This window comes from Cytobacillus sp. EB106-05-05-XG126 (assembly GCF_058791715.1).
On sequence record NZ_JBYTDU010000001.1, the window covers coordinates 428448 to 543790 of the forward strand.

At 38.9% G+C, this 115343-nt stretch carries 98 protein-coding genes and 2 pseudogenes (1 of these 100 only partly in view); 76 read left to right on the forward strand and 24 right to left on the reverse strand.

Going from position 1 to position 115343, the window contains the following annotated elements; all coding sequences use genetic code 11:
• Nucleotides 1-181: 181 nt before the first annotated feature.
• Nucleotides 182-1606, reverse strand: coding sequence for a Na+/H+ antiporter NhaC family protein (locus AC3WTL_RS02175; protein ID WP_492368886.1), 1425 nt, complete (start codon nucleotides 1604-1606; stop codon nucleotides 182-184).
• Nucleotides 1607-1945: 339 nt separating this feature from the next.
• On the opposite strand from AC3WTL_RS02175, the gene AC3WTL_RS02180 reads away from it, so the two are divergent.
• From AC3WTL_RS02180 to AC3WTL_RS02195, 4 genes are all read left to right on the forward strand, one after another.
• Entirely contained in the window at nucleotides 1946-2200 is a 255-nt protein-coding gene (locus AC3WTL_RS02180; RefSeq protein ID WP_248348190.1) for a heterocycloanthracin/sonorensin family bacteriocin, read from the forward strand.
• Nucleotides 2201-2346: 146 nt separating this feature from the next.
• Complete coding sequence (locus tag AC3WTL_RS02185; RefSeq protein ID WP_492368887.1) at nucleotides 2347-4272, forward strand: putative thiazole-containing bacteriocin maturation protein; 1926 nt, start codon at nucleotides 2347-2349, stop codon at nucleotides 4270-4272.
• Nucleotides 4269-6212, forward strand: a complete 1944-nt coding sequence (locus AC3WTL_RS02190; protein WP_492368888.1) for a TOMM precursor leader peptide-binding protein — start codon at nucleotides 4269-4271, stop codon at nucleotides 6210-6212. Before AC3WTL_RS02185 ends, AC3WTL_RS02190 begins: the two co-directional genes overlap by 4 nt.
• Nucleotides 6213-6235: 23 nt before the next feature.
• Nucleotides 6236-7807: a SagB family peptide dehydrogenase gene (locus AC3WTL_RS02195; RefSeq protein ID WP_492368889.1), complete on the forward strand. Its 1572-nt coding sequence runs from the start codon at nucleotides 6236-6238 to the stop codon at nucleotides 7805-7807.
• 228 nt (nucleotides 7808-8035) lie between these two features.
• On the opposite strand, the gene shc is transcribed toward AC3WTL_RS02195, so the two are convergent.
• Nucleotides 8036-9898: a squalene--hopene cyclase gene (gene shc / locus AC3WTL_RS02200; protein WP_492368890.1), complete on the reverse strand. Its 1863-nt coding sequence runs from the start codon at nucleotides 9896-9898 to the stop codon at nucleotides 8036-8038.
• 79 nt (nucleotides 9899-9977) lie between these two features.
• Between shc and AC3WTL_RS02205 the strand changes: the two genes are divergently transcribed.
• The 8 genes from AC3WTL_RS02205 to AC3WTL_RS02240 all read left to right on the forward strand — a co-directional run bounded on the left by AC3WTL_RS02205 (nucleotide 9978) and on the right by AC3WTL_RS02240 (nucleotide 16291).
• Nucleotides 9978-11090 carry a DUF2515 family protein gene (locus AC3WTL_RS02205; protein WP_492368891.1) on the forward strand — a complete coding sequence of 371 codons (1113 nt, stop codon included), beginning with the start codon at nucleotides 9978-9980 and terminating at the stop codon, nucleotides 11088-11090.
• A complete protein-coding gene (locus AC3WTL_RS02210) occupies nucleotides 11065-11238 on the forward strand; it encodes a hypothetical protein (RefSeq protein ID WP_492368892.1) in 174 nt (57 codons plus the stop codon). The genes AC3WTL_RS02205 and AC3WTL_RS02210 overlap by 26 nt, the downstream gene beginning before the upstream one ends.
• Nucleotides 11239-11547: 309 nt before the next feature.
• Nucleotides 11548-12006, forward strand: coding sequence for a GNAT family N-acetyltransferase (locus AC3WTL_RS02215; protein ID WP_492368893.1), 459 nt, complete (start codon nucleotides 11548-11550; stop codon nucleotides 12004-12006).
• A 403-nt stretch (nucleotides 12007-12409) separates the two neighbouring features.
• On the forward strand, nucleotides 12410-13207 hold the full coding sequence (locus AC3WTL_RS02220; RefSeq protein ID WP_492368894.1) for a phosphotransferase: 798 nt from the start codon (nucleotides 12410-12412) through the stop codon (nucleotides 13205-13207).
• Nucleotides 13208-13953: 746 nt separating this feature from the next.
• Entirely contained in the window at nucleotides 13954-14100 is a 147-nt protein-coding gene (locus AC3WTL_RS02225) for a hypothetical protein (RefSeq protein WP_492368895.1), read from the forward strand.
• Between the two features lie 224 nt (nucleotides 14101-14324).
• Nucleotides 14325-15080, forward strand: a complete 756-nt coding sequence (locus AC3WTL_RS02230; protein WP_492368896.1) for a DUF2087 domain-containing protein — start codon at nucleotides 14325-14327, stop codon at nucleotides 15078-15080.
• A 17-nt stretch (nucleotides 15081-15097) separates the two neighbouring features.
• Entirely contained in the window at nucleotides 15098-15448 is a 351-nt protein-coding gene (locus AC3WTL_RS02235; RefSeq protein WP_492368897.1) for a GIY-YIG nuclease family protein, read from the forward strand.
• Between the two features lie 201 nt (nucleotides 15449-15649).
• Complete coding sequence (locus tag AC3WTL_RS02240; RefSeq protein ID WP_492368898.1) at nucleotides 15650-16291, forward strand: YdeJ family lipoprotein; 642 nt, start codon at nucleotides 15650-15652, stop codon at nucleotides 16289-16291.
• A gap of 61 nt (nucleotides 16292-16352) precedes the next feature.
• Here the strand turns inward: AC3WTL_RS02240 and AC3WTL_RS02245 are convergent, their stop codons facing one another.
• Nucleotides 16353-17609 (reverse strand): dicarboxylate/amino acid:cation symporter, encoded by a 1257-nt coding sequence (locus AC3WTL_RS02245; protein WP_492368899.1) that lies wholly within the window; start codon nucleotides 17607-17609, stop codon nucleotides 16353-16355.
• Nucleotides 17610-18054: 445 nt separating this feature from the next.
• On the opposite strand from AC3WTL_RS02245, the gene AC3WTL_RS02250 reads away from it, so the two are divergent.
• Complete coding sequence (locus AC3WTL_RS02250; protein ID WP_492368900.1) at nucleotides 18055-18945, forward strand: Vgb family protein; 891 nt, start codon at nucleotides 18055-18057, stop codon at nucleotides 18943-18945.
• 165 nt (nucleotides 18946-19110) lie between these two features.
• On the opposite strand, the gene AC3WTL_RS02255 is transcribed toward AC3WTL_RS02250, so the two are convergent.
• The gene (locus AC3WTL_RS02255; protein ID WP_197216383.1) at nucleotides 19111-19605 is read right to left on the reverse strand and encodes an Rrf2 family transcriptional regulator; all 495 of its coding nucleotides are present in this window, start codon (nucleotides 19603-19605) and stop codon (nucleotides 19111-19113) included.
• Between the two features lie 209 nt (nucleotides 19606-19814).
• Between AC3WTL_RS02255 and AC3WTL_RS02260 the strand changes: the two genes are divergently transcribed.
• The gene (locus AC3WTL_RS02260; RefSeq protein ID WP_282172161.1) at nucleotides 19815-20261 is read left to right on the forward strand and encodes a carboxymuconolactone decarboxylase family protein; all 447 of its coding nucleotides are present in this window, start codon (nucleotides 19815-19817) and stop codon (nucleotides 20259-20261) included.
• Between the two features lie 241 nt (nucleotides 20262-20502).
• The gene (locus tag AC3WTL_RS02265) at nucleotides 20503-20931 is read left to right on the forward strand and encodes an organic hydroperoxide resistance protein (protein WP_319003776.1); all 429 of its coding nucleotides are present in this window, start codon (nucleotides 20503-20505) and stop codon (nucleotides 20929-20931) included.
• Nucleotides 20932-21000: 69 nt separating this feature from the next.
• Here the strand turns inward: AC3WTL_RS02265 and AC3WTL_RS02270 are convergent, their stop codons facing one another.
• From AC3WTL_RS02270 to AC3WTL_RS02280, 3 genes are read right to left on the reverse strand one after another with little or no spacing between them, the layout of a single operon-like run.
• Nucleotides 21001-22110: a GerAB/ArcD/ProY family transporter gene (locus AC3WTL_RS02270; protein ID WP_492368901.1), complete on the reverse strand. Its 1110-nt coding sequence runs from the start codon at nucleotides 22108-22110 to the stop codon at nucleotides 21001-21003.
• The gene (locus AC3WTL_RS02275) at nucleotides 22110-23189 is read right to left on the reverse strand and encodes a Ger(x)C family spore germination protein (protein WP_492368902.1); all 1080 of its coding nucleotides are present in this window, start codon (nucleotides 23187-23189) and stop codon (nucleotides 22110-22112) included. The genes AC3WTL_RS02270 and AC3WTL_RS02275 overlap by 1 nt, the downstream gene beginning before the upstream one ends.
• Nucleotides 23179-24693 carry a spore germination protein gene (locus AC3WTL_RS02280; RefSeq protein ID WP_492368903.1) on the reverse strand — a complete coding sequence of 505 codons (1515 nt, stop codon included), beginning with the start codon at nucleotides 24691-24693 and terminating at the stop codon, nucleotides 23179-23181. Before AC3WTL_RS02280 ends, AC3WTL_RS02275 begins: the two co-directional genes overlap by 11 nt.
• A gap of 189 nt (nucleotides 24694-24882) precedes the next feature.
• On the opposite strand from AC3WTL_RS02280, the gene vanR reads away from it, so the two are divergent.
• From vanR to AC3WTL_RS02315, 7 genes are all read left to right on the forward strand, one after another.
• Entirely contained in the window at nucleotides 24883-25578 is a 696-nt protein-coding gene (gene vanR / locus AC3WTL_RS02285) for a vancomycin resistance response regulator transcription factor, VanR-F/VanR-M family (RefSeq protein ID WP_492368904.1), read from the forward strand.
• Nucleotides 25571-26683 (forward strand): sensor histidine kinase, encoded by a 1113-nt coding sequence (locus tag AC3WTL_RS02290; protein ID WP_492368905.1) that lies wholly within the window; start codon nucleotides 25571-25573, stop codon nucleotides 26681-26683. The genes vanR and AC3WTL_RS02290 overlap by 8 nt, the downstream gene beginning before the upstream one ends.
• Nucleotides 26684-26778: 95 nt before the next feature.
• Entirely contained in the window at nucleotides 26779-27645 is an 867-nt protein-coding gene (gene vanY / locus AC3WTL_RS02295) for a VanY-A/VanY-F/VanY-M family D-Ala-D-Ala carboxypeptidase (protein ID WP_492368906.1), read from the forward strand.
• Between the two features lie 24 nt (nucleotides 27646-27669).
• Nucleotides 27670-28317, forward strand: a complete 648-nt coding sequence (locus AC3WTL_RS02300; RefSeq protein WP_492368907.1) for a TetR/AcrR family transcriptional regulator — start codon at nucleotides 27670-27672, stop codon at nucleotides 28315-28317.
• A gap of 92 nt (nucleotides 28318-28409) precedes the next feature.
• A complete protein-coding gene (locus AC3WTL_RS02305; RefSeq protein WP_492368908.1) occupies nucleotides 28410-29579 on the forward strand; it encodes an MFS transporter in 1170 nt (389 codons plus the stop codon).
• A gap of 223 nt (nucleotides 29580-29802) precedes the next feature.
• Entirely contained in the window at nucleotides 29803-30267 is a 465-nt protein-coding gene (locus tag AC3WTL_RS02310; RefSeq protein ID WP_492368909.1) for a hypothetical protein, read from the forward strand.
• Between the two features lie 132 nt (nucleotides 30268-30399).
• On the forward strand, nucleotides 30400-31362 hold the full coding sequence (locus AC3WTL_RS02315) for a DUF3231 family protein (protein ID WP_492368910.1): 963 nt from the start codon (nucleotides 30400-30402) through the stop codon (nucleotides 31360-31362).
• A 126-nt stretch (nucleotides 31363-31488) separates the two neighbouring features.
• On the opposite strand, the gene AC3WTL_RS02320 is transcribed toward AC3WTL_RS02315, so the two are convergent.
• Together AC3WTL_RS02320 and AC3WTL_RS02325 are read right to left on the reverse strand one after the other, a co-directional pair.
• The gene (locus AC3WTL_RS02320) at nucleotides 31489-32328 is read right to left on the reverse strand and encodes an isocitrate lyase/PEP mutase family protein (protein ID WP_492368911.1); all 840 of its coding nucleotides are present in this window, start codon (nucleotides 32326-32328) and stop codon (nucleotides 31489-31491) included.
• Between the two features lie 279 nt (nucleotides 32329-32607).
• Nucleotides 32608-33111, reverse strand: coding sequence for a DinB family protein (locus AC3WTL_RS02325; protein ID WP_492369369.1), 504 nt, complete (start codon nucleotides 33109-33111; stop codon nucleotides 32608-32610).
• Nucleotides 33112-33297: 186 nt separating this feature from the next.
• Between AC3WTL_RS02325 and AC3WTL_RS02330 the strand changes: the two genes are divergently transcribed.
• Nucleotides 33298-34350 (forward strand): tetratricopeptide repeat protein, encoded by a 1053-nt coding sequence (locus tag AC3WTL_RS02330; RefSeq protein ID WP_492368912.1) that lies wholly within the window; start codon nucleotides 33298-33300, stop codon nucleotides 34348-34350.
• A gap of 68 nt (nucleotides 34351-34418) precedes the next feature.
• Here AC3WTL_RS02330 and AC3WTL_RS02335 read toward each other — a convergent pair whose 3' ends face one another.
• Nucleotides 34419-35000, reverse strand: coding sequence for a biotin transporter BioY (locus tag AC3WTL_RS02335; protein WP_492368913.1), 582 nt, complete (start codon nucleotides 34998-35000; stop codon nucleotides 34419-34421).
• A gap of 131 nt (nucleotides 35001-35131) precedes the next feature.
• On the opposite strand from AC3WTL_RS02335, the gene bioD reads away from it, so the two are divergent.
• Together bioD and bioA are read left to right on the forward strand one after the other, a co-directional pair.
• Nucleotides 35132-35815 (forward strand): dethiobiotin synthase, encoded by a 684-nt coding sequence (bioD, locus tag AC3WTL_RS02340; RefSeq protein WP_492369370.1) that lies wholly within the window; start codon nucleotides 35132-35134, stop codon nucleotides 35813-35815.
• Nucleotides 35808-37169: an adenosylmethionine--8-amino-7-oxononanoate transaminase gene (gene bioA / locus AC3WTL_RS02345; protein ID WP_492368914.1), complete on the forward strand. Its 1362-nt coding sequence runs from the start codon at nucleotides 35808-35810 to the stop codon at nucleotides 37167-37169. Before bioD ends, bioA begins: the two co-directional genes overlap by 8 nt.
• 27 nt (nucleotides 37170-37196) lie before the next feature.
• Here bioA and AC3WTL_RS02350 read toward each other — a convergent pair whose 3' ends face one another.
• The gene (locus AC3WTL_RS02350) at nucleotides 37197-38300 is read right to left on the reverse strand and encodes a GIY-YIG nuclease family protein (RefSeq protein ID WP_492369371.1); all 1104 of its coding nucleotides are present in this window, start codon (nucleotides 38298-38300) and stop codon (nucleotides 37197-37199) included.
• Between the two features lie 125 nt (nucleotides 38301-38425).
• Here AC3WTL_RS02350 and AC3WTL_RS02355 point away from each other — a divergent pair, with 125 nt between their 5' ends.
• The 10 genes and pseudogenes from AC3WTL_RS02355 to AC3WTL_RS02400 all read left to right on the forward strand — a co-directional run bounded on the left by AC3WTL_RS02355 (nucleotide 38426) and on the right by AC3WTL_RS02400 (nucleotide 46216).
• A complete protein-coding gene (locus AC3WTL_RS02355; protein WP_492368915.1) occupies nucleotides 38426-38875 on the forward strand; it encodes a glycoside hydrolase family 30 beta sandwich domain-containing protein in 450 nt (149 codons plus the stop codon).
• A 555-nt stretch (nucleotides 38876-39430) separates the two neighbouring features.
• Nucleotides 39431-39910, forward strand: coding sequence for a hypothetical protein (locus AC3WTL_RS02360; protein ID WP_404321947.1), 480 nt, complete (start codon nucleotides 39431-39433; stop codon nucleotides 39908-39910).
• A gap of 346 nt (nucleotides 39911-40256) precedes the next feature.
• Entirely contained in the window at nucleotides 40257-40703 is a 447-nt protein-coding gene (locus tag AC3WTL_RS02365; RefSeq protein WP_061794443.1) for a YaiI/YqxD family protein, read from the forward strand.
• Nucleotides 40704-40738: 35 nt separating this feature from the next.
• Nucleotides 40739-40930, forward strand: a complete 192-nt coding sequence (locus tag AC3WTL_RS02370; RefSeq protein ID WP_048008527.1) for a hypothetical protein — start codon at nucleotides 40739-40741, stop codon at nucleotides 40928-40930.
• Between the two features lie 240 nt (nucleotides 40931-41170).
• Nucleotides 41171-41698: pseudogene (locus tag AC3WTL_RS02375) on the forward strand (glycoside hydrolase family 30 protein); the annotation flags it as partial.
• Nucleotides 41687-41959: a glycoside hydrolase family 30 beta sandwich domain-containing protein gene (locus tag AC3WTL_RS02380; protein WP_492369372.1), complete on the forward strand. Its 273-nt coding sequence runs from the start codon at nucleotides 41687-41689 to the stop codon at nucleotides 41957-41959. The pseudogene AC3WTL_RS02375 and the gene AC3WTL_RS02380, both read left to right, overlap by 12 nt.
• Nucleotides 41960-42135: 176 nt before the next feature.
• On the forward strand, nucleotides 42136-43773 hold the full coding sequence (locus AC3WTL_RS02385; protein WP_492368916.1) for a hypothetical protein: 1638 nt from the start codon (nucleotides 42136-42138) through the stop codon (nucleotides 43771-43773).
• 33 nt (nucleotides 43774-43806) lie between these two features.
• Entirely contained in the window at nucleotides 43807-44763 is a 957-nt protein-coding gene (locus tag AC3WTL_RS02390; protein WP_492368917.1) for a winged helix-turn-helix domain-containing protein, read from the forward strand.
• A gap of 65 nt (nucleotides 44764-44828) precedes the next feature.
• Entirely contained in the window at nucleotides 44829-45689 is an 861-nt protein-coding gene (locus AC3WTL_RS02395; RefSeq protein WP_492368918.1) for a gamma-glutamylcyclotransferase family protein, read from the forward strand.
• Nucleotides 45689-46216, forward strand: coding sequence for a hypothetical protein (locus tag AC3WTL_RS02400; RefSeq protein WP_492368919.1), 528 nt, complete (start codon nucleotides 45689-45691; stop codon nucleotides 46214-46216). Before AC3WTL_RS02395 ends, AC3WTL_RS02400 begins: the two co-directional genes overlap by 1 nt.
• 136 nt (nucleotides 46217-46352) lie before the next feature.
• Here AC3WTL_RS02400 and AC3WTL_RS02405 read toward each other — a convergent pair whose 3' ends face one another.
• Both AC3WTL_RS02405 and AC3WTL_RS02410 read right to left on the reverse strand, forming a co-directional pair.
• Nucleotides 46353-47099: a hypothetical protein gene (locus AC3WTL_RS02405; RefSeq protein ID WP_492368920.1), complete on the reverse strand. Its 747-nt coding sequence runs from the start codon at nucleotides 47097-47099 to the stop codon at nucleotides 46353-46355.
• Nucleotides 47100-47114: 15 nt separating this feature from the next.
• Complete coding sequence (locus tag AC3WTL_RS02410) at nucleotides 47115-48518, reverse strand: hypothetical protein (protein ID WP_492368921.1); 1404 nt, start codon at nucleotides 48516-48518, stop codon at nucleotides 47115-47117.
• 573 nt (nucleotides 48519-49091) lie between these two features.
• On the opposite strand from AC3WTL_RS02410, the gene AC3WTL_RS02415 reads away from it, so the two are divergent.
• From AC3WTL_RS02415 to AC3WTL_RS02430, 4 genes are all read left to right on the forward strand, one after another.
• Entirely contained in the window at nucleotides 49092-49199 is a 108-nt protein-coding gene (locus AC3WTL_RS02415) for a hypothetical protein (RefSeq protein WP_492368922.1), read from the forward strand.
• Between the two features lie 277 nt (nucleotides 49200-49476).
• Nucleotides 49477-52578 (forward strand): Eco57I restriction-modification methylase domain-containing protein, encoded by a 3102-nt coding sequence (locus tag AC3WTL_RS02420; protein ID WP_492368923.1) that lies wholly within the window; start codon nucleotides 49477-49479, stop codon nucleotides 52576-52578.
• A 19-nt stretch (nucleotides 52579-52597) separates the two neighbouring features.
• On the forward strand, nucleotides 52598-55717 hold the full coding sequence (locus AC3WTL_RS02425) for a helicase-related protein (RefSeq protein WP_492368924.1): 3120 nt from the start codon (nucleotides 52598-52600) through the stop codon (nucleotides 55715-55717).
• Nucleotides 55718-56111: 394 nt separating this feature from the next.
• Complete coding sequence (locus AC3WTL_RS02430) at nucleotides 56112-59000, forward strand: DEAD/DEAH box helicase (RefSeq protein ID WP_492368925.1); 2889 nt, start codon at nucleotides 56112-56114, stop codon at nucleotides 58998-59000.
• A gap of 16 nt (nucleotides 59001-59016) precedes the next feature.
• On the opposite strand, the gene AC3WTL_RS02435 is transcribed toward AC3WTL_RS02430, so the two are convergent.
• The gene (locus AC3WTL_RS02435; RefSeq protein ID WP_492368926.1) at nucleotides 59017-59427 is read right to left on the reverse strand and encodes a (deoxy)nucleoside triphosphate pyrophosphohydrolase; all 411 of its coding nucleotides are present in this window, start codon (nucleotides 59425-59427) and stop codon (nucleotides 59017-59019) included.
• Nucleotides 59428-60065: 638 nt separating this feature from the next.
• On the opposite strand from AC3WTL_RS02435, the gene AC3WTL_RS02440 reads away from it, so the two are divergent.
• The 3 genes and pseudogenes from AC3WTL_RS02440 (at nucleotide 60066) to AC3WTL_RS02450 (ending at nucleotide 62026) form a co-directional block, all read left to right on the forward strand.
• Nucleotides 60066-60908, forward strand: coding sequence for a nuclease-related domain-containing protein (locus AC3WTL_RS02440; protein WP_492368927.1), 843 nt, complete (start codon nucleotides 60066-60068; stop codon nucleotides 60906-60908).
• 26 nt (nucleotides 60909-60934) lie between these two features.
• Nucleotides 60935-61218 (forward strand): annotated as a pseudogene (locus AC3WTL_RS02445) (nucleoside triphosphate pyrophosphohydrolase).
• Nucleotides 61219-61345: 127 nt separating this feature from the next.
• Complete coding sequence (locus AC3WTL_RS02450; RefSeq protein WP_492368928.1) at nucleotides 61346-62026, forward strand: DUF5710 domain-containing protein; 681 nt, start codon at nucleotides 61346-61348, stop codon at nucleotides 62024-62026.
• 360 nt (nucleotides 62027-62386) lie between these two features.
• On the opposite strand, the gene AC3WTL_RS02455 is transcribed toward AC3WTL_RS02450, so the two are convergent.
• Nucleotides 62387-63367, reverse strand: coding sequence for a hypothetical protein (locus tag AC3WTL_RS02455; protein WP_492368929.1), 981 nt, complete (start codon nucleotides 63365-63367; stop codon nucleotides 62387-62389).
• A gap of 156 nt (nucleotides 63368-63523) precedes the next feature.
• Between AC3WTL_RS02455 and AC3WTL_RS02460 the strand changes: the two genes are divergently transcribed.
• Complete coding sequence (locus tag AC3WTL_RS02460) at nucleotides 63524-63847, forward strand: hypothetical protein (protein WP_492368930.1); 324 nt, start codon at nucleotides 63524-63526, stop codon at nucleotides 63845-63847.
• A 124-nt stretch (nucleotides 63848-63971) separates the two neighbouring features.
• On the opposite strand, the gene AC3WTL_RS02465 is transcribed toward AC3WTL_RS02460, so the two are convergent.
• The gene (locus AC3WTL_RS02465; protein ID WP_492368931.1) at nucleotides 63972-68828 is read right to left on the reverse strand and encodes an AAA domain-containing protein; all 4857 of its coding nucleotides are present in this window, start codon (nucleotides 68826-68828) and stop codon (nucleotides 63972-63974) included.
• Between the two features lie 775 nt (nucleotides 68829-69603).
• Between AC3WTL_RS02465 and AC3WTL_RS02470 the strand changes: the two genes are divergently transcribed.
• The 8 genes from AC3WTL_RS02470 (at nucleotide 69604) to AC3WTL_RS02505 (ending at nucleotide 78660) form a co-directional block, all read left to right on the forward strand.
• A complete protein-coding gene (locus tag AC3WTL_RS02470; RefSeq protein ID WP_341076431.1) occupies nucleotides 69604-70149 on the forward strand; it encodes a helix-turn-helix domain-containing protein in 546 nt (181 codons plus the stop codon).
• Between the two features lie 45 nt (nucleotides 70150-70194).
• On the forward strand, nucleotides 70195-72240 hold the full coding sequence (locus AC3WTL_RS02475; RefSeq protein WP_492368932.1) for a hydantoinase/oxoprolinase family protein: 2046 nt from the start codon (nucleotides 70195-70197) through the stop codon (nucleotides 72238-72240).
• Nucleotides 72241-73989: a hydantoinase B/oxoprolinase family protein gene (locus AC3WTL_RS02480; RefSeq protein ID WP_492368933.1), complete on the forward strand. Its 1749-nt coding sequence runs from the start codon at nucleotides 72241-72243 to the stop codon at nucleotides 73987-73989.
• Nucleotide 73990: 1 nt separating this feature from the next.
• Complete coding sequence (locus tag AC3WTL_RS02485) at nucleotides 73991-74320, forward strand: cupin domain-containing protein (protein WP_492368934.1); 330 nt, start codon at nucleotides 73991-73993, stop codon at nucleotides 74318-74320.
• 95 nt (nucleotides 74321-74415) lie between these two features.
• On the forward strand, nucleotides 74416-75765 hold the full coding sequence (locus AC3WTL_RS02490) for a purine-cytosine permease family protein (RefSeq protein ID WP_492368935.1): 1350 nt from the start codon (nucleotides 74416-74418) through the stop codon (nucleotides 75763-75765).
• A gap of 146 nt (nucleotides 75766-75911) precedes the next feature.
• Complete coding sequence (locus AC3WTL_RS02495) at nucleotides 75912-76466, forward strand: hypothetical protein (protein WP_492368936.1); 555 nt, start codon at nucleotides 75912-75914, stop codon at nucleotides 76464-76466.
• Nucleotides 76467-77082: 616 nt separating this feature from the next.
• Complete coding sequence (gene purU / locus AC3WTL_RS02500; protein ID WP_492368937.1) at nucleotides 77083-77982, forward strand: formyltetrahydrofolate deformylase; 900 nt, start codon at nucleotides 77083-77085, stop codon at nucleotides 77980-77982.
• A gap of 189 nt (nucleotides 77983-78171) precedes the next feature.
• The gene (locus tag AC3WTL_RS02505; protein ID WP_250800638.1) at nucleotides 78172-78660 is read left to right on the forward strand and encodes a DinB family protein; all 489 of its coding nucleotides are present in this window, start codon (nucleotides 78172-78174) and stop codon (nucleotides 78658-78660) included.
• Between the two features lie 95 nt (nucleotides 78661-78755).
• Here the strand turns inward: AC3WTL_RS02505 and AC3WTL_RS02510 are convergent, their stop codons facing one another.
• Both AC3WTL_RS02510 and AC3WTL_RS02515 read right to left on the reverse strand, forming a co-directional pair.
• On the reverse strand, nucleotides 78756-79226 hold the full coding sequence (locus tag AC3WTL_RS02510) for a DinB family protein (RefSeq protein ID WP_492368938.1): 471 nt from the start codon (nucleotides 79224-79226) through the stop codon (nucleotides 78756-78758).
• Nucleotides 79227-79550: 324 nt separating this feature from the next.
• Entirely contained in the window at nucleotides 79551-80108 is a 558-nt protein-coding gene (locus AC3WTL_RS02515) for a helix-turn-helix domain-containing protein (RefSeq protein WP_492368939.1), read from the reverse strand.
• Nucleotides 80109-80221: 113 nt separating this feature from the next.
• Between AC3WTL_RS02515 and AC3WTL_RS02520 the strand changes: the two genes are divergently transcribed.
• The 6 genes from AC3WTL_RS02520 to AC3WTL_RS02545 all read left to right on the forward strand — a co-directional run bounded on the left by AC3WTL_RS02520 (nucleotide 80222) and on the right by AC3WTL_RS02545 (nucleotide 87833).
• Entirely contained in the window at nucleotides 80222-80818 is a 597-nt protein-coding gene (locus AC3WTL_RS02520) for a LysE family transporter (RefSeq protein WP_492368940.1), read from the forward strand.
• Between the two features lie 162 nt (nucleotides 80819-80980).
• Entirely contained in the window at nucleotides 80981-82555 is a 1575-nt protein-coding gene (locus AC3WTL_RS02525; protein ID WP_492368941.1) for a PucR family transcriptional regulator, read from the forward strand.
• A gap of 111 nt (nucleotides 82556-82666) precedes the next feature.
• Nucleotides 82667-83851, forward strand: a complete 1185-nt coding sequence (locus AC3WTL_RS02530) for an amidohydrolase family protein (RefSeq protein WP_248347814.1) — start codon at nucleotides 82667-82669, stop codon at nucleotides 83849-83851.
• Between the two features lie 158 nt (nucleotides 83852-84009).
• Complete coding sequence (locus tag AC3WTL_RS02535; RefSeq protein ID WP_492368942.1) at nucleotides 84010-85425, forward strand: sodium:solute symporter family protein; 1416 nt, start codon at nucleotides 84010-84012, stop codon at nucleotides 85423-85425.
• A 26-nt stretch (nucleotides 85426-85451) separates the two neighbouring features.
• Nucleotides 85452-86582 (forward strand): M24 family metallopeptidase, encoded by a 1131-nt coding sequence (locus AC3WTL_RS02540; protein ID WP_248347812.1) that lies wholly within the window; start codon nucleotides 85452-85454, stop codon nucleotides 86580-86582.
• A 69-nt stretch (nucleotides 86583-86651) separates the two neighbouring features.
• Nucleotides 86652-87833 (forward strand): amidohydrolase family protein, encoded by a 1182-nt coding sequence (locus AC3WTL_RS02545; protein WP_248347811.1) that lies wholly within the window; start codon nucleotides 86652-86654, stop codon nucleotides 87831-87833.
• A 61-nt stretch (nucleotides 87834-87894) separates the two neighbouring features.
• On the opposite strand, the gene AC3WTL_RS02550 is transcribed toward AC3WTL_RS02545, so the two are convergent.
• Nucleotides 87895-88212 carry a 2-acyl-glycerophospho-ethanolamine acyltransferase gene (locus AC3WTL_RS02550; RefSeq protein WP_226617794.1) on the reverse strand — a complete coding sequence of 106 codons (318 nt, stop codon included), beginning with the start codon at nucleotides 88210-88212 and terminating at the stop codon, nucleotides 87895-87897.
• Between the two features lie 271 nt (nucleotides 88213-88483).
• Here AC3WTL_RS02550 and AC3WTL_RS02555 point away from each other — a divergent pair, with 271 nt between their 5' ends.
• From AC3WTL_RS02555 to AC3WTL_RS02590, 8 genes are all read left to right on the forward strand, one after another.
• Nucleotides 88484-89875 (forward strand): spore germination protein, encoded by a 1392-nt coding sequence (locus tag AC3WTL_RS02555; RefSeq protein ID WP_492368943.1) that lies wholly within the window; start codon nucleotides 88484-88486, stop codon nucleotides 89873-89875.
• Entirely contained in the window at nucleotides 89872-90966 is a 1095-nt protein-coding gene (locus AC3WTL_RS02560) for an endospore germination permease (protein ID WP_248347809.1), read from the forward strand. The genes AC3WTL_RS02555 and AC3WTL_RS02560 overlap by 4 nt, the downstream gene beginning before the upstream one ends.
• Nucleotides 90963-92078 (forward strand): Ger(x)C family spore germination protein, encoded by a 1116-nt coding sequence (locus tag AC3WTL_RS02565; RefSeq protein WP_492368944.1) that lies wholly within the window; start codon nucleotides 90963-90965, stop codon nucleotides 92076-92078. Before AC3WTL_RS02560 ends, AC3WTL_RS02565 begins: the two co-directional genes overlap by 4 nt.
• A 472-nt stretch (nucleotides 92079-92550) precedes the next feature.
• Nucleotides 92551-94944: a sialidase domain-containing protein gene (locus AC3WTL_RS02570; RefSeq protein WP_492368945.1), complete on the forward strand. Its 2394-nt coding sequence runs from the start codon at nucleotides 92551-92553 to the stop codon at nucleotides 94942-94944.
• 94 nt (nucleotides 94945-95038) lie between these two features.
• Nucleotides 95039-96190, forward strand: coding sequence for a cyclically-permuted mutarotase family protein (locus AC3WTL_RS02575; RefSeq protein WP_248347803.1), 1152 nt, complete (start codon nucleotides 95039-95041; stop codon nucleotides 96188-96190).
• 204 nt (nucleotides 96191-96394) lie between these two features.
• On the forward strand, nucleotides 96395-96757 hold the full coding sequence (locus AC3WTL_RS02580) for a Na-translocating system protein MpsC family protein (RefSeq protein WP_248347801.1): 363 nt from the start codon (nucleotides 96395-96397) through the stop codon (nucleotides 96755-96757).
• 129 nt (nucleotides 96758-96886) lie between these two features.
• Nucleotides 96887-97909 (forward strand): Nif3-like dinuclear metal center hexameric protein, encoded by a 1023-nt coding sequence (locus AC3WTL_RS02585; RefSeq protein ID WP_250800629.1) that lies wholly within the window; start codon nucleotides 96887-96889, stop codon nucleotides 97907-97909.
• A 17-nt stretch (nucleotides 97910-97926) separates the two neighbouring features.
• On the forward strand, nucleotides 97927-99048 hold the full coding sequence (locus tag AC3WTL_RS02590; protein WP_197216229.1) for a hypothetical protein: 1122 nt from the start codon (nucleotides 97927-97929) through the stop codon (nucleotides 99046-99048).
• 39 nt (nucleotides 99049-99087) lie between these two features.
• Here the strand turns inward: AC3WTL_RS02590 and AC3WTL_RS02595 are convergent, their stop codons facing one another.
• The gene (locus AC3WTL_RS02595) at nucleotides 99088-99552 is read right to left on the reverse strand and encodes a hypothetical protein (RefSeq protein WP_492368946.1); all 465 of its coding nucleotides are present in this window, start codon (nucleotides 99550-99552) and stop codon (nucleotides 99088-99090) included.
• A gap of 111 nt (nucleotides 99553-99663) precedes the next feature.
• Nucleotides 99664-100143, reverse strand: coding sequence for a DUF2975 domain-containing protein (locus AC3WTL_RS02600; RefSeq protein ID WP_248347796.1), 480 nt, complete (start codon nucleotides 100141-100143; stop codon nucleotides 99664-99666).
• A gap of 450 nt (nucleotides 100144-100593) precedes the next feature.
• On the opposite strand from AC3WTL_RS02600, the gene AC3WTL_RS02605 reads away from it, so the two are divergent.
• Nucleotides 100594-101220 carry a class I SAM-dependent methyltransferase gene (locus AC3WTL_RS02605; RefSeq protein ID WP_248347795.1) on the forward strand — a complete coding sequence of 209 codons (627 nt, stop codon included), beginning with the start codon at nucleotides 100594-100596 and terminating at the stop codon, nucleotides 101218-101220.
• Nucleotides 101221-101836: 616 nt separating this feature from the next.
• Here the strand turns inward: AC3WTL_RS02605 and AC3WTL_RS02610 are convergent.
• Both AC3WTL_RS02610 and AC3WTL_RS02615 read right to left on the reverse strand, forming a co-directional pair.
• Nucleotides 101837-101980 carry a hypothetical protein gene (locus AC3WTL_RS02610; protein WP_248347794.1) on the reverse strand — a complete coding sequence of 48 codons (144 nt, stop codon included), beginning with the start codon at nucleotides 101978-101980 and terminating at the stop codon, nucleotides 101837-101839.
• A gap of 283 nt (nucleotides 101981-102263) precedes the next feature.
• Nucleotides 102264-102485, reverse strand: a complete 222-nt coding sequence (locus tag AC3WTL_RS02615; protein WP_248347793.1) for a hypothetical protein — start codon at nucleotides 102483-102485, stop codon at nucleotides 102264-102266.
• A gap of 446 nt (nucleotides 102486-102931) precedes the next feature.
• Between AC3WTL_RS02615 and AC3WTL_RS02620 the strand changes: the two genes are divergently transcribed.
• Entirely contained in the window at nucleotides 102932-103240 is a 309-nt protein-coding gene (locus tag AC3WTL_RS02620) for a YciI family protein (RefSeq protein ID WP_492368947.1), read from the forward strand.
• Between the two features lie 420 nt (nucleotides 103241-103660).
• Here the strand turns inward: AC3WTL_RS02620 and AC3WTL_RS02625 are convergent, their stop codons facing one another.
• A complete protein-coding gene (locus tag AC3WTL_RS02625) occupies nucleotides 103661-104413 on the reverse strand; it encodes a YwaF family protein (RefSeq protein WP_492368948.1) in 753 nt (250 codons plus the stop codon).
• A 241-nt stretch (nucleotides 104414-104654) separates the two neighbouring features.
• On the opposite strand from AC3WTL_RS02625, the gene AC3WTL_RS02630 reads away from it, so the two are divergent.
• The 9 genes from AC3WTL_RS02630 to AC3WTL_RS02670 all read left to right on the forward strand — a co-directional run.
• Nucleotides 104655-104960, forward strand: a complete 306-nt coding sequence (locus tag AC3WTL_RS02630; protein WP_492368949.1) for a hypothetical protein — start codon at nucleotides 104655-104657, stop codon at nucleotides 104958-104960.
• Between the two features lie 221 nt (nucleotides 104961-105181).
• A complete protein-coding gene (locus AC3WTL_RS02635; protein ID WP_252218581.1) occupies nucleotides 105182-106831 on the forward strand; it encodes a multicopper oxidase family protein in 1650 nt (549 codons plus the stop codon).
• Between the two features lie 442 nt (nucleotides 106832-107273).
• Entirely contained in the window at nucleotides 107274-108263 is a 990-nt protein-coding gene (locus AC3WTL_RS02640) for a LacI family DNA-binding transcriptional regulator (RefSeq protein ID WP_492368950.1), read from the forward strand.
• A 226-nt stretch (nucleotides 108264-108489) separates the two neighbouring features.
• On the forward strand, nucleotides 108490-109920 hold the full coding sequence (locus AC3WTL_RS02645; protein ID WP_492368951.1) for a PTS transporter subunit EIIC: 1431 nt from the start codon (nucleotides 108490-108492) through the stop codon (nucleotides 109918-109920).
• Between the two features lie 55 nt (nucleotides 109921-109975).
• Nucleotides 109976-111466 (forward strand): glycoside hydrolase family 32 protein, encoded by a 1491-nt coding sequence (locus AC3WTL_RS02650; protein ID WP_492368952.1) that lies wholly within the window; start codon nucleotides 109976-109978, stop codon nucleotides 111464-111466.
• 10 nt (nucleotides 111467-111476) lie between these two features.
• Complete coding sequence (locus AC3WTL_RS02655) at nucleotides 111477-112454, forward strand: carbohydrate kinase family protein (protein ID WP_492368953.1); 978 nt, start codon at nucleotides 111477-111479, stop codon at nucleotides 112452-112454.
• 261 nt (nucleotides 112455-112715) lie between these two features.
• Nucleotides 112716-113174, forward strand: a complete 459-nt coding sequence (locus AC3WTL_RS02660) for a fasciclin domain-containing protein (protein WP_492368954.1) — start codon at nucleotides 112716-112718, stop codon at nucleotides 113172-113174.
• 392 nt (nucleotides 113175-113566) lie between these two features.
• Complete coding sequence (locus AC3WTL_RS02665) at nucleotides 113567-114661, forward strand: DNA sulfur modification protein DndB (RefSeq protein ID WP_492368955.1); 1095 nt, start codon at nucleotides 113567-113569, stop codon at nucleotides 114659-114661.
• Nucleotides 114658-115343 carry the 5' portion of a DNA sulfur modification protein DndB gene (locus tag AC3WTL_RS02670; RefSeq protein ID WP_492368956.1) on the forward strand. Its footprint extends 349 nt past the window's final position, so 686 of the gene's 1035 nt are visible here — the first part of the coding sequence; the start codon lies at nucleotides 114658-114660; its stop codon lies beyond the right edge, outside the window. The genes AC3WTL_RS02665 and AC3WTL_RS02670 overlap by 4 nt, the downstream gene beginning before the upstream one ends.

Genomic DNA, 115343 nt, shown 5'->3' on the forward strand with positions numbered 1-115343 from the left:
TCCACCTTTTTGAGTCCGAAGTAGCCTAGGGTTCGGACTAAGAATCAGGGTTTGCAGCCTTTTGTGTCCGAAGATGGCTCGGGTTCGGACTAAGAATCAGGGTTTGCAGCTTTTTGTGTTCAAAGTTGCTCCCTATTCAAACTCATTTTCACGGATTCCAAGTGAGCCCTGAACAGACTGTCTATGAAATCAGAAACCCTGATGCAATAAATAGTGCGGCAGCAATCACAGCCCCAATGGCTGAAACCTTCAATTTATATCGCGCATAGTCCACGAGGTCCATATCTAAAATCGAAGCAGTGGTAATGGTCGTATCGCCAAGCGGTGAGGTCAGCGCTCCGAATGCCCCGCTTGCAAACACGGCTCCAACGGTAAGCGGAATGGAGGCGCCGGTTGAAACCGCGAGGGTAATTCCGAGCGGCATGAACAGACCCCATGTTCCCCATGAGCTCCCAATAAAGTAGCCGACCACTGATCCTAGCACAAAGATGGCCGCCGGTGTCAAAAAGGCTGGCAGAAAGCTTCCGAGTGAGCTCCCGATAAAGTCGGAAAAACCAAGATCCTCCGCTGCCAGGGTGAGCGCCCAAATCAGGATGAGCAGGCTGATCGCCTCCATCATCTGATTGCCTCCATCGTAAAAATGATAAAGAATTTCGTTCATTTTCTCCCGTCTGATTATGTAGAAAATAAAGGTTAAGACGAGGGTGATAAAAACAGCCAGCAGCATCACAAATGTTGCATCGGCCATGGAAAAGGCCTCGAATAGTGTATTTGCCCCCTGTGCCATGCCATCCTGCCATAACAGGAACAGAGAAAAAGCAAGCAATAAAACCACCGGGAAAATCAAATGCCATGGCTGGGCTTTTACAAGCGATAATTCCTTTTTAATTCCCATCCGGTGGAATTCATGCTCTTGTTCTTCTAAATCGGTGTGATGTTCCCCGTTCTGCTCTCCCGTCTTTTTTCGCCGCCAAAATGTCTGCACAATACCGATCAGCAGCATAATGATCGCGTAAAAATTAAACAGAATACTTAATAAAAAAATCTCATATGCGGACATGTCCAGATCGAGCCCGCTGATGCCGCCTTCAACAAGGGATACCATGAAGCCCACAAAAGCTGTCGCAACAGGAAGCAGCACAATCACTGATTCGGTTGAAATATCGAGAGTCATGCCGACTTTCTGTTTGGAGAGATTCATTTTTTTAATCAGAGATTTGATAATGGGCCCGATCATCATAATCCGAAACATTGGCATCATGAAGGTGAACGGGAGAGTGATCCAGATGAACACAAGAAGGCCCCGTTCAGAGCGGATTCTTCTGCCGGCCCATTCGGAAAATCCCTTTATGCCGCCCGCAATATTCATCATCCCAACAAGCCCGCCGAACAGATATAAAAATCCAACTATCTTGATATTCGTTTCATCTGAAAGCGTGGTAACAATATATGCGACCGACTGTTCCGTGCCAGAAAGCAGGTCTGCTGAAACGATAATGGAGCCAACAAGGATGCCCGCCACCAAACCCGGCAGAATGTTCTTCAGCCAGATGGACATTCCGATTACGATTAGAAATGGTATGAGTGATAGCCAGGTGTTATTCAAGTTTCTGCCCTCCAGTGAAAATGCCATTACTTATTTAGTATGGCCAGGGAAGGGAGGTAAATTCCCTGACAGCATACAATAATACATCTTTTCCTGCGGACTGCCGGCTATTAGAAGGTACAGCTTTTTTCGCTTAAATACATAAACCCAGTGAATATGGGTGTATGATTCAGTAACAATCCCCCATCCGGACACATATTTTGTGAAGAGAGTATCCGAAGAACTGACAGATTCATAATTGATTTTGGATGTTCTTCATTATGACCCTTGATGCTGCTTGCACATCTTATAAATAAATATGGAGGTATGAACATGAATGATTTCCAAAACGAACTGCAAATGCTGAATGTTGGTGATTTCCATGCGAACGAGGCGGTCCCTTGGGATCAAAACCAGGTCTATAGTGATCAGTCCCGGTTATGCGCTGGTTTTGGTATTGGCTTTGGCTTTAGCTGCTTTTTCTTTAATTGCTTCAATTGTTTTAATTGCTTTAGCTGTTTTAATTGTTTCCGCTGCTCTAACTGTTTTAGATGCGGAGGCCGCTGTGGCGGACGCTGCGGAGGCCGTTGTGGAGGCCGTTGCGGCGGACACTAGGCTTATCAATATGAGAAAAGGGAAGCCCCTCAGTATGCAGGGGCTTTTCATTTGAGGGTCAGACATATGAGACAAATCCCAATACATAGAATGAGAGAGGAAGTATGTTTCATAAAAGGCATAGTTTACGGGTAAGGAGGAGCGAAATGAAAAATTTGACCCCTTCTGTGCGTCTGAAGGTGAAAAGGGACACGTTTTTTATCCCTGATCCAGCCAAAGGTGTGTATTTTCGGAATAATGTAAGCTCCTTCCGCATGGAAGGCAGTATGATTGATCAGTGGGTTCAAAAGCTGATGCCGATGTTTAATGGTGAATATTCGCTGGGGGAATTGACGTGCGGCTTGCCGGGCCCGCATAGGGATCGTGTGTTTGAGATTGCGGAAGTGCTGTACCGTAACGGCTTTGTGCGGGATGTTAGCGGGGATCATCCACATCAATTGGAAGAGCATGTTCTTAAAAAGTATTCATCTCAGATCGAATTTTTGGAAAGCTTCGGTGATTCGGGTGCATATCATTTCGAGGCATACCGACAGGCAAAAGTGCTGGCAGCAGGTTCAGGCCCTTTTTTTGTTTCGCTGGTTTCTGCGCTGATTGAGTCCGGATTGCCTAAGGTTCATATGGTCATTACGGACCCTGAATCGACTAACACAAAGAGGCTGAAGGAGATTATCGCACATGCCCGGCAAACAGACCCTGAAGTTTCTGCAGAGGAGGTAACACGACCGAGTGATGAAGGTTATTCCTGGGAGGAATTGATCCAGCCATATGATTCAATTTTATATATCTCGGAAGCGGGGAATGTGGAGGAACTGCAAGTTATACACGCCGCTTGCCGAAAGGAGAAGAAGATATTTCTTCCTGCCATTATCTATAAACAGGCTGGTATGGCAGGTCCTCTCGTGCATCCGGAATCAGAAGGATGCTGGGAGACTGCCTGGCACCGCGTACATCAATCCGTTTTTTGCAAAGACAAGCAATTGCATGCCGCCTCTTCCACGGCAGGAGCCATGCTCGCTAATTTGATTGTGTTTGAGCTGTTTAAAGAGGTTACTGGATTGACCAGTGCTGAACAGAGAAATCAGTTTTTCCTCCTTAATCTGGAGACGCTTGAAGGAAATTGGCATTCCTTTCTGCCCCATCCAAACCTAACCGGAAATACAGCTGTGGAATGGATTCAAGATGTTGATCAGAGAATCGGGCAGAATTCCAAAAAAAATAAGTCTGACAGTTTGTTTCTTTTTTTCAGCCAATTGACTTCCAAAGAGTCTGGAATTTTTCATACATGGGAGGAAGGGGATTTAAAGCAGCTTCCGCTGGCTCAGTGTGAAGTGCAGGCAGCAGATCCGCTGTCAAAGGGCCCGGCCGAGCTCCTGCCAGCTATTATCTGTACAGAATTGAGGCATGACGAGGCTCGCCGGGAAGCAGGTTTGACCGGGATTGAAGCGTATGTGTCGCGGATGGCTGGCCGGCTTGAACTGTCTCCGAATTTAGATTTATATGGAATTGGAGCAGGGGAAACATTTGCAGAAGCGTTATTACGAGGGCTGGATAAGTGTTTGGAAGAGAAACTGGCTAAGCGTCAGGCAGTACAGACAGCAGTTGCTCCTCTGGAATTGATAGCTGTTGAAGATGAACGGTGCAGGTTCTATTTAGACGCATTGACAACGATGAAGGGAGCACCAAAAATCTGCCAGGGTGAAGGAGTGTCCGGATTCCCTGTGGTCTGGGTTGGCACGGCCGATCGCTGGTTTGGAAGTGTTGGCTTTAATAGGACATTAGCTCTGAGGAAAGCGCTGCAGCATGCAATTGCACAGGCGCAAAACCAAAGAGGGAGACATAAAGCAACTGCAGTGAAGGCATCATCTGTGCTTCTGGAGGAAAAGGCCCCTCAGCGTTTGGTCATACCTCCTTGTAATGAGAAGGAACAATCCTGGCTGCTGCAGTCTGCCAGACAGGTTCTGGAAGAGAACAACAAGCAGCTCTTAGTATGTGAATTTTCATTCGAGCCATTTTTGAAAGAGAGTCTGGCAGGTGTGTTTGGGGTGTTCATACGAGAGGAGGAATTACAGTGAGTGCTGTCGTGGTAGTTGTCGGAGAGGGACTGCTGGCGGACAGCGTATGCAAAGAACTGCCTGCCGAATATAAGGTAGTCCGTCAAAAGAATTTCGAGCCTGAACTGCCGGATGGAACAAATTTGTTTCTGGTGCTGCACGATACCTGGATGCCTCCAGTCCATAAAAAGGCGGAAGAGGTATCCCGATCATCAGGTATTCCCTGGCTGCGGGGTTTTGTATCATTTGGAGAAGGTGTGATCGGACCAATGGTCCACCCGTCTGCACCGGGATGCTCACAATGTGCGGACACGCGGAAACTCCTGGCAGGGCGTGACCGTGAAGAGATGTGGAAATTGCAGCAGAAGTTCGAAGGGAACAGCGGATTAGAAAGTGACGCCTGGGTGTCACGTACTGGGCTTTTACAGGTGTCCCACCTGCTTGTGGCCGAAATACAAAGGTGCCTGGAGGGCAGCCTGGCGGACCTGGAAGGACGTATGTATCTCGTCAGTCTGAAAACATTGAAAACCTCTCGCCACCTCATTTTGCCGGATTCATTATGCCCTGTGTGCAGCTCCCTCCCTGAAGATTCACAGGCAGCTGCAAGAATAACCCTTAACCCAAGCTTGAAAGTTAGTGCAGATAGTTACCGCTGCCGATCATTGGAGGATTTAAATCAAACGCTCGTCAGAAATTATCTGGATCAGCGGACTGGTTTATTGAATGGGAAAATGTATGATTTCACACCCCCTTTTGCGGATGTAGTCGTAAACCTGCCATTGTTTGGAGGGGACGAAGGAGTGGCAGGCCGCACTCATTCCTATCAGGTGAGCGAGCTGACAGCCATTCTGGAGGGGCTTGAGCGTTCCTGCGGCATATCGCCCCGTGGAAAGAGGACAGCAGTCTATGACAGTTACCGCAACCTGGAAGACCGGGCTCTTAATCCTCTAAAAGCAGGTGTGCATGCAGAAGAACAGTATACACAGCCGAACTTTCCTTTTAATAAATTTAATCCTGATATCCCGATGAATTGGGTATGGGGTTATTCGTTCTTGCAGGAGCGCCCGATTCTGGTTCCTGAACTGCTTGCTTATTACAGCCTGGGCTGCGGGAATGGATTTGTCTATGAAACGTCCAACGGATGCGCACTTGGCGGCAGCCTGGAAGAAGCGATTTTCTACGGTATTTTAGAGGTGGTGGAGCGTGATTCATTCCTGATGGCCTGGTACGGACAGCTGGCCCTTCCGCGTCTTGACCCTTATTCCGCTAATGACGAGGAATTGCAGCTGATGATTGATCGGGTGAGGATAGTGGCGGGATATGATCTGCATCTGTATAACGCGACAATGGAGCACGGGATACCAAGTGTTTGGGCGATGGCGAAGAACAGGAAGAAAAAAGGGCTGAATCTCATTTGTGCGGCTGGAGCCCATCCTGATCCGATCCGGGCGGTAAAAAGCGCAGTTCATGAGTTAGCTGGAATGATGGGGACAATGGACGATGATTTTGAAGCGAACAAGACGAAATTACGGCAAATGCTGCAGGATTCTTCCCTCGTCAGGAAAATGGATGACCATGGGATGCTTTACGGTTTGCCGGAAGCGGAGGAGCGGCTGGCGTTTTTACTGGATGAAAACCGTCCGCTCCGAACGTTTTCCGAGGAGTTCAAGCGGGGAAGAAGACATGCAGACCTGACAGATGATCTGCAGGACCTTCTTAAAGCGTTGCACCTGCAAAATCTTGATGTCATAGTGGTGGATCAGACGACACCGGAGATACAGAGGAGTGGATTGCATTGTGTCAAGGTGCTGATTCCGGGGATGCTGCCTATGACATTTGGACACCACCTGACACGTGTAACAGGGCTTAGAAGAGTGCTGGAGGTTCCCATGAAACTCGGATATGCAAAGGAGCTGCTTACAGTTGAACAGCTGAATCCACATCCCCATCCATTTCCATAAGCCCTTGCTGGGAGGTGAAAAAGATGAATCCAGACACATTTCTGCATAATTTGCATTTTGATATTGATAAAATCACCCCGCCTGATTGGGAAGTGGATTGGGAAGATGCTCCGCTTGCCTATAAGCTTTACCGGGGCTTGCCAGTTTTCCCACTGTCACTGGAGGTTCCCCTTTCTCTTGAAGAATGGGAGGCACCGGCAAAGCCTGACCTTAGGAGAATTGGGGATTATCTCTGGTACACATTTGGCCTGAATCAATTTTCCCAGTCTGTCTCTCCAATGGGTTCGGATGAGCAAGGAGATTTTATGCAATCGTTTCGGCGGTCTGTGCCTTCTGGCGGAGCGCTGTATCCTAACGAACTATACATGTTTTTGAAAATAGATGATTTGCCGGAAGGGATCTACCACTATGATGTGCTGCACCACCGCCTGGTGCTGCTGCGAAAGGGTAATTTCGATTCGTATATAGCCCGTGCTCTTGGCAGCCGGTGTGATGTGTCAACTTGTTTTGGGACTGTATTCGTGACGACCATGTTCTGGAAAAATTACTATAAATACAACAACTTTGCTTATCGACTGCAGGGCTTGGATGCAGGGGGAGTAATTGGACAGTTATTGGAGGTTACAAAGAGGTTTGGTTTTGCAGCGGGAGTTTACTTCCAATTTCTTGATCGTGCCTTCAACCATCTCCTTGGACTGTCTGAAGAGGAGGAGAGCGTATATGCTGTTATCCCTCTCTCTGTGGAAACAACCAGTTGGGCCTCCAACAGAAGCAGCAGGGACGGAATGGCTTCTGCCTCCGATTTGTGCGAGGAAATAACCACGATTCAGACTAATAACTGGGTCAGATCTAACAAAGTAAAAGAATTTCCGATGTTAACCAGCGTTAATAAAGCGTCCATGCAGGAATCCACTAATTCGTTTCGTCAAATCATTCCTCAAGAGACCCACTGTGAGGGCCGGCCTGTGCCTCTTCCTCATGTAAACAGGATAGCGTATGATTTGGCGTCGGTCTGCCGGGAGCGTTTTTCACCGGACATCGATTTCACTTTAGGAAAAGTGAGCCAGGAGCAGCTTGCTGCCCTGCTTCAGGAGGCGACTGACTCCTGCCTGTATCGCAACGATTTAGACATGGCACTTGAAAAGCGAGCCTCATGTGTAACTCTATATGTGTGTTTGAATAATGTCGAGGGGATTCTGGATGGTGCCTATTATTACGACAGCGATGCTCATTCCCTAAGGGAGATCAATCCCGGAGACCATCGGCTTGCGCTTCAATCCGGCATGCCTGCAGGCAATGTGAATCTGTTTCAAGTCCCTCTCTGCTTTCATATAGCAGGGGATAGAGCTTACCATAAAACAGAATTGAACTATAGAGGCTATCGCATTCAGCAAATGGAAGCCGGGATGCTAATGCAGCGATTACTAATAGCAGCGACAGCGCTTGGAATGGGCGGACATCCGCTTCTCGGGTTTGATGCGAAGATGAGTGATGAAATCTACCAAATCGAATCACAGGGAAAAACTAGCCTCATCCAAATCCCGATTGGATTCTACCGGGCACGTCCATGGCTGCAGGGGAATTTAATTAGCTAGATTAGCAGATGCATATGTTGGAAGTTAAGGAATGGTTGGGCGATTAGCGACCATAATGAGGAGTGGAGAAGTAATATCGTCGTTAATAGAGTTGATTAACTCCCAAGAACAGGAAGAAGAGAAGAAATGATCGTTAAACTAAGCTGCTTTCTAAAACTATCTATCAATAAAACTACCTTTTAAAAAGGCCCCAGCTGTTATTAAGCCGGCGCCTTTTTTGCCTTTTATTCATTCCCCGAACTTCCCGCGATAATGAGCCAAAGCTATAAGCGGAAAGATATAACGGTAGCTATGATAATGAATATAAAAGCTTCCGGCCAGGGCCTGCCCTTTTGGATAGACAGTCGTCCAATCCTCTTTATCAATTGAGTTCAGCAAGTATTGAATTCCTTTTTGGATCTGTTCATTTGGCTGGTCTTCCGCTGCAATTAAAGCATCAACCGCCCATGCCGTGTCTGTAAGGGTACTTGCGTTCAAGGGAACATAAGATTTTTGACTGTCGCTCAGGCAGGATTCTCCCCAGCCTCCATCCTCGTTTTGTATTTTCTTCAGCCAGTCACATGCCTTCCTGACAGAAGAATGGTTGGAATGGCCTGCCGCAACAAGCCCTGTTACTGCGGCCCATGTCCCGTAAATATAGCAAATGCCCCATCTGCCATACCAGGAGCCGGCTTTTTCCTGGTTACCCAACAGCCAGTTAACCCCGTTCTTCATTAAAGTGTCAGTAGCTGGGAGATTCGTATAGTTCCCCAGAAACTCCAGTGTTCTACCGGTCAGGTCGGCTGAGGTGGGGTCTCCAAATATATATTCACCCTTTTCAATCGGAAGAAAGGCAAGCCATGAATTTTCGGTATTTCTTTCAAAGGAAGGCCAGCCGCCATCGTCATTCTGCATGGAGACCAGCCACTGAATGCCGCGATCCCATGCATCCTGATATTCTGAACTGTCCTCGATACTCCTGGCGATCGCTCGCAATGAAGCGGTGGTGTCATCGACATCCGGGTTGAGGGTGTTGATATCAGAGAATCCCCATCCGCCCGGTTTCCCATGGGGATTATGGATCGCCCAGTCCCCAAACTTTACATGCTGACGCTTCAGCAAATAGGTGTTTGCTTTCCTTACTGCAGGGTCATTCGAAGAAACACCCGCTAATTGGAGGGCTGTGTTTATGAGAGATGTATTCCATATACTGGCGTTTGCGTATTGTATATGAGGGAGGCCGTCTATATCTTTCCGGAGCGATTTCAGTCCCTCAACCGCATTTTTTATTACGGGCTCATCCTTGGAATAACCAAGGGACAGGAGCGCCAAAACCATTAAAAAGGTTGAGCTGAAATAACTATAGAAAGTCCCTTCCGGCTCAATCCGCTCAAGCATATAATTCTTCGCCCGGTCCATTGCCAATGAGTGGAGCTGTTCCGGCAGACCCAAAAGCTCTTCAACACCTTCTTTGAGGAATGAAAATAAAGAACGGTATTCGGGCTGAATCTCCCACCGGGCTCTTGTTGTTAGTAAGCCTGAAAGGTCAGGGCTGTTTTTTGTTTTAAGGCTGAATTTTTTCTCTGAAAGAATCAGAATCGGCGCGAGATTCACACGCCCATACACTGAAAACTGATAAAAATTGAAAGGGAAGGACAGGGGCAGAAGCATAATCTCAACGGGAATCGGAAAGGATTCAGGCCATTGATATTGTCCTGTAGATGCCAGCATAATTTTGGTAATAACATTTGCACTCTCTAATCCGCCATGCTCCAGTATAAATTTTCTCGCAGCTTTCATCCTGGAGTCTTCCTTCTCTATATAGCCCGAATACAGAAGTCCATAATAAGCCTCCAGTGTGGCATTTGCATTTCCATCCGGTTCATCCTCAAAAAGCTTCCAGGCGCCATTTTCTTCCTGTTTGCTTAAGATCCTTGCAGCCAGTCCCTGAATTAATTTTTCATCATGCATCTCCAATGTCCTTAATAAAATGATCATATAAGCGTCTGTTGAAATGCCGGTTTCAAAAGGATAATTCCATGAACCATCAGGAGATTGGTCTCTATTTAATGCGGCAATGAGACGCTTCATGCCAGCAACGGTTTTAGTCATGTTATACACATTCCTCTCCGGTTAAATTGCTCCTATAAATACATATTCATTTCACAGAGAGAGAATTCATGGAGGAGGGATGCTTATCTTTTTTCAAAAGAAACACCCAATGAGCTGGTTAAAAGAAGAATTAAAGAAAAGAGATCAAAAGCAGGTTAAGCTTTCAAATGAAGAAAAGGGGATTCTGGTTCAGGTTAAAAGGGAGACAGCAGAATGGAACCTAAATAATGTTACCCGGACAAAAGCCTATCTGGATTTCTACCGGCAGCATCCGGAAGTCCATTGGGCATTTTTAGCGCACATGGTTTCCCGGAATGGCGGCTGGAATATGACTGATTTAAAAGGGGAAATCCTGTCCCGTTTATTATCGGATCGTGAAAGACACTCTTTCTTTTCTTTTCTGGAGAGAGGGAACTGGCTCATTTTTCAGGATGCCTATCCGCAATTATTAATTTACAGGGAAAGCGTGAAAAGGAACCGGCCATTATTTCACCTGTTTCCTCACCTTGGTATATCCTTCTTCATGGAAACGGTCTGGAGCTGTTTTTGGAGAAGGATGGATTCTTATATTCTGACAACTGCTTTTATTATAAATGAACAAAATTATATTGAAAAAAGGGTACTTCAAAACTCTTTTTACAAACATGAGGTGTTTCATAAGCTTGAATTTAAGCTGCAGGAACTTCTGTCCTTGAATCACATCCTTTTTCCTTTTGAGAAGAATGGAACTATACAATTGAAGGGTCTGACTGTGAATCAGTTTGAATCGCTGCACGAGCGAATCCTTTTAGGGAAAAATCTGTACCATGTCCTTTTTAAGGACAAAGAAGTGCTAACCCTGACTGAACAATGGGCAAACACACATCCCCACACCGGTTCAAGAAAAGACTATTGGCCGCATATCTTTAATGATATTCATGAAGGTCTTCCGGGAGAGCAATATCAATTCCAATTAAAGTCGTGCCAGATTCGGCCGGGCGGACGGAGAATTTATAGCCCCAGCCTTGAAAGCGCCTGGAAAAATGTGAACCAGCCTGAAGCAGAACCAGGGGATTGGTTTGAAAATGATCATGTAGTGGAGTATTTTTTGGAGTTAGACGATATGATGAATGGGGAGATTCGGCATGCATACTGTCAAACACTTGAAAGGCTCGAGCTTGCTGCTCTTGCAAAAAAAGCTGTATGGAATTAGAAGCGATATGCCGGCCATGATTTCTATATTGAAAACAATTGAAATTGTAAAGGGCTGTTTACATGGGATGTTTGTATTGGCCATCAGTATTCCGATGGCAGCTGCAGATAAATGGCAGAGAGTATCGGAATGTATTTCAATGGAGTAAAGGGTTCCATTTTTGGTTGCTTTATTGAATAGTGGCATAAAGAATGACGTGTGAATGGCACACGTCTTTTTTCTTGTTTATTAAGGTTTTTAGCCTCTTCCATCGGCTTTGACATTTGCGATAGATATTATATTGTACAAAAAACAATTGTACCATTAAAATGCAGTGCAAAAGACCTGTCAATTACAATGCCGCTTGGCCTGCAGGCAATATATCTTCTTCAACTAACGGTGCAGTTTTGCTGAAGAAGGATTTTTAATATATTACGAGAAATATCTTAATCAAATAAAGCTTGTTTCGGAGGAAGATATGGAAGGTTTTAAAGTGATGCAATTAAAAAGTCTGTTTCATATTGATTTAACCCATTTAGTCAAGGAAAGCAAAGAAGAAGGTTTTCGGTTTCTTGAAAGATTAGTTAATGATTATGAAAAGGGCACTAATAAATTTAATAATCCTGGGGAATCTTTATATGGTTTGTTTAACAAAGAAGGTGTACTAATTGCTATTGGAGGAATAAATATAAATCCATTTTCAAAAGATGAAAACGTTGGACGGTTGAGAAGGTTCTATGTTTCTAAATATAATCGAAGGAATGGCCTTGGAAGATTTTTGTTAAGTCAGATAATTTACGATGCAAAAAACTTTTATAAGGTTTTAGTACTTCATACAGATACAGAGCAAGGGGATAAATTTTATACTTCCTTTGGATTTTCAAAGCAGAATATTTATCCAAATTCAACTCATTATTTAAGCTTATTTAATATGTGAAGAGTTATTAGGAAAACTGCTGCGTTATATGATCCATTCTCCAAACCAGGTGGCTTTTTGTTTTTGACAAACGGGGAAGGACATTTAATAGAAAAAAATGGAATTTCATCTTTATTGTTCAACTTTTATATAGTACTATTAAATAGAGATGTATAAGGAAGGGGAATCTATACTCCATATGTGGAATACCTTGAAATGATTATTTAATTAGATATAGACAATTGCGATCCTTTAATTCAAAGGACGCGATTATTTGTCTATCTTAAAATCATTCAAGGGATACATGGTGTGGACAATTAGATTCCCATTACCAAGCAGGTATCTTTGTGTATCTGCTTTTTTTATGGGTAAAAATACATCTCTATCGACACAAACATAGTATCCCTATATTGGGGGAATTTTAATGAAAAGTCAGTACCAAAACGAGGAAATTCTATCAGGTGGGAATGTTACAAACGTATACCGTTCCGGAGATACTGTTCGACGAGACTTTAAAGAACATAGTCCAAATATTCATAAGGTATTATTACATTTGGAGAGCAAAGGTTTCAACTACGCACCTAAGTTTTTAGGTGTTGATGAAAGAAATAGAGAAATATTATCATTTATTGAAGGTGAAGCTGGTAATTATCCACTAAAAAAATATATGTGGTCTAATGATGTTTTAAAGGAGATAGCTAAAATACTACGTCTCTATCATGATGCAGTAAGTGATTTCCCGATTAATGAAAGTTGGCAACCAATCGATAACACCCCTCATCAATTTGAGGTGTTATGTCACAATGACTTTGCCATATATAACATTATTTTTAATCATGAAAAGCCAGTAGGGATTATTGACTTTGACCTTGCAGCTCCTGGACCAAGAATTTGGGATATAGCTTATACCCTGTATACTTGTGTACCTTTAAGTAGACTATATCATTCTGAAACAGGTAATGCGGTTTATTATTACCCATTAAGGGATGCAGACCGCATAATGCAAAGGGTTAAATTGTTTTTTGAATCCTATGGTGTTGAGAGCCTGGAAAATGGATATTTAGAGATTGTATTGCTACGAGTTGAAGCCTTATGTAAAACCATGCAAAGGAAAGCTAAAGAAGGAGATATGGCGTTTCAAAAAATGATTGATGAAGGACATTATGAACATTATCAAAAAGAACTTGAATTCATACGCGAACATGGAAAAGCATGGATTTAATATAGTAATGAAATGAATGATTAGTAATAGCGTTAAGCCTTACAGGTTTAACGCTATTTTATTATCGTACCAAAGAAGTGCCTTATGTGAAAATAAGCATTTAAGGGGGAAATTTGTGAAGAATTGTACTTAAACGAATGCGTGCTTTAGTTTAAGAAGGGACGGATTTCATAACAAAGAAAACTCGCCAGTTTTCGGGCGAGTTTTGCCTTTTTATATGCCACTTGATGTCAAAAGGACTGTCATTTAGGAGCATGTTTTTAGATAAGCACCTCAAAACGGAACCCCACATTCAATGGAGATAGGCTTTTTTCTGTGGGAACATCATTTCCTGTTTTGCATTTATAAAACAAACATGTCCTTTATTAAAGAAAGTTAACACTCTATTTACAAATCGGTAAAGCTCCAATTGTTCGACATTTTTTATATAATCACTTGATATAATGACATTATTTTAAAAGGAAGGGAGATGAATACAGATAAGACCTTAGCAGCGAGTATAAACCTATCTAAAAAAAAAACAAAATCATTGGGGGAGGAATCATGACGGAGGTTTTGCTTTATGTCGGTACATATATTTCCCTTACTTTTGCTCTTGGCTGGCTGATTACGGTCGCTTTTAATCTATTTTTAAAATGAAAACCATAGTAAAAAAGCTATTAAAGTCCTTTTCCTCTGCATGCACTCATGCCGCTGCGGCTCGTGCCCTTCTTTAAGGAATCTAATTATCCAGGGAGGAATTCGATATGTGGATTTTAACACTATTTTTAAAGGACCGGATCCAAATGTTTGAGTATGACAACAGGGAAGAAGCAAGAACGGAGCTAAAGAAAGCAAAAGGATGCAAAATTCTATCTGAGATCATTCACTATAGGGATTTTGAAAATAAATAAAATTCTCTTGTACAGCCGGAATACTAATCTGGGAAAGACCTTCTTCCATTGAAGGTCTTTATTTTTTTAGTAGATAAACAGCTGCCTATTTTGTTTAGAAATAAGAAAACAAAGATAAAATTCGTTTAAGAAATATTGACTAATATCAAACGTTGGTTTAATATGTTTATTATAAAACAAACAAATTTTGATTTTGTTTAGAAATATTAGGGTGGGTTTAACCGATGGAATATTCAAATCAATTCTGGGACGCTTCTTTAGAGGAGCTTAAGCAGGGTTACATGGAAGAAAAAGAGACATACACTTGCCTGTTATGCGGGGAAAAGACGGAAAAAGGGATTGTCTACCCATATAAAGATCGATTTTTCGAAGCGGAACGGTATATGCGCATTCATATTGAAACGGAGCATATCTCGGTTTTTGACTATTTGCTTTCGATGGATAAGAAGCTGACAGGGCTTACGGATCATCAGAAAAGTCTTCTGCAGCTTTTTTATCAGGGGAAAAGCGATAAGGATATTCAGAAGGAGCTGGACATGGGGAGTACCTCGACCATTCGCCATCACCGTTTTGCCTTAAAAGAAAAGGAACGTCAGGCGAAGACCTTCCTGGCGATTATGGAATTGCTGAAGGAAAAGGATGAGCACGCACCAGCGTTCCTGCCTGTCCATAAAACAGCCACGATGGTGGATGACCGCTACAACATTACAAAGGGGGAACAGGAGAAAATCCTAAAGAAATACTTTCCCGAGGGTGCCGATAAACCCCTTGCGAAGTTTCCGCCTAGAGAGAAGCAAAGGCTGATTGTGCTGCGGGAGATTGCCGGTGGGCTGAAGGCCGAACACAAATACGGCGAGAAAGAGTTAAACGACACACTAAAGGCCATTTATGAGGATTATGCGTTGATCAGAAGGTATTTGATCGATTATGGATTCCTGGACAGAAAGCCCGATGGCAGCGAGTATTGGCTTAAAAAATAGAAAAACGGGGGATTAACATGGAACGAAAAAGAGAATTAAAGCAGCAGTTTAAAGAAACGCCCATTGAAGCTGGGGTTTATCAAATTAAAAATACAGTGAACAATAAAATCTTCATTGGCAGCACAAATAATTTAAAAAGCCTGAACGGAGTCAGATTTTCACTCGAAACAAACGGCTATATGCCTAATCGGGGGCTGCAGGAGGAATGGAATCAGTTCGGGAAAGAGGCTTTTGAAATCAGTATTCTGGAGAAGCTGAAGAAGAAGGATGATCCGTATTTTAACGAGAAGGAAGCCCTGGGGAAGCTGGAGGAAAAGTGGCTGGAGGAGCTGCAGCCATTTGGCCATAAAGGTTATAACCAGGAATAATACCAACAATAAGAAACAGTTGAAGTCTGGTTCCCTTATGAATCGGACTTTATTTTTGTGGTGAAGCCTGATTTTGCAAGAATACTAGAAATCTGTGTCAATCTGGGATTTTTTATGAAAATCTTTGGATAACTTTGTTAAAATTAAAGGCGGGCAAATTAACTTAATTTAAAATATTTTATGAAAGGAATAAAATAACGAATGAAAAAGCCAACAAAGATTCATTTTTATGCTATTGCAATAATGATGGCAGGAATGCTCGCGGGATGCGGAGACAAAACAAATGATGGGGTCAATGATGACGATTTGAAAAACAATTCATCGTTAGAATCTGCTGCTGAAGAGACAGCAGGTGAGTCAGAGGCTAATGATGGAAAAGACTCTTCAACAGAAGGATCTGCTCATAGTGAACCAGATAGTACGGCTTCGGAAAATAGTGCAGGGGATAAAGAAGACAACAAAACATTATCCCAGTATTCCAGTCAGCAAATCGAATACGCAAGAGTTTGGCTGCAGCTTGGACCGAATCAGGATCTCGATGAATTGTATATTAGGCACATTCCTGCCGGTACACCACTTAATCCGGAAGATGAGACAAGTGCAGGCTATCCGGAATATGTAATCCAGTTAGCAGGTTCCCGCCTTGCAGATGGTTCCGTTACTTATAGTGGAAATGGGGACGGGACAATTAATGTTTACAATGTTCCTTTGCGATGGGATGGCCAATACCCAGCAGGAGAAAAATTTTACAGTGATATAATTGAAAATACAAAGCAAGTGTCCATTGAACCAGGCGAGGATGGAAAGGTTATTGAATTAATAGAAAAGCTAATCGAAGAATAAATTGTCTGAATGGAAAAAGAGCTGGAATGACAAAGTCAAATCCAGCTCTTTACACACGGTCTTATTTTAAAGCTAATGATTCCTTCAGCCAGTTCTTCCCCTCAACAATCCGGCTGACCATCATGGCCGAAACCGTGTTGCCGGCTGAATTCAGGAGGGTAGCCGGTGCATCAATGACCGTAGATATAACAGCGATAACCGGCAGCACCTCAGGAGGGAAGCCGAATACACTCAGGATCAGCATTTCGCCTATCATCCCGCCGCCAGGAATGGCACCCATCACGGCTCCAACCAGAAACGAAATAACAAGGATAGTAAGGATGCTTGTCATGCTCGACATGTCTTTTCCAAACAAGCTGAACAGGAAGACGATCTTAAATACTCCGCCAATAACAGAACCATCTTTATGCGTGTTCGCGCCAAGCGGGATCATCGTCTCCGCAATGTCCTGGGGAACACCCATTTTTCGGACAGCGGCCAGATTAATTGGGATACATGCTGCACTCGAGCATGTGGCAATCGCACTGACAGAAGGAGTGATCGCATTTTTCCAGAACACCTTGACGCCATCTTTACCGCCAGCCGCAAAGGCATACAGCGTAAAGAAAATAAAGAAGTAAATAAGAGTCAATACCAGATAAAGTACAAACACACGGACATATCCGCCAAGAATCTGCGGGCCAAGCTCACCAATGATTGTCGCGAAATAACAGCCAAGACCGATTGGCGCATAGTACATGACAAATCCAACAAACTTCATCATCACGGCTGAACAGGATGAAAGGAGATTGGCAATCGGTTTGCCTTTTTCACCTGACATCGCTGTTGCCAGTCCGAATAAAATCGAGAACACAATCAGCTGCAGCATGTTGCTCTTTGAGAACAGCATCTGGAAATCAGGAACCGTGAAGGCCTGAACCAGCTGGCCCAGGAATGTGATTTCTTCCTCTTCTGGATCGATAGAAGCTTCCGTCATAATGCTCTTAATTGCAGAGACATCTGTATTCTTCAGCGGATCCACAATGGAAATCCCGATGAAGCCCAGGATCGCGGAAATGACAGCCGTAATAAAAAACACGGTGAAAATCCCGGCCATAATCTTCCCAAGTCTTTTCATTCCGCCCATATTCGCAAGGCTTGAAGCGATGCTAAAAAAGACGAGCGGCACAATGATCATAAATAATAAATTCAAGAATAAATCCCCAAATGGCTTCACAACCGCAGTCTTCGGGCCAAAAACCACTCCGGCAACTCCGCCGATGAGAATGGAAAGGAGCAGGAAGATGGTTAGCTTGTAATTTGCAAAAACCTTTTTCATGTTGTCTCAACCTTTCTGTAATATCCAACACTCTATTATATATTAAAATGGTTTATCAAAAGAAGAGTGCTGGTATATTTCTTACTATTCTGTATACTTAAACTCTATTAGCCAAGCACCATTTGACATCCTCCAGTAAATGTCATACAGTGAGATTATTCAATGCTGAAAGGGTGAAGAAAAGCACATGATCCTTTAATCCTGCACTTAGTGAAAGCCGATAGTACAGCCTCCCGTTCAAGTTCCACACCGTGTGGGAATGGGCTTTATTTATCGATGATTTTTCTGAGACAGGATTGAATGTGTGTGCTTTTTGACTTGAAGAACGGCTTTATTTCGAAAAGCCTATTTAAGTCTATGGTTGTGCCGCACTGCCTCCTGTCTCGGAAAGTCGAGATAGGAGGCTTTTGTTTTGGGGGAATTTTAGTGGTTCGGAGGTAGAAGGATGGAATTTAAATTACAGGAGATAAAACTTGCCCGTACAAATACAGGCCCATATGGAATCGCTGTTTCAGAAAAGGGAGAAGTCTGGTTTACGCAGCATAAAGCCAATAAGATAAGCTGCATCGGATTGAATGGGGAAATGAAAGAGTATCCGCTTCCGACACCGGATGCAAAGGTCATGTGTGTAATGGTGTCGTCAAAAGGAGAGGTCTGGTTTACCGAGAATGCAGCAAACAGCATTGGGAGAATAACGAAAGAAGGCACTATTCAAGAATATCCCTTGCCCCATCCAGATTCAGCACCCTATGGGATTACAGAAGGGCCGAGCGGAGATATCTGGTTTACCGAAATGAATGGAAACCGTATTGGGCGGATTAAGAATGATGGTTCTATCATTGAATACAATCTTCCGGCTCAAGGTTCGTACCCGGCCTTTATAACACAGGGATCTGATGATGCTCTATGGTTCACAGAAAACCAAAATAATGCCATCGGAAGAATTACCGAAAATGGAGAAGTGACAGAGTTTACAATTCCTACACCTGCTTCCGGGCCTGTTGGAATTACGAAAGGAAACGACGGTGCTCTCTGGTTTGTGGAGATTATCGGCAATAAAATTGGACGTATTACTACATCTGGAGATATCACAGAATTTGAAATTCCAACCCCGAACGCCAGGCCGCATGCCATCACAGCAGGGGAAGGGAACGACTTATGGTTCACAGAGTGGGGAGCAAATAAGATTGGAAGAATTGCAGCCAATGGAATGATTGAGGAATTTCCGATTGAAACTCCAAATGCTGAACCGCATGGGATTTCAAGCTGCGATGGGAAGACCATCTGGTTTGCACTGGAGTGTGATAGGATTGGGAAAATCACTTTAATCGATTAATTAAAGGTCTAAATTGATGAATTATTTAACCCCGTCATATATATGGACGGGGTTATTTTAGCTCAGTATTTTTTTTTTCAATGAAAAGGCATGTATTTGAGGAGCGGCTCAAAAGAACGTTTTCTCCCAAAAAAGCTCTCCATCAAAATCAAGGAGAGGCTGGTACTACAGGCTGCTCTTGGTAAAATATTTCCGGGTTTCTTCACGCGTTTGATTTGGCAAGACACGGTCTAGCTCTTCATTTAACCATGAAAGTGTTTTACTGCGCAGGAAATCACGCATTTTTTCTTCGGCTGAGAGCATAACTAAATTGATGGTACAGGAGGAGGTACCTGAAGAGCAGATATTTTCTCTATACAAATAACCATTATCTTTAATGTTTTTACATTGAAAAATTGGCTTGGGACCTTCAACTGCTTCAATTACATCCCAAAAAGATATTTCTTCTGGCGATTTAGCGAGTTTATAACCACCCTTAACTCCAGGAACTGAGGTAACAATCCCGCTCTTTGATAATTTACTGAATATCTTTGACAGATACGTTTCGGAAATCCCTTGGAAAGTGGAAAGTTCCTTTATTCCAATGGAGGAATCCTCTTTATTATCAATTAAATATACGAGGCAGTGAAGTGCGTATTCAACTCCAATACTATACTGCATTACTAACACCTCTTCATAAATGAGATTAATTTATCTTAAGAATTTTCTATTCCTTTGTCAAACATGATCAATTGGCACAAATTAACATGAAAAGAGGTTTGACATAATAAAGTCTACCCTTTATTATAGACAATATCAATCGCTGATTGATGCTATCCACAATTCAAATTTCAAAATGCGGTTGAATCAGCTTTTAAGGAGGAATTGATATGGAACAACGAATTGATTATTACAATTTAGCACCAGAGGCAATGAAAATAATGATGGAAATGGAGAAGTATACGAAAACAACAGGTTTAGACCGTAAACTTCGTGAGCTGATAAAAATTCGCGCTTCTCAAATTAATGGCTGTGCCTATTGCATTAACATGCATACAGCTGATGCGAGAAAAATGGGAGAAACGGAACAGCGTTTATATTGCATTAGTGCATGGAAAGAGTGTACATTTTACACCGAAGCAGAAAAAGCAGCTCTTGAATTAACAGAGCATATAACTTTAATTCCGGCGAAACGTGTGCCGGATGAGCTTTACCAGCGAGTGCGGGAACATTATGATGAGAAGCAATATATTGATCTTGTTCTAATTATCAATCAAATCAACAGCTGGAATAGAATTTCGATTGCAATGGGGAATGTCGCAACCGACGAAAAGTAATATCTTCAACTGTTAAAGCCATAATAATTTTTCCATTTTTTAAACATGATGGTCTTTAAGCTGAGACTTTTTTTAAAAATAAACTTACCTTCTAGTAAGTAAAAAGCATTAACCTTTCGGATAGAATAAAATGTCAAAGTTAACATTGCAAAATAGAAGCTCATAAAGTTTACCCTTAATGCAAAAGCTACACGTGGAAATATTGAAGCTAAAATCCATTATAAAAAGGGGAGTTTTAAAAATGATGAAAATAGAAAAGAAATTATACACGGCTACTGTAAATGTTCAAGGCGGAAGAGATGGGAAAGCGGTTTCTGACGATAACAATCTGAATGTAGACTTGAGATATCCAAAGGAATTAGGCGGGGACGGAGCTGGAACCAATCCGGAGCAGCTGTTCGCAGCAGGGTTTGCCGCATGTTTCCAGGGAGCGATGGGCACTGTCCTTAGGAAAAAGAACATTAAAACAGACGGTATAAATATTGCTTCACAAGTTACGCTTGGCAAGGATGCGAACGATGGCTATGTGCTGGCCATTAAAATGGATATCACTGTAAAGGGCGTAGAAACCAGCGTGGCAGAAGAAGTCGTTGCGGAAGCTCATAAGGTTTGTCCTTATGCTAAAGCAACTCAAGGTAATATCGAAGTAATCTCCAACGTTGTTGGTTAATCAGCTTCCGGGATCACCCAAAGAATGCCTATCTTTTAACAAGATAGGCATTCTTTTTTGCATTAGGAATTAGATTTTGTTTAACCTATTCTTCATAAAATAGCTCTTTATCCATTTTATAATAAGAAGGAGCGGCAGATACACATATACAAAACCAATTCCCACATTAGAAGTGAAATTGACAAGATAATCAACACTCTTAAATTCCTGAAGGTATACAGAAACAATCATCTCTGCAATAAGTAAGAATAGCAAAGTCGCTTTTGGAGGAATGGAGAAAGTTCTTTTTACGATTCTTGTACATGCCCACAAAGAAATACATATAGGGGATATAATCACTAACAGCCAAATAAAGATGAATACATATTCAAATCTTTCCAGGAAAGAGAATTTAACGATCTTAACCATCATAAGAGTGGGCCAAGGTAAATGCTGTAATACCTCTTGATTAAAGTATAAGAATGATATTAACGTTATAATTAGGTACACAATGAGAGTATATATATTGCCAAAATACGCCCATTTTGAAATATCTCTGTTATTTGAACTTTTAAGGAAGGGATAATACATCAGGATCCACTCGAAACCAAGAAAAAGCAGGGCATACCCTTTAGAAGAGAAAAATAGCTCACTGAGGGAATGACTAAAGGCTGGGAGCAGGTAAATATAATTCGCATGCATCAAGGGGAAGTAAATTAAAAAGAACAAAAAAGCAGGCAATATAACTCCCCAGAAACTAAAGCCGGTTAAACTGCGGAAGCCGCTTGAGATAATATAATAAAATGTGAGTCCGAAAACGGTACATAGCTGCCATGTTTTTATTGAAGGATACACCCATATTTGGATGACCTCAATATAAGCACGGAGGACTGTCAAAGAAGCCAGCCAGAAATAAACCAATGCCATGACAGACATTATGCTGCCAATCGCTTTTCCAAAGCAATACTGATGAACAGCTACTAAATCATTAGTTCCCCCGCCTAATAGCTTAAAAATAATATAGAGTATGATATGGGTTGCAGCCCAAGTTATAATTAAAGAAATCCAGGCATCCTGCTCAGCATGTTTAATAACCTGGCTTTGAAAATTTAGGATACCAATTCCGGTTTGTGAAGAGTGAATGAGAAAAAATGTGAAAAAAGCCGAAACTTGAAATTGTTTTTCTACTTTTACGTTCACTAATTTCCCACCCCAGTTTGCCTAACTGCAATTTTGGTATTTACCTCATATGTCATATTAGGATATATCCGATCGTAAAAACTCTTTTCAGAATAATTTCTGTGATTTGTTTTATACACTCTTCCTATACCTAAAGGATCTACACCATTTGTTTGAAAATCCTTTAGAAGTAATTCAGCATCGTTTGAAATTGATTTCTGTATGGCGGTTTTAAATAATTTAAGATCCTTTTCATCTTCTAAATTGATCCATTCAGGCAAAGCATCAAGTTCTACATCTAAATTTAGGCTTACTCTAACTTGTTCCCTGAGGTTCTCCTTGATGATTTTCACCTTGTGTTTTCCATAGTTTGTTCTCACCCCGATATTAGCTTTGTGTCCATGCATGTTGAGGTCAAAACTGTATACTCCCATTTTGTTTTTATCCGTCATTAATTTTAATAAGAAGGTTTCTTTTTCGGAAATCCTAAGTGCTAATTTTTCACCTTTAAAAATCCCCATACCATCGACTTTAATTTGCCCTTTAGAATCAACTGTAAGATTTGGAAAGGACATATCAATTCCACTACCAAAAAACTGGTCATACATTACATGGGAGTTAGATTCAGGAACTCCTTCATTTTCAATACTTTTATCAATCAAATTCATTAAGAATAGGGGACTCTCATTAAGTGTTTTACTTAGTATTAAATCTGGAGTTCCATCTGTAATGACAATTCTTACTATGCCAATTTTTGGATCCTTACAGATGGGGTCTAATATGGAAGCTAAACCATCTCTGCTTAGTTGATCCCCAAATATCATTACCCTTACTTGACCTATTTCAAAGGGAAATTGAGATTTATGGCTAAGTTCTTCCTGCAGACTGGATGGATTTTTAGCAGCAGCTGTGATTAAAGCAGGATTATCACTCTCGGCATAATTTGGATAAACAACACTTGCCTTTAGCATCTCATCTTCTTTGTCATAACCTACATTGTGCATCAGAGAGACTTCATTAATAACATTGTGAGGTACACATCCAGCCAGGAATAGAGTTAGAACAACAATACCCATTTTAACTAATGTGTTATTCATCATTAATATCTTCCTTCTTTTTGTTACTCTCTTTTGGTGAATATTTAATTTTATCTTTAGGTCTCAAAAAATCCGGCCTTTTGTTTAATTTGGTATAAGGAGGCCTTATGATACTATCCGCAAGACTATTGATGCGAAACGGGTGCAAAGGAACCATGTAAGGAGTATCAAATGATTTTAATTTAAACAAATGACATAGCAGCACAACAAAGCCTATCATAATACCCAGCCCGCCCAGGAATGATGACATGATGATAAAGGGAAATCTTAAAATTCGAATGGTGTTGGACATGACGATAGTTGGCGTTGTGAATGAAGCTAAGGCTGATAATGCGACAATGATTAATAAAATATTACTGGTCAGTGCTGCCATTACAGCGGCCTGTCCAATGACAATACCGCCAACAATGCCCAATGTCTGTCCTACTTTAGTAGGCAATCGGGCTCCTGCCTCTCTTAATAATTCAATGGTCAATTCTAAAAAAAGAACTTCCAGCAGCGGTGGAAATGGAACATTAGCTCTGGACTCTATTAGCGGACCCAGTAAATCCGCGGGCACCACCTCATAATGAAACGTCATAACCGCAACATAAATGGCGGAAGAAAAGATGGAAAAGATGATCGCAAGTATTCGAGTAAAACGGAAGAAAGACCCGATTATCCAGTTATAATAATAATCCTCAGATGAGAGAAAAAAATCGAAAATGGTAGTAGGTCCGGATATTGCGTATGGTGAACCATCACTAAAGATAACGACCTGGCCGGAAGTAAGTGAATAAGAAATTCTATCCAGCCTCTCTGAAGAAAAGTAAAGCGGAAAAGGAGTATAAGAATTTTCCTTGATTAACTGGATTAAAGCAGAATTATCCCAAATGATATCAAAATCTATTTCAGAGAGCCTTTTCTTTACAAATTTTATATGCTGTTCATTTGTAATGCCATCTAAATAAACAATCATTACTCTTGTTTTTGACAGTGTGCCCAGCACGATCTCTTCAGTAGTTAATAATGGAGATTTTAACTTTGTTCTAAGTAAAAGAATATTCGTATCAAGGCTCTCAACAAACCCTAATTTTGGACCGATAACATTAAATTCATTCTCAGTTTCGTTAGATTCTCTTATCCCTTTAGATAAATTATTTACATTTACCAAAAGACAATCTTCTAAGTTATTTTTAAATTGAATTAGGATATATCCCTGATGAATTTTCTCTTCGATTTCTTTTGCTTCCTTTGTTCTGATAACGTCTTCAAGCGGAAGGCTGTTTTGAAATTGATTCATATCAAAAGCCTGGTCATTCTTTTTTTCGCACTCATTAATATATGGAAGTAATACATGTTCCATCGTCTTGTGATCGATCAGTGTAGTGAAGTATAAAATGACTATCTGGACTCCGGAAAGATTTTTTTGAATTTCTTTAAAATCAGATGATTTTTTGGCTGTATTCACTATGTCGGCAGGTGTTTGATTTTCTGCAGGATTCAGATTGGTGTTTTCCTTTTTCATAAACAAATGTACTCCTAACATGTGTTACTACTTATTATTATTACTATCAAAAATTGTATGCACCTTAACATTTTTATTATGGCTGTATGTTTATTTGCAAAATATGACCATATCTTTGAAAAAGAAACGGAAATAATAGAAAATGAATAGGTCTACGGCTGAAAGATAATTTGATTTAGGAGTGGAAAGATGAGAGATATTTCGATCTTAATTGCGGATGATGAGGAGGATATTGCTGATCTGGTTGCCATCCATTTAGAAAAAGAAGGGTACCATGTTATTAAAGTTTCGGATGGACAGGAAGCTGTTCGGGTCGTCGGGACTCAATCGATTGATTTGCTGATTTTGGATATCATGATGCCGAAAATGGATGGATATGAAGTAACCCGCCGCATTCGCGGGCAGCATAATATGCCCATCATCTTTTTGAGTGCTAAAACATCTGATTTTGATAAAGTACAGGGATTGGTCATTGGAGCAGACGATTATATGACGAAACCATTCACCCCGATCGAATTGGTTGCCCGTGTTAATGCTCAGCTTCGGCGTTTTATGCAGCTGAATCAGCCGAAAGCAGATCAAAAAACCTGGCTTGAATATGGCGGGTTAGTGATTACGCCTGATCAGCGCACAGTTACCCTGTATGGTGAAAGCATTGAGCTTACGCCGAAAGAGTTTGATATTTTGTATTTACTTGCGAGTCATCCAAAGAAGGTGTACAGTGTGGAAAATATTTTTCAGCAGGTGTGGGGAGAAGCATACTTTGAGAGCGGCAATACGGTCATGGTACATATTCGTACGCTCCGAAAGAAGCTTGAAGAAGGCAGACAGAACCACAAATGGATTAAAACCGTGTGGGGAGTCGGGTATTCCTTCAATGGGTAAAATGGTGCGCAGCTTTCGTTCAAAGATGGTGCTGTTATTTGGTTTAAGTATGATTTTTTCTGGACTTATAACGTTTATAGTCTTTAAATCACTGCAATTCTATTATCACGCGAATGTCCAGTATGGTGACCGGCTGGAATATTATCGAAAAATGATGAAGCAATTTGGCGACATTAACGTCTTTTTACTGCTGTTTATCCCGCTTTCGTTCCTATTCTTTTATTTACTCACGAAGCGGTATTCCAGCTATTTTAATGAGATTTCAACTGGAATCCATCATCTCTCCCGGGGAGACTTTTCACATCAAGTTCAAATAGAGTCAAATGATGAATTTCGGGATATTGCTCATGATATTAATCTGGCAAGTGAAAAATTGAAGCAAGCTGTAGAAAGAGGAGATTTCTCGGAAAGCAGTAAGGATCAATTGGTCGTAAATCTGGCTCATGATTTGCGGACGCCGCTGACTTCTGTGTTAGGATATTTGGATTTGATCCTAAAGGATGAGAGCTTGACTGAAGAACAAGTCAGGCATTTTTTGACCATTGCCTTTACGAAATCTCAACGTTTGGAAAGGCTGATTGATGAATTATTCGAAATAACCAGAATGAATTATGGCATGCTTCCAGTGGAAAAAAAGAGACTTAATTTGACTGATCTGCTTAATCAATTAAAGGAAGAATTGTATCCTGCGTTCAAAAAGAATCATTTGACTGCCCGTATGGATAGCACACCCCTTTTACCCATCTTCGGTGATGGAGAATTGATAGCGCGTGTGTTTGAGAATCTTCTAACCAATGCCATTCGTTATGGATATGAAGGTCAGTATGTCGATATTACCGGCACGATTGATGGGGATGAAGTGGTCGTTCAAGTGGTGAATTATGGAGACAGCATCCCCCCGAATGAACTTCCGCATCTATTTGATATGTTCTATACGGGTGACAAAGCACGAACACATCAAGAAGATAGTACCGGCCTTGGCCTGTTCATTGCGAAGAATATCTTGGAGCAGCATAATGGAACCATTACGGCAGAAAGCAATGTCATCAGGACCATTTTTGAAGTTCGTCTGCCAAAGGAAAGTGAACGAAGTAATGAAGATTAGCTAGTATTTAAGAAAAATTTAAAAATTACCCTACTCTTTTTTTAAATAGTTTTTCCTATTCTTAAAGCAAGGAAGAATAAGGAGGAAGCTGAAAAATGAAGAAGTGGGGTTTTTTACTAGTAGTTTGCCTGGGGTTAACATTCGTAAATATGGACTCTTTTTTTGAACCAAAAGTAACCATACAAAATAATGATCAACTTGAAAGTGACATAGAGGATAGCAGGTCTATTGAACATATTCAAGAAGAGATAACAGAAGAACAAATCTATCAGGGAAATTTGCTTTTGGTCAACAGTGAATACCCGGTCCACCCGGATAGTATTAAGTCAGATGTCATCAATCTAACTGAACACAATGAACGGACAAGGGGATATGGCTTGTTAAATAGCGAAATTTATTTGTCAGAGGACGTTGCCCGTGAATTTTCAGAGATGATCGCTGCAGCAGAAAAAGAAGGGGTCCGAAATTTCTCAATAACCAGCGGCTTTCGAGGCTTTGAAGAACAGAGTGCTCTTTATCAGGAGATGGGTTCTGACTATGCCTTGCCTGCTGGCTATAGTGAACATAATTTGGGTTTATCGCTTGATGTAGGATCTACGCAAATGAAAATGGCCGACGCACCTGAAGGAAAGTGGATAGAAGAAAATGCCTGGAAATACGGGTTCATCCTGCGTTATCCAAAGGACAAGACAGACATAACAGGAATTCAATATGAACCTTGGCATATCCGGTATGTTGGCCTGCCGCATAGTGCAATTATGAAGGAAAAAAATTTTGCTTTAGAGGAATACTTAGATTATCTAAGAGAAGAAAAACAAATCTCTGTGAATATGAATGGGGAAACATACACGATTACTTATTACCCGATACCTCAAACCAGGACGATTAACCTACCGGACGATAGCTATTATGAGATTTCAGGTAACAATATGGATGGGGTATTTTTGACCGTTTACAAATGATAAGAAAAAATGGGGAAGCCCGTAGTGCAATGGAATTTAAGTTTTTCAGTGATTTTGACTTTTGATATCCATCTTGACACTTACCTATTAGTAAGTTACTATCGGGATATGGAAAACAGAAAAAAGCAAATTGTAGACTTAGCACTTAAATTGATACAGCAAAAAGGGTATGTAGCCTTCAGCTATGATGACATTTCTAAACAGCTTGGGGTGACCAAAGCAAGTATTCACTATCACTTTGAGAAAAAGGAGGATTTAGGGGTCGCAGTTACGGATCGTATTTTATTGAGACTGCAGGAATCTTTCATGTTAATTAAAAATTCCCAGGATTCTGCTGAAGAGAAACTGAAGCAGTTCATCCAGAAGCAGGCTCAAAGATTCGAGTGTACTGAAATTTGTCCGATTTCTTCGCTGCAGACGGATTATGAATCTTTGCCATCCACCGTACAAGAAAAGATTGAGGAAGTCAGCAGACTGGAGCTCAGGGTTATGAAAGAATTAGTTGCAGAGGCACAAGCTGAAAATATCATAAATAGCTCTGAAGATGTCCATCAAGTAGCGGTAACGATATTATCAAGTGTTAAAGGAGCTTTATTATACAGACGGGTTCTGGGTGATGATGTATTAGCCGAAGTACTAACTCAGTTAAATCGATTCTTAAAAAAACCGTAGAAACGGTTTTTTTAATTATAAATACTTACCTTCTAGTAAGTAACTTTTAAATTTTCTTGAAGACCTTAATAAAGAAAGTGGGGATTGCCACAATGAAAAGAATGCTATTGGTTTCTCTTTTGATGTCATGCGGGGCTACCTTTATTACCCCGTTATTCCCTTTATATAGTGAGGCTTACCGGCTGAACAGTCTGCAAATCACTATCTTGTTTGCCATTTATGCTGCATTCCTATTGCCTACTTTGTTCATTGCGGGAGAAAAAGGCAGCACGTGGGGATTAAAAAGGGTTGTTCGCTTCAGTATATTGATCTCCATCGCATCTACCTTATTCTTCATAGCTGGCAATCATTCCTGGATGCTCTATGTTGCCAGATCATTGGAAGGAATCGCATACGGAGCCTTTACAGGTACAGCTGCTGCTTTTCTTATGAAGCAAACTCTTCCCAGCCAAATAGGCGCAGCTCTCAAATTATCAGGTGTTACGATTCTTATTGGTTTCGGGCTGGGACCAGCTATCGCGGGTTTGATCCTGCAATATATACATTTCCAGCCACTCCAGCTGCCATTTTGGATTTTGCTCGTCCTGCTTATCATCTCACTAATTGTGCTAGAATCTATTCCTAAAGATGCTGTTTCCAGTGAACAAAAACGTGAAAAAACGAAGATATCGCTTGGTGTGCCAGACAATATTCGTTCTCCATTTATCTCAATGGCCGGATTGCCTATCTTCACAGTTTTCACAATTCAAGGAATCGCGTTTGCTCTTATTCCTAATTTCGTCAAGAATGTTATTCATACGTCCAACCTTTCCGTTTCTGGTTTTATCATTTTCGTACTTCTCAGTGGATCAGCTTTGGCTCAGTTCATACCTTGGCCAAGTCAACTCATTACAAGAATGAGAATCGGCATCCTGCTTCTTGCGATAGGGTCTTGGGTAATTGTTACTTCCGGTTTAATATCAAGTTTGCCGCTGCTCTGGGCAGGCATATTCATCCAGGCTATCGGGGGCGGGTGGACTTTTCAAATGGCCCTGCGACTTGCCGGACAGTTACCGGAGCCAAACGAACGGCCGCGAGTCATTTCGGTTTTTTATTTGTGTGCGTACTCAGGATTTATCGTTCCCGTAATTGGAGTCGGAGCGCTTACTCAGTTTTTCAGTTTAAACCATTCGCTGATCGTTCTGAACCTGTTTGCCGCCTTTATTGTTATTTATGTGCTGCTGTATTCCGTCAGATTTAACCGCACTTTTTCAAACATATAATGAACTAATTACTGAGTTCTAACCATAATCAGAGTGCTTTAAAACCGAGCTGCCAGTACGGCAGCTTTTTTTCTCCTATTAAAAGGGAGTTTAGTTTGAGAAGTGTGCTTACATACTAATAAGTGTGGTGCTGAGTTATAGTGAATGTTAACTTCAGTCAATTAATAGATGTATGCTCTTTAAAGGACACGTATAAAGAGACATGGCAAGGAGCTTGAATAGAATGGAGACATCTATAGAAAGGCTATTATGGAGTATTGCACTTCCTGGTTTTGGGCAATTTTTAAATGGAAAATTGATAAAGGGAATGGTTATTGTATTTTTAGAGTTCCTTATAAATGTACAAGCGAATTTCAATGGGGTCATTATTTCAAGTTTTCATGGAGATATTGAAAAGGCAATTGCAGAAACCGATTATTTGTGGCTGATGTTTTACCCTTGTTTGTATTTTTTTGCTATGTGGGATTCCTTTAAAGATGCGGGAGGAGGGAAAAACAGTTATTCTTTTCTTCCGTTTGTGTCTTCAGCTTACTTTGTTACAGTGGGGTGTATATATTCCTCTACCTTTAAGCTTTTTGGGGTATTATTAGGGCCTATTTGGCTTCCGATATTGTGTGTAATACCAGGTGTCAGTGTGGGTGTTATTTTAATGAAGGTATTAAGAAAAAAACACATCGAACCCTTTTAAACAAGGCAGCCAATTTATTATTAAGCGCTTTAATAATTGGCAATGGAAGGTGTTTAGGCACTATTTAATGAATAATTACCATGTTCAATTACAAACTAAGAGAAGAAAATAAATTGTGGAGGGGCCTCTTAGATGAAATTAAACGAATTAGGCTTTCTTTGGTACTTACATTCAAGTTCGAATATGGTCAATATTTTTTTGGGGAATCTGGTTGAAACTGCTGAAGATCCTGATTTGAAGGATGTTTTAACTGAGATTAAAGCACTCTCATCATTCCAGGAACAAGAGGCTTCACAATTCTTGGCTGATAATGGATTTAATGTTACACCGTTTTTTAGTGAAAATGATTTACATAGCCCCTCAGAAAAGATATTCTCTGATCAATTAATGATAGAAATAATTAAGCATATAACCAGTAATGGACTGGGTGTCCTTTCTTTTCAATATACAGACTTAACCGTCCCAAAGGTTAAGAATTTCTTTAAAGAAATTCTCAATAAGTTAATACAAATTGATATTTCTATTTTAAATTTGCTGGAGCAAAAAGGTTTACTCCAAAACAGGCCTTTTTCATACAAAAATGCTGAAGACAGAGAGAGCAAGTTATTCAAAGTGGCATCAACCCAGCAGAGGCCGCTTAATGCTGTTGAATTAGCAAGTATGTTTGGTTCCTTTCAATGTAATAATGTTGGTTTAGCTTTATGTACTGCTTTTTCGGATGTCGCAAAGGATGAAGATACAAAGAGTTTTTTAGAGGATGGAACCAAATTGTCATACCATCAAGTTGATGTTTTATCAGAAATATACAGAGAAAACGGAGTGCCGACAACCACCGGATTGGAGGCTCACGTTTATAAGGTGAATAAATCCCCATTTTCAGATAAACTAATGGCTAACTTAATCATGTTCTTGAACCCCATCGGAATAGGCAATCTGCAAACTGCTGTGGTTTCAAGTTATAAAAAAAGTCACGTGAAAAGACTAAAGGAATTAATTGATCAGGTGGAAAGCTATTCAGCGCAAGGGTTTAAGTTATTGGTGCGGAAAGACTGGCTTAATGAGCCGCCTGTAGCCAATAGGTCAATTGATAGTTAATAATTTGAGTCAAACAGCCTAAAGCATTCCCGAAAAATTATGAGAGTGAACAAAAAGCCGATTTCATGATAAAAGGAAAATCGGCTTTTTAACATTCATCATTTTGTTGATGGGTATTACAAGTTCTTATTGAATGAATTCAGTTAACTTTCTATAAGACAGAACATCGCCATTTGTCATTTGATGAAAGGTCTGGCGGTTTACTATCTCTTCACTGATAGTCCGTAAGTATGTTAGAGTAGCTCTGAATGGGACGGATCCACAGCTAAGCCTTTCGATTCCGATTTCAGATAGCTCTGATATAGAAGGCATCTCTGGGTCAACCAATAAGTTGATGGGACAAGAAACTTCCTCTCTAATTTTTTTAATACTCTTCCTATCAGTTAAGCCAGGAATGAAAATGCAATCAGCCCCTGCATCCTGGTAGGCTTTTGCCCGCTTTATAGCTTCTCGTAAACGCGTTGAAGAATCCCCAGCATTTAACCAAAACAGATCTGTTCGTGCATTAATAAATAACCGCATATTGCTGGATTCTGAAAGTTCTTTGATAGCTGCTATTTTTTCCTCTTGAGATGAAATATCAAATATTGGACTGTCAGGATTACCTGTACCGTCCTCCAGATTTATCCCGATAGCTCCAGCAGCAGCTACTGCTTTTACCGTCTCCAAAACTTCTTCAACAGTCACTCCATAACCTGCCTCAATGTCTGCGCTCACAGGAACATTTACTGATTTGGCGATATTTTCAATCGTTTCAACCATTTTGTTAAGAGGTATACTTTGTCCATCCAAGTAGCCCAAAGAAGCAGCAATACCGGCACTTGTTGTTCCAATCGCTTTAAAGCCGCATTCTTCAAACATCTTTGCACTGATTACATCCCATGCGTTTGGCAAAACAAAGGTGGATGATTGCTGATGTAAGCGGTGAAAAGTATTTGCCTTTAATGATTGTTCTTTGCTACTCATAGAATTAAGCTCCTTTTCCTATTTTGGTTAAAGTATCTTATTGCTTCATTTTCTATTGTAAAGGCTAAATAATTCAACATAGAAATATGGAGTGCATATTGATTTCTCAACTGAAGCCGCTGTGGATGCCCTTTTAAGTAGATGTTCGGAGGGCTTGAAAACTCTGGATGATCCCTAAGATCTCACTTTGAAAAAAGAGAAGAGGGCTGCTTAGATAGCCCTTTATTTTTAAACTAAGAGAAACGCTCTGCAAGCTCCGAGCGTTTTTCTCTTTCCATTTTATTGCGGCGGATTCGTAACGCCTAATTTAACCCAATCCTCTTTTGGCGGACCATAAACCCCAAAAGGCTTTAATCCTGCCTGTCGGATCAGAATGGTTAATTGTCCGCGATGATGCACAATGTGTTTAATTAAGCCCATCAAAATCTGGGCATTGGTTTCCTCTCTTCCAAATGCCTTCTGTGTCTGGCTCAATAGGTCATCTGTCCATTGCTGTTCGATCGCCAGTGCCGCTTCCTCACTCAGCTTTTTAAATGTATCCGCAATTTCTTTGGCAGAAGAGGGGACATTTTCTTCATTTTCAGCTCTCTGCATTTTTACTCCGAAATGAGATAAATAATCAGGAATATTTGTGGTGAAATGCCAGGCAATTCGCCCTAAGGTGCGTCCTTCAGGATAGACCTGCTGCTTTAAAGAGTCATCTGTTAAACCGTCCAGTACCTTTTGCGTCAGCATTGCTTCTCTGTTCCATTCTTTAATAAAATCTTTGACTGTAACGTAAATAAAGCATCCCTCCGTTCATGGGATAAATTATAAAACGTTTGTTCGTATTTTTCAAGATGTTCATCTTCTTGATAGGATTATAAATGATACAAAATTTTCACAATTCATTCGACAATATTCGCGCGAAACTGGCCGCTTATTTCTATATAGTGAAAAGTGTCAGGTTTAATAGATTGGGGTGTAAAGATGAGAACTTTAAAGATAAAAGACTTAACCCTCGACGCTCTGGAAGAGCTGGAACACGATCTGCATGAAAATGGGGAAAAAAGCGATTACGGCTATTACATGCAGCTGGTGATCCTCTATGAAACGATGTATAAAAAGCTTACAAATCTCGCCAGAAATAATGGCCCCTATTATGACAACGCCCTTCAGCAAACGAAAAAACTTCTGATATCCCATCTTATTAAATATGGAACCTACTTAAAAATGAATCACTTCAGAGATGACGGGGATGCTGTAGAGTCACTCCTCAAGGCAATTAGAGTGGAACAAAAGCTTCCAATAGCGTATTACCGTCTTGGCTGCCTCGCCTATAAACACGGCAAATACGGTTCAGCTGTCCGCTATTTCCAGCAGTCCCTAAGTCAGCAGCTCTCAGGTGACCCAAGATACAGCCTCAATCAGCAGCAGGAACTCCACGCCCATATGTATTTGGCCAACAGCGGGCTGCATGTTGCGGGCGAGACCTATGAAACGATGGGAAAACTCCCATATCTGGATCAGCTCCCGAACGCAGAGCTGTCCCCATTATTTGAAGCAATATCAGCCAATGAAACCTACCTGCATAACCACGCCTTCTACAAAATGACCAAAAATAAAACGGAAACCTGTTCAAAGGATACTTGTGAACACCTCTTTGAAAACAATGAAGCAGGTGAGCTGGTCCTGTACTTTAACGATCGTGAAAATATACTATTATTTAATGGTCAGGATGCCATCATCACTCCAACCGATGCGAATATGATCAGACATTTTATGCTGTGCTCCAGCAAAGAAAATCCAAGTACAAGAATTACTATGCGCGACTTCTTCGGAAGAACGGGGCGTGATGGGGAGGTAAAAAAGAGCACCTTCATCAAATCCATAGAAAGACTCAGAGCAAAATTACGGGATATGCCTGAGATGATTGATGTAACGGAAGACAGGGGAGAGACTGCTTATTATTATAATGGAACCCATCCATTTACCGTTCTCTTCAGGGTGGATGATGCTTTTGCGAATGAGTATGTGAACTGAAAATGCATGAATGAGGAGCCTAATGAGCGGTAATTTAAAACTTCTCATTAGGCTTTTTTTGAGGACTGTCACATCTCGGTGTTAAGATGATGTGTCCTTCTAAGTGCCTGTTTTAGTTTTGGAACAAGGAAGAAGGACAAAGCTGTTACAGCCAGGTCGAGAGGAAAATAGGCAAGCATCCAGCCCCAGGCCATACCGTAGCTAAATCCTGCCGGTGCATCTGCCCAAAGTAGAAGCGCAAAATACATCCAGTTGGTTCCAATTATGTAGTTGCAAAAAAGGCTTAAAGTTCCTGCCATAAAATAATGCTTTGGTTTAACCAGTTGAGAATCCCCAACCCATTTTCCAGCAACATAGGCAACAGCCACAAAAGACAGCACAAAGCCAAAGGTCGGGCTTAATAACTGGGCAGGCCCTCCTTTAAACTGTGCAAAAACAGGTGCACCTATTAAACCAGCAAACACATAGACCAGCATAGCAATGGATCCCTTTCTGCTCCCTAACACTGCCCCTGCTAAAATAGCAAAGAGAAACTGCATAGTAATAGGAACACTCCCGATCATGAGAAATGGGGATAGATTTGCGCCCACGCCCATCAAAGCCGCAAAAAGACCGCAAAGAACCAAATCCTGAGTCTTTAAATCTTTCATATAAACCTCCTTTTGTGTTAACCAAAAATATTTTAGGTTAACAATGAGTTGAATATAATATTCTCATATGTTAACTTATTTGTAAATACGGTTAACATATAAAAGGAGGAATAGTTATTAGAAGTCTCTTTATTACAGGCACAGATACTGACGCAGGAAAAACGACAGCTGCCGCTCTTCTTTTAGCGTATTTAAAAAAGAAAGGCATCCAGACGGCTGCATATAAGCCTGTGCAAAGTGGTGCTGAAATGATTGATGGCGTGCTTTGCGCACCGGATGTGGATTTTTATAAACTGGCCAATCCGGAATTAGCCGCTTCCACTACATATCTATTAAAAAAACCATGTTCTCCGCATCTGGCTGCAAGGGAAGAGGAACTAGAAATCGAGATTGATAAGCTCATTGAGCATTATCAGCGGCTGTCAAGGGATAATGAATTTGTATTAATAGAAGGCGCTGGCGGAGTCTTCGTTCCTTTAAGGGACGATGGATACAGCATGCTTGATTTAATGAAAGAACTGTCCGCTCCAGTTGTGATTGTGGCAAGGACCGGGGTAGGCACAATCAACCACACCGTTCTGACCGCTGAAAGATTAAAACAAGAAGGGATAAATGTGATCGGCGTGATCATGAATCAGATGACAATAGAGGATACAAAGGTTGAGCAGGACAACATACGAATGATTGAGCTTATGACCAGGGTTCCTGTGTTAGGGATGATCCCCTATTTAGAAAATCCATTATCCGCCTTTGGTGATTCAGAAATGCTTGACCATCTATTTTCAAAGCTAATGGAGGTTGACAGGAATGAGTGAGCAGGCAAATCTGTTAGAAAGCAGCATGAAGCATCTATGGCTTCCGTTTACACAAATGACAGACTATGAGAGAGATCCGCTGATCATTGAGAGTGGAGAAGGGATCATTCTGAAGGATATGAATGGGAAGGAATATCTGGATGGATACTCTTCACTTTGGCTAAATGTGCACGGGCACCGGAAAAAGGAATTGAATGAGGCGATAATGGAGCAGCTTGATTTAATCGCACATTCCACACTTTTAGGAGCAGCGAATGTACCTGCTATCAGGCTTGCTGAGAAGCTTATAGAGATCACACCGGAAAATCTGCAGCGGGTATTCTATTCTGATTCCGGGGCAACATCCGTAGAAATCGCCATCAAAATGGCCTATCAATATTGGCAAAATAAAGGAAAACATAAGAAAAAGAAATTCGTCACGCTCACGAACAATTATCATGGAGATACAATTGGAGCCATTAGTATCGGGAATGTTGATTTATTCCACCGCGTGTATGGATCCTTAATGTTTCAAACCTTAAAAGCTCCTTTTCCTCTCCAATACCGGAGTCCCTATTCAGGTGAAGCAGAGGTTAAAGAAAGGGCATTAACAGAGCTGAGAGCCATTTTCCGGGAACATCATGAAGAAATTGCAGCCATAACACTCGAACCGCTTATCCAGGGAGCAGGCGGCATGAATGTCATGCCTGGCGGCTATCTTAAAGGGGTAGAAGAGCTATGCCGTGAATTTAATATCCTTTTAATTGCGGATGAGGTAGCGACAGGCTTTGGCCGGACAGGAAAGATGTTTGCAGTCGAGCATGAAGGCGTTCAGCCGGATATCATGACCGTTGCGAAAGGGATCACAGGCGGTTATCTTCCGCTTGCTGCCACACTCACGACAGAGGAAATTTATCAGGAGTTTTACGGGGAATATGAAGAAATGAAAACCTTCTTCCATGGGCATTCCTATACAGGCAACCAGCTAGCATGTGCTGCAGCCCTGGCTAACCTGGAAATCTATGAAAAAGAAAACCTTGTCGAACTGTCCGCAAGAAAAGCAGAAGTCATTCAAACTGAATTAGCTGCTTTAGAAAGCCTCACGCATGTAGGAGACATCCGCCAAGTGGGACTGATGTGCGGCATTGAGCTGGTTCAGGATAAAGAAACAGGGAAGCCTTTCCCATGGGAAAAGCGGATGGGGTATCAAGCCACACTGGAAATGAGAAAAAGAGGCATGCTGACTAGACCGCTTGGGGATGTAATCGTCTTTATGCCGCCGCTGGCAAGTACGGATGGTCAAATCAGGCAAATGATTCAAATCATGAGGGATTCGATTGAAGCCGTGACTGAAAAGAACAAGTCGTTTGTGTGAGAAGAGTAGATGATTAGAAAAAGCCCCTTATTCCTTATGAATAGGGGGCTCGAAGTGTTGTGGGTTATTGAGTAAATTTTTTAATGCCATATCCAGGGCGGCATGGTTCTCAGAAGCCAGCCAGTTTTCCGGAATGATGAGATAAGAGCAGCTACCGCTGTGTAAATAACGGTAAATAATATGAGCTGCATCGATTTCATCTCTGCTAATGTCTCCGGCCGCATTTGCCTCATCTTTTTTAAAATAAGCTAAAATGTTCGCTTTTATTATTTCCTCCATGCTGCCTGCTGCTGCATAGCTCTGACTGAACAGAATCTCCGTCCTTTTTATAAGGAAAAGTTTAATCGTTGAATCTGCTAATTTTTCGATCGCGAGGATATTATGATTTTCTTCGGTGAATTCGATCACTTTTTCTTTTTTTAACAGGGAGCTTACTGCCTGTATATGATCCCGATAGGTGGAGGCCGCTTCAAAATCAAATGTTTCAGAGGCATTCCACATCATTTGATTCATGTCCTCGAGAATACTCATGTCAGTGCCTTTCAGAAAACCGATAAACCTGTCCAGGATGTCATTGTACTTTTGTTCCGCAGGACCGCCAAGACACCGGCCAAGGCAGGAGCCTAAGGAATAATTCAGGCAGGCGGAGTTCGTTCCATTGGGATTGCTGCAGTTCAGCTTAAAGCAGTCCTTTAACCCCCGGAGAGCTCGTTCCACATTTCTTCGGCTCGTAAAAGGGCCAAAATAAACCTTGCCGTCATTTTCAATAGGATTAAAGGCTATATCAATTTTACGGTGATTGCCGGAAAGGCTGATCGAGATATAAATGAATGACTGCGGACTCTTCATCATTCGATTATAGAGCGGCTTAATGTTTTTAATTAATTGGCATTCAAGCATAAAAGCCTCGAATTCAGTATCTGTCAGGATATAGTCAAAATCCCTTAAGTGTTTGACCAGCTTTTTAATCTTGGGAGAATGATTGTTGGAGGCCCTGAAATAAGACTGAACCCGGTTCTTTAGATTTTTCGCCTTCCCCACATACAGAACTTGACCCTGTGAATCCTTCATAAGATATACACCTGGAGTTAAGGGCAGGTTTTTTAACTTGTCTGGGAGATTAATAAGGATTCATTCCTTTACTGGGATATTTATTTAGTATTTTATCATGGGATGGGATTTGGGGGCTATTTCTCTGATTTGGGTGTTAGCATGGATATGTACTGCTTGTGAAGGCATGAATTTGAAAACTTAGTTTGTCAATTGCAACCGGAGGCCGTCAGGCAGGAGAATGGCATACCGGAAAGCGGTATGGCCGAAACATCATTGGCGACTTGAACAATCATCTTGAAGCATGGATTGACTGGAATCTCGTGCTGAATGAAGAAGGCGGGCAGAATCATGTGGGGAACTATTGCGATGCGCCGGTGATTGTGGATACGAAGAAGGATGAGGTACACTATAACAGCTCCTACTATTATATTGGGCATTTCAGCAAGTTCATTAAGCCTGGAGCCAGGCGAATTGGCAGCCAGACCTTGAGTAACCGCATATTGGCCACCGCCTTTGAGAACACCAATGGTGGAACGGTGGCGGTTTTGATGAAAGAGAATGATAGTAAAGAAGAAGTATCTTTATCCTTTGGGGGAAAAAGTATGATGCTGGTTCTTCCGGAGCATTCTATTGCGACGATTATTATTCATTGATCGAATGAAAGGGCCAGGCCCCGGCTATTTAAATAAGTTGCAGGTTGGATTTCTAATTTTTCGGGGACCCTTAAGACAATAAACGTTAAAAACACCCTTTTGCAGGGTGTTTTTAATTATGAGTTATTCCTAAGAGTAAGGGCCTGATCCCCGCTGATTAAAAGCGGACTGGCCCCCCTTTTCTTTATAGTAAACAAATAAATTCCTTTTTAGTAGATCTGGTAATTCACACTTTAAACAGCTAGTAAAGTAGGGTGCTAGTGAATACAAAGTTGAGTAAGCTAGAAAAGCAAAAGATAGTTTGGCGAAAAATGTGCCTTCAGCTAGGAAAATGACTTATACAAAACATAGATATTTGCATTAAATAAATAGAAGAATAACAGAAAAAGAGAGAACGATTATTTCTGGTGTTGTAATTTAATTTAGGAATTAGTACTCCTTAGCAGTCAATGATTAATAGATAGAAGGACATAAATTAGTATTATAGTCCTCGAGTAATTACAAATCAAAAAATAATCAATAATTTATCATTTAAATGGAAAGAAGGAATGTAAAATGCTTAGCTGCGAAAATCGGAAAGAACTAACTGTAAGCTCTGGTCCGATTCATATCCCTGCTTTAAATCAAGGGAACCTTGTGAATGACAGAATTGTCATTACTATTAAAAATCACTCCAATCAATCATTTCAAGCGAGCGTTATTGTTGAAGAATGCAGACCTGATTTAACCACCACAATTATGCTTCCGTCCGCTAGTAATATTAGAGAAAGAACGTTAGCTTCTTTTCCTAAAGAAACGATTCCTGGTAATAAGTGCAGAGTATATAATGTAGCAATACCAGTTAATTCGTTTCCCTTTATAAAAGTGAGTTCCAAGGGTGACTATGAAGCAATTGAAGGAAGACCAGCAGGTGGCAAACTGGAGATTAGCGTAGTTGCCGGCACCGGAAGAACCCTTACAGATCTTCCTGCACATGGACTGCGAATTGCTGATGCAGCCACATTTGTCCCTTATGGAAGCTGGTTTATTGAATAAGTCAAAATGATGTCTTTTGTTGTATAAAAAGGATAGATGTATACAGGTGATCATCCTGTTCATTTATCCTTTTTCTTTTACACCTATAAAATGTGTGACATTCTAATCAAGTATTTAGTTCTAAGGTATCCTAGAGATTTAATATAAGCAGATGATTTAGCTACCTATTTTGTAGGCCATTGAACGAACATTTGCCAACAAAATTCTATAAAGTATAATATGAGGATAGAAAAATACAGCAAAAGGAAGAACTCTTGATTATTTTTAAACAAAAGTCACCAGTCTCTTTTATAGTTGAAAAAGATTAAGTTAAATAGTAAGTCGAACTTCTTAACAGGAGGGAAAGATGAAAATTTATGTGGATGCAGATGCTTGTCCGGTGAAAGATATTATTATTGCAGAAGCAAGGGATTTTGAAATTCCGGTTATCCTTGTTACAAGCTTTTCTCATTTTTCTAATGCAGAACAGCCATCAGGAGTGAAAACCATTTATGTTGATTCTGGAGCAGATGCTGCAGATTATCGGATTGTGAAGTTAGTGGAAAAAGGAGATATTATCGTGACGCAAGATTATGGTCTTGCGTCACTAGGTTTAGCAAAAGGAATTATCGTCCTCCACCATAAAGGATTTAGATATACAAATGAAAATATTGATCAATTATTACAAACACGTTATTTAAGTGCAATGGCTAGAAAAAGCGGACAGCGAACGAAGGGACCAAAGCCTTTTACAGCAGAAGACCGGGAGCAATTTAGGGATCTTTTTAAACAGGTTATTTCACGTAAAATTTAAGCTAAACTTAGAGATTCAGAAAGGAGCTAAATATTTTGAAGTATTTAAAATCGCAAATGCAACAACTAATTAAGGAAAATAAAGAACTCCATACACGCTTTAAAGAACTGAAGGCTGAGCATGGTCTTGAGAAAAACAATGCCCTCAAGGCCTTGTACCATTCAGAAGTTGCGGATGGAGGAAAGTATCAGGTAGCTTACCAAGCACTTGATCAGCCCAAAAAGTAGACTCTTATATCTAAATATACTTACTAAAAATTCTGTTATAAATGCTGGATGGTTATAAGTGGATTAAGTTAGTGACCAAATTATGAAGTGGGTTGCTACGCAGTACAACGATACTGCGTATTCGAACGACATATATTTGTTCTCTTTGTAGAAGAATGTACTTATTAACGAGGGCTTGAGTTTAATAAATAGTAATCTTGAATCACATAGGGACGGTATAATTAGAAGTACATAGCGGCGATGGAAGAAGAAGGGGTGCCCATCTGGGGAATCACCATTCAGAATGAACCTGAAGCGAGGCAGGTTTGGGACTCCTGCCTGTACACAGGTGAGGAAGAACGGGATTTCATCAAAAACTGTCTTGGTCCATCCCTTGAGAAACATGGCCATGGTGATGTGAAGATTATCATCTGGGATCATAATCGGGATGTCATTTTCGACAGAGCCCAAGCCGTCCTGTCCGATCCAGAAGCTGCTAAATATGTGTGGGGAACGGGAGTCCATTGGTATGTGTCTGAGGAATTTGAGAATCTTTCCAGGGTTCACGATGCATTCCCTGACAAGCACTTAATTTTCACAGAAGGGTGCATAGAAGGCGGTCCTCAGCCAGGCGAATGGCATACTGGTAAGCGGTATGGTTGAAACATCATTGGCGACTTGAACAATCATCTTGAAGCATGGATTGACTGGAATCTCGTGCTGAATGAAGAAGGCGGACCGAATCATGTCGGGAACTATTGCGATGCGCCAGTGATTGTGGATACGAAGAAGGATGAGGTTCATTATAACAGCTCCTACTATTATACTGGTCATTTCAGCAAGTTCATTAAGCCTGGAGCCAGACGAATAGGCAGCCAGGCATCGAATAACTTTATATTGGCCACCGCCTTTGAGAATATTAATGGTGAAACGGTGGCGGTTTTGATGAATGAGAATGATAGCGAAGAAGAAGTGTCTATATCTATTGAGGGAAAAAGTATGTTGGTGGTTCTTCCGGAGCATTCTATAGCGACGTTTATTATTTGTTGATTGGAGGGCAGCCCTGACTGGGGCTGTTCTTTTTGTATTATTCCAGACCATGGCAGCTGGTTTTTGTAGAATGGTTTTTTTTTTTTGATTCCAATCCTCCTATTTAATTTTGATTGCTGAATTATTTGACAATTTGGTAATATTGAATTAGTTATAGAGAAATGGTGGGGGAGTAAATGGATACACAGACTCAAGAAATTTCAAAAGAAAGTATCATGAGTACATTCGAGAGGCAGATAAATCAATTAATAAAACAGTATGAAATAAAAATAAAAAAGTTAGAAGCTGAAAAGTTTGAACTTTTAGATGAAATTTTAAAATCTAAAAATCAAATTAAAGAACAAGAATTAAAAATAAATGAACTAATGTCCCGTCAAATTTTGAGTAATGAGGCAGCAAAAGATAATGAAAGTGAATTATTTTTAGAGTCAATTCAAAATTTGAGTGTTTCAAGAAGGATAAAAAAACAAATAGAATTATTGGAACAATATAATAAAGAAAACAACTATAAGTTTGTTTCATTAATATTTAACAATTTAAAAAAAGATTTCAATAAATTGGGTGAAAATGAGATTAGAAGATTAAATAAAGTATTGCTTGGTATGTTTTTGACTAAATCAAAGGATATAAACAAAATGACGGGATTGTATCAAGCAGCTTTAAACTATTTTAAAGAATCGTTTAATAATAAAGAAGTAAAGTCATTTATATCTAAAAATAGCGAGTTGCTAAACAGAAGATTTTTAGACATCAAGGAACATAGCGATATTATTGAATTAGCAAAAATATATTCGGCTTTTAAAGTACCGGCAGAAAGAGATTATTTAAAAAATATCCTTGAAGAATGGCCATTTTCGAAAGAGAGGATGGACGAGAAATCCTTAATTGAATTATTTTGGCTTTGTTTTAACCATGGATTAGAAAATAGATGCTTAAAGGCATTCGATGTACACTTCCCTTTTAAACTAAATACTGAACCCGAAATGAAAATTTATTTTTTATACAAAGATATGTTTGATGGAAAAGCAGACCCAGTGAGTATAGCTGATAAAATAAATGTGTTAAAAAAGAAAATTAACCGTTTTGATAACGAAGAACAAAATGTGATATTTAAATCCCTTTATAAACGAATAAATAAGAAGCTGACTAAAGTAAGAAGCAATAGTAAAGCAGTTATAAATTGCAAGCAGGGGAATATGGTGACAGAAAAAGTAAGGAAAATAAGCTTTGTTTCTAAATTGCCAAATGAAAGACAAATAGTTCCTGGTACAAATTATAAGTTGCAAGAAGAATGGGTAGACCTTGCAGTCTATAAAGACGCTTCACTAAAAGGGACCCCAATCTATACCTTTGTAAAAGTCTTGTCCCAAAATAGGATGGGAAAAGTTTATGTTACTCCCAGATTATTTCAGGCTATTAAATTTAAAATAGGCCAGAACCGCTATATCGATACTCGCCTATTAGATAATTCTAGTTCTTTCTCATGGCCAAGTACAGAAGTAAAGGGTAATACATCATCTTCATTGCAAGAGAATTCTACATTTAATGAAGAGAGTGAATTAAAGAAAGTTGGCTATCAGATAACCGGGTTATCTAAAGAAAAAAGGTGGGTTTACCTTGAAAAGGCAGTTCAGCAAATCGGTTTAAAGAAGGTGGCTTATACAATTGCTCAAAATGTAAAACTTAGAAAAGGACAGAAAAATGGAGAGAAGAAATTCAGTTACGCAATTTCCCAATGGGAATACGACCTGGCAAAATTAAAAAAACATTATTATAAAAATGACTTTTCTTGGCCGACAACAAAAATAAAATAAGGGACCTAAAATAATATAAAAAGGCGGAGGAAGATGACTAAGAACGTAGGTTACTGGCATAAACAAGAAGAAGCCTGGCTTGATAAAGAGGGCAGCATTGACGAGCAACTTTGGTATTCAAAGATGATAGAAATCTATAGAAATTTATCAAGACTTTCCCCGGAAGAGACATATTACCGTTTGTTGCTAGGTAAGTACCTCATGGAATATGCAACGGATTTAAAACTTCGTTATGAGAATTATCGCAAAGCAAAAGAGCTGTTTGAGAGCATCCTTGAGATAGATCCTGAGAAAGGACAGGCAAAGTATCATTTAGGGTACATATATTTCATGGATGAGTATTGGAGTGATGCACTGAAGTATCTTCAGGAGGCACTGGAAACGAAAGATTTAAGTAAGCAGCAAAAAATAAGAGGTCTTCTGGCGAGTGCCGTTTGTCTTCATAAAATACATAAAATCGATGAAGCCGAAGACCTATATCAGGAAGCAAAAAGTCTTGATAAAATTCATGAACACTCAACAGAGTTTCAATTAACAAGAGCACAAATGGCTGAGCTTCCCGAAGACAATCATAAACCTTATATAATACATACGCAGGATCAGCAGTTGAAACATATAAGTGAAAACGAAGCATATGATATTTTAGAATCTGGATCCAAGGAGTATCCAGTACTTGATCTTCGTGAGCCTGATCACCCGTTGTTTATTGCAAAGTGTGAAATTAATCTGCAAAGAAAGGAAGCTCAGCTATTAAGAGAACTGATTCTTAGCAGACAGGTAAAATCGAATAGTCAATTAAGAGAAGCGTTGTGGAGTGAGAGCAATAATCCACAGATTGTAAAGAGGTTTATCAGCAGCTTAAGGAAAAAACTTCAGGATTGCTTTGAAGAGCCTGTTTCAGAAGTTATTCTGACAGTGCCTCGCCAAGGTTATAAATGGACTTCATCAAAAACTGTTTCCATCATTTCCTTAAATAAAGGTGTATTTTAGAGCGGTCACTTTCAGGTGACCGCTCTTTTATATACTTTGATTAACAAAAGCAAAGGAGTGGTTTGGTGGAAAATAAAAACCTGATTTTTGTATATGGAACTTTGAGAAAAAACGAAGGCAATCATTTTTTATTAGATGGTGCAACCTGTATAGCGCAGCAGGCATGGACAAACGGAATGCTTTTTGATACCGGCTTCGGTTATCCTGCCATGATCATTCATGAGGAAGGCAAGGTATATGGCGAATTATATGAAATAAGTGATATGCAGCTGGCAAAGATTGATTCTCTTGAAGGTTTTGCCGGTGAAGGTTTAGATAATCTTTATGATAGACATACCCAGAAAGTTTACACGGAGCTAGGAGAAAAAGAAGCTCTTGTGTACGTGATGGATAAGAAAAAGACACACATTTTAAAAGAAATAATAGAATTGAGCGACTGGAAGGTATACCGCCTGCTCAATCAAAGAAACATCCTATATTTTGCTTATGGAAGCTGTATGGATGATGCCCGCTTTAAAAAAGCAAGGGTCATCCATCATTTTAAAAATGTTATGGGCCAAGGCATTTTGAATAGATATAAACTCTGCTTTTCCAGAAAAGCATTTGACGGTGGCAGGGCCGACATAGTAGAAGAGCCAGAAGCTGATGTCGAAGGAAAAGTATATAAGATTACACCTAAAGCCATCTCTTACTTGTACAAAAGAGAAGGAGTGAATTCAGGCTGTTACCGGCCGGCAGTGGTTCAAATAAAAATGGCGGATAAGGAACTACAAGATGCTTTAACATTTGTGGTTGTAGAAAAAGAAGAGGAATCGATCCCGCCTGCCCACTATATGGAAGAAATTATCCGCGGCGGAAAAGGCTTTCTGAGTCTTGGTTATATGAAAAATCTTGAATTGAAATTTTCTAAAAAGGAGATGGTTTAATGAGTACAATGACAGCTCAAATATTAATAGGCAATGCACATCCATATGATGGAGGCATTAACCCGAGGTACTCTATGTTATTATCCGAAAATGGCGTTGCTCAATGGACTCTTGTCTCAGCAGATTTATCCTCCAATAAAAAGAACTCCAATAAAATAGTTGCTCAATGGATTCCAACGATTGAAAATATGCTAGAAGATGCCTTTCTCATGATTGGTCTGTATGTTATGAAGGACGAAGAGTTAATTCGCCTGGCTAGTAAACATTTACCAAACAAATTAGAACCTCACTTGGCACTTTATGAAGATGCAGAAGAAAGAGGACTGGAGATTTTAAGAGAAAGAGCGAGGAAACTGGAACAACATTTCAAAATTACCATCTCCATCTTTTACGGCTCAACCATAATGAACCAATATCATGTTGTAGAAAAATACAATTTTGACACAGAAATATGCCTGCCGATTTATGCAAGAGAGTACTCATTGTGGAGCAAAAAGATGGAGGAAAGAGGATCACTGAGGAATTAATGAAATAATGCCTGCTCAAAAAAGGCTTAAAGTTTCTGAGCAGGCCTTTTGTTGCTAGAAAGTGCCAACCTCTGGAAGATTGGTACATCTTGACAATAAAATTCAAACTCAATATGATGACCATTGAGTTGGTATTTTAATAATTGGCCATAATTTCTTCCATTATACTCTTAGTTGTTTCATAATTTTTACCCACTAATAGTCTCTTCGTAGGTTTTTTGTTTTTAAAAAAAAACCTTAATTTTAGTTGGCGTATCTCTTCATCATTAACAAGTAAAATGTCTGCCATTTTTGAGCTATCTTCTTGCAGCAATAGAACATCGTATTTGTTCCCGCTTGCTGTTAAAAAAGCTAAGTTATGTGGGTGAAAATCTATTTTCCATGAATAGTTAAGTTCAAGATTCCCGAAGTATTTTTCATTTAAATATTCGAACCATACGGCATTATGATAGCTGGCAAAGTCTATTTTCGGCCTCACTCGGCCATGGCCATCACAGCTGCAAACTGTGCTAATACCAACTGTGCTTAATGCTTTGACTAAACTGGCTACACCAGATTCAAGTGTGATTGATCTTGCTTTAGGACCGTGTTTTCTTCGTGTGAAATTCCTCCATGATCCGTGTGACATAGATGTGTCTGCTTCATGGTTTCTCGCTGGCCAGAGTATTATGTCCTGGTATTGCTTATCACTAATTTGTTCTTCGACAGATAGGGTTTCGTCGGTCCAAGTATGTTTAATATTTAACTTTGTTAGTATACGAGATAAATCATCTTTGTCATTTTGATGGCTGCCTTTAGAGAGTGTAAAGCTAATCCCACTGGTACCTATTAAAAAGCCCCTCTTAAAAAGTGCATCTTCCAATCTTGTTTTGCGACTTATCATACTTCAACATCCCCTCTAATAATGTGCAGCAGTATTTTTATACTCCTTTTTTAAATCTGATAATTTTTCAAGGACTGTATTTCTTGCCAAAATAGTAAGAGAATTTTTTAAGGAATTCATATCCGTTAAAGAAACTATTTCTGTATGAGCAGCTTTATTTCGAACCTTAATTATTTCATCCCACTCTATGAGAAACTCTCTTGACTGATTGATTCCGATAGAAATCCAATCATCAGTAGTAATATTAAATTTTACAATCGTTTTTGTTTTCCCTAATTCAGGAGGCTGCCAAGAACCATTTTTACTTTTGTTAAAATCCACAGGATAACCGCTATTTCCAGAAGAGAATTTTGGTTTTACTAAAGCATCAACTCCTGGCTGGTGTAGGTTGAAATATCTTGGAAGTTCAATTGAATTATGTTTGCGTATCCAATGTACGATGGAATAATTAATCTCCTGCTCGAACATTTTGGCTAAACAAATGGCACTGGCTGAATAGTCTAATGTATTATTCTCTCTTTGCAGAAATTCCGCCACATCCAACCCGGTTTGCAGTAGATGTAAAGAATGGTTTTCAAACCAATCGTTATTGATGGGTAAAGATTCAGGATTTTGTTTGCCCTTATTCTTTTTTAAAAGTGCTAATTTAATGGCAAGGTTAATGCTTAATTCCTCAATCAAAGGATACGTGGCATGATTGCCAACTTTATCAATATCCACTTCATTAAGAGTAAATTTTAATTTTTCCAAGCTATTAAAAGCATCCTGCAGGGAATTCATTTTTTGTCTGTTTGATATTTGAAGAATTTTACGATTTTCTTTAATGAAGTCAGGATCTTTTTCCGTTTCAATTAGAAAGCTCATTAAATCAGATAAGGCCCTTGCCATGCTTTCATTTAGATTTGTTGTTCCCATACCTGAACATAGATCAAGTTCTTGTTCATCGAGCAATTGATATAAAATAGTTTGTTTTTCATTTAAATCTATTTTTTCATTATTCTTAAAAATATGCATCTCATTTGAAATACCTGTAAGCCTGCTCATCTGTATTTCTATTTTGTCAGGACAGGTTTTATACCAGCGATAGGAACTTAATCGTGTATCATGTGTGATAACAATAGCCGGTAACATTTCCGGTTTTATCCCTAAGCTATTGGCGATTGCAAAAGCTGAATAGCTATAATAATTTGAATCCTTTTGTTGTTCCTCATACAACTCTACCATTTCCCGTACATCCTTATAGAAAGGTTTTTTCCCGACCAGACAGTGTTTTTGGGGTGAATCCACTAAACCAAAAAAGACTAAGTGCTCCCCAGAACTATAATGTAAACTTTTAAACTGTTTCTCAAAGAAATCGTGAAAGTCCTTATGTACACTTGGGTCATGAATAATAAAAGCAAATGTACTGTAGTTTTCCATTGCATCTTAAGCTAACTCCATCTCAAAGCTTCGCAGATTAATTTTTTGTTTCTCTACACCGTCAGCCAAAAACTTTAAGACCGTATAATTGGAGATGGGTACTCCCATATTTATCAATCCTCTCTGAAGTCCATTTTTACATATTTACTTATATTTTACATGAAATATTTCAAACAAAAAGAAAACTCTGGAAATTCAAATTAATAATTGAATTTTGGGATTTTGTTAAATTAATGCGTAATCTTTATTGATTTTGCCGTCGGAGAATGTAATTTTTGGCAGAGACGTCCCTGGGTCTTGGCTCATCTTCAGGTCAAGTGGGGTTAAGAGTGGCGGAACTGAAAGGGGGGAGTTTTTTACCCCTCTTAATTTTGAACAGGTTAACTGGTATATTATTACCATATGAACGGTATGTTGAGATTTTTTTAGGGAGGGAATGGCAAATGGGGACCTGGATTTTTCAAGGCAATCCGAAACAATTTTGAAGTAGATACATATACAGAAAAAAATGAAGTCCTAGATTGGAATATACGGCATAAGCAATTTTTGGATTAGGTACAAGTTGGGGATAAGGTGTTCATTTGGAGATCGGATGGTGGCAATAAAAACACTGGAGGTGTTATTGCCTTTTGTGAAATTGTATCCGAGCCATACGAGGATGATGAAAACGATTTGTTATAAATGATAATGAGTGGAGGCATTAGGTAATGGGGGAATTGTTGTAGTTCGGTTTTATGCTGATTATCATCAGTACATTCTCCGATTTTTAACACTTCTGGTTGCCTCACTCGTTTTTCCTGAATAATGACTTTAATTTGAAAATAATATTGGAGGAGGACTTTTTCAAAGACACAGTATAAATCAAGCTATTTAACCTATTGATATGTTTATGATAAATGAGAAGGTAAATAATAGATATGATATATTTATATTAATAAGGTCTTTTGGGGGAAAGTATATGATGATTGAATTACAAAATAAGGAAAGTATAAAAAAGTATTTCACAAGTGTCGGTTATGAAGATAACTCCATTTTTAATTTCGACAAGGCAAAACTAGACTTTACGTATGATTGGTTAATGAATGTACATCTTATAAGTAATACCGATGATTTTAATATATGGCTTTTTGAAATTGAAGACTTAAAGACGGAACGAATGAATACAATAGCCCACCGACTTTACAGACGAAACCCTTTTGATTATAATCTTTTGATTTTTACCGACAAGGTTTATAACAATACTGTGTTCCTACATTATCATAGGGACAACGATGGTAAAATAAAAATTAGACGCTTAAGGATTGAAAAAAACAGGTTAACCGCAACCGACAATAGAATATTATCTGATTTAAAATTAACTGGAAAAGATATAATTGATGATCTCGATATTGCTAAAATACATAAAGATGCTTTTGATATTGAGCGTGTAACAAATAGATTCTTCGAAGAATTTAAAGTTCAAATTGAAAATTTCACAGAGCATATCGAAGGGTTAGAAACAAACAAAGATAAAAAAAACTATGCACTGCTTGTTGTTAGCAGGCTAATTTTTTTATACTTTGTTCAACAAAAAGGGTGGTTAAATGGTGTTAAAAATTATTTATATGATAGGTTTCATTACTGTTTATTAAATGATAAGAATTATTTTCAAGATATTTTAAAACCTTTGTTTTTTGAATGCTTAAATACCCCTTCTGAACCTAGCTTATTAAATGAAAATACAAGAAGTGAAAGAGCGAAAGAGTTGTATGAAAATTATGAGCCTGTTTTAGATGATATAGAAATAGTTGAAAATTTTCATGGAATTCCTTACCTGAATGGCGGGTTATTCGAGGCTAATCCAAATTATGAGATAAATAAGGACATAAAAATTGAGAATAAAGTTTTCCAAAACTTGTTCGAGAGCCTTTTAAATAAGTATAACTTTACTGTAAGAGAAGACTTAGGTTATGACACTGATATTGCTGTCGATCCAGAGCTACTAGGTAGAATTTTTGAAAATATGATTATCGAGGAAGAGCGTTCAAGTACGGGAAGTTTTTATACCCCGCGTAATATAATTAATGAAATGTGTAAGAATACATTAATTAAACATCTTAGTGATAAGTTTGAAAAGACAGTTTACGAAAAAGTGGAATACCTAATTCTTCATGTTGAGGATGAAAATTTATATTCAAAAACAAAAAAAATTATAATAGACAATCATAGAACCGAAACTAGAGATTGTTCTGTCTATAAATTAACAGGAAATGAAGCATCAAAGGTTTTATTGGAACTAAAAAAAGTGAAAATATGTGACCCAGCTGTCGGGTCAGGTGCTTTTATTTTAGGGATGCTCCATATTTTAGTAGAAATTTTGCGTAAAATCTCGTTTTACTCTTATGGGTCTAGAGTCAATATTTCAGACACAAAAAAAGAAATAATTAAAGAGAATCTATATGGTGTTGATCGAGAAGAAGGGGCAATCGATATCGCTCGATTACGACTCTGGTTATCACTAGCAGTTGAATACAATGCTAAATCAATTGAAGAGGTTAAACCATTACCTAATCTCTCGTACAAAATTATTCAAGGGAACAGTCTTTTCTCTTCAACAGATGGTACCGATTTAGATGTTGAGTTTGATAAATTAGGTTACGGACAAGCCTCGTTATTTGAGGAAAAAAATAACCTTCATACATTAATAGATGAATACATTTATAAAAAAAATAGCTTTTTTCATGCCACAGTTGAAAAGAAACAATTAGAACAGGAAATAAAAAAATTAGAAAGTGATTTAATAAAATCAATGATTTTCAATTTTGGGGATGTGTCAGAACGTTTAAATAATAGGAACTTATTTTCCTGGAGACTAAACTTCCCAGAAGTATTTGAAAAGCAAGGTTTTGATATAATTATTGGAAATCCCCCATATGGGGCTGGATTTAACAGTTATGAAAAAGCCTTCTTAAAGAAAAAATATCCAAATGTAGCAGATTATGAATCATCTCAGTATTTTTATTTAAGGGGTCTTGAACTATTAAAACCTAATGGGATTATAAGCTATATAACAACTAACACTTTTTTATTCAACGTTTACGCAGGTAGTTTTAGGGAAGAAATCATTACCTCTTCTACATTAGATGGAATATACGATTTAACCGAAGTTAATGTGTTTAAAAAAGCACAGGTAAGAACAGTAATTAAATACGGGATTAAATCGATAGTGAAAAATTATAATGTAAATTATTTTAACTTTGATGCAGATACCGAAAGGTTTTATTATAAAAACAAAAAAAGTGTTAAAGATTTACAGAAAAATGATAAAAAATGGTTATTTATGATGCGTTTTTCTGAGGAACAAGAGAACCTTATTGAGAAACTCATTTCAAGAGGAAAAGCACTAAAAGAGGATTTTGATGTGAGTCAAGGGCTAATTCCATATGATAAATATAGAGGTCACTCACAAGAAATAATTAAAAATAGAATTTGGCATTCAGACCATCCAATAGACGAAACATATAAACCTGAATTGAAAGGTGAAGATGTTAAAAGTTATTTAGTTAAATGGAGTGGGAAGAATTGGATTAGTTATGGTAGTTGGTTAGCTGCTCCACGAGAGCCAAGGTTTTTTACCGGTCCTAGGGTATTAGTTCGGGAAATTGTTAATAAGCAAACAGGAAGACTTAACGCAGGTTATACAGAAGAAGAGTCTTATAATACTCCTAGCATTATTAATATAATTCCAAGAGAAGACGGGAAATTATCGTTATTTTATATATTAGGTTTACTTAATACTAGCTTATTTGCTATTTATAATTATGGAACATCACCAAAAGCTAAAAAAGGACTGTTTCCTAAAATTCTTGTTACTGATGTAAGAGAATTACCGATAAAAAAGGGAAACAGGGAACAGGTTAATCGAATGGAAGAAACCGTTAAGAAAATGATTAGTTTATTAAGTGAAAATGGAAATAAACAAGAAATTGAAGAAGTTCAATTTGAAATTGATCAGTTGGCATTTAACATATATGGGATTTCAAATGATGAACAAAGCATATTAGAAAGCATTATTGGTTAAGGAATGGAGTGAGGTAATAATGCCTGAAATCCCAGAAATAATTGATAATAGAACCACATTGTTAAAGGATACAATTAATAACTTAATAAAATATGCCAATAAGGTAGAAATAGCAACGGGTTATTTCTACCTAAACGGTTTTAATTTGATTAAAGAAAATATACATCCAGAATGTACGATAAATATAGTAATTGGAAATGAGACAAATACAATTACAGCAAATGAAATCTCAACAGGTTATGATTTGAAGAAAAGTTCAATTCTTAGTTCCATGGAAAAGGACATTTCATATTTAAACGAGGAGCAAACACAAAGGATTTACGAACTTTCTGAATTGATTCGTGATGGCAAGATCAATTTTAAAGTATATGTTAAAGATAAATTTCATTCAAAAGCTTATTTATTTGATGTCTCATATAATAATGGTGATATTCAAGAACAGTATGCAATAGTTGGTTCAAGTAATTTTTCAAAAAGTGGTTTAGGTGACCAAGAAGCTTCTAAAATAAATACAGAGTTAAATGCTGTTTTACGTCAACCGTCTGCTATTAGGGAAGTAAAAAATTGGTTTAACGAAATTTGGGAAGAAGCAGAAGATTTTAATGAGGATTTATTACACATTATTGACAGCAATATACAAGTTGAAAAATTAGAGTATTCTCCTTTTGACATTCTTTTAAAAACCCTGTTTGAATTTCTGAAAGAAGACAAGATCTTTGAAGAAATACAGTCATTAAACCTTGATGATTTGACTGAATTTCAAGCGTTTGCTGTTCGAAAAGCAATTCAAATCTTAGAAAAATATAAAGGTGTAATTATAGCAGATAGTGTTGGTTTAGGAAAAACGTATGTTGCAAGAGGACTCTTAAGATACTTCTTATTACAGGAAATGAAAACTTTAATTATTTGTCCTGCGTCTTTAAAAACAATGTGGGAACAACAGGCGAGTGAATTGGGAATAGCTATTGAATTACTTACTCAGGAGAGTATTGGAAGAGAAGGAGTACCTGCAAGTAAAACTCAAAATGTGGATACTATCATAATTGACGAAGCACACAACTTCCGTAATGAAAATGCTAATAGACATAAAGAATTGCTGAAAGTTACTATGGATAAAAGTATAGTTCAGTTGACTGCTACTCCAGTAAATAACTCAATTTATGATTTGTATAATATTCTTACTTTATTTTTAAAAGATGATGATTTTAAAAGTAAATTTGGTATAGCGAGGCTACGGGATATTTTCAACAATTATGAAGAGAAGAAGGACGAAGTTTCGAATATATTAAACGAGGTAATGATAAGAAGAAGCCGAACATTTATTAGAAAAAAATATGGAAATAAAGATAAGAAGTTGTTTGTTAATAACAAGGAAATTAGATTCCCAACCAGAAAATTAAAGAAAATTAGTTACAGTATTTCTGATTTGTATGGCGAGAATATTTTTAATAAAATAGCTGATACAATCGAGAATCTACATCTACCAATAATTAGTGAGGAATCTATTTCTGAAGGTCAGCAATTTTACAACAAGGCACTCGTAAAAACTTTATTCCTAAAGAGGTTCGAAAGTTCAGTCGAAGCATTTAGAAATTCAATTATGAAGCAAATCAGATATTGTGACTTACTTCTTTCCTCGATTTCTCAAGGGTTTCTTATTACAAAAAAAGGCGTAATGGACGATCTCGATTCTGATAGCTATGATATAACTGATAGTGTAAAAAGAATCAACTTATCTGAGTTCCAAGGAGATATTGCGGAATTATTGAAGCAAATTGAAACAGATAAAGAAAACTTGTCCAACATTATAGACCTGATAGAGGACATAGACGATGAAAAAGATGTTAAGCTCCAAACCCTAATAAATCATATTAGGTTGAGTCAGAGTAAAAATAAGAAACAAAAATTACTTATTTTTACCCAATTCAAAGATACAGCACGTTATGTTTATAAACATCTTTTAGATAATAATTTCGGTATTGTTACTGAAATTGATAGTAAGAATAATCAGAATAACAGAAAAGAAAAAGTAGTAGCTCAATTTGCTCCAGTCGCAAACCCTGATTTTTTTGACCCTAGTAAACCAGAAATAGATATACTTGTTTCTACTGATATACTATCTGAGGGTCAAAACCTTCAAGATTGTAATACAATAATTAACTATGATCTAACTTGGAATCCTGTAAGGATTATTCAAAGAGAAGGTAGAATAGACCGTATTACGACTGAACATGAAAATTTATTTATATATAATTTTATTCCAGATGATAAATTGGATTCAATTTTAAATTTAACAAAAAGAATTGCTGAAAAAATTAAATATATAAATGAAACAATTGGTAACGAAAGTAGAATAATTTCAGAAGATGAAATTCTTATTGATAAAGTTTTTAATGAAAAGGATCGTGATCAGATATTAAAAATAAATGAAGAAGACCAAAGTTTATTAGATGAATTGGAAAGAGAAAGAGAAGACATTGTACCATCAGAAGAAGCCATTTATGAAGACTATAAAGAATTTATCTTTAATGATATCCAAAATAAAAGTTTAGTATCTAGTTTCCCAGATGGTATTTTTTCTATTAAAAAATCAGAGTCTGTTAAAGGGCTTTTTATGTATTTTAAAGTAGCAAAAGAAAATTATTGGTTATTTTATGATTATACCTCTTGTGAAATGAAAACAAGTAAGGCAGACATATATGAGATGATTTCATCGGGGAATAATTTATCGATTAAACCTATGAAAAGAAACATCAACTTTAATGAAGTTGAAGTCTTAGAAATAGGTAGGAGCTATGTAGAAAATCAAGTTAGTCAAATTGCCCAGATACAGGTTACATCATCAGAAATAGACAAGGTTCAAAAAGATATTGCTGAAAGATTAGAGAAGATTTTTTCTAGAACTAAATTTAGAAGTAGAATTACTTTAGAACAGAGGAAAATAAGAAAAAAATTAAAGAAGCCATTGCATAAAGGTACAATTAGCAAATTAAAAAGTATCGAAATCTCTGAGCTATCTGATGAGGAACTAGTAGGTAAGTTAGATGAGATATTGGAGTATATTGACTTACAAGAAAGTAACGATAATAATGGGCAAGATAAAGAAATAAAATTAATTTGTTATGAAATTTTCATTTGAATAAAGCGGGTTTTCTTATTCGGTGGGACACTCTAGTTACATCCTATCTGCCACTACTCAAGCCATGTGGAGATTGGATATAAAAGTAGTTGGAAAAATAGACTAGCTTTATGCATCCAAATAATTTTACACAAATTTTACACATCACTCACACATACTTTAGGAACTATATCGACCCCGACCACCGGTATCAAAAGAATCATTTTCAAAGTTTCTTGCACTTATATGAGTTTTTTCAAATCGAAAACTTAATAGCAATCAATTATATCCACCTACTATATACATAGTGGGTGTTTTTTTTGATGGAACTTTCTTAAATATTTCCATCCCGCCTACTCATTATCAACTAAATGCCTTACAATAATGGTAATGATATACAGGAGGAATAACTAACATGTCAACTTTCATTCAGAGTTTAGAAGATTCCTTGTATAAAGGATTTATTGACCAGGATAGGATAATTAAAGGCAATTACCCTCCTAAATTACTGGTGAATAACAGTAATACTAATGAGTATGTATTAAATACGTTACATGAAGAGCTAGAGCAATGTGAATCATTTATTTTTTCAGTTGCTTTTATTACTGAAAGTGGGTTAGCAACTTTAAAGTCCTATTTATGGGATCTTAGGCAAAAAGGGATTAAAGGACGTATTTTGACATCTACTTTTTTAAGCTTTAATCATCCTAAAGTTTTTCGGGAGTTAATGAAGATTGAAAATGTAGAGGTTAGATTAACGGATATTAAAGGATTTCATTCAAAGGGCTATATATTCAAACAAAGAACTCATTTTTCTTTGATAGTAGGAAGCTCTAACTTAACCGCTAATGCATTAAAGGTAAATTACGAATGGAATGTAAAGTTGACATCGCATGAAAATGGAGAATTCATTAACCATTTTCAACAGCAATTTGAAGATGTCTGGGAAAAGGGATCACCGCTTACTGAGGATTGGATTATAAGATATGAGGAACAGTATACTCCTTTGGTAAACAGTAAGGTAATTGACCGAATTGGAGAAGCTTCTTCTCAATATGCTGGTAATGCGATTGAAGATGCGCTTAAAATCGTTCCAAATAAAATGCAGCAGGCTGCCTTACAACAAATTCAAGCTTTAAGAGATGATGGTAAGAGGAAAGGGTTAATTATCTCTGCAACTGGTACAGGTAAAACATATTTGTCTGCATTTGATGTACGAAGGTTTGCTCCTAAACGAATGCTTTTTATCGTCCATCGTGAACAAATATTAAATAAAGCAAAAGAAGACTTTAGAAGGATTCTTGGTGGTCTTGAAGAAGACTTTGGGATTCTTTCCGGTACAACTCGTCAAAAGAATGCTAGATATTTATTTGCTACAATACAATCTATCTCTAAAGAAGAACACTTGTCTTCATTTGCTAAAGATGACTTTGATTATATTTTAATAGATGAGGTACATAAAGCGGGAGCAAGCTCCTACCATAAAGTTATGGAGTACTTTACTCCTCAATTTATGATGGGAATGACTGCAACTCCGGAACGAACAGATTATTTTAACATATTTGAGCTATTTGATTATAACATCGCATATGAGATTCGTTTACAGGAAGCACTTGAAGAAGATATGCTCTGTCCCTTCCATTACTTTGGAGTAACTGACTTTGAGTATGATGGAAAATTAATTGATGATGCTTCAAAATTGAGTGACCTGGTAACAGAAGAAAGAGTTAAGCATATTATTGAAAAAATTAATTATTATGGTGCTTCAGGAGAAAAGGTCAGAGGGTTAATGTTTTGCAGTCGTAAGGATGAAGCAAAAGAGTTATCACGTATGCTTAATGAAGAAGGTTTCAATACAGTCGTATTGACAGGAGAGGATTCCCAGGAAGAGAGAGAAAGGAGGGTAAATCAATTAGAAGCTGGCACAATCGATTATATTCTTACTGTCGATATATTCAACGAGGGAATTGATATTCCGAGTATAAATCAAGTCGTGATGCTAAGACAAACGAAATCAAGTATTATTTTTATTCAGCAATTAGGTAGGGGATTACGCAAACACGATTCTAAAGAGTTTGTTACTATCATTGATTTTATTGGTAACTATAAAAATAACTTTTTAATACCTATTGCTCTCTCAGGTGATAAATCTGTAAATGAAGATACAACACGCAGATATACTAAAAATACCAGTTTTATTAAGGGAGTTTCAACAGTTAACTTTGAAGAGGTAGCAAGGAAAAGAATTTTTGATGCAATTAATGATATGGGATCCCAGACAAAAAGGTTATTAAAAGATGCTTATTTAGAATTAAAGAATAAGATTGGCCGCGTTCCAAAATTAGTTGATTATGCAACCTATAACTCAATCGATCCAAATGTAATTATTAATGAATATACAACTTACCCTAAATTTTTAAAGGTAGTAGATAAGATTTCTACAAGTTTTTCTGAATACGAATTAAAAGTGATTAGTATGCTGTCAATCGAAGTGATGAATGGAAAAAGACTGCATGAGATTATCTTGTTAAATGAAATATTAATAAATGGTGAAATAACCGTTCAAGACTACCTGAAAATCTTAAAAGAGAATAACTGCTATGTTAACGAAAATACATTAAAATCCGTTGAGCGTATATTTAACTTATCCTTTTTTACAAAAACGGACCAAGCTAAATATGGTGGAGAAGAAATTATTGTATCGGAAAATGGAAGCTATAAATTCGGAGAAAAAACAAATAATTCCTTTATTAAAAATAAGGAGTTTGAATTACATTTGCGTGATATTTGTGATACTGCATTCGAGATTAGTAAAAGATACATGAGTAATGAGCCCTTAAAGCTGTATGAAAAATACTCGAAAAAAGACGTGTGTAGGCTATTAAATTGGGAGAATGATGAAAAAGGAACTATGTATGGGTATAAAACAAAGCACGGCACTTGCCCTATCTTTATCACTTATCATAAAGATGAATCAGTTGAGGCTAGTATTGCCTACGAAGATGCTCTCATTAATCAGGAAACATTATTGTGGTTTTCTAGAAATAGCCGCGTGATTGAATCGAAAGAACTGCAGCCGATTATTCATGCTGAGGAACGAGGTATTGAAATTCATATCTTTATAAAAAAAGACGATGATGAAGGTACAGATTCCTACTATCTTGGAAAAGCTTCACCTATTATTGACACTGTCACACAAACAACCATTAACACTGACAAAGGGGAAAAGCCAATCGTTAATATGAATATGATCATGGAAACCCCAGTTGAATATAATATGTATAAATACCTTACTGCTGAATAAGGTGAAAATAGTCTTCTTAGATGAGAAGACTATTTTTTTCTTGGATCAGTTGTTCAACCGCGGGTATATCTGCTGGTGCCCAAACTAGAGACTTTAGATTTTCTCTTTTAAACCAGACAAGCTTAGAATGCTCATTTGCAGTTGGTGTTCCTTCAATTAATTTTGCTTTTATTGCAATTAAATTAATTGTGAACTTATCGTATTCATGTGTATGATCATTAAATATTCCTTCTGTATGTATGAGACAATTCATTTCTTCTTTAATTTCTCTTTTTAACGCTTCGTAAAGGTCTTCACCTTTCTCTACCTTACCACCAGGAAACTCCCACATATTTGGAATACTCATTTCCGGGGATCTTAAGGCACATAAAATTTCATTTTCTTCATTTTCAATGATCGCTGCTACAACCTTGATTGCTTTTTTCACTTTTGTCCTCCAATTTATATTTTCTTTTTTACTTGCTTTAAGTTTAATGAAATATAAATTAGTTGTAAACCTAATGATGGATCCGACATTTTTATCTAGTCGTTATATAGAAGTGACTTCAGCGAATTGGTTATCACCCTATAAATTATTTAACAACCTTTTCTGTTATAATGTTTTTTAAGTATAGGAGGGAATTACAATGCAATGCCAACTTATATGTTTACGGCATCAACTGGCTACCACAAAACCCTGTAAATTTTTCAGGTCCATATGTTATAGATGTGAAATTTTCTATGATAAATAAATCGAATTCACGAATGTTAACATCAAACAACTACTTTGCTTCAAATTTTGCAAATCAGCTCCTGTAAGTTTCTGCCTATAAAGCAGTATAAATACATTCTTCTTTCTCCACTGTACCGTCAGGAAACTCCACCTTTTATACGACCTTAGAGTTCATAAGATCACACTTTTCTCATTCTTAATCACTATTACAACAGCCTTTATTTGTTTATTAAATTAATTAATTAAGTATTTTGGAAAGTAACAATATTATTATTCAAATAATACAGTTTCTTCAGATAACTGGTATATTAATACTATACATAAATAAGCTATCAAAAAATAAGGAGAGCAAAGTGATACCATTACTAAGCTTTTTTAAGAAGAGAAAAGATGAAGCACAGCGAATTCCTAACATAACATTAAATCAAATTGAAGAGAAAAAGACGGAACAGGTTGCTTCCCGTATAGGTGAATTAGGCGAATACAAAATTGATATACAATTACATCAGCTTCCGAAGGAATATAAGCATTTTAGCGATTTGCTAGTCGAAAACCCAAAAGCAAAGACAGGTTATTCACAGCTTGATCATATCTTGATTACTCCGTTTGGTGTCTTTGTAATAGAAACTAAAAATTATCAAGGAACCATTTATGGAGGAAAAGATAGAAAAACATGGTCCGTAAATGGCAAGTTTAAAATGATGAATCCATTTATTCAAAATTATGGACATATACAAGCATTAAAAAACTTCCTTGATCAAAAATACCATCATCTATTTATTTCAATGGTTTCCTTTACGAAACGATGCACGTTTAAAATTGATGATCTCGAACTTAGAAAAATAGCTTCTAATGATTTAATTGTTTATGACGTTGAATTATTCGATTACATAAATAGGAAAGTATCGGTTCTTAAGTTAGAGCATAAAGAGCCATTACTTAATGAAAATGAAGTTTTAATGATTTATGAGGCAATTTATGCAGCAAATATAACAGATCCCTCTATTAGAGAGAAGCATGTGCAAATACTAAAAGAAAGTAATCGCAATAAAATAGAGTCAGTTACGAAAGAAAATCAGTCGAAAAAATGTTGCCTATGCAACAAAAATGTTTCGGAAAAAGTGAAAGCTATTTGTTTGTCGAATAAAAGGTTTAATGGGAAGATCTATTGTTTTGAGCATCAAAAAGATTTATAAAAATAATTATTTAAAGGGAGTCGAAAATGCCTATCTACAATAAACTTGTACGAGACCGTATCCCGGAGGTAATTACTCGAAACGAAAAAAAGTGTTCAACAAGAATATGAGATTATGAAGAATACCTAGTAGAATTAAAGAAAAAGAGCTTCGAGGAGGTAGAGGAGTACGTTAAAAACAAACTGATGAAGAAGCAATCGAGGAACTGGCAGACATTCTGGAAATCCTTCATGCATAGGCCAGTTCATGGTTCTACATGCGGGAAGTGGATGAAATCCGTAAAAGTAAAGCAGAAAAAAGAGGATTTTAAAATTACGCTTCAGTAGGTAATTTTTTAGATCGATAAAAGATGAGTTATTTTAGTAGATTATAAAGTCGTTGCATTAACTATTTTGATAGCAATAGGGATAACAAATAAATGGTAAAAGGAGGCTATAATGGCTAGAATAAACCTCAAGGTTCCATTTAAAGATAAAAATATTGCTAAGAGCCTCGGAGCAAAATGGGATAAAGATATAAAAGTATGGTATACGCCTTATAGTGGAGAGATAGAAAAGTTTTTTAAATGGATTAACCCAATAAAAGAAAAAGATATTAATTTAAAAGCGGATTATTTTTATATCGCCGAGACAGCAAGAGAATGCTGGAAATGCAAAAGAAAAACAAAAGTTGTTTGCTATTTGTTAGAAAAATATTGCTTTTCGGATGTTGTACAAGAAAGCCAGGAAAATGAAAACTGGAAGTCTTTCTGGATTGAAGAGGATTACCCAAGTTTTATTTCAAAAATAACCAAGCTGAACGAAATAGCGCAGCTGGCTATGCTGGATTATACGAAAGGGTTCAGAATTTCGAATAGTGATTACTTTGCGAATCATTGCGAACATTGTAATTCTTTACAAGGAGAATTTTATTTGCATGAGGAGCCGGGTATTGCTTTCTGTCCTGTAAATGAAAAAGAAATTAAAAGAATTAAGCTTTTTAAAATAGATGAACCTTTTGAAGCTATAGGTTCCCATCATTGGAGTTCTGTTTTCGAAGATTATGATGTAATAAATATTAGTTTGCAAAAACCTCGTAAAGGCAGTTTTTGGGGAAGTGGAAGGTTTTTTAAAAATTAATTACTTTGTTGCCTTAGCCAGAGATAGTGGACAAACTGGTTTTGTAAAGGTTTTTTTTCATTTTTATCCTGTTAAAGGCTAATACATATCAGATTATAACTGTATTTTCATTAGCGGTTTCATAATAAAAGTGATTTATCCCCTTAATCTTTATTACTTTTAATTAGGCTGTCTTCTTTAAGTAAAATAGCAAAACCGGTCAGATATGGAGAAATAAAGCTAAAGATAGTTGGGATTATTTAAATAGTCATCAGTTTAATTCTCTCCAAAAGTCAGCTATAAAAATAAGTGCCTGTTCCCAAGTCTGTAATGCGTTTCCGTACTGGGGCAGGCACTATTTTAACTTTTGTGCAATTAATATTAAATATTATTTTGCTCCAACTTCTCCATGTACTCCTGCCTAATTTCCGAAAGTGCTTTGCCGCTTTCTTTATGAATGGCAAAGACATAGGTTTGAACACTGGACCATCCGTACAATTCTTTCAGCCATTTTTGCAATGAAATTTCTTGACCCTTTACTAAAACATTACCATTTCCTAATAATGAACCTTCATCTGGGTAATCCTTCGCCTTGATAAGATCGCCTTCTTTAACAACTCCCCATTTAAGCATCGTATCAATTTTAGGTAAAAGACGACGTGAAACACTTTTAGAGGGTGTAGTTTTAGATGAGGTTTTCTCCAAAAAAGTGACATAGTAATCATCATAATTATCTAAAGGGAGAACCTTCTCAATTGTTAAATATACATCCTCTTTGATTTTGTAAAGAATAAGCTTGTAGCAGCTCATATCGACATTATTGCTATTTAACCATGCGACTGCCGACAGGGTTTGTTCATCAAAATCTGAAGCAACTAGAATAATACGCTGTTTATTATTAAATCTTTTGCCAGCACCACTATCCTCCAAGAACTCATTTAACTTTCTTCTTCCCAGTTCGAAACTGGTTAGTGCAGCATTCTCAAATTCTTCCCTATATTTTTCAATATAAGGGGCATATATCTTTGTCACGAGTTCGTCAGGTGTTTCAATGGTTGCATAGCTTGCTGCGTAACGAATTGCTTGGAATTCAAATGATTCCTTTCGGCCCTCAATATCTCTTCGATCCCTTTTAATTTCTATCAGGACAATATCGCCGTTGTTATCAATAGCTGTTAAATCACTTCTACCATAATGAACATTCCGTACCTGCTGCCCGACTATTAGCATAGATTTCTCATCTTCTGATATCATTTCAATGTTTCGTCTTAGCAGTTCTTCAATATCACTTTCCTGGTAACCTAATTCTGCGAATGATACGGGATCAATACTTTCTGATTTATTCCCAGATATCTTATACAAGTAGTAAACCTCCCTTTTATGGGTTGTTACTAACCATATTACCCCAAATTCTGGGAGAGTCAATTATTGGGCCATCTTAAGATTGTAAATATAATCGCTATTAAAAAATCCATATATGTTAAAATATGTATATATATTATTAAAGGGGATAGGAGAATGACTAAAGAAGTTTTGGCTGTAAAAATACAGAATGCAGTTAAGAAGGATGGCAAAGATTATTACGAAGCTACGCGTGGAAATTGGAGAGCTAATAAAGAAAGAGTACGACAAGTAGAATATGTTATTGGTGTTATGAATAAAGAAGTTGTTTGTGTATACAAGCCATTAAGCTGGAATACTGTTGAAGAGAATGGAAAAAAGCGACAGAGATTTGAAGGGGAAGAAGTTAGCCAATCAACATTTAACAGAATTAAAGTATTCGAAGATGAAATAGTAAAAGGATTTGGCAGTGGGGCAGCAATTTCTTATAGCACCATATAAAGTTTTCTATTTGTCGAGTTTTGCTAGCTTTACTGTAATATGAAGCAGACAATTTTTATTGAATATATTAAGAAGAATAAAATGTGAAGAAGAAAGAACCGACCAATATGATCGGTTCTTTCTTTTACCCCTGATAACTAGTAAACCAGGCAGGCCTTTTATTCGTTGATTTACTCCCATTATAAGCAAAGGTGAAGGTTATTTTTTGTTTTCTCAGCTCTTCTATCAAGTCAGTTAGCTCTTGGTCGCCGATTAGCCACAATGCTCCGCCTTTTTCTCTTTTATCAACCACTTCGTATCCTAGATTTTCTAGGTATTGCTTAAGACCGGTTCTGGGTGTTGCTGTTTTATCAATCAAGTTTGTGCTGCTTTTTGATTCACTAGGTGTAGTATCTAATTCCCTTTGGATTGATTCTGTCTTTTCAAGATCGTATTGTTCAAGTGGTAAATCGTTTTTTGCAATATCATTTACCATTTGTGATGAGGTAAACGGTTCTAATCCAGCTGCAGTCTCGCCGCTTGCAGCAAAAATGGTTTCTGCCTCATTAGATATGGTTTCTACCAATTCTGGTTCACTATTTGCTTTATCTTGCATAGGTTCAATATCATAATATTTTAAGGTATCCCACAAAGAAGAAAGAGCCTTTTCAGGGTTAAAGTAATAATCACTGCCCCGGACCCTCCAGAATGCCCATCCGCAGCGTTCAAGGATACGCTGGCGGTTCATATCATAATCGTACCGGTCAGGGCCATGCCATTGATCCCCGTCACATTCAACTGCTATTCTGCCTTTTTGGCCTTCAATTACCATATCAATTCGGTAGCCAGCTACTTCATGCTGAGGAATGACTTTGAAGCCTCTTGCTGTGATTTGATCATAAACTGATCTTTCAAAGTCACTTTCACAAAGGGAACGGTTTGTTTCCAAGATTTCAATGGCTGGATCTTCACAATAGGAGATTAGCTGGTAACGGAAACATTCTTTATTCCGGAAATCATTTACCGTCGGTGTATGGAAAAGCCATAACTGGTCTTTTGCACGGCTGACCGCAACATTAAATCTTCTTTTATCTTTTTCCGTGGTTATAGCCCTCATTGTTGTTTGACCAGGGGCTGCAACCATGCTGATAAACATAATATCCCGCTCATCCCCCTGGAAAGCATATGCATCGCCGCAAATAATATTTCTTTTCTCAATCTCTTCAGTTCCGATTTCTTCAACCAGAAGCCTTTCGATTAACTGTGCTTGCCCTTCATTTTGGAGCGAAATAACACCCATGGATTTATCTTTATAGTTAGGGTTATTTATACACTCCTTCATTTGACTGACTAGTGCTTCTGCTTCAGGCTGGTTAATCACTTTTGAACCGGAGCCTTCCCGATATCCAGATGGAACATGAACAGATTTAATTGGTTCTAACCTGTTAGGCGGGTATTGTCTTAGCGGAATTAATGGTGTATTTGAATAGCTGATCCTGTTAGAGAATTCGATAATCTCCGGCATACACCGGAAATGTTCTCTTAACGTAATTCTTCCACCAAATAACACGTTCGCCAAATCAAAAAAAGAATTCTCGATGTCAAGCATGTCAGCAAGTTTAAAGTCACTGAGATACTGGTTGCGCAGATATTGGACATCTTCACGTTTAATCCCTACATATTCAGGGCTGATCTGTTTGTCGTCCCCAACAACTATCAGCTTCTTTGCTATATACTGCAAAATAACGGCATCGGGACCGGATTGGCTGGCCTCATCAATGATGACAACATCAAAGAGGTTAGGTTTTACATCAAATGTTTCAAACACTCGATATAACGGCATGATCCAAGCTGGAATGGCATCCCGGCATTCAGACATATGTTTTTGGGCATCTTTGAGATGGATGTGAGCATTTTTCCCGGTTCCTTTCCCGACCTTTCTCATCGAGGTAGTCCAGGCAAGCAAGTGCTGCCTCTGTCCTTCAGTCATGGAACCTAATGTAGAATACCAGGCTTTTTTAGCTCCTAACCTGCTTATTGTCGATTTTATTCGTTTGTCTAAATCATTCAGTTCTTTTGTATGTGACTTTTCATCTGTATTTGAGAAATCAATCAGCCAACTTTTTGCTTTTGCCCATTTCATGGCATTTGGCAAATGTATAAACCGTTCCTTCCAAACAGGTTCCTCATAAGAAACAAGAAGATCTGAATATAGCTTAGGAAGCGAAATCTTAAGCTTCTGTAATAATGCTTCACACTTGCTGCTTTTTCTTCCATACTCATCTAGTTCATGGATGAGTTTAATATTTTTTGTGTATTTTTCAGAATCTCTGTTCCGGATTGAATCAATTAAATCACCAACAACCTGATGTTGTTCGTTTGTACCTACCGACTGCTGAATGTTTCCGATAAGAGAGTTCATTTTCAATTGGATTTCGTTTAATTCTTCTTTTAGATTCAACAATTCAAGCTGAGTTAGTAGAGAAGCAATTTCTTCATTGGTAATAGCGAGTTCCTCAAATAAATGAATATGCCCGAAATCGTTTGTCATTTTTTCCATTAATTGTTTATAATCCAATAATAGGTTGAATGGCTCGATTAAATCTTCTATATTCGCTGCATTTAGTGATCTGGACTGTCCAAAGTTCTGTTCAATCTTTATTTGATCCTGGACCACTTTACCAATCCGATTTAAAGTATGATCTACTGTTACTGCTTCTTCTAAAAAAGCTACCGTTTCGACGGAATCGCATTTTCGGCCATCAACTCGGACATCTTTCACGATATACCAGGCATCTTTCACGACTTTAGGTCTCATTAAAGGGACGCCGAGTCCTTTTCCTTCTTTCAAGTGAGCATGAAGTAAGGATACGTCCGACAGAAGCTGAGATAATGGAACTTGGTCAGTACCATGAATTTCAGTTAAACTATGCTTTGATGCAAGACCCTTGATCTTACTAAGTGATTCGATGACCTGTGTATAAAACTCTTCCCAGGGTCTGAACCTATTCCCTATAAGATCCTGGAAAGCTGAAGATAGCCACTGCTGCTTTTTCATTGCAATCTGGTTGGATAGGGAAGACATCTCATTAAGTAATTTATTGAGCAAAGCTTGCTGGTCTTTACTTAAGCTTGAAAGTATCTCAAGTTTATCTTGATTTGCGATTTCGTAGTTTTTAATTTCTTCATTTAAGGAAGATTCACGCTTCACATTTCTTGTGAATGTTTCTTCATCATCTAATAGATCATGAGGTGGAAATGATAATTGAATTTCCTCCTGAATATTCTCATTTAGAAGAGATAGTAATTCCAGGAGTTCTGCTGCCTCAGAGCTGGTAATAGGGCATTCGGCATCCATTTTAACCTGGTCTTTGAGCCAGGAGTAGTAGTCTTGTTCTTCGTTAATAGTCATAGCAATCTTTTGGGCTGTTCCCTGGTATTTTCCATCTAGCAGATTATGCTGAAATGTTTCTTTCTCCCTGATTGATCGCATTTTGTTTTGCAGGATTGCTTTCTCTTTACGCATTTCTTTAAGTTGAGTTGTCAGTTCAGCAATCTCATTGGACATCAGTTCTGAATTCCAGGTATCACGCTTGTTTGAAATCGTTTGAACGACCTTTTCTAAATCTTTGAAGGATTTGGAATCGGCGCCAAGTAAGCTAACACATAGACTTTGCAGTTCTTCTGGGATTTTTCCTTTTAATACTTTAAGAGCTCTTGCCGTTTCACTGGTTATGAGCACTCTTTTCCCTGTAGAAAGCAAATGAGAAATCAGATTGGCAATTGTATGGCTTTTTCCTGTACCAGGAGGTCCCTGGACTAAAACTCCATTTCTGGTTTCCAAATTCTTGATTATCTTTTGTTGATCTTCATTTGCTTCAAGAGGGAAGTAAATAGTCGAATCAACTGGCAGGGTACCGGCTGATTGGTTATCCTGGGTGCCGGCAGACTGATGGAAATCATCAATTTCTTCAAAAATCCTCTTTATACCTTGAGGAACTTCTTCTCCTGACTCCTTCACATTTTCTACAATTGTATTACAAGCCTGCTGAAATCCTTTTTCAGTCCGCTTCCTTAAAATAAGGGCAGGACTGTAAAAAATGCTAGGTTCTTTATATGTTTCCCTGGTATTGGCCAACTCATTTTCATGGAATGTTCCATTTGACGATAATGAAAAAGCAAAGGACCTGCAAATTGAATTTAATAAATTTTGATTCCAGAAAGACTCCTGTAATTCTTCTAATTTTTCCGCAATAGGCAATAAAGATTTGTTATCTAATCTGCTGCTTAATTCAAGCATATCCTGTTCTAATTCAGGCTTAATTCCTTCTGATGATGGCATGACTCGTATAATTCCATTATTGGCATCAAATTGAAACCCACATGAAGCGGTCAATATATGCCTGTGAATGACTTGGTCATTAGGATCCTTCCAATTCAATAGCCCAACAGCAGCTATAAGTTCATACTGATCCCCGAGCTTTTTCTGTTTTTGATAAATGGAGAATAACTTCGTGTATATACTTTGGACTTTTTCATATCGTTCAAATTCCTCTTTCCACACATTCCATTTACCTGCTAAGTAGAAATCAAACTTACGCTGTATTTCTGAATGATCTTCCAAATATAAATATTTTTGCTCAGCCTCAGCATCAGTTTCATCCTGGTCTGTATCATCCTGAAAATCAGGATTTGGGATTTTTTCTAAAAGGGCAGGGGCAGTGGTGTCTTCTGGTTTGTAAGCAGAGCTTATCCAGTCCTTTAAAGCTTTAGGCGGATGTGGAAAAACTGGCTTCACTGGTTTTTTGATCTCCACCCAAGTATCTTTCACTTTTGAAAAAAGCGGGGAAATACAACCATCTTCATCTGGAATTTCATTTAAAAATACGTAGTTCTCGTAGTATTGTAGATCTCTAACCAGAGGGGCTTTTAATAAGGAAAGTTCTTTTAAATATGTAAATAACCTGACTGTTTTATCTATATGTAAATCAGTATTGATCAAAATAATCATCCTTTCAGTAAAAACTACATCTTTTTACAAAATATGCATAATACAACTGTTTATTATAACATGGGACAAAAGATATGGATTATGGGGTTTTTTTCTTTTACGATATTCATAGCCAATTAAAAGTATATGAAGAGGGCTTAATTATATATTACTAATTGACCGTATTGAAAAATTGTACACGTTGGTTAGTAAAATGGCAGAAGAGATGGTTGTTAAGCAGAGTTAATGGTGGACTTTAGCATAGGGGCGAAATTAAAAAAACCAAATTTCTCTGTTGAACGGATTTCCTTTTTGCGCAATAAATTTCATTGAGATTGTATAATGGGTTTTGTATACAACGTCAGAGTAATCATAGCGCTTAAGAAATTTTCTAAAAGGAAGTACCCACTATTGAAATAAAGAAAAACATCATAGAGCAGTATGTCATTTAATATAGCATGCTATTAAGTGAATATAAAAAGCCTGTTTCCTGAAAAAATATCTTCAGGGAGCAGGCTTTTTATTTTTAGACTTTTAGACTTAATAAAGATATTTGATATGGGAATTCTTCATCACAAATGGAGTGAACAATAAAGTTAAATCTAGCTGACCACCGAACACTTTAAAGAATGTAGATATAATCAAAAGATAATTATTTTTTGTTTCTTAATTTAAAATTTTCTTTCAATTCAAAAATTAATATGCTATCATACTCTTAATTACAGTATTACTTAAATTATTTACACCAGCACTATAAATTTACAGTTCGGCTTCAAAGGAGTTCATTATGGATGAAATTTACAAGAAAATTAAAGATTTAAGGCTTCAGAATGGCTATACCTTAAAAGAATTAAGTGAACGTACTGATTTATCAATCAGCTTTCTTTCTCAAGTCGAGAGAGGAACAACTTCCTTAGCTATTACTTCATTGAAAAAAATAGCCGATGCATTGAATGTTAAAATTTCTGAGTTTTTCGAAGACGAGAAACCGAATCAGAATTTTATGGTGAAGTCCAGCGAGCATAAGCCATTTAATATCAAAGGATCGGAATTTACTTATGTCCGAGTGAATGGTGATTTTCCAGGCAGAAGCCTGGAGCCGCTGTTGGTTACATTAGCACCCAACCAAAAACAGACACAGCAGTTTGGCCACGCAGGTGAGGAATATTATTACGTATTAAAGGGCCTTGTTATTTTTCACGTAGATGGTAAGGAATACGTTATCCGGGAAGGTGATTCCATTCATTTCCCATCTACCTACCCGCATACAGTTGAAAATCCGATAAGCGAAGAATCAAGATTACTTTGTGTTTTAACGCCAGTTATATTTTAATTGGCCTTTATAAATAAATCTATAAATACAGAAAGGTGGAGTATCATGCGTGTAGCTACTGATATTGGCGGAACTTTTACTGACCTGGTTTATGTCAATGAAGAAGGTGAGATTGGGGTTGCCAAAAGCCATACCACACCTCCTAATTTTGAAAAGGGGGTTATCGATGTTATTGAGAAAAGTGGGATAGATCAAACAGCTATCCAGACTTTTATTCATGGCACCACTGTTATTATTAATGCCCTTACTGAACGAAAAGGTGTAAAGACAGGTCTAATTACAACTAAAGGATTCAGGGATGTACTGGAAATTGCACGTGGAAATCGTCCGGATTTATTTAATGTCAGGTATCAAAAGCCGGTTCCATTTGTTGAGCGGTACTTACGTCAGGAAGTAGAAGAGCGCTTAAACTATAAGGGAGAAGTGCTGTCTTCGTTAAATAAGGAACGAATAAAAGAGATTATTCACTATTTCAAGGAACAAGAAGTAGAAGCGATAGCTGTTGCCTATTTGCATTCCTATGTAAATCCAGATCATGAAATTGAGACTGTAAATTTGGTAAAAGAGCTGTGGCCAGAAGTAGCTGTCACGGCATCACATGAGGTAACAAAAGAATGGCGGGAATATGAGCGAACTAGTACGACGGTTCTTAATTCATATGTAAAGCCAATTGCTGCATCCTATGTGAACCGGTTACATAATAAATTAGTAGAAAACGAAACTGATAGCCAAAATTACATTATGCAGTCAAATGGTGGGACAACGACCTTTAATAGTGCAAAGCAAACGCCTATTAATATGGTAGAGTCTGGACCTGTTGCCGGGATTTATGGCGCAGCTGTACTTGGTGAAATCCTGGATGAGAAGAATATTATTGCCTTTGATATCGGCGGGACTACTGCAAAGTGCTCCCTGATTAATCAGGGAGAGGTAAAGGTTTCTACTGATTATTTCATTGAAAAAAATGAGCGCAGTGCTGGCTATCCAATAAAAGTGCCGGTTGTTGATATCGTGGAGATTGGAAATGGCGGCGGTTCTATCGCATGGATAGATGGCGCGGGCTCTTTAAAGGTTGGTCCTCAATCTGCAGGTGCTTTGCCTGGACCGGTTGCCTACGGTCAAGGTGGTACGGAGCCAACAACCACTGATGCGAACCTGATTACAGGAAGACTTTCACCAGAAAACTTTGATTATGAAGTAGATTTGGATAAAGTGAAGGCTGCCGTTAAAGAGAAGGTTGCCGATCATTTTGGAATGTCTGTTGAGGATGCTGCATTAGGCATTATTCGAATTGCAAACTCCAATATGCTGAATGCCTTGAAACTTATTTCAGTACGAAAGGGCCATAACCCTCGTGAATTCTCGCTGGTCGCTTTTGGCGGTGGAGGATCGATGCATGCACCGGCACTGGCTAAAGAGCTGGGTGTTAAGAAGGTTATTGTTCCAGTTGCTTCCTCCGTATTTTCAGCATGGGGCATGCTCATGACTGACTTAAGGCATGATTATATCCAGACATACATTAGAAGATTAAATCAATTAGATCCTAGTGAGCTAAATAAAGAATGGAATTCAATTGAAACTCAAGCGCTTAAGCAATATCAAGAAGAGGGAGTTTCAGAAGAAGACGTGCTATTTACAAGATTTGCGGATATCCGCTATCTAGGTCAGGAACATACTGTAAAGGTTCCTGTTCCGAATGGGGAATGGTCTGAAGAAACCATTTCAGAAGTAGTTGAACGCTTTGGAGATCTGCACGAACAGCATTACACATTTAAGCTGGAAGGGACTCCAACAGAGATTGTCAATCTGCATCTAACAGCATTCGGGAAGGTATTAAAGCCTGAACTAAAAAGATTAACCTCTACAAGCAGCGATCCGCAAGAGGCTTACAAAGAAACTCGTCCAGTCTATTTCGAGGACAGCGGATGGGTTGAAACGAAGGTTTACTACCGCAGTTTATTTGGTAAAGGCATGAAAATTTCTGGACCTGCCATTGTAGAGGAACCGTCTGCTTCTACAGTTATCTATCCTGATCAATCCTTAACTGTAGATGAATATGGGAATTTAATCATTGAAACAGGGGTGGAATAAATGACACAGATTGTTCGGAGTAAAGTAGATCCATTTACACTTGAGATTGTGAAAGACTCACTGGTTGCTATTGGAGATGAGATGTTTATTGCCCTTGCTAAAACCTCAATGAGCCCGATTATTTACGAAGTATTGGATTACGCCAGCGGCCTGACCGATGCAAAGGGGCAGCTTTTGACACAAGGAAATGGTGTAACCGGATTTATCGGGATGCTTTCTGACATGGTTAAACAAACACTCAAAAAGTTTGGTGACGGAAAGTTAAAAGAGGGCGATATCATTATCATTAATGACTCCTATGGTGGTGGCGGTTCACACCTTTCGGATGTTGGATTGGTCATGCCAATATTCTTTGATGGGGAAATTGTTGCTTTTTCGGCCAATAAAGCACATTGGACGGAAGTAGGCGGAAAAGATCCAGGTTCCTTCAGTAACGATGCTACAGATATTTTTCAGGAAGGCTTACAATTTCCGAGTGTAAAACTTTTTAATGAAGGTGAAATAAATCAGGCGATAGTCGATATCATAGAAGCCAATGTGCGTTTTCCTGAATTATCTTTAGGAGACATGTGGGCACAGGTTGCAGCACTGAAAACAGGTGAAAAACGAGTCAAGGAATTATGTGAAAAACATGGGAAAGAATTATTTTTATCTTCAGTAGATTATCTGCTTGATCACGGCGAACAGCTTGCACGCCAGGAACTAAGTAAATTGCCAAAAGGTACTTTTAACGCAGAAGGGTTTATTGATGATGATGGTTTTGGAAATGGCCCTTTCAAGATAAAAGTGAAAGTAACCATAACAGATGATAAATTCGTTGCAGATTTTAGAGGCAGTCATCCTCAGGTTCCAGGACCTGTTAACTGTTCTTATACAGCACTGGTCTCTGCTGTACGAACGATTTTCCTGGCGATTACAAATCCTTCGCAAGATGCGAATGATGGAGTTTTCCGCCCATTAGAAGTTATTACGGATAAAGGATCTGTTCTTTCCGCAGAACGTCCTGCACCTGTATCAATCTATTGGGAGAGTATGCTGGCAGGAGCAGATCTGATATGGAAAGCTCTTGCTCCGGTTGTTCCTCATAGGCTTAATGCAGGACATTTATTATCTGTTTGTTCAGTTGTCTTATCAGGGCAGCATCAGGATACAAATGAACCTTTCTTAATAGTTGAACCATCAGTTGGAGGCTGGGGTGCTTCTGAAGGTCAGGATGGCGCCAGAGGACAATTCTGTATTGGTGATGGAGAGACCTATAATGTCCCGGTGGAAGTTGCAGAAACCAGGTATGGTGTAATGGTTGACGAGTACAGCCTTCATACAGATGGTGCTGGAGCAGGGGAATATATAGGCGGTTCTGGTGTCATTCGTTCCTATAAAGCTTTAAGTGACAACCAAATGGTTTCCGTTACATTTGGACGGAATAAGTTTGTTCCTTGGGGAATGAAGGATGGCCAAGACGGTTCAGCGAATGAGGTGTATATTGAAAAAGCCAACGGGGAAGTAGATGGTCCTTTTGGAATTTATCCTAGGTATCCGCTGAATAACGGTGATGTCGTAAAATTGGTAACCGCTACAGGCGGCGGCTATGGTGACCCATATAAACGCCCTGCATATCAAGTAGCCCAAGATGTGAAAAATGGCTATATTACTGCTGCCCAGGCAAATGAAAGCTATGGGGTAATAGTAAATGAGAAAACATATGAAGTTAAAGGCTTAACAGAAGATCGTCTGCAGAGGGGGAAATAAAGTGGAGGTATTAAATTTAGAGAAAATTAAGGCCGATCCAAATGCGGCCGTTCCACTTAAAACGGTATTTTCACAAAAAGCTCTTGCTGGAGATTTGAAAGTGGGAACAGTTGTTATTCCACCCGGAAAGCGAGTTCCTTTGACTGGAGTTTCAAACCATAGAGAAAACGAATATTCCATTATCGTAAAAGGTTCCATTGTAACAGAAACCAATGGAAAAACGTATCGGGTGTCAAGTGGGGAAGCAACCTATATTCCTGCTGGGCAAGAGCATATTGCCTATAATGACAGTGAAGAAGATTGTGAAATTGTTTGGGTGTTGGTTGGTTAGCTTCAATCACCATAAAGACCTTGCATGGGCAAGGTCTTTATTATAAAAGGATTTTACAGAATATTCCGATATGAATTTAAAGGAGTTGAATAGAAATGGAAGATGTGTCTCTAAGGAAAAGCAGTGGAAAAGATGAAGCTCTTGCTTCTGTGCCAATGAATGAGAGGCAGCACTGGATTTCACCCGCTGTTATATTTGGGGGACTGGAATTTACAATTCCGGTTTTAATGGTTGGTGCCACGTTAACAGCCAGTTTCGGACTCGGAAAGCTATTTTGGATCTTGGCAGCAGCTCTCTTTGTCTTCCAATGGATCGGAAATGCCCTCGCAGGCTATATAGGGGCTAAAACTGGCCGGTCCTCTTCCGTAATTGCCAGAACCAGCTTTGGATCAACCCAGGCACGGTTTATCGTAGGATTGACTATCTTTATCGTTTCTATGGGCTGGTGGGCATTGCAGACGGCAGTTGCCGGTAATGCCATTTCAGCAATGTTTGGAATTGACTATGAGTCGCAGTGGTTCCTTTGGGCGCTCGTAACAATCATAGCTGGTCTGCTATTTGCACTTCCGTCCATTATTGGCTACTCATCTATGAAATGGACTGATTACTTAGCTGTCCCTGCTGGCCTTCTTCTAATTGCGGGCGGTATCTTCTATGCTTTAAAAAATATCGGCTGGGAAAAGATCTTATCCTGGAACCCTGAACCGCAAATGACTTTTCTTGCTGCCGTTAGCTTAGTCATCGGTATTAATGTTTCTCAATGGGTTATTGCCTCCGATTATACTCGCTATGCAAAACCGAAAGTAAAAGACAACGTACTCATTCCATTAGGCATCATTGCAGTAGGTTTCCCGCTATTCTATGTTGGAGCCATTATGTCCATAGGAGTAGGCGATGCTGATATTGTCAATGTCATGATGAATTTAGGTTTCCCGATCTGGGGCTTTCTCATCTTATGGTTAGCAACCTGGACGAGTCAATTAGTAAATAATTATAGTATGGGCTTGGCTTTAGCTAACATGCTAAATGTGAACTCTAATAAGGGAAGAGCACTTCTTACATTAGCTGGTACTATTGTTTCTATAGGAGTTGCTTTGGCGGGGATCCTTGATTATTTTATGGACTTCCTATATATGACTGCTTTAATCTATCCAGCCATAGCTGGTGTTATGATGGCTGACTTCTTCTTTATAAGAAAACAGCAGTGGGTCGACAACAAAGGATGGAACTGGATGGCTACCATCGCATTAGTAGTAGGAACTTTGGTTGGATACTTCACACAATACGTGTATTCATTTGGATTGCCTGCCGTTCAATCAATTGTTGCTGCAGGAATTGTATATATGATAGCTATGAAAGTTAAAGCAAGGGTTGCACCTGATCACTTTACAGAGATTACTAACCAATCGGAACTTATTACTTCTGAGAATTTAAAAGCTCAGTAATTGAAAAAGCTGGGATAATGTTTTTTGAGAAACTATAATACATGCAGCGTCAGCCCTAAATAAGGTCTGACGCTTTTTTTATGGGTTGTTTTAGAACTAAAAGGATGTGGAAGAGTTATAAAAAGGAAAAAGGAAGTGTGTTACTAGTGTCTAGAAAAAGAACACTTTCAGATGAAACTAAGATAGGCGGAACTGATAAAACTTTAATCGATTTCTGGAAATGGGGATTTTCTGATTTGCTAAGCAACTCATTAAGAGGAATATTTGCGGAGTTTTTAGTAGGAAGTGCTCTAGACTGTCTAAATCAGTCAAGAATCGAGTGGGATGCTTATGATTTAATTTATCGAGGGAAAAAGATTGAAGTAAAATCTGCAGCATATGTACAGACCTGGCATACTGACACATTTTCAAAAATTGGCTTTAACATTGGGGCGAAAAGGGAATATAGTTATACAACTAGGAAGTATAGTACAGAGATTAGAAGACACGCTGACGTTTACATCTTTTGTTTATTGAAGGAACAAGATATTGATACTCTTGATCCATTGAATGTGAGTCATTGGGAGTTTTATATTGTCCCGACTAAAATCTTAGATGAGCGTTTTCCGACTCAAAAAACAATTAGTCTATCTTCTTTAAGTAAAATAGCAAAGCCGGTTAGATATTGTGAAATAAAGCCAAAGATAGATGAAATTATTTAAATATTCAATAGTGTAATGAAAATAAACATAGGGACGGTTCTGGCGATTCAACCTGATACGCCGGAACCGTCCCAATTGTTTTTTACCAGCTAAAAAAAGGCGAGTCTTTTTTGTATTTGAAGCCTGCTTCTGAAGAAATAAAACTGAGTGCCTGTCCCCATGTTCAGTAAAGTTTTACCATGCTAGGAGATAGGCAGTTATTATCTGTATCTTTTTTTTCAAAAAAAATAAGGTTGGTTGATTGGAAGGTAAGGTGCGAGACTCCAGCGGGAGGCTCACCGCCCGCCCCGCGGTTCGCTAAGCATCCTTGAGCGGAAATCAACCTCTCCTCACTCTTTATTTTTTAATCACAAAATCATAAAAAAACAACAATCTTTCAGCAAAGAGCCAACTAATAAAGAGCTGCCGCTTATTCGAGTAGCACTTCCTCGTATACATTCCACTCGAAGAAGTGCCTGTCTGTCCATTCCACTGAAAGGGCTGGCACCAAGATTTCAGCATTACTCCATGTTTAACTATCCCATAAACCAAAATAAATAACTTTATAAAAAAATATGCTTTTAAATCCAGAACAATAAGTCTATTATAGTTATTAAAATTAAAAAAGGAGATTCATATGAATTCATCTATTCAAGATCAACTTCAAGTATTTAGAGAAGGTCAAAAAAACAGGGGGCGGCTGCTTATCAATTGTCCCGATCAACCGGGAATTGTGGCTGCTGTATCCCAGTTTCTGTTCCAGCATGATGCTAATATTATCGAATCGAGTCAATATTCGACAAATCCAGAGGGTGGCACCTTTTTTATCCGAATCGAGTTTGAATGTCCTGGTTTACAGTCGAAGGAAGAAGAGTTGAAGAGTCAATTTAAGGAAATCGCAGAAACATTTTCAATGGAATGGAAATTAGCATTTGTTTATGAATTGAAGAAGACAGCTATTTTCGTATCAAAAGAACTTCATTGTTTACGTGAGCTGTTATGGGAATGGCAAAGCGGTGATTTGCTTACCGACATCGCTCTTATTGTGAGCAATCACGAGGAAGCAAGACAAATTGCAGAATCCTTGCATATTCCATTCTTTTACATACCAGCAAGTAAAGTAAATAGAGAGGAAGTTGAAGAAAGACAGCTGCAGCTTTTAAAAGAATTTGATATTGACTTAATCATCTTAGCCAGATATATGCAAATTTTGACGCCAGCCTTTGTTGGGGCTCATCCATTCAAAATCATTAATATTCATCACTCTTTCCTTCCTGCATTTGTTGGTGCGAGGCCATATGATCGAGCCCATCAGCGCGGGGTAAAAATAATTGGGGCAACGTCTCATTATGTTACAAACGATCTTGACGAAGGACCAATCATTGAACAAGATATCAAGCGTGTTGACCACCGGGATCATATTGATGATCTAAAAAAGAGCGGACGTTCTATTGAACGAAGTGTTCTTGCCAGAGCGGTTAAATGGCATTTAGAAGACCGGATTATTGTTCATGAAAACAAAACAATTGTTTTTTAAGGATTGAGGCAGCCAGAGAATCAAAATTACATGAACAAATCCCCCCTTTTCCTATAGATGCGCTTTGGTAGGGGGGCGTTATCAAATTTGTGCAGACATAACACTTATCATATTGGACAGATCATCTATATTCGAAAAGTCCAGGGTCCCATGCAAAGTAAAGAGTAGAAAGAAAAGAGGACGGATACAATGGAGCGGAAGGAATACGAGTGGGTCAAAGAGAATCGAGAAGTGCTTTTGGACTTTTGCAGTAAAATGGATCCAAAAGATTTTACGTGTGAAATGGGATTCGGCTGGCAGAGTGTGCGTGACACACTTGTTCATGTAGCGAATTGTTATCATGGCTGGCTAGGATCATTTGTTTTATTAAAAACGAAGAAGCCTATCACACCTAGAGAAAACTATCCGACAATCGGTATCGAGGAAATCAGGACACTTTTTGAACAAGCAGATGCTTATGTGTATGAAGTTCTTGAGTCATTTTCTCAAAAAATGGATGAGTCAATCGTGCGGCCTATTCCTTGGAGAGAATCAACTGAGGAGATTTCAATGACTCCTCGAAAACTGTTCATGCATACTGTCACTCACGAATACCATCACAAAGGACAGATTATGGCGATGGCCCGCCAGTTGGGGTATGAACCGCCAAATACAGATGTTCTGGGGACGAGAGACTAGATTTATATAAGAAAGGATGCCCAATGGTGCTGTTCGTAATATCAATGGGCACCCTTTGTAACTTTTAAGACTAAAATTAAATGATCTTTCCTTTTTTAGTTCTTTACACCTGTATGATTAATAACCCGTTCCATTGCTTGAATATGCCCCAAATGGTTTGCTTCATGAAACAACGCAAATTCGGCTAATTCACCAAAGGTTTCAAGTCCCAAAAATGGTTTATCCAGCTTTTCATTTAACCGTTCAGCTGGAATTTGCTGGATTCGGACCAATTGATCCTTCAGCTGTATAATGAGCTCATCTGTTTCAGGTATATCACCTTTCCAATCAGCCGGCTTTGTACCGTTCCCAAATAATTCAATATAGTTTGCAGGGATATGGGTCGTTTTGTGGGGAAAGCCAAACATAAACTGTTCACAGACCGTTAATACATGGCCAATATGCCAATGGATCGTGTTGTTAAAACCGTCTGGCTGTATACCTGCTACATCCTTTGATACTGACTCGATCTTTTTAATAAAATAACCTCTTGTCTTCTCAAACTGTTTAAACACTAGTTCATTCATTCTTTTCTCCCCTTCCAAATATTCTCATCTGTCAATATACCAAAAATCCGGGAAGATTAGGAGTGTCAATGGACTGAAAAATTGATTATTGTTATCTTTTATATACGGCGAAGGTTTAGAAAATGCAGGACCTTACATCCAACCAATTATAATGTCACTTACACAACGTTACGCAAACCATTAAGCTTTTCTTTATCAAACAGGTTGATGATATGCTGTGGGGAATATTAACCGAGGAAAGCAGCCCCGGGAGGCTGCTTTTTGTGCGGAAGGGTTTGTCAATTTAAGCTTTCAGTTAAATTTACGCCAATCATAGGAATTCTTTTATTCTGCCGGATAAAATAAGATCATACTGACACGTGCCAATGATTTCCCTGAATTATGATAGGTATGCGGTCTATCCGCTTTGAATCTGATGGAGTCACCGCTTTCTAACGTATATTCATCGTTATTAACCCGTATGGTTATCTCCCCATCAAAGACCACAATCAACTCTTCAGTTCCCTCTATATGTGGCTCAGCACTCAGGTATCCACCTTTGTCAATTTCGACGGTATACACTTCAAAACGCTTATCGTTTTCGAAAGGAAAGTAAGGGTATACCCGATACCTGCCATGATCCTCTGATAATGTCTGAATGTCCTTCTTTGAAACAAGCTGCGTATCCGGCAGGGGATGATTAATCAGTGAGGTAAATGAAATCTTAAGACCGTTCGCAATCTTCCAGATCGTTGTAATCGTTGGGCTTGATTCGCCCCGTTCAATTTGGCCGATCATCGTTTTGCTAACTCCCGTTAATTCGGCCACCTTCTCTAAACTTAATTTTCTATTTTCTCGATATGCTTTTAAATTTTTAGCAAGAATTAAATGAATTTCCTCCATAGCTGCATTCCTTTCGTGTGTACAATATAACGTCCGTGATATACAATATGTAGTAAATCGGTATACTGTCGTTTTTGTACATTATAACATACATGCGGAGGGGGAAAGGAGCTATGTCTTTATTATCTTTTTTCTTATATGTTTTTGTGACCAGCTTTACTCCAGGTCCAAACAATATTATGGCCATGGTATTTGCCAATCGGTTTGGGTTAAGAAATACGATTCGATTTTGTTTAGGGGTAAGCGCCGGTTTCTTTGTCATTATGATACTTTGCAGCTATTTTAATCTATTGCTTCATCAATACATTCCGAGAGTTGAATTGATTATGACCATCATTGGAGTTATTTATATGCTGTTTTTGGCATTTAAGATTATGACCAGTAAATCGGATGATCCAAACCATAAGGATGGGAAGCATAACGGCTTTTTAATTGGGATGCTTTTGCAATTTATTAATCCAAAGGGGATTTTATATGGGGTTACCGTTATATCAACCTTCATCCTCCCATACCACACATCCCATGCGAGCCTGATTTTCTTTTCTATCCTCCTTGCTTTTGTTGGTTTTCTGAGTACCTTTTGCTGGAGTGTTTTTGGATCTGTTTTTCAATCCTTTCTGGCGAAGTATCGAAATCAGTTTAATGTCATAATGGCTTTGCTGCTGGTGTATAGTGCCGGGTCGGTTCTTGTGGGGTATTTTATTCGGTAAATGTCTTATTAATGGGGTACAGCCAATAGCTGTACCCCATACTTGTTTAAATCATTAGTTTTATTCATTTTATTTAACAGATGTTGCCTTTATAATATAAACAAACTATTGGATACATATAAGAAATTCATAGATAAGTATTTTTCCAAAGGGGGGAGTCTAATGATTACAGTCAACGAGTTTGCAGATGTGTTAGAAGGGGATAATATTTTGCTGGTAGGCGGCAAACAAAGTATAAATAAAGAAATCGCCTACCTAACAAGCATGGAGCTTACCGAAAAAACATCCCGCATGAAAGAAAAAGGGTTTGTTATGACCACATTTCACGCTTTTAAGGATGTGGATCAAATCATTAGTCATTTAGAATGGATGCAGGAGATCGGAATTAGTGCAATTGGTTTTCATACAGCAGCATTGAAAACAATTCCGAAAGAAGTTGTTGACTACTCCAATACTCATTCTTTCCCGCTTTTTGAAATCCCCCAAGAGGTCCCATACTATAGCATCCACGAGAAATATAATCAGCTGGTAAATAAGAAGGAAAATGAGCAGGCTTCGAAAATACATAGATTAAATGAAAAGCTAATGGAAATTGTTCTCCTGGAGAAGGATTTGAATTCAATTGTAAAAGTAATAGGAGAATATATTAACAATGTTGTGTGCGTGTTAGATCCGTATTTTGATTTGATTGCGTATTGGAAAACGAAAGAGCAAACCAGAGATGAGATTAAGCACCTGATTAATTTGATCATAAACCAGCATAAAGAGAACGTGTTAAAAGTGCGCTTCACCAATCGTGAGACGAATATAGCTGTTAAAATGGATTCTCTCTCTGATCAGAATTTCAAGGTAGCGCCGCTGTTTTCTAAGATGAACTTTCTTGGCTATCTGATCATTTGTCAAAATGGAACACCGGATAAGTTTTCAGAAGAGGTTATTAAGAATGGTATACGTGCCTTAAGCTTAGCAGCCTATAATAAAAATACACTGCTTCACTATCAAAAGAGCAAAGATATAGAAATGCTTGAAGGTATTTTTCAAGGTGAATCCGATGATAAGAGCCTATCTGAATTTTATATGGACCTTAAGAAGGTAAGATGCATTTTCCAGGTGCAGTCCTCCACTCCGGAAACACTTCAGTCAAAACTTCAAATGCTTTCAGAGAGTTTAATAGAAAATGAAACAAATTCCCGATTGTGGATTTATAATAGAAAAATTGTCGGGGTGATCGATTCGATAGTAGACAGAGAGAGGGTAGCGGCCATTCTGACAGACTACCCTGGAATCCGTATCGGCGTAAGTGCGATAGATGAAGTGAACCATTGCAGTAAAATTAAAGCTATGTTTGACCAATCATCTATGGGGCTGCTGCATGGCCACATTCATGATGTACAATTGGTGTTTTGGGACGAGATGGGGATTGAAAAAATCGCCTACAATTTACAATCCCATCATTTGTTTCAAAACTTCGATGAAGAATTACTGGGTCCATTGATTGCCTATGATCTGGAAAAGAATGCTTCCTTAACCGAAACACTGTTTACATACTTAAAACACTTTTTCAATCTGCAAAAATCAAGCAGTGAATTATTTGTACATCCTAATACGGTAAAGTACCGATTGCAGAAGATAACCGAGTTAATGCAGGTGGATATTCAAAATCCATCTCATTATTCGATGCTCATGATGGCCTTTTCCATATACAGAATTAAACAAAAAGCAGATCAATTCCAATAGAATTGTTTAAAAGGGACAAATTACTGTCTCTTTTTTGTTTGTAGTATACAATGATAAATAATCTTTCTATTGTTATGATTTTGAATAATCATACAATAGGAGGGCTTCAAAATGCCAACAGACACGAAATGGATCTTAAAAGGCGGCAGCATTATTGACGGACTTAATGATGAGGTGGTGGAGAATTCGTACATCAAGGTTGAAGACGGAAGAATAACGGAGGTCAAAGAAGGAGAGCCAGGTGATGCAGAAGGGTTTGAAGTCATTGATTGTACCGGAAAATATATACTTCCCGGACTGATTGACTGTCATGTGCATCTCGTTTGGAATGGCAGTGCAGACCCGCAATCCCTCATAAAGAATGAAGAGAATGACAGAATCGCTTTGGAAGCCTACAAGCATGCATTGGATACACTGAAATTAGGCGTCACTACGGTTAGGGATTTGGGTGCACCGGATCGAACCGTTTTGCATGTCCGAAATGTCATTGATTCCGGCTTGCTTTCAGGGCCTACCATTATTGCTGCGGGTGCACCTATTTGTATGACAGGCGGACATGTCTATTATTTAGGCTATGAATCTGACGGGCCGGATGAAGTCCGCAAGAATACTAGAAGGGTGCTCAAGGAAGGGGCAGACCTGGTTAAGGTGATGGCAACCGGCGGTATTTATACAAAAGGGGAAGAGCCTGGTTCCGTTCAATTAACAATAGAGGAACTAAGTGCAGCAAAAGAAGAGGCTTTAAAGAAAAATAAGAAGGTATCTGCTCATGCAGATGGAATTGAAGGGATCATGAATTGTTTAGAGGTCGGGATTGACACAATCGAGCATGGAATTTACGCAGATCGTCAGGCTCTTGAAATCATGAAAAATCAGGGAACCTTTTTGGTACCGACAATGGCCGTCATGAGACAGCTTATAAGCAGTCCTGACATTCCGGCATATGCTCTTGAAAAAGCTAAGCAGGTAGTGGGACCGCATTTCTCGATGCTGCAGGAAGCTGTTCAAATCGGAGTGAAGATTGCGACAGGTACTGATTGTGGTTCTCCATTAACCCCGCCCCGCTATTATTTTGATGAATTAAAGATTATGCATGAAGCGGGAATGTCAGAAATGGAAGTCATTAAAGCATCAACGAGTGTTGCAGCTGAATGTCTCGGAATTGAAGATCAGCGCGGCAGTATTTCTCCAGGAAAGTTCGCAGATTTGCTAATTGCAGACAGCAATCCTCTAAATGATTTAAATAGTTTGCGGGGAGACAAGCTTGTGATGAAAAATGGTGTTTTGGTCAGCTGACCTGCACTGTTCAAGCTAGCTGTAACGGGGCTCTGCGATTGCGGAGTCTCCCTTGGATAAATTCCAAAGAAAATTTAATAGGAAACATGGATCACTGTTCCAAGATTAAATCTGCATTAAGCTTCCACACAGCCTTATACAAAAAATAATTAAAGGGAGTGAGCTTATTGAACATTTATTTAGTTGCAGTTGTTCTTTACCTGGTTTTCATGGCGTTGATTGGTGTGTATTTCGCAAAGAAGTCGGTGAAAAACAGCGACGACTTTATGGTTGCAGGACGAAGCCTGCCGCTGTTCGTCGTAATGGGAACCCTTCTGGCAACGTTTGTTGGGTCTGGAACTGTTGTCGGCGGTGCAAGTTTTATTTACCAATACGGACCGTTTGCCGCTATTTTCAATCTGTCAGGCGGAATTGTTGGAGCTATTATTTTGTATTTTATCGCTTCTAAAATCCGCCAGATTGAAATTTATACAGTACCAGACCTTTTGGAACGGCGCTTTGGAAAAGCAGCTCTTTATATATCATCCGTTATTATCATCTTTGCCTTTGTCGGAATCACAGCCTACCAGTTTACAGGCGGAGCCTATGTGCTGCAATTAACCACAGGCATTCCACTGGAAATAGGAGCCATCATTATGTGTGCACTGGTTATCTTCTTAACGGTAAGCGGCGGGCTATTTTCGGTTGCGTATACGGATGCACTAAGTGCCATTCTCATTATCATTGGCTTTCTATTCGGGGTTCCCTTTGCATTGAATGCTGTTGGGGGATTTGAAGGATTATCTCTATCTTTGCCTGAAATGAATAAATCCTGGAATGGCGGCTTATCATTTCCTCAGCTTCTCGGCTTCTTCCTGCCATTGTTTCTGCTCGTTCTGGGTGATCAAAACATGTATCAGCGATTTTCCGCTGCGAAAGATCCGAACGTAGCCCGAAAATCCACGATCGGCTTTTTTGTTGGCAGTGTGTTTGTCATTAGTTTAACCATCATCTTAGCAACTACCTCCATTGTACTTTTTCCAGAAATCAAGCCTGATACAGCCATTTTATCACTTGCGATCGATGGTGTACCTCTTGTAGTCGGATTGCTTATTCTCTGTTCAGCCGTTGCCTTTATTATCACAACAGCTACCTCTTATCTTCTATCTGCATCAGGAAATATTGTCAGTGACTTAATCCAGCGCTCAAGTAAAAGCAAGCTATCAGAAAGCAAACTTCTATGGTACAACCGTGTGATTGTCGTGGTATTAGGAGTCCTTGCATATGTGTTAGGTCAATTCTTCCCAAGCGTCCTGGCCATCCAAATGTATTCGTATACGATGTATGGCGCGTCCTTAACTCCTGCCATTCTTGCAACCGTATTATGGAAGAATGCGACAAAAGCAGGCGTGATCAGCTCCATGCTTGTGGGTGGTTCTGCAACGATGATTTGGGAAATCGGTCTTGACCGGCCTTTAGATTGGAATAGTGTACTGTTTGCCCTTCCATTATCAGTTTTAACACTCATTATTGTCAGCCTTGCAACGAGAAATAAAAACGTCACAACAGACCTCACTACTGATCATACAAGCTAATTTGACTTTAAAAGGAGTTGGAAAGCGTGGATGCAACGAAACGAATCAATCGATTAAAAGAGTATATGAAGGAACAGGGGATTTCTTCGGTATTTGTTTTTAATCCTGACCATCAATTTTATTTAACGAATTTTAAAGCTTTAATTTATTCACGGCCCATCATCTTTCATTTACAGGAAAAGACTGCCATGATTTTACCGGGTCTTGAAGAAACACATGCACAGGAACATTCACATGCAGATGATGTACTGGTCTATTATGAACATCCTGGGGCCGGCAGGGATGAGACTTCGCATATGGAGCATATACGTGCATTGGTAAAACAAAGTCCTGACTCATCAAAAATTGGTGTGGATTTAGCCTTCATCCCTGGGGAAGTTCTTCTCTATCTGCAGCAATCAGGCTATCAGGTGGTGGACATCGGGCAATTCATTTATCAAATGCGATTTATCAAAGATGAAGAAGAAATCCACATGCTCGAGCAGGCAGGTCAATTAGTGAACCTGGCAGTAAGCAAGTCATTGGCGCAAATTCAAGCGGGTATAACAGAAATGGAAATAGATGCAGCGGGAAATGCGGCGCTGTTTGAAGCAACTGCTGCACAATATCCGGATTCAGTTATTGATGTAGTGGTTATGTCACCTTCAGGGTTAAAACGAAGCATTATGCCGCACGTCTTCTCCAACACAAGAAAAATTGAAGCGGGAGATGTCATTATCCACAGCAGACAGGTTGGGCTAAATGGATATCGTGCAGAATTAGAGAGAACCGTCATTGTCGGAAAGCCAACATCCCAACAGGAAAAGGCATTTCAGGCTGCAATAGAAGCACAGCAGCGTGCGATTGATTTTATTAAGCCGGGTGTGAAATTTTCAGAGGTAGATGGTGTTGCCCGTGAAGTGTTTGAAAAGGCGGGACTTGAAAAATATGCGATTCACCGTACCGGTCATGGAATAGGTGTATCAGCACATGAGCAGCCATTTTTGCGTTATGACCATCATGATGTGGTAGAAGAAGGAATGGCATTTTCGATTGAACCTGGGATTTATATACCGGAGGTTGGCGGTTTCAGACACTCTGATACTGTTCTGATTACATCTGATGGATGCCGATTAATCACAGAATACCCGCGTGATATGGAGTCCCTGCTTTATTAACTTAAATATAAAACTTGAAAGGGAGAAGTATCACACTTCTTCCTTTTGAAATGATAGGAGGAACATGCGATGGAGTTTGTGATTTCGAATGTGCAGCTATTGTATGGGGAAGAATTGGATTGTAAAAAGGGGTTAGCACTTTGGATAAAAGATGGTTTGATCAAGGAAATGATCCCTGAATCCAAACTGCCAGCCGGTGTAAAGGTCATCGATGGAAATGGAGGGTTTGTCGCTCCAGGCTTAATAGATTTACATATTCATATGATGTGGGATGGTTCATTAAATCCAGTTCATACCTCTGAAACAGAAGGCTATGAGCAGATGCTGATAAGGGCTGTTGCCAATTGTCAAACCTATCTTCAGCACGGAATAACGACTGTCAGGGACATTGGCTCCATCGATGACATTGCGCTGCATGTGGCAAAAGGGATTAAAAGGGGGCTCATTCCAGGTCCTGATGTCATTGCTAGCGGGAAAACATTAACCATGACAGGCGGGCATGATCCGTTCTGGGCAAGATTTGTCGATGGGAAGGATGAGGCATTAAAAGGAGTACGCGAACAAATTTTTAAGGGTGCTGAAGTCATTAAAGTAAGTTCTACTGGCGGGGTCTATGGCAGAATAGAAGGGGAACAGGTCGGCCATGCGGAGCTTAGCCTGGAAGAGCAGGAAGTCATCTGTAAAGAGGCACACCGTTTTGGACTCAAAGTAGCGTCACATGCGATTGGCCGTGATGGGATACTTAATTCGATACTTGCAGGTGTGGATACAATTGAGCATGGTCATTACATGGATGATGAACTGGCTGCCTTAATGGAAGAACGGAATACCGCCTGGATTCCAACCTTGTTCGTCTATAAGCAAATTGCAACACAGGAAGGAATTCCTTCTTATGCACGAGATAAAGCAGAGGAAATCGTCGGCATTCACCGAAATGCATTTGAAACCTATTTTAACCGGAATATTTTAATTGGGGCCGGTTCAGATGCGGGTTCACCATGTACATCTCACCGGGCACTGCTGGATGAATTGTATACCATGAATGAGATTGTCCCTGATGCGAAAAAAGTCCTTAAAACAGCTACAGTAAATGCCGGGAAAATCTTAGGACGAGACGTTGGGCAAATTAAAGAGGGATACAGGGCAAATCTGATTTTGCTTAAGGAAAATCCAGTTGATTGCCTAAATAATTTAGAAAGCATAGAAATGGTTGTTGTGAGAGGAGAACCAGACGGTAAGAATTGCTGCTAAGAAGTTATGGTGGGGATGAAAAGCAGGCAGCTCCCTTTCGCCACAGGGAGCTGCCTTTTTTCTATGGGGCATTTCCGAAAAATTCATCTATAATTTCCATCATTAGCGCATAACCAATTAGGATCATAGGCAATAAATTAATTAGCAAAGCCAAAATCCTTTTAGATAATTGTTCTTTACTGAACAGTGAAACGATGCTCAATGGTATGGCAAACACGGAACCAAGAAAGGCAAGAATAACAAATACCCGCATGATGGAATCCAGAATCCCGCTTGAAGTTACTGACCATATCCATAAAGAAATTGGCCATATAATGACATTCGCGATGGCTATCCGAAATGAAATGAAAGTAAATACCTTCAGTTCTATCCTTCCCAAGAATTTCACCTTCTTTTAAGCTCTTCATTTATGTAAGGTAAACCATTTAAATTTAATTGTTATGAGAGGGACTAATTGCATGTTTTTCCAGCCTGCGTTACATACTAAGTTATCATAAATTTAGGCGGGAATCAGCTTATGAAATTCTTTCGGAAATACAATAAGCAGTCGAATTCATCTCAGCAGCAGAATCACAATCTGATTAGTTCAGATTTAATGGCAAATATAGAAAAAAATCCAGTCAATCTTTTGTGAGACACCTGACCTGGTTGTGAGGAAATTTGTCATAAAAGCATCACAAAGGCAAGCAGCACTCATATATTTGAGTGGAATAACCGATAGTCAGGTGATTTATAATCATGTGTTAAAACCACTTTTATTTGAAAAAGGTACCGATCCTAACGAAAAGGATCTAAGGGTCTCACTGGGTCAAATAAAAGAATCGAAACTGTGGCATGAGATTGAGAGTGCGATTCTAAATGGCGAATGCGTCCTGTTTGTTGAAAATGGAACAGGGGCCTTCATTTATAATACGCCTCTTTTTCCTAAAAGATCTATTGAAGAATCCCCGGTTGAATCTTCCTTACTGGGTGCCCATGTGGGATTCACAGAAGCCGGGGGAGATAATGTAGCGTTAATACGTAATTATATTCACAACAGAGAATTAAAAATAAAAGAAATCACTGTTGGAAAAAGGGGAAAATCGAAGCTGTCCATCCTGTATCTTGCAGATGTAGCTAATCAGGAGGTGTTGAAGGAGCTTGAAGATCGGATCAAGATAATTGATGTCGATGCTGTATTGAATGCAGGTGCGCTGGCAGAATACATCGAGGATGATCCTTATTCTCCTTTTCCGCAGCTGTTAGTGACAGAACGACCTGATTTTGCGGCTTCGGAAATTTTACAGGGAAGAATCGTCACCGTTGTTGACCGTTCGCCCAGTGTCATAATCGGTCCGGTAACATTTGATTCCTTTTTCAAGGCCATTGATGATTACAGTGCGCGCTGGATGGTTGCCACTTTTATTCGGCTGATGAGATACTTCGGTTTCTTTATCGCCATATTTCTGCCGGCAATCTATATCGCAATCATATCTTTTCATGTTGATATTATTCCTTTAAAGCTTCTATTGTCGCTGGGCGAATCACGGGAAAGGATTCCTTTTCCGCCTTATATTGAGGCATTTATAATGGAGCTCACTCTGGAAATGCTTAGGGAAGCGGGGATCCGGCTTCCAGTCCGGATTGGCCAGACGGTTGGCATCGTTGGAGGTATCGTCATTGGCCAAGCAGCAGTAGAAGCAGGGATTGTCAGTAATATCATGGTGATTGTTGTGGCTTTGACAGCCATAGCTTCTTTTATTATTCCTAATTATGAAATGGGTTCTGCCATTCGGATCATTCGGTTCCCCATGATGATCATAGCTTCGTTTTTTGGATTTGTAGGAATTATAGTCGGTTTCATGATGATCATTGCGCATTTCATTTCGCTTGAATCTTTAGGGATGCCGTATGGAAGTCCCTTTGCCCCTTTACGCTTTCAGGATTGGAAGGATGCATTAATCCGGCTGCCTCAGTGGTCGATGCAAAAACGGCCTTTAAATACAGGAGCCATTCAATTGAAAAAAGCAAATTCCAACCGCCCAGAAGGTGAAGAAACATGATAAGTAAAAATAAAATCACCTTAATGCAATACATTTTATTGATACATGGTGTGCAAATGGGGGTTGGAGCATTAACACTCCCGCGTGAATTAGCAGAAGTGGCGGGAACGGATGGCTGGATTACCATCATCGTTTGCTGGCTTCTTGCAACCATAGCCAGTTTAATCATCATACAGATTATGAAGAGAAATCCGGACGGAACAATCCTGGATCTTTTAGCCCGTTATTTTGGAAAATGGATTGGAAAGGCAGGAACCATTCTCTTTGCATTGTATTTTGCTTTACTAGCCAATGTAATTTTTATTCGCGAGGCACTTTTTATACAGGCGTGGATTCTGCCCGGTGCCGAAGTGTATATGCTCATTTTGCTATTATCCGTTCCAAGCTATCTGATTGTCCGGAAAAACGTCAGTATATTAGGCAGGTATAGTGAGTTCGTTTTTTTCATGACATTGTGGACCATCATTATCTATCTATTGCCTTTGAAATATGCCAGCTGGCTCCATTTGCTTCCCATCCTTAAGGAAGGGATAGAGCCCATTATTTCTGGTGTAAACACTGCTGTATTTTCATTTTTGGGTTTTGAAATTGCATTCTTTCTCTATCCCTTTTTACAAAAGAAAGAGAGAGCCTCCATGGGTATTGTGATTGCTAATACACTCTCATTGCTTGCCTTTTTGATGATAACCCTGGCAGCGTTTGCCTTTTACAGCCCTGATGAAATTACCATATATAACGAACCTATGCTTGAAATGTTAAAGGTTATCGAACTTCGATTTATCGAAAGACTGGAAATTGTGTTTTTTTCCTTTTATTTATTTGTTATGTCTACAACCGTCCTCCCATACATGTTTATGACCGTATATTGTACAAGCCAGCTTGCTGGAAAACCCGATCATCGGAGACATTTAGCATGGTTGTTGATTATAGAATTTGTATTTGTGGTGTTTTTTCCTCCAAGCTTCGAAAGAAATACACTGCTTAAACATGTGTCAGAAATGGCAGGTTTACTAGTCGCCTTTGTTTTTCCTCTATGCTTATGGGGATATGTCTGGCTGCATGGAATTTTTAAAAGGAGGCCAATCTCATGAACCGCTGGTTTCTGCCCGTTCTTATTGTTTTTCTTGTTGCCATGCTATCAGGCTGCGGACGAAATATCCCGCTGGAGGATTTAACGATTGCTTTGATTCTTGGTATTGATTTAGATGATGAAAATAATCTAATCATTTCTGAATCAAGTCCCGTGTTTAATAAAGAGGCTAAAAAAAGTGCCGAAACTTATCAAACCGAAACAAAATCCATACGGGAATCGAGGAGATATTTTGATTCCCTGTCAACTGGAAAGGTAACTGCGGCAAAAATTCAAGTCCTGCTGATTGGAAAACGGATATTGGAACATGAAGATTGGTTTTCAATCCTTGATACGGTTTACCGAAACCCTGCCTTTTCCATCAACACAAGAGTCATAGTGGTTGATGGTCCAGTGTCTAACGTTATGTTTTATGAAGCGAAGGATAAACCGCAGTTATCCCTATATTTGAAGGGAGTGGTCGATAATAATATTGATCGAACGAGAACAGTCATTGCCACACTCCAAACACTTCATAGGCAAATGTACGAAAAAGGGATTACACCCTCGCTGTCGGAAATAAAAAAAGACAGCGATATTAAATTAACGGGCGTGACATTATTGGATAAAAAAGGGAAATATGTTGATACGCTCGGTATTCAAAATTCATCACTTCTGGTTCTATTAAAGGATGAACAGAATGAAGAATTGACCCTCTCAATGCCAATGGCAAAGCTAAATGAGGAACCAGGCATTTTTCACAGGAATGAGTTGAGTCTGGATGTTGTAAAGGCAAACATTAAAGTCATGACTTCTTATGAACAAGGAAAATTTCATTTCAACTATAAAATTAAATTGGCAGTAAATATTATTGAACGGTTATTTCCTGCAGGCAGTGTAAAGGAAAAGGAGCTGCAGAAGATGATTGAGAAGGAATTGACATCCAGATTTGAGGATGTGATTAAGAAAATCCAGGAAAACAAAATTGATCCAATCGGTCTCGGTATTCATGCAAGAGCCTTTCAATATGAACAATATAAAAAAGTTGAAGAGCATTGGGGTGAAGCTCTTGCGGATTCAAACATCGATGTTTCCGTAGACGTTGAGATAAAATCAACTGGTGCTATAAGGTAAAAAGGAATATCCTCAGAGGTTTTACCTTTTTGTATATATCTTGCATTCATCACTCAAAACCTATCTTAAAAAGCCTAATTTTCGCACATTGAAAATTAGGCTTTTTAAAAACAGTTCATTTTATGTATGAGCTTTTCCCCATTGTCCATTTTCCTTCCCAGCAGCTTGACAATGCAGTAATGAATGCATGTCCATCAGTTCATTAAGGCTTTACGCCCCTTTAGACATATATCTTTCCTTTTTCTTCTAATACTTAAGATTCATTTTGGTGACAATTAACTGTCAATTTATATTATAGTATTGATAGTTTATTGTCTTAATGATAATATTTCCAGTACATCATGAAAAGGCTTTCAATAAAAAAATTTGGACTATTCCAACAGCGGAGGTGAAATCAAAGCTTAGTATGAGATGAAGTGAGAGCAACAATTTTTAAAGGTTAAAAGAATTATAGAAAAGAGGAGAGGTTTACTTGGTTAAAAAGATATGGATTGCAGTAGTTTCATGTGCAATGCTGCTGTCATTTTGTTTTACAGGACAGCCAGCATCTGCAGAAGGTTTTATTCCAGTAGTAGAGGTCAATAATCAAACAATTGAAAATGGATACTTCACTAATTTAAATGACAAAGCAGATACCTTAAATACACTGGATCAAGGGACCATTATAGTGAGATTCCAGCAGACGGGCTCCTCAATCATGTCCCTGTTTTCATTAAGCAATAATACGGTTAATGATGGTCATTTTCATCTTTATGTGTCTCCTTCTGGAGTTGGGAGTGAGAACCGATTTGAGAAGCCTGGTGAAGCAAAGAGTAATACTCATATCAGTGTATCAGTCCCGGTAAAAGCTAATGAAATACACACTCTTGCCATGGTGGTTGATCAGGATCAGGGTTATAAGTATTTCCTTGATGGAAAACTGATCAAAGAAGATACCACTTCACCCCGAAAGTTCCTTAGCAATATTTACAATCCAAACAGTGCACAACTGGGCCAAACGGAAAGAGCATCAGGGAATACTTATCCGTTCAAGGGAAATATCGACTTTGTGAAAATTTACAATGAACCATTATCCAATGAATACTTAACAGCTGTTACTGGTGAAACCAAAGCGGAGCCTTTAGTGAACCCATTACCTGAAACAGCTCTTATTTCAGATCCGAAAAGCTTGTTCTACCCAGGGTTTATGGATTCTAATAACTACCGTATACCTGCTCTGTACACCACAGATAAAGGGACACTTATTGCCGGAATTGACAGAAGAGTTGTTCATGGCGGAGATTCTCCCAATAATATCGATGCTGCCATTCGGAGAAGCTTCGACAGCGGTAAAACATGGGAGCAGGATGGGATCATGATAAATGACTATCCAGATCAGGCTTCAAACATTGATTTATCATTCGTTCAAGACCGTTCCAATGACCGTATATTTGCTTTGGTAGATGGTTTTCCGCATGGAGCAGGACTGATGGGCGGCTTTGGAAACAATGCCTATGAAGGAACAGGATTTAAAACAATCGATGGCAAAAAATACTTGTATCTGCTTGATAAAGAAAATAATGAATATACTGTGAGAGAGGATGGGAAGGTGTATGACGCATCTGGCCAAGTAACAGCATATTCAGTAGATGAAAAAAGGAATCTTTACGAAAACGGGCAAAAGATTGATAACTATTTTAGTTCAACTTCTCCATTAAAGGCTTATAAAACATCCTACTTGGAGCTTTACTATAGTGATGATGAAGGTGAATCCTGGACAGGGCCGATTGACTTGAATGATGAGACGAAAGAAGAATGGATGATTTTCCTCGGTACTGGCCCGGGAAATGGGATTCAATTAGATAATGGTCCTCATGCTGGCAGACTTATTTTCCCTGTCTATTTCTTAAATGAAAATAAAAAGCAGGCAAGTGCCGTTATTTACAGTGATGATCATGGGCAGACATGGAAACGCGGGGAATCTCCGAATGAAGGAAGAGATGTTGGAAACGGGCAAACAATCAATGAAAAGACTTTTTCAAATTCAGCTCATGAAATAACGGAATCACAGGTTGTTGAAATGCCGGATGGCCAGCTCAAGTTATTTATGAGAAATTTTTCAGGATATGCCCAAATTGCAACAAGTTTTGACGGCGGAGAAACATGGCATCCCGAGGTGATAACTGAAACTGCACTCGTTGCGCCGTATAGTCAGATGTCTGCCATTCGATATAATGGGCAAATTGATGGAAAAGAAGCGGTCATTTTCTCCAGTGCAAATGATTCCACCAGCCGTATTAATGGAACGGTGCGCGTGGGGTTAATTGAGGAAAATGGAAAGTATGAGAACGGACGTACAAAATACAGCTTTAATTGGAAGTATCAGCAGCTTATAAAAGAAGGCCATTACGGTTATTCCAGCTTAGCGCAGCTGTCTGATGGCAATATAGGGTTATTTTATGAAGGCACCTCCAATACGAATATGGATTTTATTCGATTTAACACGGATTTCTTAAAATGGGACAAGTACTTGGAATCTCCTGATCCACAGATTACCAGCTTTGAAGTCATTCCAAATCAGAAAGATAAATATCGAAAAAAAGATAAAATTAAAGTTGAAGTTGGCTTTGATGGTTATACCATGCTCATGGGAGCGAAACGTTTACACGGTAAACTTGGTGATTTCGATGTAAGCTTTGACCTTGTTGAGGAAAAAGGAACAGACCGCTTTATCTTTGAAAGCTCAGTGCCAAAGAAGCTGAAAAAAGGCACTTACACCATCAGCTTAAACTTCGATGATTCTTTATCGGTTTACAATGTGTATGGAAATAAGTTTCCAAAAGGGTCGGAACAAGATGCATTGACAAATCAAATAATCGTTAAATAATAGGCACGAACAGGTGCAGGAGACCATGTCCCTGCAGCTGTTCACCCTGTCTATATGCTTATAGTGGCAAATGATTATTCATGGAGGAGATCGGATGAAAAAGAAGGTTATAGTGTTTGCACTTACAGTTATGCTGGTAGCAGGCGGGAATATGTGGTCGAAAGCAGAAGCTCATAATAATCATAAAAAATCTGCAGATAAAATAACATGGGAGCATGCAGGAGAGCTGGAACCGCAAAAGGGATTTGAAGAGAATATTGGAACGGCAGGAGTATTATCCGGCTCTTACAAAAACTTTGTCATCGTCGGAGGAGGAGCAAATTTCCCTTATGAAACGGTTTTAAATGGGGGAGAGAAGAAGCATTATCCAGATATCTATGTGTTAGAAAAAGATAAAAATGAGTTGAAACTGGTTGATCATACAACTCTTGATCATGAAATAGGATATGGATCTTCCATTACGACAGATAAAGGTGTTTATTATATTGGCGGAAGTCCAAATCAAGAGTTCGGCAACGATATCCTGCTCCTGACGGTTGAAAAAAATAAAAAATTGGAAACAAAAAAAATCGGTGATTTACCGTTTACTATAAGCGACGGTATTGCTGTTGAGAAAGATGGAAAACTATATATTGGACTTGGAAAACAAAATGGTAAAGACAGCAATAAATTATTTGAATATGATGTAAGAACATCTAAAACGAAAGAGTTAGCGACTATTCCTGGAGAAGGCTCAAGGAATCAAAGTACAGCTCAATTACTAAATGGAAATCTGTATGTATTTAGCGGCGGGGGGACAACTGCCTACACAGATGGATATAAATATAATATTAACAAAAATTCCTGGACGAAGGTTTCTTCAGTCAAGGCTGCTGATAAAGAAATTTCATTGTTGGGAGCAAATTCGGTAAAATTAAATCAGGATGAGATGCTGGTAATTGGCGGATTTAATAAAGAGATATATGATGATGCTGTGAAAAATTTAAGTACCTTAACAGGAGAAGCATTGGCTGAGTTTAAAACGAAATACTTTAATGCTGATCCTTATGAGTTTAAATGGAATAAAGAAATATTAATCTATAATGCCAAAAAAGACACTTGGAGATCGATAGGGAAGGTTCCTTTTGATGCTCCATGTGGTGCAGGCTTAGTACTAATGGATAAACATATTTTTTCGATTAATGGGGAAATAAAACCTGGAGTAAGAACGAATGCCATTTTTTCAGGGACAATACTAAACCATTAATTCAGCTTGATATTTTTGCAACAATTAAAAAAAGCCTAATCTTCCAGTATCGGAAATTAGGCTTTTTATAAAAAATGGATGATGCGTGCCGCTAATTGCTCGCCGCTAATAGATTTTTAATATAAACACTTTACAGATACTATTAACTATGATAAATTCTATTTATCAAAGGATTCTGAAATTTCAAAAATATGGTGTGAGTGAATGAGTTGGACTGCTGGCCCATTTAAACAGGAACTGATCAAGGACTATAACAATATCAATCTTCTTTTGTTTAACATTGGCGTCAAAAGTCAAAGAGTCGAGTTTTTGGGGGATAAGATATTAATTTTCGCCTATCATAAGAGAATTCCATCTCTTAAACATTTGGACGAGATTAATCGCTTTGTAACCCGAATGACTGACATTGCCATCATAGATAGTTATAAGGAACATTTAAGAAATGTCCTGGAAGAAAAATATGGGATGAAGGTACTTTCTATTTTAAAGGACTATGATCCCGTTACTGAACTCTCAGGAACGATCATTACCCTGGATCAGGATACAAGTGCCTATATTTCAAGGTAATTAAATAATGGTGACTGGTCAAATGAACTCTTAAGAGTGCATAAAAACCGTCAGTACAAGCTTTCAGACTAGCGTCTGTTTGTTTTGTGCTGACGGTTTTTTTTATAAAAAAATAGAGGAGGCAACATTATGAAAACAGTAGAAGATGTATTGATTGCGCTGGATGAGCTGACAGGAGGAAGAGTGATTAAATCTCTGAATGACATTACGAGAGGGGAGCATCCCTTTGTCATCATGAAATCTTCCAACATTCCCGGGAAAGAAATCATTGAAACGCCTGGTCTTGTTTATGGTGAAATGAAGAAGGAGGTAAAAAAAGTAGCAGTTGCTATGACAATGACAGAAGGATCTATCGAACTTGCCGGCGCCACTGGTGTCGATGCCATTGTTGCTCATCATCCGATAGCTGAAGCGGCTAATTCAGGTGGAGTTATCTTGAAAAACTATCTGGATTTGTATAATGTCGCTGCATTTGAATTGCATGAAGCTTTCCATGGATTACATCCTGGCATTCCTTTTTTGCACGGCCATCAGGTATACCGGACAGAGGTTTCTTATGGAGGCGTACACGGAAATATTTTATATGCAGGGAAAGTACTCCCTGATGTGAAAACACTGGGGGATATTTTAACACGGCTGGACCATTTTATGGGTCTGAGAGATGAAGAGGAATTGTTACATACGGAAAAGGAAATACGCCATAGTTCATCTCTGTCTGAAACTAGTATAGTGACACGCGGGAGAATTGTTCATGGAGAAGAGACAAGCCCCGTGAACAATATTGTGCACATTTTCCCGCATACAGGATTTTCCCCGGAACATTTGCGTCAAGCCATCCAGGAACACCCGGAAGCTGACACAGTTCTCGCTAGCATTAGCCGGGTTTATGACGGACATCCCCTTATTGAAACAGCTAAGGAGTTAGGACTTAATTTTATTATCGGAAATTGCCATGTGTTAGAAATACTTGAAAATGGTTTACCTTTAGCTTATGCCTTGGACAGACTGCTGCCTGATGTTGAAGTTGTTGTTTTCCGGGAACGTGTGACAAGCATATCCTTAAATGAAATGGGATCTCCTCAGTTAAAGAAATATGCAGAAGAAATGGCTGAAGGCTATCTATTGAAAAAAACGGCTGTCCAAACAGTATAAAAAAGGGGTGCAGGTAGATGAGCGAGGTTAAATCGTTAGTACAAGAAAATTTAGAAATAGAAGAGAATAGTGTTCCGATTCCTTTAACGAGAAAATGGACACGAATTGAAGCAGTCGGTCTGGGTTTGGTCATCATCTCACTGCTGGTATTGTTAATCACGCCAGGCACATTAGCCGGGTTATTTACTTCCATTGTCGACCAGGTTTTCCCGGTCATCGTAGAGATATTCTTAACCGGCACGGTAGGAGTGTCCATTATTGTCAGTGTCATTATAGGCCGGGTCCTGGAAAGGCTGGGATTTACGGATGCGCTAATTCGGATATTCATTCCTGTTACAAAGCTGATGAAAGTGAATTCGGCTGTTATCATTCCAAGCATATATAATATTCTTGGTGATATTAATGCTGCCGGGAAAATTGCCGGACCGATCTTAATCCGTTCGGGAGCAACAAAAGCAGAGCAGAAAATAGCGGTAGCCACTATGGTTCAATCCCAGCAGTCTTTTGCTACATTTATGTTAGGCATGGTTGCTTTAACGGCAGTAGGGGCCAATGCCTTTGTCGTGGTTGTGCTGGCTGTCTTCATGCCTGTCATTGTTGTCCCGTTCCTGCTTTCTAAAACCATTTACCGGGATACGAAAGCTGTCCAAATTGCAAAGCTGCCTCAATTTACACCGAAGACTGGCTTTTTACCCACTTTATTTAATGGAGCCAGGGAGGGAGCAGAGCTTTTATTCCTTCTCATTATACCGGCTGCCGCTGTCGTGTTTGCTGCTATTGGTGTTCTGGACTACATCGGGATTTGGTCAAAATTTGAATCCGGCTTATCAGCCGTTTTGTTAGCTCTTAATATTCATCCAGAGACCGGAATTCTCTCCATTTTGGCAAGCCCTGCGCTGGCCATGGCCCAGTTATCAGAAGTTGCGGGTTCATTGGATCCGCGTTTGGTCATCGGATCATTCGTATTAGCTTCATCCGGCTTACCTTTGTCTACAATCTTTGGTCAAATTCCGGTTATATGGGCAGCTAATTCTGACCTTAGTGAAAAGGAGGCAATGGGAGCGGCTGTACTAGGAATCGTCATGCGTATTTTGACAGCCTTTTTGATTGTTTATTTCTTAACGCCGATATTAGTTTAATGCTTGGATGGAAGGTAAAGAAATCAGTTTTTGCTTGATCTAAATTTTACCCAGTAAAAAAGAAAGATCGATCAAATATTGATTTGGAGGGATCCTCTCAAATGATTGGGGATCCAAGTGAAGCTCTGTTTTTCTTAAAAGATTGTTTTTCTCGATCCATAAGAACAGAACGGCCGTTTGATGAATGGGTTCCATAATCCCTTTCATCGGCGCAAGCAGTTCAATCTTAAGACCATCCAGGGGAAAGTCAGGCCGGCAAATAAGCTTACAAGGTGCTGTTTGTAAGGGTTCATAGTGATTTATTGTATGATCAGACAGATGGTGGATCCTCCCGGTAGCTGCAATTCTTTTATCAGGGAGGAGCAGTCCAGATTCATGATAGATATCTCTTCCGATGGAGGAAGGGATCTTTTTTTTGTTCCATAAAATGGACATCGAAAAAGTGTGGCCAGGCAATATCGTCCATGCTCTTTTGGCTATCAATTCAAATCCGATAAAGGACATGGCTATCCCTCTTTCCTGTTGCTCGATACTGATGTTTATGCTCGAGGAAGAAAAAATATCTGCTATGTCTCCATCGATTATGATCGAGTTGAGGTGTGAGTCCTGCTAGGGTTACAGTTGTTTTTTATCCAGGAAATTTTTTAATGGCTTTTGAAGTACATCCATAATGCCTGCGATGATACTTGTTGCCAACATGCCCATTAGACTTAGTGAAATGGGACCTGCTGCATCGTCACCTGTAACTTCTGCAAGCACCTTTAAGCTTACAATTCCTAACAGAATGAGGAAAATAACTGTAAAAGCACATTTTTTTATAACATTTAAAGATTTAAGTGATAACTCAGAGAAAGCATTGTTCCTTTCGATATAGGTTAATAGTTTAAATGCTTGGTACAACGCAACGGAAAACGTGATACAGAATCCATATGCACATACTAAAAAGGGGATTAGGAAATAAGCTGTATCTGGATGTACCTTTGCATCTTGTATGGCTATTTCAGGTAACCAAAAGATACACAAAGCAAACACCGCAATTCCAATCAGAAAAATAAGTACTTTTAAGAAAGTGATTGAACCTTGTTTAGCACTCATTTAAAGCACCTCATTGATTTAATGATAAAATGACTATAACACTGTATTTATTGTTTTTCAATAAATTAATATTGTTTTTAGTTACTTTATTATTGTTATATATAATGGGAGTGGTTAGCTGGTCTCCTTGGACAAATGTGGTGCATTTAAGTGGAGAAGGGGCTATATTCTCTCTGCCTGAGAAGGGAAAAGTGCTGGATCATTTCTGAAAATGATATAAGAGCGCGATGACAAAAACATAGGGGCGGTTCTGGCGATTCAATCTGATACGCTTGAACCGTCCCTGTGTATTCATAGTTGTTGCATGAATGATAAATATGTGATTTAATGATTTTATAAATCGTAACAATTACGATTTTGTTGCAAGTTAGGTGAATTTCCAAATATAGCTAAGGCTAATAGAAAACAGCTTAATCTTAAGAAAGAAGCCAAACAAAAGGAGATTGAAGGATGACAGAATTCTGGGAATCAAACTTTATAGAAAAGCGGACGATGTGGGGATTTGAACCTTCAGACTCAGCAATCCAGACGAAGGATTTTTTCCTCGAAAAGAAAGTGAAGGATATTTTAATTCCTGGGTTTGGATATGGCAGAAATGCGAAGGTGTTTATTGACAATGGAATAGATGTAACAGGAATTGAGATTTCAAAAACAGCGATTGAATTGGCAAGAGATAATGGGCTTACGATGCCTATTTTTCACGGTTCCGTAACCGATATGCCTTTTGATGACAAGCTTTATGATGGGATATTCAGTTATGCGCTTATACACTTATTGAATGAGAGTGAACGGGAGAAGTTCATTAACTCCTGCTATAATCAGTTAAAGCCAGACGGATATATGATTTTTACTGCGATTTCAAAAGAAGCCCCGATGTATGGAAAGGGTAAACAATTGGGTAAAGACTATTTTGAGATCATGGATGGAGTAAAAATGTTTTTCTATGATTCCGACTCAATCAGACAGGAATTTGGACAATATGGACTGATCGAAATATCGGAAATTATGGAGCCGCATAAGGATAATGAAACGAAACCTCCTTTTACATTTACAATGGTAAAATGTCAGAAAAAATGATGAAGAGGATTGCATTTACTTTTCTCTAAGTTTTGTAAAAAACGCTAAAGGATTTCCCTTTAAGCTTAAATGCCCGCCTATTAATAAAGGCAGGCATTTTTTAGACGTATAACAGCTTAAAAATCAGGAAAATAGTATCTATCTCTTAACACATGATTAACAACTAATCACCTGTCCCTCCTTTTGAATAATCTATTATGAAGGAGGTGAGCTGTAATGTTGGGGGATTCGAAAGAGAATCAGTCAAGCTGTTCTTCTGGAAGAAAGGTTAAATCATTATTTCCACAAATAGAAATTGTGCCTAGAAGGAATCTGGGAGACACTCCAGACGACAACTGCGAGTATTATTGTATCGGCTATGTTTGTGTTAAAGTCTGCTATGGAGAATAACCAGCTTATTTTGACCATGAGCGTGTTTTGCGCTCAGGCATACATAATAGTACTGGTCCTGGATTGACGATTTACATTTATGCTTAACAGTCGTTATTATAGCAAGGCAAAAACCTGTATTATAGACACTATTTAGCAGGCTGTTCTTCCCCTGAAAAACATTCATTCGAAAATTTTGTTTGGCAGTGTAAATTTTCAAATAGAAAAAACCACTGGAAGTGGTCTTCTAATCTCTCATTGCTCCTGCTTCTCTGGAAGTCATTGCACCTTGCCCCCGGCTTACATCTTTTTGGATTTCTTGTTTTATTTTTTGCGGATCGGTTCCGGCCGGTTTCATCATATTGTTCTTCGCTTGTTGCTCCTGTTGCATACAGATCCCTCCTCAATTTTTAACACAACCTTATAATTTACAATAAAACACTCATTTATCAGAGGATTTGAGAAAAAAGAGAGGAGAGCATTAAAGCTAAGAAGAACACTTTCTGCTTTATGCATAAAAATCATGTTTTAATGACTGTTGCCATAAGTGCACGATCTAATAAAGCGATGCTATCATCAGCATTTATAAAATTACCATCTATAGCAAGTGAATACGTATACTCTCCAGAAGATGCTTGCGTTCCTTATCGTCTGCTGCAGGATTTATTCCCTTCCTATTTCGTCATAGTAAAGATTCTTCCATTATTTAACTCACACCAATCCAATTCGTCATATGTTTCCTTTTTTCCATACTTATTAAAAAAAGCTTCCTTGTTATCGAATACTTCCATTAAGCCATTTTCCAGTAATGTGATCATTTGAAAAGTATTTAAATTAAAAACGCTGGAGACAGCAATTAATTCACCTATATGGACATTGTTAGCAACATTTTTCATAATTTACACTCCTTTTTAGAAAAATTCTGCTCAGATTTACCGTTCCTAATAGAAATATCCCGATGTCTGTTTAACAATACATATATTTTTAATCTTAGCTGTACAGATGAATGTATGCGCCGATCCTTCCAATACAAATTAAAAAGAAAAGAACTGGCTGTTAGCTGGCATGAAATAACAAAAACTCGCCAGGGTAATGACGAGTTTTCTCTGAATAGAGTTGATCATTAGAAAACACTTTATTGTGTTATTATTTGGTTAAAGGATGCACCTTATACGAAAGTACTGGTAGCATTTGTTGATCAGTCTGATTTAGTGACTGTATGGAACACAGCTAGAGAAGCGTTTGGTCTACATAATGTTCCCAGTACCTTGTCTGAAAATCAATTAGTTGAAATAGAAGCAGTCGCTGCACTATCGAAATAAAGGCAGAGGGGGATAAATTTATGCAATTTATTATTACGGCTTATGACGGCACTGATGAGAAAGCCTTGGAAAGAAGATTACAGGCAAGGGAAGAACATTTAAGAGGTGTAGAGAAGAGATGTAAAGAAGGAGAGCATTTATATGCTGCAGCGATTCTTGATGATGAAGGAAAAATGATTGGCAGCTTGATGGTGGTGGAGTATCCATCAAGAGAGGAACTGGACCTATGGCTTAAAGAAGAACCTTATGTAACCGGAAAGGTATGGGAGAAAATTGAGGTTCATCCTTGTAAGGTGCCACCCCTATTTATGCAGCTGCATGGGGAATGAAGCTCATAATACATTAATCTGAATTTGAAAACCGGTTAAACAAATTTTCTGCCGTCTGTATAAGTACTGGCGGCTTTTTAGTGTAAATGTAATGTTCTAAATAACTGGTAATTATCTTTTACCTTTGGTGCTAATGTAGTTAATCCTCTTATTTATTTAAAGAACGATCGGTATTCTTCTTTATTCTCCATATAAGATATTCGGTCTGTAACTGGGACCATACAAAGCCGCCGACCATTAAGGCAAAGTAGAGTTTCCTATCTTGTTTATTTTCTGATTTTCTTCCTGCAAATGCAGTAAGAAAAGCTGCCAGGACGTGAGCCAATACAGGGAGAAAAGTTCTCATCTTTGACACTCATTTCTTTTTAATTTTTTATATCTGCTTTCTTTAAACGGCAAGCAAAAATTTACTAGTGTAATCTATTCTTCCTGTTTAGCAAGATCAATATTCAGCTGAGTACGTTCCCCGTTTTTCACTCGCTTTCGCAAGAGGAACCAGGTAATAGAGCTTAGGGCAATCAACACACTTTCCAATGTAAAGATATACCATGGATAAGGACCCAGTAAATCAAATAAACTCGGGCTTTCAGGTTTGTGCCTCAAGAACCAATAGTTTCCGTCTGCCTGATTATTTACGAACAAGATGATTGGCAAAAGGAGATTGATAAAGATCAATAGCTTCCTTAATGACCGGAAAGACGGATAATAGCCTTTTACCCAGGTAAAATATAAGGCTGCCCATACTACCATTATATGCTCATAAAAAAAGCGGAAGTAACGAAAATGCGGGAAATCATATGTCAGGGCAGGGGTGATGATCGCTTGTGTAGCACCCAAAACAGCTATAAAGAACATCAACTCAAAAAATATTTTTCTTCGCGTCATTAGTAAAAAAATACATAAAATAAGAGCAATGTTACACAATTCCAAAGGCAGGGAGCGACCGAAACTCCATACTCCATTGATGTACATCCAAACGTGATTCATACCTTCAATTAAGATCAATGAAAAAGCGGTCCCTATTTCAATCCTTCTCCATTTCTGATCATTTAATTTCTTTCGGTTTAGAAATATAGCAGCTGCAACAAGCAAAAAAATGCTTAAGGCAGCTATGTGATTTACAGAAAACAAGCTAAATTGGAATGAATGATTACTGCGGCTAAACCACTCCATGATTTTCCACCCCACGATTGAATAAGAGCAAATATAAGGTGTGCTTTTTCGATGTGTTTTATACACTTTTATGCCCTTAATGGTTAAGTTCATAAAAAAACATTGCCATTGGATCCGTATGAACATTAAAGTACATTAATCGTTTCTCATAGAACTATCAAATCCAGCCGGAAATAAAAATATGATACATTTTTCTATCGATAATGAGGAATATTAAAAAAAGAAAGAGGAGGGAATTCCAATGCATGATGTAACTTCTTCAAAACCGAAATCAGAGCCTAACGCTGTTCCTTTAGGGGTTAAGTTAACAGATGATGAAAATGCAAACGGATTAACATTTAATCTCGTTACATGCTACCAGCTTTTTGCAAAGAGACAAGCAGATGCAGTACGTAATGATGCAGGCAAAATATGGATTGAATTCTTTCTTGAATGGGCTATGTTTGGTGGAACTCTAAAAACACTTATGCGAAAACGAGGATGGCTAAAGGTTCCGCCTTATTATTATCCCCCTGGATTTCCGAATAAGCAGAAAACCAACTCATAGTATTTGAATTGTTTTTCTGCTTTATTTTTTTGTTTTGTTAAACAATGTTGTTAATTAATTATTGCTGTCAGTATTGGCGGCTTTTTTTAATGGACTGTTTGTAGACTGGTATTCACACATTTTTACACCTTTCCAGTATTGGCCGACACCAACTATTTTTTTATTCATTTACTATTAATGAAGCACTAGCTTCTACTCTATCAAAAAAGGTGGTGATTTTTATGAAAGAAGAAATGGGGAGTCTTGAAACAAATGAGTGTCTTGAATATAAAGAAGGTGTAGCCGTTAAACAGCCGGGTACTATCCAAAAATTTGCTGATGAGCTCCCGATCCCAGAGGTGCTCAATCCGACTTCTCAAGGAGAAGATGGGGCCTATTATGAGGTTGAAATGAAGTGTGGAAAGCACCGGTTTCATCGAGATTTTAATGAAACCGTTATCTACGGCTATGATGGAATGTATCCTGGCCCTACGATTGAAACAATGAGAGGACAAGCAGTAAAGGTAAAATGGATCAATCATTTGCCATTGAATCACTTTTTGCCAGTAGATAAAACGCTTCACGGCGCTGCGGGTAATCCTGAGGTGCGTACGGTCGTGCATCTTCATGGAGCGAATGTAGCACCTGACAGCGATGGTCATCCTGAAGACTGGTATATACGGAACAACGCTAAAGTATTTGAATATCCAAATGACCAGCAGGCAACTACGCTATGGTATCATGACCATGCATTGGGAGTCACAAGACTTAATCTTTATGCTGGTCTGGCAGGCTTCTACCTTATTCACGATGAACATGAGCAATGCCTTGATCTTCCAAAGGGTAAATATGATATACCGCTGATGATACAGGATAAAACCTTTAGGGAAGATGGCTCACTTTTCTATCCTGCAAACTCTGTTCCTCCATCTCCCGTTAATCCATCAGTTGTTCGTGCCTTTATTGGGAATACCATGGTGGTCAACGGAAAGGTATGGCCGTATCTTAACGTAGAGCCAAGAAAATATCGCTTTAGAATGCTAAATGCTTCTAATACAAACGGTTTTACTTTTAAACTCTGGGACAAACACCAAATAGAACAGCCCTTCTATCAAGTAGGCACTGATGGCGGGCTGATAAGCAAAACAAAACGGCTGAAAAAATTTCCGCTGGATCCGGCTGAACGATTAGATGTGATTATCGATTTCTCGAAATATGCAGGTCAGACGATAACGCTTCGAACAGAAGAATTGAATCTTCAAGGGAAGCCTGAAACGTTTAAAGAGGATGTTATGCAGTTCAGAGTAGGAATCAAGGCTGAATGCGAAGATAGAAGTGCCATTCCAAATAAGCTTCGCCATTTTGAAAAATTAGACCCTAAAAAGATTCATCCAAAACCAAAAGTAAGAAGATTTGTCATGACTGAAGATCCAGATGGGCTAGGAAGGTTTAAGCTAACGATAAACCACCTTGGATTTATGAATGCTGCTACAGAATTCCCAGAGATTGATAGTGTTGAGATATGGGAATTTGCCCATCCTACTTTTGATTCTAATAGTCCGCTTGGCATTCCACCTAACATTACACACCCCATCCATCTTCATCTTGTTCAATTTCAAATTCTCGAACGCCAGGATTTTGACGTAAAAACCTTTAATGAAAAAGAATGGATTAAAAATGGCAATGGAATTAAACTTGGAAAAAAACATCATCCAGATCCAAGTGAAAATGGATGGAAGGATACGGTAAGAGTTGAACCAGGAAAAGTCACGAGAATTATAGTTCCCTTTAAGCATTATACAGGAGAATATGTATGGCACTGCCACATTCTTGAACACGAGGATCATGATATGATGAGACCGCTGATTATTACGGAAAAGGATTGTGAGTAGGTAAATCAAAAATGGACCAAGTTCGCCTTTAGCGAATCAGAATTCAATAAAGCAATGATCAAAAAGCCGCCCTCAGGACGGCTATTTGCCTTGTGTATTTTAATGGTTATGTAAATAGATTATGATGTCTTTTTTATGATTTTTCTATATGTTCCCCATGACGAATGCAACTCTGATGGCTGCTGTGGTTTTTAAGAGGATCTACTAAAGTAATGACAGCGGAGGACACCTTATTATAAAAAACATTTTGGTATGAGATATAGAGGCTGGTGAGCCAGTTAATCGAAACAGTTCCCGGGAAAACTGTAATGAAAGCAGTAATAATACGGAATTAATTGAATCTTACCAGAAGAACGATGGTTCCAGCACGCAGTTCCCTATAATTACTTCCTCTATTCATATATAATAAAAGCAATTCTAATTACAAATAGGTGAACAAATCATGAATACAACGATCAAAGATATAGCGAAGCTTGCCGGAGTTGCCAAGAGTACGGTTTCCAGGTATTTGAATGGCGGCCATGTAAGCGAACAGACAAAAGCCAAAATTAGAAAGGTGATTGAAGAAACGAAGTATGAACCTAATTCGTTTGCGCAAAGCCTGAAGGCTAAGAAAACGAACTTTATTGGGGTCATTGCACCTACGCTTGATTCTTATGTTACATCGACGGTGCTGATGGCCATTGATGAAGAACTGAGAAAGAGGGATTATACCACCTTGATCATTAGTACAAGCAAGCATGTTGACCGGGAAATCGAAAGCCTAATCAGCTTGTCCCGCCAAAAAGTCGACGGCATTATTCTGATTGCGACAGGCGTAACGGAAAAACATATCGAGACGATTAACTCCATACAAATTCCGGTTCTGATCGTCGCACAGGAAGTCGATCATTGCACCTGCATTATTAATGATGATTATCAGGCAGGATTTAAAATGGGCCAGTTTGTTGCACAAAAAGGGCATCGCGCTGTCGCATATATCGGAGTAGCCGAAAGCGATATTGCAGTAGGGCAGCGCCGGAAGCAGGGAATTTTGGAGGGGTTAAAAACAGCAGGAGTTTCTGATGTTAAAACCTTTGTATCCCAGTTTGATTTGCAGGATGCAGCCAGAATCACACAGGAAATGCTTAAGGACATCTCACCGACAGCCATCATTTGTGCGACTGACACAATCGCGTTTGGGGCTCTGAAGACCATTTCAAAACTCGGCAAAAAAGTGCCGGAGGATTTTTCAATCGCAGGTTTTGGGGGATACAATATTTCAGAAGTCATTCATCCTTCCCTTACGACTATTCGCTTTAAAAATGAAGAGACAGGTGTAATGGCTGCCGAGACGATTATTAAATTGACCAACAGGGAAGAAGTCACGCCATTACAGGTCTCCGGATTTGATTTTATTGAAGGCGAGAGCGTGAAATGTGTAAAAAGCTGATAACGTTTTCAAAAATAGGTTGTTGAAAACTGAAAACTGTACTATAATCAAATTAATGGAACCGGTTCCCGCGCAACGAACCCTTATATCGGGTGAAAAGCGGGTTGTTTTTTGAACTGAAATGGAACCGGTTCCAAAAAGATGATAAACAAACATGACTATTTTTTTATACAGAAATGGAACCGGTTCCGTTTCCGTTTCTGTATAAAGGGGAGGAAATAGACAAATGGCAAACATAAAATCCAAATACCTGCCTACAGTCCAAGAATTACTAAAGTTAATTGGAGGGAAGGAAAACCTTCAGGGTGCAGCCCACTGTGCCACAAGGCTGCGGCTGGTTCTGATAGATAATTCACTGGCAGACACGAAGGCCATTGGAGAACTTGATTTTGTGAAAGGTTCGTTCGTAGCTGGAGATCAGCTGCAGATTATCTTTGGGGCAGGTACAGTTAATGATGTGTATGCTGTCTTCACAGAAGAAGCAGGCATTTCAGGAATGTCACTTGGCGACGTAAAAGAGCAATCTGCCCAGAAACAGAATGCGTTCCAAAAAGGGATCAAGGCTTTATCCGATGTGTTTGTTGAAATAATTCCAGGATTATTGGCTGCTGCACTTTTGATGGGGGTTACGGGACTTCTCAGCCAGGAAGGGATTTTCGGCGAACAGTCGGTGGTTGAAATGTATCCGGCCATTGCTGGATTTAATCGCTTTATCAGCATCATGTCAACCGGGATCTTTACAATTCTGCCATTGCTCGTTGTGTATTCGGCAACAAAGCGATTTGGCGGCAACCCGGTTCTAGGGTTAGTGCTTGGTGCAATTATGCTTCACCCCGATCTTGCAAATGCTTATTTAGTTGGAAACGGAACAGTCGAACCGGAAGTCATCAGCTTATTTGGCTTAAAAGTTTCACTTGTTGCCTTCCAGGGCGGGATTATCATTGCATTGTTAATGGGACTTGTTGTGGCTAAGCTTGATCAATTTTTCAGCAGAAAAGTTCCGGATATTATTAAACTTTTCCTGGCGCCATTTCTAACGATTGTCGTTTCTGGTTTTCTATTATTCTCGGCTATTGGCCCATTTGGCCGTCTGTTATCAGATGGAATTACGGCGGGTCTGATGTGGAGTGTTGATAACTTAGGGATTGTCGGGTTCATGCTGTTTGCGGGAATCCAGCAGGTGATTGTTATTACCGGCCTTCATCACGTCATTGGAGCAGTTGAAGCACAGCTGATTGCTGACACAGGATCGAACTTCATTATGCCGCTAATGTCGGTTGCTTTGATGGGACAGGGTGGAGCAGTGCTTGGGTACACTTTGGCTCTATGGAAAAATGATAAAGCCAAACAGATTGGCATTTCAGCGTTTGGTTCGACTTTATTCGGAATTTCTGAACCTGCACTGTTTGGGGTTAACGTGAAATATAGATTTCCGCTCGTTATGGGCTGCATTGGCGGTGCCATCGGCGGAGCGTATGTATATATGACAGGAATAAAGGCATTAGGCTTTGGTGCGACTGCACTGCCTGGTTTCGCGATTGTCGCGGCACAAGGAAACGGACATATCAACTATATTATCGCCAATGTGCTTGCACTGGCTGTAGGAGCGATTCTGACGGTTGTGTATTTTAAAGTGAAAAAACCAAACTTAGATTAATAGAATGGGAGGGAGAAATTCCTCTCTTCTCTATTTTTACAGGAGAGGACTTAGTATGGAGAGATATACAGAAGAGAAGTATCGAACGTTATATGACGCAAAAGAGAATGAACTGGAGAGGCTCCGGGAAAAATCCGCAGAATCCTCTTGGAAGCCGGCCTACCATATCCACCCGCAGTACGGTTTAATTAATGACCCTAATGGACTTGCTTATTTCAACGGAGAATTCCACGTTTTTTATCAGTGGTACCCATTTGGTGCGATGCACGGCATGAAGCATTGGGCCCACGTGAAATCAGCGGACCTTGTGAACTGGGAGCGTCTCCCGGCTGCACTGGTTCCGGTGGAGGATTATGAGTCTCATGGTGCCTATTCCGGTGCTTCTCTTGAGGTGGACGGAATGCTCTATTTGTATTACACAGGCAATATCAAATACAGTGCAGAGGAAAGATCGGCGAATCAGTGCCTGGCGATCATGGACCAGGAAGGGAAGATTCAAAAATATGAAAACAACCCGATTATTGAAGGGGTTCCGCAAGGCTATACCGGGCATGTCCGCGATCCAAAGGTGTTTGAAAAGAACGGACGCTACTATATGCTGCTTGGTGCACAGCGTGAAAACCTGACTGGTGCCATCATTGTCTATGAATCTGAAAATGCCATTGACTGGTCCTTTAAAGGGGAGCTGAATCTGCAGATTGATTTTCCTGATTCGGTGTATATGCTAGAGTGTCCGGATTATTTCGAGCTCGACGGCAACGATGTGCTGATTTTCTCACCGCAAGGGTTAAAGCCTGAAGGGCATGATTACCATAATCTATATAATGTCATGTATGCAGCGGGCCATTTGGATGTAGAAGCTCTTTCATTTGAGCCTGAGCATTTCCAGGAGCTTGAAAAAGGGTTTGATTTTTACGCTCCGCAAACGTTTGCCGGCAAATATAATGAGCGCCTGTTATTTTCATGGGCGGGAATGGGTGAAATCGATTATCCGAGTGATAAAGAGGATTGGGCGCATTGCCTGTCAATTCCGCGTGAGCTGTGTCTTGTCGATGGGAAGCTTGCTCAAAGACCAGCAGAAATGCTTAAGCAGCTTCGCGTAAAGTCGGAAAAGAGCAGCGTGACCATTGAGTCGGGAAGCCTAATGATTGATGAAGGAATCGGGCAGCACGAGCTCGAATTTTATTTTGATACAGTAGATGCTGATGTATTTGGGATTGAGCTGTTTGCTTCTGAAAAGGAGGGTTTAGTGCTTGAGTTTGACCGCAACTCACAAGCTGTGAGTCTGAACCGGGAAAAATTTGCATCCTCATTTGGCGGGGACTACGGTTTTGTAAGGAGCTCAGAACTGAAACTCGATTCTTCTGTAATAGTTCAAGTGTTTGTTGATCATAGTATTGCTGAGATTTTTATCAATGATGGGGAAGCTGTGTTCACGGCAAGAGTCTTTCCTGAAAAAGGGTCTGACGGAATCAGATTGTTCAGTGACAAAAGAGTCAGCGGCACTTATACGAAGCATGAGTTAAAGCAAGGCATTACACGTTAAGGGTGAGAACATGACGAAATTATACTCGATTGGCGAAGTATTAATAGATTTTATCCCGCTCGAGAAGGGGGCTGCATTAAAGGATGTCACCGCTTTTGAGCGGGCCCCGGGCGGTGCACCGGCTAATGTTGCTGCGGCTGTGGCAAAGTTTGGACACAATGCATCGATGATTACCAAGCTCGGTTCTGATGCATTTGGCGATTTTCTGATTGAACAGCTTCAAAACGCCGGGGTGGAGACAGACAAGATTCTCCGCACCAGCGAAGCGAACACAGGACTTGCGTTTGTATCGCTGAAAGAAAACGGTGAGCGTGATTTTTCTTTTTACCGGAAACCGTCTGCAGATTTGCTGTTTGAAGAATCGGAGCTGCAGGAAGAGTGGTTTGGTAAAGGGGATATCCTGCACTTCTGTTCGGTTGACCTGGTCGATAGCCCAATGAAAATAGCCCATAAGAGAGCTGTGGAAGTAATGAAGAAAAAGGGCGGCCTTGTCAGCTTTGATCCGAATGTCAGACTGCCGTTATGGGAGAGTCCGGAGGATTGCCGGGCTGCCATTCTTGAATTTGTGCCCCATGCTCATATTGTGAAGGTTTCGGATGAAGAACTGGAATTCATCACCGGAATCAGTGATGAGGATGAAGCGATTGCTTCGCTCTTCAAGGGAGATGTTCAGGCTGTGGTCTATACAAAGGGAGCTGATGGAGCCGAATTATATACACAAGCTGATAAATGGGAGTCTTCGGGATTCACAGTAGATGTCCAGGATACCACTGGTGCAGGAGATGCATTTATTGGCGGATTTTTATTCAAGCTTCTGGAAGTTAAAGCAAACCCTGAAAATGTGTTAAGCATAATAATAGAAAAGCATGAAGACATTTTGCAGTTTGCTAATGCAAGCGGGGCGTTAACAGCTGCAGGCAAGGGGGCTATATCGGCACTGCCTGTTAAGGAAAAAGTGCTGGCCCTTATAAAGGAACAGGAAAGATGACACGCCATGTTTTGATATTCAAAGAAGATGCAATGAAGCATAATTTCCGTATGAGGAGATTATGCTTTTTTAGTTATAAAAATATAGTATTTCTGAGCATAAGGGAAACACCATTCATGCTGCTTATTAGGCACTTGAGTATAATCAGGATAAAATTTACAGAAAAGTAAACAATAATTCCTGGTGTTTACATAGTGTGCACCATTAAATGAAAAAGGAGGCATTCAACTGAAGAAGATAATTGCATTTTCACTGGTTTTTATGATGCTGCTTTCCTTCTCTGGACTGGCATCAGCTGCAGAAAACACTGGTACTAAGAAAGACATCGTTGATACTGCTGTACAAGCTGGGGATTTTAAGATCCTGGCAGCTGCTTTGGAGAAAGCGGGACTGGTTGATACGCTTAAAGGTGAAGGACCATTCACAGTTTTTGCTCCAACAGATGCGGCTTTCAACAAGTTTCTGACGGAAATGAACATTACGGCAGAACAGTTATTGGCAAGAAAGGATCTGAAGGATATTTTGCTTTATCACGTTGTTCAGGGTAAAGTCATGTCTTCAGATTTGAAGGATGGAATGAAGGCAAAAACACTCGCAGAAAAAGATGTGACAATTTCACTTAACCCTGTTAAAGTCAATGATGCCACTGTGGTAACACCTGACATTGCTGCTTCCAATGGTGTAATCCATGTCATTGATCGCGTATTATTGCCGAAATAGATCTGAGAAGAGACTGAAATTCCCCTCGGGGTTTCAGTCTTTTTTTATGCCTTCTTTTCACGTAGTTTCAAGATGATCCAGCTGAGAACAGCCTGTCACAAAATGTTCGAAATTAGAGGAAAATTTGTTTTTTTTATATCTGTTTTATTTTAGGAAGGTTGAAAAGAGTGTTTTAAGAAGGTATTTGTGACATAAATCACAAACAAAAGTCTCACGCCAGGTTCGAAAATTTAGCAGCATATTTTATCTTGTCTTCCCGCTACTGTCAATGGTATGAAAGCAGGCTGACTTATCAAAATCAGGCCTTAGAAAGAACGGAGCGAGTGTGATGGTGAAAAATGATTTTACAATAATCAGACAACATGCCTATAATGAATCTCGGGGTGAGAAATATGAAAGATATTGGCGTGTTAACCAGAATTATGGGCTCGGCATACAATCAATTTGGTAAAAAAGCACTAGTCACTCAGCTGCGATATGCGACTTTGGAATCGATGTTTGAAGTGGATGAGGAAGTTCAGAGAAAGCTGGATCCAAAAAGGCGGGTGGAGATCAGAGAGTTTATCATCCAATCGCTTGAAGAAGGCAAAGATTTTTACTTTTCCCCATTTGTGTTTTCGGCCAGAGGCGCGATTCGCCAAACGGAGGATGGATGGGAACTGACTCCCGGAAGCAAGCTTTACATCATTGATGGCCAGCATCGCAGCGCGAGTTTCTCATCTGCCTTAAGCCATCTTAAATCCAAGAAAGAATCAGCGGAAGAAACAGGCAGGCTGGATGAAGCCATTATGCTGCAGACCTATATTGAGAGAGTGAAAGAATATCCCGTTGCCATGCAGGTATTCCTGGATTTGACAACAACACAGGAGAGGCAGCTTTTTACTGATATAAATACGGAAAGAAGAGATGCTCATATCGGGCAGGTTATGCTCTATGATCAGCGTGACCAATATACGGAGATGACAAGAACCGTTGCAGCAAAGCTTCAGCCTTTCTTTGAAATAGAACAAAGCCTTTCCAGAATTTCTGTTCACAACTCCGCACTTACATCATTGGCCACCATGAGGAGATGCATCATTGCCTTATTTGAAGGTATTTTAACAGTAAAAAAAGGTACCCCGTATTATAGATGCAACCCGAAGGAAGCAGAAGAGATCGCAATCGAATTTTTTCAGATATGGCAGCAGATTTTCCCTAAGAGAAGCGCTAATAGACTTAAATTTGTAAGCGGTTACTCGGGTGTGCAAATAGCTCTTGCTTATTGTGCCAACCAGCTGACCAGGACTCATAACTTATCCTACAAAGAAGCTATACACGAACTCAAACACTTAAAATTCGAGTGCAGCTGGAAGCACAATGATCCTATGTTCCGGCACATGTTTGACAAGAAAAATTTGAAAATTAAAGGCCATTCTGCTACGAGGAAAATCCAGCAGACCTCATTGGAATTCAAAAAGAAAATTGTACAGGGAGGGCTGAACCTGTGATTGTTCATGATATTTTCACTAAGCGGCAGACTTTTATAGCGCTGCCTGTTTCCGAACTGGTCAAAATGCATAAAGAAAAAAAGCTTATTCTGAGAGACACGAATCAGCTTCAGGTCAGACGGATTAAAAAGTATATCTTCTCGAATGCTTCAGGTGGAGAAATATATATGCCGCCGCTGGTTGCCGCAGCAGAAGAGGGGATGTTAGGAGGGCAACCGCCAGGCGGATTAAGAATTGTAGATGGGTCACACCGGATGAGAGCCATTCTTCAGCTTGAGGATCAAATTTTCATGAGTATGAAAAGTGAGAAGGATGAAGAAATCCGGAATGCTTATCATCTTCAATATCTGCTGGAGAAGACAGAGATCTCCATTCAGGTCCTTGAAGGACTTTCCAAAGATGAGGAAAACCAGCTTTTTATTGATTTAAACACAAAAGGGAAACAGGTGGCATTGTCCAAGCGAATCGCCTATGATTCGAGAGACCGTTTAAACGGGATGACGAACCGGATTCTCCAATCCAATGCCAAGCTGATAGAAGCAGGTGTGGAAACCGAAAAAAGAGCCATTATTCGGCCAGCTAATAAAAAATTCCTCTCACTTTCCCAGCTGCGCTTGCTTGTGGCCACTTTTCTGGCAGGCAAGCTGTTAAACAGATCGGATGAATGGAAGGAGAATGCCGG

What these genes read in the sequence shown, in the direction of transcription:
- AC3WTL_RS02180 (WP_248348190.1), top strand. Translation starts at nt 1,946, where the DNA reads ATGCTGAATGTTGGTGATTTCCATGCGAACGAGGCGGTCCCTTGGGAT.
- AC3WTL_RS02185 (WP_492368887.1), top strand. Translation starts at nt 2,347, where the DNA reads ATGAAAAATTTGACCCCTTCTGTGCGTCTGAAGGTGAAAAGGGACACG.
- AC3WTL_RS02195 (WP_492368889.1), top strand. Translation starts at nt 6,236, where the DNA reads ATGAATCCAGACACATTTCTGCATAATTTGCATTTTGATATTGATAAA.
- shc (WP_492368890.1), bottom strand. Translation starts at nt 9,898, where the DNA reads ATGACTAAAACCGTTGCTGGCATGAAGCGTCTCATTGCCGCATTAAAT.
- AC3WTL_RS02205 (WP_492368891.1), top strand. Translation starts at nt 9,978, where the DNA reads ATGCTTATCTTTTTTCAAAAGAAACACCCAATGAGCTGGTTAAAAGAA.
- AC3WTL_RS02215 (WP_492368893.1), top strand. Translation starts at nt 11,548, where the DNA reads ATGGAAGGTTTTAAAGTGATGCAATTAAAAAGTCTGTTTCATATTGAT.
- AC3WTL_RS02220 (WP_492368894.1), top strand. Translation starts at nt 12,410, where the DNA reads ATGAAAAGTCAGTACCAAAACGAGGAAATTCTATCAGGTGGGAATGTT.
- AC3WTL_RS02225 (WP_492368895.1), top strand. Translation starts at nt 13,954, where the DNA reads ATGTGGATTTTAACACTATTTTTAAAGGACCGGATCCAAATGTTTGAG.
- AC3WTL_RS02230 (WP_492368896.1), top strand. Translation starts at nt 14,325, where the DNA reads ATGGAATATTCAAATCAATTCTGGGACGCTTCTTTAGAGGAGCTTAAG.
- AC3WTL_RS02235 (WP_492368897.1), top strand. Translation starts at nt 15,098, where the DNA reads ATGGAACGAAAAAGAGAATTAAAGCAGCAGTTTAAAGAAACGCCCATT.
- AC3WTL_RS02240 (WP_492368898.1), top strand. Translation starts at nt 15,650, where the DNA reads ATGAAAAAGCCAACAAAGATTCATTTTTATGCTATTGCAATAATGATG.
- AC3WTL_RS02245 (WP_492368899.1), bottom strand. Translation starts at nt 17,609, where the DNA reads ATGAAAAAGGTTTTTGCAAATTACAAGCTAACCATCTTCCTGCTCCTT.
- AC3WTL_RS02250 (WP_492368900.1), top strand. Translation starts at nt 18,055, where the DNA reads ATGGAATTTAAATTACAGGAGATAAAACTTGCCCGTACAAATACAGGC.
- AC3WTL_RS02255 (WP_197216383.1), bottom strand. Translation starts at nt 19,605, where the DNA reads ATGCAGTATAGTATTGGAGTTGAATACGCACTTCACTGCCTCGTATAT.
- AC3WTL_RS02260 (WP_282172161.1), top strand. Translation starts at nt 19,815, where the DNA reads ATGGAACAACGAATTGATTATTACAATTTAGCACCAGAGGCAATGAAA.
- AC3WTL_RS02265 (WP_319003776.1), top strand. Translation starts at nt 20,503, where the DNA reads ATGATGAAAATAGAAAAGAAATTATACACGGCTACTGTAAATGTTCAA.
- AC3WTL_RS02275 (WP_492368902.1), bottom strand. Translation starts at nt 23,189, where the DNA reads ATGATGAATAACACATTAGTTAAAATGGGTATTGTTGTTCTAACTCTA.
- AC3WTL_RS02280 (WP_492368903.1), bottom strand. Translation starts at nt 24,693, where the DNA reads ATGAAAAAGGAAAACACCAATCTGAATCCTGCAGAAAATCAAACACCT.
- vanR (WP_492368904.1), top strand. Translation starts at nt 24,883, where the DNA reads ATGAGAGATATTTCGATCTTAATTGCGGATGATGAGGAGGATATTGCT.
- AC3WTL_RS02290 (WP_492368905.1), top strand. Translation starts at nt 25,571, where the DNA reads ATGGGTAAAATGGTGCGCAGCTTTCGTTCAAAGATGGTGCTGTTATTT.
- vanY (WP_492368906.1), top strand. Translation starts at nt 26,779, where the DNA reads ATGAAGAAGTGGGGTTTTTTACTAGTAGTTTGCCTGGGGTTAACATTC.
- AC3WTL_RS02305 (WP_492368908.1), top strand. Translation starts at nt 28,410, where the DNA reads ATGAAAAGAATGCTATTGGTTTCTCTTTTGATGTCATGCGGGGCTACC.
- AC3WTL_RS02310 (WP_492368909.1), top strand. Translation starts at nt 29,803, where the DNA reads ATGGAGACATCTATAGAAAGGCTATTATGGAGTATTGCACTTCCTGGT.
- AC3WTL_RS02315 (WP_492368910.1), top strand. Translation starts at nt 30,400, where the DNA reads ATGAAATTAAACGAATTAGGCTTTCTTTGGTACTTACATTCAAGTTCG.
- AC3WTL_RS02320 (WP_492368911.1), bottom strand. Translation starts at nt 32,328, where the DNA reads ATGAGTAGCAAAGAACAATCATTAAAGGCAAATACTTTTCACCGCTTA.
- AC3WTL_RS02330 (WP_492368912.1), top strand. Translation starts at nt 33,298, where the DNA reads ATGAGAACTTTAAAGATAAAAGACTTAACCCTCGACGCTCTGGAAGAG.
- AC3WTL_RS02335 (WP_492368913.1), bottom strand. Translation starts at nt 35,000, where the DNA reads ATGAAAGATTTAAAGACTCAGGATTTGGTTCTTTGCGGTCTTTTTGCG.
- bioA (WP_492368914.1), top strand. Translation starts at nt 35,808, where the DNA reads ATGAGTGAGCAGGCAAATCTGTTAGAAAGCAGCATGAAGCATCTATGG.
- AC3WTL_RS02360 (WP_404321947.1), top strand. Translation starts at nt 39,431, where the DNA reads ATGCTTAGCTGCGAAAATCGGAAAGAACTAACTGTAAGCTCTGGTCCG.
- AC3WTL_RS02365 (WP_061794443.1), top strand. Translation starts at nt 40,257, where the DNA reads ATGAAAATTTATGTGGATGCAGATGCTTGTCCGGTGAAAGATATTATT.
- AC3WTL_RS02385 (WP_492368916.1), top strand. Translation starts at nt 42,136, where the DNA reads ATGGATACACAGACTCAAGAAATTTCAAAAGAAAGTATCATGAGTACA.
- AC3WTL_RS02390 (WP_492368917.1), top strand. Translation starts at nt 43,807, where the DNA reads ATGACTAAGAACGTAGGTTACTGGCATAAACAAGAAGAAGCCTGGCTT.
- AC3WTL_RS02400 (WP_492368919.1), top strand. Translation starts at nt 45,689, where the DNA reads ATGAGTACAATGACAGCTCAAATATTAATAGGCAATGCACATCCATAT.
- AC3WTL_RS02405 (WP_492368920.1), bottom strand. Translation starts at nt 47,099, where the DNA reads ATGATAAGTCGCAAAACAAGATTGGAAGATGCACTTTTTAAGAGGGGC.
- AC3WTL_RS02410 (WP_492368921.1), bottom strand. Translation starts at nt 48,518, where the DNA reads ATGGAAAACTACAGTACATTTGCTTTTATTATTCATGACCCAAGTGTA.
- AC3WTL_RS02420 (WP_492368923.1), top strand. Translation starts at nt 49,477, where the DNA reads ATGATGATTGAATTACAAAATAAGGAAAGTATAAAAAAGTATTTCACA.
- AC3WTL_RS02425 (WP_492368924.1), top strand. Translation starts at nt 52,598, where the DNA reads ATGCCTGAAATCCCAGAAATAATTGATAATAGAACCACATTGTTAAAG.
- AC3WTL_RS02430 (WP_492368925.1), top strand. Translation starts at nt 56,112, where the DNA reads ATGTCAACTTTCATTCAGAGTTTAGAAGATTCCTTGTATAAAGGATTT.
- AC3WTL_RS02450 (WP_492368928.1), top strand. Translation starts at nt 61,346, where the DNA reads ATGGCTAGAATAAACCTCAAGGTTCCATTTAAAGATAAAAATATTGCT.
- AC3WTL_RS02460 (WP_492368930.1), top strand. Translation starts at nt 63,524, where the DNA reads ATGACTAAAGAAGTTTTGGCTGTAAAAATACAGAATGCAGTTAAGAAG.
- AC3WTL_RS02470 (WP_341076431.1), top strand. Translation starts at nt 69,604, where the DNA reads ATGGATGAAATTTACAAGAAAATTAAAGATTTAAGGCTTCAGAATGGC.
- AC3WTL_RS02475 (WP_492368932.1), top strand. Translation starts at nt 70,195, where the DNA reads ATGCGTGTAGCTACTGATATTGGCGGAACTTTTACTGACCTGGTTTAT.
- AC3WTL_RS02480 (WP_492368933.1), top strand. Translation starts at nt 72,241, where the DNA reads ATGACACAGATTGTTCGGAGTAAAGTAGATCCATTTACACTTGAGATT.
- AC3WTL_RS02490 (WP_492368935.1), top strand. Translation starts at nt 74,416, where the DNA reads ATGGAAGATGTGTCTCTAAGGAAAAGCAGTGGAAAAGATGAAGCTCTT.
- purU (WP_492368937.1), top strand. Translation starts at nt 77,083, where the DNA reads ATGAATTCATCTATTCAAGATCAACTTCAAGTATTTAGAGAAGGTCAA.
- AC3WTL_RS02505 (WP_250800638.1), top strand. Translation starts at nt 78,172, where the DNA reads ATGGAGCGGAAGGAATACGAGTGGGTCAAAGAGAATCGAGAAGTGCTT.
- AC3WTL_RS02510 (WP_492368938.1), bottom strand. Translation starts at nt 79,226, where the DNA reads ATGAATGAACTAGTGTTTAAACAGTTTGAGAAGACAAGAGGTTATTTT.
- AC3WTL_RS02515 (WP_492368939.1), bottom strand. Translation starts at nt 80,108, where the DNA reads ATGGAGGAAATTCATTTAATTCTTGCTAAAAATTTAAAAGCATATCGA.
- AC3WTL_RS02520 (WP_492368940.1), top strand. Translation starts at nt 80,222, where the DNA reads ATGTCTTTATTATCTTTTTTCTTATATGTTTTTGTGACCAGCTTTACT.
- AC3WTL_RS02525 (WP_492368941.1), top strand. Translation starts at nt 80,981, where the DNA reads ATGATTACAGTCAACGAGTTTGCAGATGTGTTAGAAGGGGATAATATT.
- AC3WTL_RS02530 (WP_248347814.1), top strand. Translation starts at nt 82,667, where the DNA reads ATGCCAACAGACACGAAATGGATCTTAAAAGGCGGCAGCATTATTGAC.
- AC3WTL_RS02545 (WP_248347811.1), top strand. Translation starts at nt 86,652, where the DNA reads ATGGAGTTTGTGATTTCGAATGTGCAGCTATTGTATGGGGAAGAATTG.
- AC3WTL_RS02560 (WP_248347809.1), top strand. Translation starts at nt 89,872, where the DNA reads ATGATAAGTAAAAATAAAATCACCTTAATGCAATACATTTTATTGATA.
- AC3WTL_RS02565 (WP_492368944.1), top strand. Translation starts at nt 90,963, where the DNA reads ATGAACCGCTGGTTTCTGCCCGTTCTTATTGTTTTTCTTGTTGCCATG.
- AC3WTL_RS02575 (WP_248347803.1), top strand. Translation starts at nt 95,039, where the DNA reads ATGAAAAAGAAGGTTATAGTGTTTGCACTTACAGTTATGCTGGTAGCA.
- AC3WTL_RS02580 (WP_248347801.1), top strand. Translation starts at nt 96,395, where the DNA reads ATGAGTTGGACTGCTGGCCCATTTAAACAGGAACTGATCAAGGACTAT.
- AC3WTL_RS02585 (WP_250800629.1), top strand. Translation starts at nt 96,887, where the DNA reads ATGAAAACAGTAGAAGATGTATTGATTGCGCTGGATGAGCTGACAGGA.
- AC3WTL_RS02590 (WP_197216229.1), top strand. Translation starts at nt 97,927, where the DNA reads ATGAGCGAGGTTAAATCGTTAGTACAAGAAAATTTAGAAATAGAAGAG.
- AC3WTL_RS02595 (WP_492368946.1), bottom strand. Translation starts at nt 99,552, where the DNA reads ATGTCCTTTATCGGATTTGAATTGATAGCCAAAAGAGCATGGACGATA.
- AC3WTL_RS02600 (WP_248347796.1), bottom strand. Translation starts at nt 100,143, where the DNA reads ATGAGTGCTAAACAAGGTTCAATCACTTTCTTAAAAGTACTTATTTTT.
- AC3WTL_RS02605 (WP_248347795.1), top strand. Translation starts at nt 100,594, where the DNA reads ATGACAGAATTCTGGGAATCAAACTTTATAGAAAAGCGGACGATGTGG.
- AC3WTL_RS02610 (WP_248347794.1), bottom strand. Translation starts at nt 101,980, where the DNA reads ATGCAACAGGAGCAACAAGCGAAGAACAATATGATGAAACCGGCCGGA.
- AC3WTL_RS02615 (WP_248347793.1), bottom strand. Translation starts at nt 102,485, where the DNA reads ATGAAAAATGTTGCTAACAATGTCCATATAGGTGAATTAATTGCTGTC.
- AC3WTL_RS02620 (WP_492368947.1), top strand. Translation starts at nt 102,932, where the DNA reads ATGCAATTTATTATTACGGCTTATGACGGCACTGATGAGAAAGCCTTG.
- AC3WTL_RS02625 (WP_492368948.1), bottom strand. Translation starts at nt 104,413, where the DNA reads ATGGAGTGGTTTAGCCGCAGTAATCATTCATTCCAATTTAGCTTGTTT.
- AC3WTL_RS02630 (WP_492368949.1), top strand. Translation starts at nt 104,655, where the DNA reads ATGCATGATGTAACTTCTTCAAAACCGAAATCAGAGCCTAACGCTGTT.
- AC3WTL_RS02635 (WP_252218581.1), top strand. Translation starts at nt 105,182, where the DNA reads ATGAAAGAAGAAATGGGGAGTCTTGAAACAAATGAGTGTCTTGAATAT.
- AC3WTL_RS02640 (WP_492368950.1), top strand. Translation starts at nt 107,274, where the DNA reads ATGAATACAACGATCAAAGATATAGCGAAGCTTGCCGGAGTTGCCAAG.
- AC3WTL_RS02645 (WP_492368951.1), top strand. Translation starts at nt 108,490, where the DNA reads ATGGCAAACATAAAATCCAAATACCTGCCTACAGTCCAAGAATTACTA.
- AC3WTL_RS02650 (WP_492368952.1), top strand. Translation starts at nt 109,976, where the DNA reads ATGGAGAGATATACAGAAGAGAAGTATCGAACGTTATATGACGCAAAA.
- AC3WTL_RS02655 (WP_492368953.1), top strand. Translation starts at nt 111,477, where the DNA reads ATGACGAAATTATACTCGATTGGCGAAGTATTAATAGATTTTATCCCG.
- AC3WTL_RS02660 (WP_492368954.1), top strand. Translation starts at nt 112,716, where the DNA reads ATGATGCTGCTTTCCTTCTCTGGACTGGCATCAGCTGCAGAAAACACT.
- AC3WTL_RS02665 (WP_492368955.1), top strand. Translation starts at nt 113,567, where the DNA reads ATGAAAGATATTGGCGTGTTAACCAGAATTATGGGCTCGGCATACAAT.